77 protein-coding genes are annotated in these 88929 nt (G+C 52.5%); 27 read left to right on the forward strand and 50 right to left on the reverse strand.

Translation table 11 applies throughout. The annotated features are described in order from the left end of the window. Nucleotides 1–732: 732 nt before the first annotated feature. The gene (locus Q3A88_RS09860; RefSeq protein WP_039526430.1) at nt 733–1752 is read left to right on the forward strand and encodes an NAD(P)-dependent alcohol dehydrogenase; all 1020 of its coding nucleotides are present in this window, start codon (nt 733–735) and stop codon (nt 1750–1752) included. 143 nt (nt 1753–1895) lie between these two features. Further along, nucleotides 1896–2819 (forward strand): GGDEF domain-containing protein, encoded by a 924-nt coding sequence (locus Q3A88_RS09865; protein ID WP_110162097.1) that lies wholly within the window; start codon nt 1896–1898, stop codon nt 2817–2819. Nucleotides 2820–3002: 183 nt separating this feature from the next. Here Q3A88_RS09865 and Q3A88_RS09870 read toward each other — a convergent pair whose 3' ends face one another. The 3 genes from Q3A88_RS09870 to Q3A88_RS09880 form a co-directional block, all read right to left on the reverse strand. After that, entirely contained in the window at nt 3003–3821 is an 819-nt protein-coding gene (locus tag Q3A88_RS09870) for a hypothetical protein (RefSeq protein WP_317177826.1), read from the reverse strand. A 213-nt stretch (nt 3822–4034) separates the two neighbouring features. Beyond that, nucleotides 4035–4802: a sulfite exporter TauE/SafE family protein gene (locus Q3A88_RS09875; protein WP_233990285.1), complete on the reverse strand. Its 768-nt coding sequence runs from the start codon at nt 4800–4802 to the stop codon at nt 4035–4037. Nucleotides 4803–4874: 72 nt separating this feature from the next. Continuing rightward, on the reverse strand, nt 4875–5261 hold the full coding sequence (locus Q3A88_RS09880) for a VOC family protein (RefSeq protein WP_039274325.1): 387 nt from the start codon (nt 5259–5261) through the stop codon (nt 4875–4877). A gap of 211 nt (nt 5262–5472) precedes the next feature. On the opposite strand from Q3A88_RS09880, the gene Q3A88_RS09885 reads away from it, so the two are divergent. Then, nucleotides 5473–6375, forward strand: coding sequence for a LysR family transcriptional regulator (locus tag Q3A88_RS09885; RefSeq protein ID WP_317177827.1), 903 nt, complete (start codon nt 5473–5475; stop codon nt 6373–6375). A 16-nt stretch (nt 6376–6391) separates the two neighbouring features. Here Q3A88_RS09885 and Q3A88_RS09890 read toward each other — a convergent pair whose 3' ends face one another. Next, nucleotides 6392–7165, reverse strand: a complete 774-nt coding sequence (locus Q3A88_RS09890; protein ID WP_039515516.1) for a DUF3750 domain-containing protein — start codon at nt 7163–7165, stop codon at nt 6392–6394. 519 nt (nt 7166–7684) lie between these two features. On the opposite strand from Q3A88_RS09890, the gene Q3A88_RS09895 reads away from it, so the two are divergent. Beyond that, entirely contained in the window at nt 7685–8815 is a 1131-nt protein-coding gene (locus Q3A88_RS09895; RefSeq protein ID WP_317177828.1) for a linear amide C-N hydrolase, read from the forward strand. Between the two features lie 109 nt (nt 8816–8924). Here the strand turns inward: Q3A88_RS09895 and Q3A88_RS09900 are convergent, their stop codons facing one another. Genes Q3A88_RS09900 through Q3A88_RS09910 form a run of 3 tightly spaced genes read right to left on the reverse strand, consistent with a single transcriptional unit; the run spans nt 8925 to nt 10701 of the window. Continuing rightward, nucleotides 8925–9233: a YciI family protein gene (locus Q3A88_RS09900; protein ID WP_110162092.1), complete on the reverse strand. Its 309-nt coding sequence runs from the start codon at nt 9231–9233 to the stop codon at nt 8925–8927. Between the two features lie 39 nt (nt 9234–9272). Beyond that, complete coding sequence (locus Q3A88_RS09905) at nt 9273–9893, reverse strand: FMN-dependent NADH-azoreductase (protein WP_110162091.1); 621 nt, start codon at nt 9891–9893, stop codon at nt 9273–9275. 34 nt (nt 9894–9927) lie between these two features. After that, nucleotides 9928–10701, reverse strand: coding sequence for an alpha/beta hydrolase (locus tag Q3A88_RS09910; RefSeq protein WP_110162090.1), 774 nt, complete (start codon nt 10699–10701; stop codon nt 9928–9930). A gap of 165 nt (nt 10702–10866) precedes the next feature. Between Q3A88_RS09910 and Q3A88_RS09915 the strand changes: the two genes are divergently transcribed. The 5 genes from Q3A88_RS09915 (at nt 10867) to Q3A88_RS09935 (ending at nt 15059) form a co-directional block, all read left to right on the forward strand. After that, entirely contained in the window at nt 10867–11895 is a 1029-nt protein-coding gene (locus tag Q3A88_RS09915; RefSeq protein WP_110162089.1) for a GlxA family transcriptional regulator, read from the forward strand. Between the two features lie 105 nt (nt 11896–12000). Further along, nucleotides 12001–13458, forward strand: coding sequence for a tetratricopeptide repeat protein (locus tag Q3A88_RS09920; protein WP_317177829.1), 1458 nt, complete (start codon nt 12001–12003; stop codon nt 13456–13458). 190 nt (nt 13459–13648) lie between these two features. Further along, nucleotides 13649–14212 carry a YcxB family protein gene (locus Q3A88_RS09925; protein WP_317177830.1) on the forward strand — a complete coding sequence of 188 codons (564 nt, stop codon included), beginning with the start codon at nt 13649–13651 and terminating at the stop codon, nt 14210–14212. 183 nt (nt 14213–14395) lie between these two features. Continuing rightward, complete coding sequence (locus tag Q3A88_RS09930) at nt 14396–14740, forward strand: type II toxin-antitoxin system RelE/ParE family toxin (protein ID WP_010279985.1); 345 nt, start codon at nt 14396–14398, stop codon at nt 14738–14740. A 1-nt stretch (nt 14741) separates the two neighbouring features. After that, nucleotides 14742–15059, forward strand: a complete 318-nt coding sequence (locus tag Q3A88_RS09935) for a helix-turn-helix domain-containing protein (protein WP_014916192.1) — start codon at nt 14742–14744, stop codon at nt 15057–15059. A gap of 86 nt (nt 15060–15145) precedes the next feature. Here Q3A88_RS09935 and Q3A88_RS09940 read toward each other — a convergent pair whose 3' ends face one another. Beyond that, complete coding sequence (locus Q3A88_RS09940; RefSeq protein WP_317177831.1) at nt 15146–15361, reverse strand: helix-turn-helix transcriptional regulator; 216 nt, start codon at nt 15359–15361, stop codon at nt 15146–15148. Nucleotides 15362–15544: 183 nt separating this feature from the next. After that, nucleotides 15545–16438 (reverse strand): NAD(P)/FAD-dependent oxidoreductase, encoded by an 894-nt coding sequence (locus tag Q3A88_RS09945; protein ID WP_317177832.1) that lies wholly within the window; start codon nt 16436–16438, stop codon nt 15545–15547. A 253-nt stretch (nt 16439–16691) separates the two neighbouring features. On the opposite strand from Q3A88_RS09945, the gene Q3A88_RS09950 reads away from it, so the two are divergent. Further along, a complete protein-coding gene (locus Q3A88_RS09950) occupies nt 16692–17339 on the forward strand; it encodes a TetR/AcrR family transcriptional regulator (protein WP_317177833.1) in 648 nt (215 codons plus the stop codon). A gap of 661 nt (nt 17340–18000) precedes the next feature. On the opposite strand, the gene guaA is transcribed toward Q3A88_RS09950, so the two are convergent. Then, nucleotides 18001–19578: a glutamine-hydrolyzing GMP synthase gene (gene guaA / locus Q3A88_RS09955; protein WP_110162085.1), complete on the reverse strand. Its 1578-nt coding sequence runs from the start codon at nt 19576–19578 to the stop codon at nt 18001–18003. 118 nt (nt 19579–19696) lie between these two features. After that, entirely contained in the window at nt 19697–21163 is a 1467-nt protein-coding gene (gene guaB / locus Q3A88_RS09960) for an IMP dehydrogenase (protein ID WP_146207442.1), read from the reverse strand. A 171-nt stretch (nt 21164–21334) separates the two neighbouring features. Between guaB and xseA the strand changes: the two genes are divergently transcribed. The 3 genes from xseA to Q3A88_RS09975 all read left to right on the forward strand — a co-directional run bounded on the left by xseA (nt 21335) and on the right by Q3A88_RS09975 (nt 24344). After that, entirely contained in the window at nt 21335–22729 is a 1395-nt protein-coding gene (xseA, locus tag Q3A88_RS09965; RefSeq protein WP_110162083.1) for an exodeoxyribonuclease VII large subunit, read from the forward strand. A 230-nt stretch (nt 22730–22959) separates the two neighbouring features. Next, nucleotides 22960–24003, forward strand: a complete 1044-nt coding sequence (locus Q3A88_RS09970) for a M4 family metallopeptidase (protein WP_039520563.1) — start codon at nt 22960–22962, stop codon at nt 24001–24003. Further along, nucleotides 24000–24344 carry a protealysin inhibitor emfourin gene (locus tag Q3A88_RS09975; RefSeq protein ID WP_317177834.1) on the forward strand — a complete coding sequence of 115 codons (345 nt, stop codon included), beginning with the start codon at nt 24000–24002 and terminating at the stop codon, nt 24342–24344. Before Q3A88_RS09970 ends, Q3A88_RS09975 begins: the two co-directional genes overlap by 4 nt. A gap of 23 nt (nt 24345–24367) precedes the next feature. Here Q3A88_RS09975 and Q3A88_RS09980 read toward each other — a convergent pair whose 3' ends face one another. From Q3A88_RS09980 to ndk, 12 genes are all read right to left on the reverse strand, one after another. After that, nucleotides 24368–24592 (reverse strand): zinc ribbon domain-containing protein, encoded by a 225-nt coding sequence (locus Q3A88_RS09980; RefSeq protein WP_233990158.1) that lies wholly within the window; start codon nt 24590–24592, stop codon nt 24368–24370. Nucleotides 24593–24594: 2 nt separating this feature from the next. Beyond that, a complete protein-coding gene (locus Q3A88_RS09985) occupies nt 24595–25038 on the reverse strand; it encodes a cupin domain-containing protein (RefSeq protein ID WP_014916202.1) in 444 nt (147 codons plus the stop codon). A gap of 214 nt (nt 25039–25252) precedes the next feature. Continuing rightward, nucleotides 25253–26212 carry an AEC family transporter gene (locus tag Q3A88_RS09990; protein WP_039557748.1) on the reverse strand — a complete coding sequence of 320 codons (960 nt, stop codon included), beginning with the start codon at nt 26210–26212 and terminating at the stop codon, nt 25253–25255. Between the two features lie 128 nt (nt 26213–26340). After that, nucleotides 26341–27828: a ribosome biogenesis GTPase Der gene (gene der / locus Q3A88_RS09995; RefSeq protein ID WP_014916204.1), complete on the reverse strand. Its 1488-nt coding sequence runs from the start codon at nt 27826–27828 to the stop codon at nt 26341–26343. Nucleotides 27829–27970: 142 nt separating this feature from the next. Next, complete coding sequence (bamB, locus tag Q3A88_RS10000; RefSeq protein ID WP_010280044.1) at nt 27971–29152, reverse strand: outer membrane protein assembly factor BamB; 1182 nt, start codon at nt 29150–29152, stop codon at nt 27971–27973. Between the two features lie 10 nt (nt 29153–29162). Beyond that, a complete protein-coding gene (locus Q3A88_RS10005; RefSeq protein ID WP_014916205.1) occupies nt 29163–29783 on the reverse strand; it encodes a YfgM family protein in 621 nt (206 codons plus the stop codon). Between the two features lie 13 nt (nt 29784–29796). Next, complete coding sequence (gene hisS / locus Q3A88_RS10010) at nt 29797–31071, reverse strand: histidine--tRNA ligase (RefSeq protein ID WP_039551390.1); 1275 nt, start codon at nt 31069–31071, stop codon at nt 29797–29799. 137 nt (nt 31072–31208) lie between these two features. Then, nucleotides 31209–32330, reverse strand: a complete 1122-nt coding sequence (gene ispG, locus Q3A88_RS10015; protein WP_039274788.1) for a flavodoxin-dependent (E)-4-hydroxy-3-methylbut-2-enyl-diphosphate synthase — start codon at nt 32328–32330, stop codon at nt 31209–31211. Between the two features lie 40 nt (nt 32331–32370). Then, a complete protein-coding gene (gene rodZ, locus Q3A88_RS10020) occupies nt 32371–33381 on the reverse strand; it encodes a cytoskeleton protein RodZ (RefSeq protein ID WP_110162078.1) in 1011 nt (336 codons plus the stop codon). Next, the gene (pilW, locus tag Q3A88_RS10025; protein WP_110162077.1) at nt 33371–34126 is read right to left on the reverse strand and encodes a type IV pilus biogenesis/stability protein PilW; all 756 of its coding nucleotides are present in this window, start codon (nt 34124–34126) and stop codon (nt 33371–33373) included. The genes rodZ and pilW overlap by 11 nt, the downstream gene beginning before the upstream one ends. A gap of 230 nt (nt 34127–34356) precedes the next feature. After that, entirely contained in the window at nt 34357–35613 is a 1257-nt protein-coding gene (locus Q3A88_RS10030; RefSeq protein WP_014916209.1) for a bifunctional tRNA (adenosine(37)-C2)-methyltransferase TrmG/ribosomal RNA large subunit methyltransferase RlmN, read from the reverse strand. A 241-nt stretch (nt 35614–35854) separates the two neighbouring features. Further along, a complete protein-coding gene (gene ndk, locus Q3A88_RS10035; protein WP_010280064.1) occupies nt 35855–36283 on the reverse strand; it encodes a nucleoside-diphosphate kinase in 429 nt (142 codons plus the stop codon). Between the two features lie 358 nt (nt 36284–36641). On the opposite strand from ndk, the gene Q3A88_RS10040 reads away from it, so the two are divergent. From Q3A88_RS10040 to Q3A88_RS10055, 4 genes are all read left to right on the forward strand, one after another. Beyond that, entirely contained in the window at nt 36642–38222 is a 1581-nt protein-coding gene (locus Q3A88_RS10040; protein WP_205567119.1) for a PTS transporter subunit EIIC, read from the forward strand. A 13-nt stretch (nt 38223–38235) separates the two neighbouring features. After that, nucleotides 38236–39597 (forward strand): 6-phospho-alpha-glucosidase, encoded by a 1362-nt coding sequence (locus tag Q3A88_RS10045; protein WP_119873480.1) that lies wholly within the window; start codon nt 38236–38238, stop codon nt 39595–39597. A 103-nt stretch (nt 39598–39700) separates the two neighbouring features. After that, nucleotides 39701–40570 (forward strand): 3-mercaptopyruvate sulfurtransferase, encoded by an 870-nt coding sequence (gene sseA / locus Q3A88_RS10050; RefSeq protein WP_119873479.1) that lies wholly within the window; start codon nt 39701–39703, stop codon nt 40568–40570. 40 nt (nt 40571–40610) lie between these two features. Continuing rightward, the gene (locus Q3A88_RS10055; protein ID WP_119873478.1) at nt 40611–41399 is read left to right on the forward strand and encodes a MurR/RpiR family transcriptional regulator; all 789 of its coding nucleotides are present in this window, start codon (nt 40611–40613) and stop codon (nt 41397–41399) included. 147 nt (nt 41400–41546) lie between these two features. On the opposite strand, the gene sseB is transcribed toward Q3A88_RS10055, so the two are convergent. The 11 genes from sseB to trmJ form a co-directional block, all read right to left on the reverse strand. Then, nucleotides 41547–42341, reverse strand: a complete 795-nt coding sequence (gene sseB / locus Q3A88_RS10060) for an enhanced serine sensitivity protein SseB (protein WP_039274767.1) — start codon at nt 42339–42341, stop codon at nt 41547–41549. Nucleotides 42342–42393: 52 nt separating this feature from the next. Next, nucleotides 42394–43701: an aminopeptidase PepB gene (gene pepB / locus Q3A88_RS10065; RefSeq protein ID WP_039515548.1), complete on the reverse strand. Its 1308-nt coding sequence runs from the start codon at nt 43699–43701 to the stop codon at nt 42394–42396. A 214-nt stretch (nt 43702–43915) separates the two neighbouring features. Next, nucleotides 43916–44116 (reverse strand): Fe-S cluster assembly protein IscX, encoded by a 201-nt coding sequence (gene iscX / locus Q3A88_RS10070; RefSeq protein WP_010280073.1) that lies wholly within the window; start codon nt 44114–44116, stop codon nt 43916–43918. 21 nt (nt 44117–44137) lie between these two features. Then, complete coding sequence (gene fdx / locus Q3A88_RS10075; protein ID WP_005970171.1) at nt 44138–44473, reverse strand: ISC system 2Fe-2S type ferredoxin; 336 nt, start codon at nt 44471–44473, stop codon at nt 44138–44140. A gap of 1 nt (nt 44474) precedes the next feature. Next, nucleotides 44475–46325 (reverse strand): Fe-S protein assembly chaperone HscA, encoded by a 1851-nt coding sequence (hscA, locus tag Q3A88_RS10080; RefSeq protein ID WP_233990148.1) that lies wholly within the window; start codon nt 46323–46325, stop codon nt 44475–44477. A gap of 75 nt (nt 46326–46400) precedes the next feature. Continuing rightward, nucleotides 46401–46919, reverse strand: a complete 519-nt coding sequence (hscB, locus tag Q3A88_RS10085; protein ID WP_317177835.1) for a co-chaperone HscB — start codon at nt 46917–46919, stop codon at nt 46401–46403. A gap of 71 nt (nt 46920–46990) precedes the next feature. Further along, the gene (gene iscA, locus Q3A88_RS10090; RefSeq protein WP_014916217.1) at nt 46991–47314 is read right to left on the reverse strand and encodes an iron-sulfur cluster assembly protein IscA; all 324 of its coding nucleotides are present in this window, start codon (nt 47312–47314) and stop codon (nt 46991–46993) included. 80 nt (nt 47315–47394) lie between these two features. Beyond that, nucleotides 47395–47781, reverse strand: a complete 387-nt coding sequence (gene iscU, locus Q3A88_RS10095) for a Fe-S cluster assembly scaffold IscU (protein WP_005970177.1) — start codon at nt 47779–47781, stop codon at nt 47395–47397. 23 nt (nt 47782–47804) lie between these two features. Beyond that, nucleotides 47805–49019 (reverse strand): IscS subfamily cysteine desulfurase, encoded by a 1215-nt coding sequence (locus Q3A88_RS10100; RefSeq protein WP_040034742.1) that lies wholly within the window; start codon nt 49017–49019, stop codon nt 47805–47807. Between the two features lie 267 nt (nt 49020–49286). Then, on the reverse strand, nt 49287–49781 hold the full coding sequence (gene iscR, locus Q3A88_RS10105) for a Fe-S cluster assembly transcriptional regulator IscR (protein WP_010280087.1): 495 nt from the start codon (nt 49779–49781) through the stop codon (nt 49287–49289). A gap of 119 nt (nt 49782–49900) precedes the next feature. Continuing rightward, nucleotides 49901–50626 carry a tRNA (cytosine(32)/uridine(32)-2'-O)-methyltransferase TrmJ gene (gene trmJ / locus Q3A88_RS10110; RefSeq protein WP_010280090.1) on the reverse strand — a complete coding sequence of 242 codons (726 nt, stop codon included), beginning with the start codon at nt 50624–50626 and terminating at the stop codon, nt 49901–49903. A gap of 142 nt (nt 50627–50768) precedes the next feature. On the opposite strand from trmJ, the gene suhB reads away from it, so the two are divergent. The 4 genes from suhB to Q3A88_RS10130 all read left to right on the forward strand — a co-directional run bounded on the left by suhB (nt 50769) and on the right by Q3A88_RS10130 (nt 54749). Continuing rightward, the gene (gene suhB, locus Q3A88_RS10115; RefSeq protein ID WP_014916219.1) at nt 50769–51572 is read left to right on the forward strand and encodes an inositol-1-monophosphatase; all 804 of its coding nucleotides are present in this window, start codon (nt 50769–50771) and stop codon (nt 51570–51572) included. A 172-nt stretch (nt 51573–51744) separates the two neighbouring features. After that, nucleotides 51745–52863 (forward strand): ABC transporter substrate-binding protein, encoded by a 1119-nt coding sequence (locus tag Q3A88_RS10120; protein WP_317177836.1) that lies wholly within the window; start codon nt 51745–51747, stop codon nt 52861–52863. 6 nt (nt 52864–52869) lie between these two features. Then, on the forward strand, nt 52870–53952 hold the full coding sequence (locus Q3A88_RS10125; RefSeq protein ID WP_014916221.1) for a FecCD family ABC transporter permease: 1083 nt from the start codon (nt 52870–52872) through the stop codon (nt 53950–53952). Beyond that, nucleotides 53949–54749 (forward strand): ABC transporter ATP-binding protein, encoded by an 801-nt coding sequence (locus Q3A88_RS10130; RefSeq protein WP_039503221.1) that lies wholly within the window; start codon nt 53949–53951, stop codon nt 54747–54749. The genes Q3A88_RS10125 and Q3A88_RS10130 overlap by 4 nt, the downstream gene beginning before the upstream one ends. 129 nt (nt 54750–54878) lie before the next feature. On the opposite strand, the gene Q3A88_RS10135 is transcribed toward Q3A88_RS10130, so the two are convergent. The 6 genes from Q3A88_RS10135 to glyA form a co-directional block, all read right to left on the reverse strand. Continuing rightward, nucleotides 54879–56540, reverse strand: a complete 1662-nt coding sequence (locus Q3A88_RS10135; protein WP_317177837.1) for a methyl-accepting chemotaxis protein — start codon at nt 56538–56540, stop codon at nt 54879–54881. Between the two features lie 430 nt (nt 56541–56970). Next, entirely contained in the window at nt 56971–58098 is a 1128-nt protein-coding gene (locus Q3A88_RS10140; protein ID WP_110162070.1) for an ABC transporter substrate-binding protein, read from the reverse strand. 118 nt (nt 58099–58216) lie between these two features. Continuing rightward, nucleotides 58217–59305, reverse strand: coding sequence for a nickel/cobalt transporter (locus Q3A88_RS10145; RefSeq protein WP_317177838.1), 1089 nt, complete (start codon nt 59303–59305; stop codon nt 58217–58219). Then, nucleotides 59296–59955 (reverse strand): DUF1007 family protein, encoded by a 660-nt coding sequence (locus Q3A88_RS10150; RefSeq protein ID WP_317177839.1) that lies wholly within the window; start codon nt 59953–59955, stop codon nt 59296–59298. The genes Q3A88_RS10145 and Q3A88_RS10150 overlap by 10 nt, the downstream gene beginning before the upstream one ends. A 43-nt stretch (nt 59956–59998) precedes the next feature. Next, nucleotides 59999–61159 carry a 3-phenylpropionate MFS transporter gene (locus Q3A88_RS10155; protein ID WP_317177840.1) on the reverse strand — a complete coding sequence of 387 codons (1161 nt, stop codon included), beginning with the start codon at nt 61157–61159 and terminating at the stop codon, nt 59999–60001. Between the two features lie 264 nt (nt 61160–61423). Beyond that, a complete protein-coding gene (glyA, locus tag Q3A88_RS10160) occupies nt 61424–62677 on the reverse strand; it encodes a serine hydroxymethyltransferase (protein WP_014916229.1) in 1254 nt (417 codons plus the stop codon). 358 nt (nt 62678–63035) lie between these two features. Here glyA and hmpA point away from each other — a divergent pair, with 358 nt between their 5' ends. The 3 genes from hmpA (at nt 63036) to pemA (ending at nt 67572) form a co-directional block, all read left to right on the forward strand. Beyond that, the gene (gene hmpA, locus Q3A88_RS10165) at nt 63036–64226 is read left to right on the forward strand and encodes an NO-inducible flavohemoprotein (protein ID WP_317177841.1); all 1191 of its coding nucleotides are present in this window, start codon (nt 63036–63038) and stop codon (nt 64224–64226) included. Between the two features lie 493 nt (nt 64227–64719). Further along, a complete protein-coding gene (gene paeY, locus Q3A88_RS10170) occupies nt 64720–66378 on the forward strand; it encodes a pectin acetylesterase PaeY (RefSeq protein ID WP_317177842.1) in 1659 nt (552 codons plus the stop codon). Between the two features lie 87 nt (nt 66379–66465). Further along, entirely contained in the window at nt 66466–67572 is a 1107-nt protein-coding gene (pemA, locus tag Q3A88_RS10175) for a pectinesterase PemA (protein ID WP_317177843.1), read from the forward strand. Nucleotides 67573–67634: 62 nt separating this feature from the next. On the opposite strand, the gene glnB is transcribed toward pemA, so the two are convergent. The 5 genes from glnB to purL all read right to left on the reverse strand — a co-directional run bounded on the left by glnB (nt 67635) and on the right by purL (nt 76314). Then, nucleotides 67635–67973 (reverse strand): nitrogen regulatory protein P-II, encoded by a 339-nt coding sequence (glnB, locus tag Q3A88_RS10180; RefSeq protein WP_005970202.1) that lies wholly within the window; start codon nt 67971–67973, stop codon nt 67635–67637. A gap of 107 nt (nt 67974–68080) precedes the next feature. After that, the gene (gene glrR / locus Q3A88_RS10185; RefSeq protein ID WP_010280116.1) at nt 68081–69418 is read right to left on the reverse strand and encodes a two-component system response regulator GlrR; all 1338 of its coding nucleotides are present in this window, start codon (nt 69416–69418) and stop codon (nt 68081–68083) included. Then, on the reverse strand, nt 69415–70266 hold the full coding sequence (gene qseG, locus Q3A88_RS10190; protein ID WP_110162064.1) for a two-component system QseEF-associated lipoprotein QseG: 852 nt from the start codon (nt 70264–70266) through the stop codon (nt 69415–69417). The genes glrR and qseG overlap by 4 nt, the downstream gene beginning before the upstream one ends. 18 nt (nt 70267–70284) lie before the next feature. Next, nucleotides 70285–71721, reverse strand: coding sequence for a sensor histidine kinase (locus Q3A88_RS10195; protein WP_039463803.1), 1437 nt, complete (start codon nt 71719–71721; stop codon nt 70285–70287). A gap of 705 nt (nt 71722–72426) precedes the next feature. Beyond that, on the reverse strand, nt 72427–76314 hold the full coding sequence (gene purL / locus Q3A88_RS10200; protein ID WP_317177844.1) for a phosphoribosylformylglycinamidine synthase: 3888 nt from the start codon (nt 76312–76314) through the stop codon (nt 72427–72429). A 216-nt stretch (nt 76315–76530) separates the two neighbouring features. On the opposite strand from purL, the gene mltF reads away from it, so the two are divergent. Beyond that, complete coding sequence (gene mltF / locus Q3A88_RS10205; RefSeq protein WP_014916235.1) at nt 76531–78039, forward strand: membrane-bound lytic murein transglycosylase MltF; 1509 nt, start codon at nt 76531–76533, stop codon at nt 78037–78039. 153 nt (nt 78040–78192) lie between these two features. Here the strand turns inward: mltF and tadA are convergent, their stop codons facing one another. The 3 genes from tadA to murQ all read right to left on the reverse strand — a co-directional run bounded on the left by tadA (nt 78193) and on the right by murQ (nt 80377). Next, entirely contained in the window at nt 78193–78699 is a 507-nt protein-coding gene (gene tadA / locus Q3A88_RS10210; protein WP_072038354.1) for a tRNA adenosine(34) deaminase TadA, read from the reverse strand. 81 nt (nt 78700–78780) lie between these two features. Beyond that, complete coding sequence (gene yfhb, locus Q3A88_RS10215; RefSeq protein ID WP_010280128.1) at nt 78781–79419, reverse strand: phosphatidylglycerophosphatase C; 639 nt, start codon at nt 79417–79419, stop codon at nt 78781–78783. 31 nt (nt 79420–79450) lie between these two features. Further along, complete coding sequence (gene murQ, locus Q3A88_RS10220) at nt 79451–80377, reverse strand: N-acetylmuramic acid 6-phosphate etherase (RefSeq protein ID WP_317177845.1); 927 nt, start codon at nt 80375–80377, stop codon at nt 79451–79453. 276 nt (nt 80378–80653) lie between these two features. Between murQ and lapG the strand changes: the two genes are divergently transcribed. Both lapG and lapD read left to right on the forward strand, forming a co-directional pair. Then, entirely contained in the window at nt 80654–81343 is a 690-nt protein-coding gene (lapG, locus tag Q3A88_RS10225; RefSeq protein WP_317177846.1) for a cysteine protease LapG, read from the forward strand. A gap of 9 nt (nt 81344–81352) precedes the next feature. Next, a complete protein-coding gene (lapD, locus tag Q3A88_RS10230; protein WP_317177847.1) occupies nt 81353–83305 on the forward strand; it encodes a cyclic di-GMP receptor LapD in 1953 nt (650 codons plus the stop codon). A gap of 182 nt (nt 83306–83487) precedes the next feature. Here the strand turns inward: lapD and Q3A88_RS10235 are convergent, their stop codons facing one another. Together Q3A88_RS10235 and Q3A88_RS10240 are read right to left on the reverse strand one after the other, a co-directional pair. Beyond that, a complete protein-coding gene (locus Q3A88_RS10235; RefSeq protein WP_014916239.1) occupies nt 83488–83832 on the reverse strand; it encodes a hypothetical protein in 345 nt (114 codons plus the stop codon). Nucleotides 83833–83891: 59 nt separating this feature from the next. Further along, nucleotides 83892–88929: Ig-like domain-containing protein (locus Q3A88_RS10240; RefSeq protein WP_317177848.1), on the reverse strand; the 5038-nt coding region annotated here is incomplete at its 5' end.

The following is an 88929-nucleotide window of genomic DNA, read 5'->3' on the forward strand; positions in this document are numbered from 1 at the left end:
GGAGCATGCCGATCCAGAACTGGCGGCTGGCGATGAGCCGTTTTATTATCGAGTTCGGCGACCGCATTGAAGGTCACCTTTAATTAATAGGGGTGGCAGTTACACAGAATGATTTACAGGGTCGCCATTTTATCTCCTTGATAAACATCACATTAACATTACTTATTCCAATATGACGATGAGATGCCGTCAAAGTAACCTTGAGCATAGGCAGCATGTAGGTTCTTGTATCTTGCATTTCCTGCTTGGCTTTCTGAAATCTATGTGAAGTGTTTTATCCATTCCAGCCCCAACCAGATATTCTCTTTCATAAACACAACCAAAGCATTTATGTTTCCCCCTAACCATCCGAGAATTGTTCAAGAAAAACCCAGTAACGACGTTGATCTATATTATTAATCATGGTTTTTTCTTATCCATTTTAAAGTTGACTATTCATTACATGGATACTTCTCCATTAGTTTTCAAGAAAAACCCTACAGATTTTATGATTAAATTCACACTTTTGATTCAAAATGATTCGGCTCGTAAAACCGACACAAACCGCCGATTACGTAACAGATCAAGGATAAAGGAAACATATATAAATAACGCCTAATAATCCCTGCCAACCGTCAGGCTGCTTGAACGCCCACCTGACACAAAATGAAAAACCACAGGCACGTTGTGACATAGAGAAAAACGCCATAACCCTTTAGACTGGTTAATCAAACCCATACTGAGGAGATTGTGATGACGATGATAAAGAGTTATGCCGCACCGGAAGCAGGCGCAGCGCTGGAGTTGTATGAGTTTGATGCGGGTGAACTGCAAGCGGAAGACGTAGAAGTCACGGTTGATTACTGTGGCGTATGCCACTCCGATCTCTCGATGATCGATAACGAATGGGGCATGTCGAGCTATCCGCTGGTTGCCGGGCATGAAGTGATTGGCCGAGTACACGCACTGGGTGACGCGGCAAAAAGCAAAGGATTGAAGGTTGGTCAGCGCGTCGGTATTGGCTGGACGGCACGCAGCTGTGGGCACTGCGATGCCTGTATCAGCGGTAGCCAAACCAACTGCCAGCAAGGCAGCGTACCGACAATTCTGAATAAAGGCGGTTTTGCCAATAAGATTCGCGCGAACTGGCAGTGGGCGATTCCGCTTCCTGATTCCATTGATATCGAATCTGCGGGTCCGTTGCTGTGCGGCGGCATCACCGTGTTCAAACCGCTGTTAATGCACCATATCACTGCGACCAGCCGCGTCGGCGTGATCGGTATCGGCGGCCTGGGACACATCGCGATTAAACTTCTGCACGCGATGGGCTGTGAAGTCACAGCGTTCAGCTCTAACCCAGCCAAAGAGCAAGAAGTGCGGGCGATGGGTGCCGATAAAGTCGTCAACAGCCGCGATCCGCAGGCGCTGACCGCACTGGCAGGCCAGTTCGATCTCATCATCAACACCGTGAGCGTCGATCTGGAATGGCAGCCCTACTTCAACGCGCTCGCCTATAACGGGAAATTCCATACCGTCGGCGCGGTAATGAAGCCGTTCAGCGTTCCAGCCTTCACGCTTATTGCGGGTGACCGCAGCGTTTCCGGCTCTTCTACCGGTTCACCGCATGAGCTGCGTTCTCTGATGAAGCTCGCCGCACGCGCCAACGTGAAGCCACAGACGGAGCTGTTCCCGATGTCGAAAATCAACGATGCTATCCAGCACGTACGTGACGGCAAAGCTCGCTACCGTGTTGTACTGAAAGCTGATTTTTAATCGGTAAAGACGCCTGAGCGATCGGGCGTCTGCTTTTTGCACATCACGTCATTCTATGAGTTATACCGCTCGATACCACGATGCTGAATGTATTAAATGAGTTTCATGGTAGGATTGAAAGGTGATGCAAGAGGAGATCCGCAATGCCTTTTAAAGAGTATGACCACGACTTTATTGATAAAAATAAAAAAGCCTCCTCGTCTGTCAGGCTCGCCCTGTTGTTGTCTACGTTGGTCATTATATTCAACCTCGTATTCTTCAAACACCGCGACTTTCAGGAGCAACTGCATAATAATCCGGGTTCTTATACCGACTCGGTTGCGCTGGTTTTTCTTCTTTTTATCTTGTCCTGCACCAGTAAAATCTCACTTAACCATACCTCAGCCTTATCCATTCGCCTCGGGCTACATGTCTGGATATGTTCAGCCACGTTTGACCTTATGGATGAGTTTATTTATCAGCCCAAGCTGGTTGGATATTATGTTGAGGATCTGCTGAGAATTATTGGTATGTTTGGCGTCGGGTTTGGTGTCTACAATCTGATATATAAAATCAACGATAAGTACGTCGAAGCCAAAATACAGTCATTCAGCGATGAACTAACACAACTCCCTAATCGCCGATTCTTTATTAATGAATTAAAAAAACTCGAAGCGAAATCACCCTATTTATTTATTATCGACATCGATAATTTTAAAGTCATCAACGATAAATATGGACACATAAAAGGCGACGAAGTATTAAGTAAATTCGGCCATATCCTTTCCCGCTTCGATAACAGTGAGGTGGTGGCAACCCGAATCGGAGGCGAAGAGTTCGCGATTATTCTGTATGCCGGAACACAGGATCGGGCAGAGAAACTGGCAAGAGAAGTACTAAAAAATGCGAACAAAATCATTATCAAGAATATGCACCACCTTTCTGTCAGCATTGGAGCCGGAAAAAAACAGCCGCAGGAACCCACCGAACACTTTATGAAACGCGTAGACATCGCGCTTTACCAGGCTAAAAATACCGGTAAAGGTAAAGTGGAATGGGCTCTGGATCCGAAGGAAAAAACGTCGTAGATCGCCTCCCGCCATACCTATCAACACGGCCGCACGGACGCGCCGTCCGCTAAAAAACATCAACGCCATTTTCACTGAAATAAAAAACGAAAACATAACAGGCCGTATGGTAATTGTTCTGTCGCTGTAAGCTATGCTTTGTATATAAACGGGATAACGTTATCCCGTTTATTTCTTTATAGCTTAGCTAAGCGCCTGGGTATTACCGGGGCACACGAGTTGTTTACTTTTAATATGGTAAACTTCGACGTCAGGACGGGTGAAGAAGGCAATTTCCCACGGGTTTTTAGTGACGAATTCATGACGCACTTTTTCATACAGCGGATTATCACGCGCGATAATAAACGCTTCCCCTTCAATAATGGTGTAGTTCCATTCAATCGCCCGCTCGAAGGTATAATGGCTGCGCTCATCCATCGCAAAAAAGCAGTGCGGATTACGTTTGAGCAACTGAGATTTAAAGGTCTCAGGGAACGTAATCAGGAAGATATCGTTATCCACGGACGACAGAAACGCCAGCACCGTAGTATGCGGCTGTTCGGCGGCCATGGTAATGAGTACGCCGACCTTATTGGAGAAATCCTGCTTTTCCGTCAGTGGGAAATCGACCATCGGCGTCAAAGGCACCGGTTTTGACGGACGGTTGTCTTGTGGAAACTGATAGCCCGGTTCACGGATGTCCAACACAGGCGTGAAGCCGTGCAGAAGCTGGCTCTCTCGCGGTTCCAGCACGACCCAATCGCCTTCGCTTGCTATCACACGACCTTTGTAAGAGGTACGATAGACCTGAATATTGGCATCAAATTCATCAACCCCGGAGCGGTTATCAAGGTGAATCGTTGCCAGATCGCCAACGGTAAACTCATGACCGTGTGGGAAAAAAACGCGCAGACTGTTATCCGCATTAGGATAGACGCCGCAAATATGGATGACCACGCCATCCTGCTTATAACCCGCCAGTACACCGAGAGTTTGCTTTCCTAGATAGCTCACGAGACTCATACATCACGCCTTATTCAGATTGGGCTTCAGAGAGGATGCCGACCCTGATTCATTCGGGCCGTTCCAACTGCGGTCAGGACGCTGAGAAATCATTCACGCTAACCGCATCACTTCCTACTTATCAACGGAGAAAGCGCTGAAAACTTTAAGCTGAATACCTGTCTATTTAAAGAAATAAGTATGTGTTAACAGTGAACCAGCGTGTTCACCGCGTTATTTCAGCACCAGCATAGTCACTCCCACGCCGATCAGCATCAGGCAAAACGCGGCTCGCAGGTAGGCAACCGGTAATTTATGGGCAACCGCAACCCCCCAGGACACGCTGACAATTCCTCCCAACGCCAGTGGTAAACCGATACTCCAGTCAACGTTACCCGCTTGCGAATAAGATAACAGCGCCGCCAAAGCACCCGGCACCACGAGTATCAGCGCCATGCCCTGCGCCTGCGTTTGCGCAAAGGCGAAAAACGTAACCAGAACGGGCACGACGACTAGCCCGCCACCGACGGTAAAAATGCCCGACATAAACCCACTCGCCACGCCGAGCAGCGGTAGGTATTTAGTCGACAGTATAATCTCCGACGTTTGACTGCGTTTTTTGTTATACCACTGCCACATGTAGTACGCCGCCAGCACCAGCAGGAAAGTGGCAAAGGCACGCTGAAGGTTGTGAACATCAATCGATGAAGCGATGTGAGCGGCAAGGTAGGCAGACCCCGTAGCAAACGCACACATGGTCAACGCCACCCGCGTATCGATGCGGTTGCGCTGGCGATAGCGTAGAAAACCAATCAGTACGTTAGGTGTAATCATCACCAGCGCGGTTCCCTGCGCCATATGCTGATCCATCCCGAAGAGCACGCCCAGAATCGGAATCGCGATAAGCCCACCACCAATCCCTAGCATTCCTCCGCAAAACCCCAGTCCGACGCCCAAAAGCAAACACAACAAAATATCGCTGAACATCATTAAGCTAAACATAAAAGTACATGACCTATAAATAACAAGACAATCGGGAGAACCGCGTTTCAGGCTGGTAGACAGACGATGGCTTTAGGATAAAAATTCTGCGATTTCAATGAGATTAAGATCGGGATCGCGCAGATAAATAGAACGAATTTGCTGCGTGGCACCGGTACGCCTCACCGGCCCTTCGGTAATTGGCCAGCGGCAATGTGCCAGATGCGCGATAACCTGCTCCAGCGGCACCGACGCAATAAAGCACAGATCGAGCGCCCCCGGTACAGGCAGATGCGCCTTTGGTTCATGCTCGGCGCCACGTAGATGCACATTGATTTTCTGCTGGCCAAAATGAAAAGCGACGCGCCCGTTTGCAAATGTTTCCTCCCGCATTTGCAACACCTCCACATAGAAATGCCGGGTCGCAGCCAGGTCAACGCAGGTTAATACAAGGTGATCGACATGATCGATAAGTGGCATTTATAAGCCCTATCCTGAATGATATTTCTCACATCCTAGGAGCAACGCGGCCTTTTGATAATCCCTGAATACTCAATGACCCTTTCCTGATAGGAAAACCGCCTGCTGTGATAGAGTAAGCGTGCCATAAGAAAAGTGACAACACGCTGCTCTGCATCAACACACTGGTCACTGACGTGTTTTTCAGACCACCGAGGAAGCTCGATAAACCATGATTAACCCGACGCACTTTGACCTACAATCGCTCCGCATCTTTTTACAGGTTGCCCAAACCGGCAGCCTGACCAAGGCCGCAGAAAAGTTCCACATCACGCTTTCTGCCCTGAGCAAACGTATCGCCGAACTGGAGCGTACCGTGGACTGCGCGTTATTTATCCGAATGCCGCGCGGCCTGACGCTAACCCCGGCAGGCAAGGAATTGGTGAATCACGCGCGCAATGTGTTAAGCAACGTGGAGCGCATGGCGAGTGAAATGAACGACTACGCCGTTGGCGTGCGCGGCCACGTACACATGTGGGCAAATACCTCGGCGATTATTCAGTTTCTTCCACAGGATTTGGCGTCATTCCTTCTGGCCCGACCGCTCATTCGTATTAACCTGGAGGAAAAGCTCAGTAAGACCGTAGTAACGGCGCTGGCGATGGGAGAAGCCGATATCGGCATCTTCGCTGACAATGTCGGCTCACAGGGAGTAGAGAAGATTCCTTATCGTCAGGACAAGCTTGTCGTACTCGTTCCACCCCAGCACCCGCTTTCCGCGCAGCCAGACGTCAGCTTTAACGAGACACTGGGTTACGACTATGTCGGCCTTAATAACGGCAGTTCGTTGCTGAAACAGCTGAAAGACGCTTCGGATGAACTGGGGAGAGTGCTGCGCCTGCGGGTACAGGTCAGTAGCTTTGACGGCATTTGTCGCATGATCGAAGCGGGGCTGGGGATCAGCGTCTTACCAGAGGGCGCGATTCGCCCAGGCGTGCTCGGCACCGGATTACGCGCCATCAATCTCACCGACGAATGGGCTTCACGCCAGCTCTGGCTGGGCGTGAAATCCGGCGCGACATTGCAACCCGAAGTCGCCAATCTGCTGACACACCTGCGACAGTGCGGTGCGTAAAAGTAAAGCGCTACCCTCATCCTTCTTCACTGCCCGTTTTTTCATAGCCGAGGCGGCCAACAAAGGGTAAGCGCAGCGCGGGCGGGTTCATATCCACGCCCATGTTCAGCCCCAGAATGTTGGCCTCGATCCCCTCTTCAAGACCCATCGTGATACCCAACACGCCTAGCAGCGAAATCTGCACACCGCTTCCCGATGGCGACAATCCAACCGGTCGCGTGATCGGACGGTAATCTTTACCAATGGCATTAGCGGGCATATCCAGCTTGAGCGCGGGCACTTCGCGGCCAATGTGCGCCAGAAACGTATTGCTGTTCGGCCCCGGCCAGGCGTGGTAGGTATTCGGCCACGGATAGCTTTTTATCGCAGCCTCAATCTGTGGGATCATGGCTTCCGCCTTGTCACCACGGTGCTCCACCAGCAGCTTCGGTTTCGCGCCATACCAATACGCATCCGCCACCGAACGGTTAAGACGGACGACGTTATCGCTCCCCCAGCTCACGACCTCATAGCGGCGATATTGAGTTTCCCCTGCTTTCTTAAAAATGATCCACGGATGTACCGCCACCAGCCCGCGCCAGCCATAAGTCGGCGCAGCATAAACCTGCACGATGGCAGTCTGGCGAAATTGCACAGGGTTCGGCGCTAAGCCGGAAGAATCGCGTTTAGCAGACCACCAGCTTTGCCCATTAAACGTTTCGCCATTACGCGTCGACTGCGCCCAGCTTTGCCAAAAAGACAACAACAGCACACAAATAAACCCAATCCCCAAGAATTTGAGGTACGTCATAGGCCAGGTAGCTCACTGAAAAAGGTGGAACAGAATCGATACGCCTGCGGGCGAGCCCCACAGTGAAAATCGTTTACCAGTTTACTGCCAGTTGGCGGTAAGGTTAAAGCACTGGGTGAAATGTTGACCTATTTTTACGTTGTGTGGGTACGACGACAACCGCCTCAAGGCGTTTTCACTCAACGTTCGTTACAGTACGGGCTTGATTGAAAATCAACATAAAATAAACGAACCATCAAAAAATACATTCATATTGAATAATAATAAATAAACTAATCAGCATGCATCGTTATAGTTATTTTTAGATCTACCACCTCCCATAAATAAATCACTGACTATACTCGTCATACTTCAAGCTGCTTGTGCGTTGGCTGTCCTTATTCACCCTAGTCACTTACCTGAGTAAGCTCCTGGAGATTCATGCGGTTGCCGCCTTCACGCAACTCGAATTATTTAGAGTAAATAATCAGCGGTAATATTAGTGAACTACCCCTCTGAGAATAAATGTGGAGAAATTAAATGATAAGAAATAATAAGAACCTTAAGTCTACGGTATGCGCACTGTCATTAGCAGCATTAACGCTAGGCTCAGCGGTTTCACTCGCCTGTACGCGATTCGTTTATAAGGACGTACAGAACCCTGATTACCCTATTACGGCCCGTTCAATGGACTGGGCCGAGGATACCGAGACCAACCTCTGGATTTTCCCACGAGAATTAAAGCGTTCTGGTGCCGCAGGCCCGCATTCTCTGGAGTGGACATCAAAATACGGCAGTGTCATTGCCTCTGCTTTCGACAGTAACCCAAATATGGCCTCCACAACCGATGGCGTGAATGAAAAAGGGCTGGCGGCCAACGTACTCTGGCTGGCGGAATCTAAATATCCTAAAACCGCACCGACGGCGCAAAAACCGGGCTTGAGCGTCGCTGCATGGGCACAATATGTACTGGACAATTTTGCTACCGTCGATGAAGCGGTGAAGGCGCTGCAAGAGGAAAAATTTACACTGGTCACAAAAGACTTACCGCATCAGGATAGAAAGGCAACGCTTCACCTCTCCTTATCCGATTCATCAGGTGACAGTGCAATTATTGAATATATCGATGGTAAGCAGGTCATTCACCATAATAAGGACTATCAGGTGATGACCAATTCTCCGACTTTCGATCAGCAGTTGACGCTGAATGCCTATTGGGATCAGATAGGTGGCAATGTGATGCTGCCGGGAACCAACCGCGCGGCAGACCGCTTTGTTCGCGCCTCATTCTATGTGAATAATGTTGCCCCCAATAAACTCATTCCAGGGGTAGCGGAAAAAAGTAAAATAGAAAAAGATAAAGCGGACTTAGCCGCCGCATTCAGTATTATACGTAATGCATCTGTTCCCTATGGCTATTCCTTGCCAGATATGCCGAATATAGCCTCAACGCGCTGGCGCACCGTTGTCGACCATAAATCGCTACAATACTTTTTTGAATCTGCCGTATCGCCTAATATCTTTTGGGTTGATTTAAAAAAAATCGACTTTTCGCCGCGTGGAAATAACGCCAGCAAGTTAGATTTAGGGCCAAACCAAAGCACCATTTATTCTGGTCAGGCTTCCGGGCACTTTAAACCTGCTACGCCGTTTAAATTTGCAGGCCTGTAAATCGGGAAGTTATTTTTCGATACGCGGTTTATTGCACGATAATGTAAAAGCGCCATGTTCGTATGGCGCTTTTACACAGGAATAATAAACAAAGACATCGATAGGCTATTTACAACACCTTCGCATTCCCAGCCCATTCGCTATAGAAATGGCTTGAACAGATTCCTGGTTCGATTGCCTTTATCTCTGTTTTGACTAATCCCAGATTAACAAACGGATCGTCGGCCAGAATATCTTCCATATCCGAAAGCTCTAACCCGTAGGCTAAAATAAACCCACCCGCTCCATTTTCCAGCGGACCCGCAAAAATAACATTTCCCTTTTTAATATTATCAGCCAGCCATTTTTTGTGTGCATCAATACTCTTTTCAAGTTCATCTTTCGGGCTGGTGTAATACAACGTAATGGCATAGAGCATGATTGCTACCTCAATGATTATCGATCGGCTATATATCTTTTAAGCTATGGATGTAATCACAGAATGGATAGAGGACTTCGCATTTTGGATTTCACGATTCTTGATTTCATCCCCTTTTGAAGCCCCTTCCGCGCGGACGAAATAAATATCGGTAATACCAAGAAACCGGAAAAAGCCCTGAAGATAGCGTTCCTGAAAATCCATATCTAAAAAAGGCGGTGTGGTATAGAAACCACCACGGGAAGAAACCACAATAACCGTTCTTCCCCCAGATAAACCTACCGGGCCTTTTTCCGTATATTTAAAGGTCTTGCCGGCTTGCGCAAGGCGATCCAGCCACGACTTCAGCTGGCTCGAGACGGAAAAATTATACATCGGCGCGCCGATGACAATCACATCATTCTCCAGAAATTCCGCGACCAACGCTTCAGACAAGTGGTGTTCACGTAGCGTGGCGTCATCTGCCGAAGAGGATGCGATTTGGCGAAACCCTGCGGCAATCTGCCCGGTTAGGTGGCGAATTTCATCTTTCACGACATCTCGGTAAGAGACAACGGCATCAGGATGTTGTTTGACTAACTCATTCACCACGTCAGCAGAAATCTGTCGGGAAACGGAACCGTTCTCAAGAATACTGGAGTCTATATGTAAAATGTTCACAATAACTTCTCCTACATTGAGTTTTAAAGCTCACTCATTTAACTGCTTTAGCCGCGCTATCAATAAAATCCGCGACAGCTTCCGGGTGTGACACCAGAGACATATGGCTGGAGGCAATAGAGCGTGTCTTTGCGCCGATATGGCTCGCGATGTCTTTCTGAATAGATGGATTTAATGCCTTGTCATTCTCCGTCAGCAAATACCAGGTCGGTTTAGCTTTCCACGCCGCTTTCTGAACGCGATCGCCAAACGCTTTTGCCGCAATCGGCTGCTGCGCCGCAGCCAACTCCTGCGCTTTCTCCAGCGGCACATCGCCCGCCATAACCTCATGATATTGCTCAGGGTTATCTAGCCAAATCAGGCCATTAGCATCCGGAGCCATGCCTTCCATCGGCGCTTTCAGGCGTTGCAATAAATCAGAGACGGATTCCCCGCTGTCTGGCACCAGGGCAGATAAGTAGACGATGCCGCGAACCTTAGGATCATTACCAGCCTGCGTTACAACGGCCCCGCCCCATGAGTGCCCGACCAGCAACACATCGCCCTGCTGCCTTTGCAGCACGTGTTCCGTTGCTTCAACATCATCTGCTAAAGAAGTCAGCGGGTTTTGCACCGCAGTCACGTGGTATCCCAGCGCTTGCAGACGAGACGTAACGGCGGACCAGCTCGAACCGTCGGCAAAGGCACCGTGGACTAAAACGATATTGTTAATTTTTGCTGCCTCCGCAACGTTGTGAACGCTGGCAGACAGCACCAGACCTAACGCGATAGCCAGATGGCCAAGCCATTTAATACGGTAATGCGTCATACGCTTTCCTCTGAAAGAGTGATTCGGCTGCCTGTTTCCCCAATGCGTTTCATCAGGGGTAGCGAATGGTTGAATTTTAATCGTGGTTGATGCTTGCGGTAAGATGGCAAACTTGACATAGTTCATGCAAAATTCGCCAAATACTGTCTGGCAGGAAAAATCACTATGCACATCTCCATTCTGGCGCTGCCGGGCAGTATGCAGTCGGCCATCTCCGGGCTTTCCGATATATTCTGGATGGTCAATCAGACGCTCATTACACGGCCTGACAGCGCTTCTTCCGCAGCTTCACCGCTGTCTTTTGAAACGTCGATTGTCAGTGCGGACGGCAAACCCGTGCACGATGCTCAGGGCAGGCTGATTCACGTAGATAGCTCATTTGACGCGGTGGGCAAATCGGATGTCGTGCTGGCAACCGGAATGATGCTCGGGCCCGATAAATTACCACTGTCGATGCCATCCGTTAATGAATCCGCGCTGTGGCTCAGGGAGCAATATCAGCAGGGCTCGCTGATAGGCGGTGCCTGTGCGGGGGGCTTTATTCTGGCCGAGGCGGGGCTGCTGGATGGCCGGTTCTGCACCACGACCTGGTGGCTCTACCATACCTTTAAGCAGAAATACCCGAAGGCAAAACCAGTGTGGGGCAAAGCGCTGGAGGAGCAAGATGGCATCATTACCACCGGCGGGCCGCTGTCCTGGGTCGAGCTTGCCCTGCATATTATCCGCCGCAGCGGCGGACCTAAGATCGCAAAATTGGCGGCAGATATCGCCGTGGCGGATAGCCAGCCTCTTTCTCAACGTATTTATGCGCCACAAGGGTTCATTAATACCGTACACCCCTTGCTGCTGCGTGCTGAACAACTCATCCGCTATGAGAACCCGTCAATCACCGCAGAAGAATTAGCCAGCGCCCTGAATTTCAGCGACCGAACGCTGCACCGCAAACTCAAAGAACTCACGGCGGAAAGCCCGAAAAACTTTATTACCCGCGTCAGGATCGAAATGGCCTGCCTGCTGCTTGAAAACCCGGTGACCAATATCAAGCAAGTCGCCGCCGAATGCGGTTACAGTGAAGACACCGCGTTCAGACGCGCCTTTTCCCAGCAGATGGAGATGACACCGACCCAGTTCAGAAAATGGGCGCTGTTGAGGAATAATAAACCGAGTGCGTTGGATAATGAGGAGGGTGATTAAGGTGATGGCTATGAAAAACACGACTTACGGTAAATCCCCGCCTTGATCGACATCTTTGCTACACATTGCTATTCACTCAGGGAATGCATTAAGGACATAAAATTGATGATAAGGAAAACCGTTATTGCCACGCTGATCGGCCTGTCAGCGGCATCCATCAGTCAGGCAAATGACAACGTAGATATGCTCTACGAACGCCTCACGCAGCAGGATGCTGATGCATTAACCGCGTTGACGACATTAGCGCAGGACAACGACCCGCAGGCATTGAGTACTCTAGGATTCATCTATGAATACGGCATCACCGTCCCACAAAACACTACGCAAGCGCTCCAGTATTATCAGCAGGCCTGTGAAATAGGTGGCAATTTTGGCTGCTACAACGTCTGGTATTTTTATCAATACGGCAAAGGTGTGGCGCAGGATAAAGCACGCGCCAAACAGTTTGCAGACAAAATGAATCAAACCGATCTCAAAACGCCCTCTGATGTAATAGAGATAATCATCGATTATCTCTATAGCGCAAAAGCCAATGCCGATAGCGATATATCACAGCGTTCCAGATTAATTTATGCCGCCAAAAGATACCTCACCAGCGGCGATGAAGAGACACAACGTTTCTTTACCCGTATCGGATTTAGCAAACGAGATGTGCTACGGCTGGCAACATTCTGGGCAAAGGATGGCGATCCAGAAATAAATTTCTTGGTTGGTTATTTCTATAATTTTGGCTATGCCGGTATCAAAAATGAGAATATTGAAGCCCTGAAATGGTTCCGTATTGCTGCCGAAGGTGGTCACCCAGAAGCACAAAATATTCTTGGGTCGGTATACGAAAAAGGGCGCTGGGGTATTTATGCGGACGGAGCAGAAGCTGAGAAATGGTATGAACGGGCAGCAAAGCAAAGTAATGACAACGCACTGATGAATCTGGGGAAAATGTATTACGACGGCGTACTTATCAAGGGCGACTACCGTAAGGCCTATGTATTATTTGAACAGGCCTATAAAAATGACGTGACCAGTGCCAGCAGATATTTGTCCCAAATGTATTACAGCGGACAGTACGTTGATGTGGATTGTCATCAAGCAAAAAAATATGAAGAAAGTACAGATAGCCATTATTTTCGCCAATGTGAAAAAGATCAGCGCGAGAGAAAAGCAACGCGCGACGTCTTACCACTCTTAACGTTAAAACATGAGTCGAGCCCATTCGGTGGAGATAATAATCCCTATAAATGCGAGCTTAATTTCTCTATCAATACGAATAAATTAGGCGAAGTCGCCAATTTTCGCGCCACGCTGCAACTCAAAAACAGTGACGGCGCGTCAGCCGAACAGACGCTCGCTTTCCCACCTTTTGGGTTAAATAGCCTTAATGCCGGAATGATTGGAGAAAAATTTATTTTTTCCCAGAAATCGGCTCTGCTCCCACAGTACAAACCCGATTTTTGCCAGTTCAGCGATCTGGAATTTCAGGTCATCTCCGCGACCGCCACGATTAACGGCGAGGAGGTGGATGTGCTTAAAGCAGGAATATTGAAGCAACAGGAAAAGCGTTAACACTCAGGATGACTGCTTGATTCTCCATACTGATAGCCCAGAGATCTGGGCTATTTAGCCTTTCAGCGCATTCGCCAACGTGGTTACTGTTAGCTCTAACGTACAGAGAACCAATTAGACGAAAAAATCCTCTGCATATCATCCACGATGTGAATATAATATTCTATGGATAACAGAGATCGTAAAGAAAATGGAAACAAACAATAAAGAATTTATTATTCATCAGACGTTAACACAAAGCGACTATGAAAGAGGTATTAAGTCGATATCCAGCTGGAATGAAAAGAGACAGAGTTATAAGCACAGAATAATTAATTCTTTGTTAATGCTTTCATTTGTTTTATTAGTTTTGTCGTTCTTTATATTACTGGCGATCATTTTCTTATCCAGCGAACGTGAAGCCCATCCGATTATAAAATTATTCTCTTACCTTACAGCCTCACTAGCCGTACTTTCCATTTTACTTTCATTACTCACCAGAAAAATAAAAAGCTATCCGTCAGGGGTATTCCCAGCAGGGGTAAAAATAACAATAAACAATGACGGCATCTACGGAGAAACGGAAAGCTCACACAGCAGCTATAAATGGCATGCGATTTCTCACCTCAACAAAATCGATAATCATTTATTTTTAATCGTTGATAATATGATTGCTATCCCTATTTCGCTTCGTAATTTTTCTGATAAACAAGAAGCTGATTCACTTATTCTTTTTATTGAAGAAAGGATGGGTAGCCTAAAAGCGACGCCATAGCGGTGGTCTCTGCATGACTCTGTCATGTGGCTGAGTCATGTAAACAAAGCGCCAGTAAACTATGGCGTTTTCTTGTTTATGTCCCCTATTCCCTGCCCTCACATCAATCCAACCTCAGCTAGTTATCGTTCATTTTTCATGCTAAATTATACCCATATAGATATAAACGCATGGATCGCGCTAATGAAATCACTCTACTGGGTTGGCAGTAGCAAAAAGGATCTCCAGTCGCTACCTGCTGATGTGCAGGATGTGTTCGGCTACGCACTTCATGTGGCTCAGACTGGTGGTAAGCACACTCAAGCCAAGCCGCTTAAAGGTTTTGGTGGTGCAGGCGTATTAGAAGTCGTTGAGGATTATATCGGCGATACTTATCGCGCAGTCTACACCGTCAAATTTGGAGAGGCAGTATACGTTCTACATGCTTTTCAGAAAAAATCGTCATCTGGAATTGCAACACCAAAACCCGATATGAACACCATTCGTGAACGACTTAAAACCGCAGAGAACCATGCAAAAGGAGCATAACATGAGCCAGGATATTGAAGTCAGCAGCGGTAATGTGTACGCCGACCTTGGCAACGTGCATGCTGAAGATATGTTGGTCAAAGCGCAGCTTGCCACCCTGATTAGCTCAATCATCAAAAGCCGCCGTCTCACACAGGCAGAAGCAGCGAAGCTATTAGGCATGCCCCAACCCAAACTATCCAACTTATTACGTGGTCAGTTCAGGGGAATCAGCGAAACCAAAATGCTGGAATGCCTTACGAAGCTGGGACGCGATATACAGATCGTGGTAGGGAAGCCGCGCCGCACGCCGGGTAGCGTTAAAGTCGTGTTTGCGTAACGTCATCGCACAATAGGTTTGCTGCTCACATGAAAAGCGCCATCGATGAATGGCGCTTTCTCGTTAATTTCCCCTGCTCCCTACCCTCACTTCACGCCTGAATAACGCGACGGCCAAATCTCTTCCGGCCTTTTCCCCATCGCTTCGGCAATCAGCCGTTCACCTTTCGGCCAGTGTCTGGTGAGCGCATTCGCCAGCGTGGATGATGCCAGCCCCGCCGCTCTGGAAACCGCCGCCAGCGTCGTCCCTTTCTTCGGTAATCCCGCGATGATATCCGCCGGGTGCCAGTCAGTGTGATTCATTCCATTTCCCTCCACCTATCAAAAACCATTTTGATTTCCGTGTGGATAGGATCGCGTTTTGTGATGAGTAAGACCACGGACGATGAGTCACATATTTAAGGCGTTAAACGAGCATTATGATGCCTGACCGGCAACACGGTTACTCAATCGCCGCTGCGCCTTGACCACTCGCTTTTAGTACTCTCAAACCAGCATCGACTGCTGGGCGGAGATGCCCGCTATGGTGCCTTGCCATGCTGCCGTGGTGACCGAATGCATGGAAGGGTTGGCGAGGTCTCCGGCAGCGTAGATACCGGGCATGCTGGTTTCGTGACGTTCATCGACCTTGAGGGCAATGCCCAGAGGCGTATCGACCGTGGCGAGGCCCAGCGATTCATGCAGGCGTGCGGACGGCTTATTACGCGGATGTGAGAACAGGATGTCGACCGCAACAGGGGGGACAGCATCGAGCCTGACGGTGGCATTATGACTCGCGTCATGGTCAATTTCGACGATCCGGCCATCGACAACGGGAATGCCGCGGTGCGCCAGATCCGCTCGGATATCGGCTGGAATGTCATGTCCATTGGCGAAGACCGTCAAGGTGTCGGTCCAGTCGTGGTACAGCTTGGCATAGTTGTGCGACTGTGGGCCGGACCAGACAAGCCCCCAATGCCGGCCAGCGACTTCAAAGCCGTCGCAATAGGGACAGGGCACGATGCTTGAACCCCAGCCTTCGGCAAAGCCAGGAACAGTGGGAATCTGGTCGGCGACGCCATAGCTCAGTATCAGGCGGCGTGCCCTGAGGTTTTCGCCATCGCCGGTGAGGACAGAGAAATCGTCGATGACACCGGAGACGCTCTCGGCCCGGGCACTCACCAGCTTGAGCGTAGGATAGCGCGCCAGTTGCTGCCGTGCCTCGGTCAGGATATCCACCGGAGGCTTGTGATCGTGGCCGAGCACACCATGCGAGTGGTCGGCAAAGCGATTGCGCGGCAGGCCAGTATCGAGAACAGTGACCTTGCGGCGAGCACGGCCGAGCTGCAGGGCGGCAGCGAGGCCGGCAAAGCTGCCGCCGATGATGATAACGTCATTCATGGTAATGGACTCCGTGTTGTTGATGGAAAGTGCTGGGCTTGGTGGTGGAGTGGACGTGGGCGGAAGCGGTGGTGGAAAGCCCGGCCAACGTCAATAGGGAACGTCGTTTCATGGAAGTCTCCTGGTTTCGTAGGCCGGCGCGTGGAAACGTGTTTGAAGAACATGTTGAAACCTGCTCATTGGCTTGCGAATTTAAGATACTACGGGGTATCATAATTAGTAAATTAAGATACTTTCAAGTACTGGAATTAGTATGACCGAAAAAAAGCAGGGGCGGCGCGGTCGGCCCGCCAACGAGACGCTTAGCCAAACGATAGTCGACGCCGCAAGCGAACTCTTTGTGGAACTGGGTTTTCAAGCAACGACAATGGACAAGGTCGCCCAGCAGGCGAAGATATCCAAGCTAAGCATCTATCGACACTTCGATAACAAAGAGGCGCTGTTCAGCGCGGCCATCGCGTCTCACTGCCATCAATTTGCACCACAGGCGCTTATTGAAGGCGTCGGCGGTTCGGCCGAAGATCAGCTCATCGCGGTGGGATCATCCCTGCTTCGTACACTGTTGAGCCCTGACGTCCGCAGTGTCGAAGCCATGATCATGGCCGACAAGACGAATCAAAAGTCGTTAAGCAAGCTTCATTATGAAGCCGGCCCCGCTTATGTCATCGCCCAGATCGAGGCCCTGCTGCGCCAGTTGCACGCGAAGGCGGCTCTAAATGTGCCTGATCCTCTCCGGTCCGCCCGCTTGTTTGCCGCGCTTATCAAAGGCTCCGACCTTCTGACAATTGCTCGCTTCGATAAGGCGAGAGCAGAGGATGACAACGAAATCGAATCCTACTGTCGGTCGGCCGTCGCCATGTTCATCGCCGCGCACAGTAGCAACGATCACACGGGCGGATAGGCAGTTGATTGATCTGCGCAGCTTGGCCTAGGCCGTCGTCCAGGTGTTTCGTCATATTGAGCCAGCGCGCACGGCGAGCTGGCACAGATCGCTGCACCTCATCTTTCTTCCAACGATAAGAAGACACTCGCATCTATTCCATGAAAAGCACGGGCTTCAAGCGTAAGGATAATCTGGACATGTGAAAACTCGGTCCCATTGCTGAGTCCACGGCGTATGACGGGGTGCCGATAATAAGGCCAGTCCGGGGAATTATGGATATGAAGAATATGGTGCTGTGGACGCACAATCAGTTGTTAGGCCCTGAGCCTTCTGCGAGTTGGGAGTTATACCCTTGCTCAACCTACGCCAATAGACTTTACGCAATGGTACAAAAAGGGGGAGCCCAATCGGCGTCGAAAACGCCATGCGTGCTTACGGGTAACAGTGTGGGGTCGATGGTGATGAATTCCACACACCAACACCATATTGGAGACGTGCAAACCGTTGACTGCTGAGCAGTCTCGATACCATGCCGGCATTCCTTATCCAAGACATGGTATCGATGCAGCTTTTTCAGATACGTATGATGTGCACCATTAAAAACGCCATTGATGGCATAGCACACATCACTATCTGTTATTTTTTACAAAAAAAAAATCAAATGGTTGAGAGTAAAATCCTATTCCCACTCAATCGTCGCCGGTGGCTTACCCGATACGTCATAAACGACGCGGGAGATGCCGTCGACTTCGTTGATGATGCGGTTGGAGACGCGGCCCAAGAAATCGTATGGCAGGTGTGCCCAGTGCGCGGTCATAAAGTCGATGGTTTCTACCGCGCGCAGCGCGACAACCCAATCGTATTTACGGCCATCGCCCATCACGCCCACGGAGCGAACCGGCAGGAAGACGGTGAAGGCCTGACTGACTTTGTTGTACAAGTCGGCTTTGTGCAATTCTTCGATGAAGATCGCATCCGCACGACGCAGCAGGTCACAGTACTCTTTCTTCACTTCACCCAGTACGCGCACGCCCAGACCCGGGCCCGGGAACGGATGGCGGTACAGCATGTTGTACGGCAGACCCAGTTCCAGACCGATCTTACGCACTTCGTCTTTGAACAGCTCTTTCAGCGGCTCAACCAGACCCAGCTTCATCTCTTTCGGCAGGCCACCCACGTTGTGGTGTGACTTGATCACGTGCGCTTTGCCCGTCGCAGAAGCCGCAGATTCGATGACGTCTGGGTAGATGGTGCCTTGCGCCAGCCATTTCACGTCAGTTTGCTTGCTGGCTTCTTCATCGAACACTTCAACGAACACGCGACCAATGATTTTGCGCTTGGCTTCCGGCTCATCTTCACCCGCCAGCTCGCTCAGGAAGCGATTTTCCGCTGCTACGTGAACAATGTTCAGACCGAAATGATCGCCGAACATTTCCAGCACCTGATCGGCTTCGTTCAGGCGCAGCAGGCCGTTATCGACAAACACGCAGGTCAGACGATCGCCAATCGCACGGTGCAACAGCATCGCGGTAACGGAAGAATCCACGCCGCCAGACAGACCCAGAATCACGTGATCGTTGCCTACCTGCTCACGAATACGGTTCACCGCATCGTCGATGATCTTGGCTGGCGTCCACAGTGCTTCACACTGGCAGATATCAAGAACAAAACGCTCCAGCATGCGCTGACCCTGGCGGGTGTGCGTCACTTCCGGGTGGAACTGCACGCCGTAAAAACGCTTCTCTTCGTTCGCCATGATGGCAAACGGACAGGTATCGGTGCTGGCAACGGTCTCAAACCCTTCTGGGATGGCCGTCACTTTGTCGCCGTGGCTCATCCAGACATCCAGCAGCGGTGCGCCTGAGGCGCTCAACGCATCCTGAATATCACGCACCAGCGCGCTATCCGTTTTCACTTCTACCTGCGCATAACCAAACTCACGCTCGTTGGAACCTTCAACGTGGCCACCCAGTTGCATCGCCATCGTCTGCATGCCATAGCACACGCCCAGTACCGGTACGCCAGCATTGAAAACGTATTCTGGCGCACGCGGGCTGCCAAACTCGGTGGTGCTTTCCGGGCCGCCTGACAGGATGATCCCGTTCGGATTAAACCCGCGAATCTGTGCTTCCGTGACATCCCATGCCCACAGTTCACAGTAAACGCCCAGTTCACGCACGCGACGAGCAACCAGCTGCGTGTACTGCGAGCCGAAATCCAGAATAAGAATGCGGTGTTGATGAATGTTTTGAGTCATGAGGAGCATGTTCCAAAAAGCAAAAGACAAAAGCGAAAAGTAAACCCAGCTAACCGCTCCGCCTTATGTAAAGGCAGAGCGGCGCGAAATAGTACAGGGTTTATTGCGTTAAATCACCTTATGAACCCATACGGTAGTTCGGTGACTCTTTAGTAATGGTAACGTCGTGAACGTGGCTTTCCTGAATGCCCGCGCCGCTGATGCGTACAAACTCAGCCTGCGTGCGCAGTGCATCGATAGTCGCGCAACCGGTCAGACCCATGCAAGAGCGCAAGCCGCCCATCTGCTGGTGAACGATCTCTTTCAGGCGGCCTTTATAGGCTACGCGGCCTTCGATACCTTCCGGCACCAGTTTGTCGGCGGCGTTATCGGTCTGGAAATAACGGTCTGATGAACCTTTGGACATTGCGCCCAGTGAACCCATGCCGCGATAAGATTTGAATGAACGCCCCTGATACAGTTCGATTTCACCTGGGGATTCTTCCGTACCCGCCAGCATGGAACCGACCATGACACACGCCGCGCCAGCTGCGATGGCTTTAGCGATGTCGCCTGAGAAGCGGATACCGCCATCGGCGATGACCGGAATGCCCGTGCCTTCCAGCGCTTCAACCGCATCAGAGATAGCCGTAATCTGCGGTACGCCCACGCCAGTCACGATACGGGTCGTACAGATAGAGCCAGGGCCGATACCCACTTTCACTGCACTAACGCCCGCTTCAACCAGCGCTTTTGCACCTGCGCCCGTTGCCACGTTGCCGCCGATGATTTCGAGGTTCGGGTATTTCGCACGTGTTTCACGAATGCGCTGCAATACGCCTTCGGAATGGCCGTGTGAGGAGTCGATCAGCAGGACGTCAACGCCTGCGGCAACCAGCGCATCAACACGCTCTTCGTTACCCGCACCTGCGCCAACCGCCGCGCCTACGCGCAGGCGACCGTGTTCGTCTTTACACGCGTTCGGTTTACGTTCTGCTTTCTGGAAGTCTTTTACCGTGATCATGCCGATCAGGTGGAATTGGTCGTCGATCACCAGCGCTTTTTCGACGCGTTTTTCGTGCATTTTTTGCAGCACGACATCACGCGCTTCGCCTTCTTTGACGGTGACCAGACGCTCTTTTGGCGTCATGAATGCGCTAACTGGTTTTTCCAAATCGGTAACAAAACGCACGTCACGACCGGTGATGATACCAACCAGCTCGTTGTCTTTTGCCACAACTGGGTAGCCAGCGAAGCCGTTGCGCTCGGTCAGCTCTTTCATTTCACGCAGCGTCGTTTCTGGCGTCACGGTTTGTGGATCAACCACAACGCCACTTTCGTGTTTTTTCACGCGGCTAACTTCTTCAGCCTGACGCTCAATGGACATATTTTTGTGAATAAAGCCCAGACCGCCTTCCTGCGCCAGCGCAATGGCCAGACCGGATTCGGTAACGGTATCCATCGCTGCGGACAGCATAGGGATATTCAGGCGAATGTTTTTCGTCAACTGCGTGGACAGATCGGCAGTGTTAGGCAGAACAGTAGAATGAGCGGGAATCAGGAGGACGTCGTCAAACGTCAGTGCTTCTTTAGCGATACGTAGCATGGGCAATATCTCACCAAGGTGGATGTAAGAATAGATAAAATATTGCCGTGGCATTATACAGAGCGTAATCGGTTGCCTCCAGCATTATTTTACTAAAATGCTTGATTACCTTTTTCAGGTAGGTAGTATCGATCAATTAAGTGACTGTTTTAAAATTTGATCTGGCTCACAATGTCTCAATTTCCCTCCTCTGCAATTTTTACCGTTAGCCGCCTGAATCAGACGGTTAGACAACTGTTGGAAATGGAAATGGGCCAGATTTGGCTCTCCGGCGAAATCTCCAACCTATCTCAGCCCTCATCCGGCCATTGGTATTTCACGCTGAAAGACGAACGTGCGCAGGTGCGCTGTGCGATGTTCCGCACCAGCAACCGCAGAGTGACGTTCCGCCCGCAAAACGGTCAGCAAGTGCTGATTCGGGCGAGCATCACGCTATATGAACCTCGCGGCGACTATCAGCTACTAGCGGAAAGCATGCAGCCCGCTGGCGATGGCCTGCTACAGCAGCAGTTTGAACAGCTCAAGCAGCGCCTCGCTGCCGAAGGGCTGTTCGACCAGCAGTTTAAGCAGGTTCTGCCCTCTCCCGCCAAACAGGTCGGCGTGATTACGTCAGCCAGCGGTGCCGCCCTGCACGATATTTTGCAGGTGTTGCAGCGCCGCGATCCGTCGCTGCCGGTGATCGTGTATCCCACGTCGGTGCAAGGCGCGGAAGCGCCGCTACAGATTGTTCGCGCTATTGAGCTGGCTAACCAGCGGGATGAGTGTGACGTATTAATCGTCGGGCGCGGCGGCGGTTCGCTGGAAGATCTGTGGAGCTTTAATGACGAACGGGTCGCCCGCGCCATCTTCGCCAGCTGCATTCCTATCGTCAGTGCCGTCGGCCATGAGACCGATGTCACCATCGCCGATTTCGTCGGTGACCTGCGCGCACCCACGCCGTCGGCCGCTGCCGAGTTAGTGAGTCGTAACCAACTGGAGCTCTTGCGTCAGATACAGTCCCAGCGCCAGCGTCTGGAAATGGCGATGGACTATTACCTTGCCCAACGCAATCGGGAATTTACCCGTCTGCACCACCGTTTACAGCAGCAGCATCCGCAGCTGCGACTGGCGCGTCAGCAGGCACAGCTGGTTAAACTGCGTCAGCGGTTGGATGACGCCATGCAGCAGCAGCTTCGGCAGACCTCACGCCGAAGTGAACGCTTACAACAGCGCCTGATGCAACAGCAGCCGCAAACCCGCATTCATCGTGCGCAGCAGCGTTTACAGCAGTTGAGCTATCAGATGCAAAGCGCAGTAGAACGTCAGTTGAATCAGAACAAGCAAAAGCTAGGCATCGCCTGTTCGCGACTGGAAGGCGTTAGCCCACTGGCGACGCTGGCGCGTGGCTATAACGTCACCACCGCCCCAGATGGTAAAGTGCTGAAAAACGTCGCGCAAATTTCCCCTGGCGAAACGCTGAAAACCCGTTTGCAGGACGGCTGGGTAGAAAGCCAGGTCACGACACTGGCTCCGAATCAAAATTCCGCGAAAAAGCGGCGAAAATCCTCATCCCCGACGCAAAAATAACGCGATCGGCATAAAATGCGCGAATGGGGATTTGTCCGAAAACAACGGCGATCCCCCATTCTTACCCCCGGCATCTGAACTATACTCATTCCCTGCTCACTAATTTATATTCACCGTTTTCACCGCACGGGTTATCAGCCTCTGCGCGGTGACGCGGATGGGATAAAAAGGCAGTGAGCTTTGTTGATCGTCTGTGTTACCCCTGATGAGCGTTTTCAAGGAGATGAGGTATGAAGTCCAGACCGATTTGTAGCGTGATCCCCCCTTACATTTTGCATCGCATTATTGCAAACGGCACAGACGAGCAGCGCCACTGCGCGCAACAAACGCTGATGCACGTTCAGTCATTAATGGTCAGCCATAATCCACGCCCGGAACCCCATGAGAAATTAGCCGCGGGGCAGGCAAATCGCAACATTCACGATGCTGAACAGCAACAGCTGCTGCCCGGCAAGCTGGTGCGCGCTGAAGGCCAACCCAGCAACGGTGATATCGCCGTCGATGAGGCCTATAACTATCTGGGCGTCACTTACGATTTCTTCTGGAAAATTTTCCAACGTAACTCGCTGGATGCCGAGGGACTGCCGCTGGCTGGCACCGTACATTACGGTCAGGATTACCAGAATGCTTTCTGGAACGGGCAGCAGATGGTGTTTGGAGATGGCGACGGCAAAATCTTTAATCGCTTCACGATTGCGCTTGATGTGGTCGCGCACGAACTCACGCACGGCATCACCGAAAACGAAGCGGGGCTGATCTATTTCCGCCAGTCCGGTGCGCTAAATGAATCGCTGTCCGATGTCTTTGGTTCCATGGTCAAGCAGTATCATTTGGGGCAAACCGCCGAGCAGGCCGATTGGCTTATCGGTGACAAGCTTCTGGCCGATGGTATTCACGGCATGGGGCTGCGATCGATGTCTCATCCGGGTACCGCGTATGACGATGAGCTACTCGGTATCGACCCCCAGCCCTCTCACATGAGTGAGTATGTGAACACGCGTGAAGACAACGGCGGTGTGCACCTGAATTCAGGCATTCCCAACCGGGCATTCTATCTAACAGCCATTGCACTGGGCGGCCATTCCTGGGAAAAAGCGGGTCGCATCTGGTACGACACGCTGTGTGATAAAGCACTGCCGCAAAATGCGGATTTCGAAATTTTCGCGCGCCACACCATTCAACATGCCGCTCAACGTTTTAACCACACCGTTGCAGATATCGTCATGCAGTCGTGGGAAACGGTAGGTGTGGAGGTACGGCAGGAGTTCTTATGAAAACGCTGCCAGAGCTCAACAACGATGCCATCATTGAGCTAGCGCGTGAAGGGGGATTCGCTTTTATCCCCAAGCTGGCGGGGCCGCGACGCTTCGCGCTCGCCAGCGTACCGCCATCCGAACGGGAGCGGATTTGTAACGCGATCCGTAATGCCGCTCCTCAGGCTCGCGAACCCGGCGAACCCGATGGCTCAGGGCGCGGCGACCAGTTTTATTACCGCATCCACATCAGCTACTGCCAACCGCAGCAGAACCAACACACCGATGTCATTCTGCTGATCCCCGAAGACCGCGCGCCACCGGAGCTGGCCGAGCTGTGGCGCAACGGCGTACAGGAGTAACTATTGATTAAGTAATAATGGATTTAATCGGCAAGCGCGTAGCTGAACACGACTTGCCGTTTGGAAATCATCCCGTGCTGCTGGCAGAAGTAATCCACCGCACCGCAGGCTTTCAGTTCCTGAAGCGAGTGCTTACATTCAGGGCACGCAGCCTCACGCAGATAATCCTGCAGGCAGGTAGTACACTGAAACCGCGTACCGCTTTTCCAGGCCAGAGGATGGCCACAGCTCGGACAATTTGCTTCCATGTTTATCCTCTCGTTTCACCACGTTCAGGCAGCACATTTCTGTCCAATTCCGGCAGCATAACCACGCTCTCCTGATCGTTGGCATCAGTACGGGAAATCACCAACACGGCGACATCGTCACTGGGATTATAGGGCAAATGCGGGACATTCTCAGGAATATAGAGGAAATTGCCTTCGGGCAATTCAATCCAGTTTTCAAGCTGTTCCCCGTAATACATGCAGGAAATGCCGCTCAGCGCGTAAATTGCCGTTTCGTGGTGCTCGTGCTTATGCGCTTTTCCCTGCGAACGCGGTGGAATCCACGCTAACTGCATATGAAGATGTTGAGCCCCCACCGTCTCGCGTGAAATCCCAACCGAATAAACCAAGCCTTGTTTGCCCTGATACTGGGCCTGCGGGGCAATCCGCTGGCAATATACGTCCCGCTCAGAATGCTTTGTTTTCATCACTGCGCCTCAGGAAGAAGACTGTCCAAGAGTACGCTATCAAATTCCTGTTCTGTCAGCCAAAAGACAAGACGTAAGACTCTGTCACTTACTGCAACAGGAGCCACCAGCGCTGAAACACATCAGGAAACATGATGAAACTCGCTGACTTTGGCTTGATTATAAAAGATCGTCACCATGAATACTCTCGAACAAAGCGCTCTCCACGCCCGCGCTAAATCACGCCCAGTGAACGTAAAAAGTAGAGCCCCAGCGCAATCATAAAGAAGGCCCCTACCGTGGTCAGCCCAATGATATTAGCCGCAAGCGTCGCGTTTCCACCCATCGCCCGCGTCATCGCATAGCTACCTGCTGCAGTTGGCGTTGAAGAAAACAGAAAAATGATTCCCAGCTCAACACCGCGGAAGCCAACAAGCCATCCGCCCAACGTGAGTAACCCAGGCACAACGAATACCTTCGCCACAGAAGAAAGCACGGCAACATTGGACGAACGAAACATACTACGCCACTCCAGACTGGCACCCGCACAGAGTAACGCCAGCGGCAGCGCCATGGAGGAAATAAAACCGCCCGTTTGTTTAATCACGCCCGGCATCGGTAGTTGGCTTTGCCCATAGGCAGCCCCCAGAAGTAGGCCAATAATCAGCGGGTTGGTCACAATACCCCGCAGCAGTTGGCTTACCGGAATCTTCTGTTCGGGCGATTGCCGCTGCAAGCTGCGCGTCAGCGTAATGACAGACAGCGCGTTAAACATAATGACCGTCACCATCAAATACAACGAGCCGATAGCAATGCCTTCATCGCCATAGGCACTCATGGCAAAAGCCAGACCCATTACGCCAGTATTCGACCGGAACCCGCCTTGTACAAAGATTCCACGTTCTTTCGGATCCTTAACTAGCCTCGTCGCCGCAAGTTCCAGAAGCAGAAATGTTGCCAATGTTCCGACTGTGCCATACACCACCAGCGGCCACTGGCTCACAAAAGACTGTTGATTACTGGCAACACTAAAAAACAGTAGACAGGGAAGAGAAACGTTGAACACCACCCGCATTGCCGTATCACAAAACGCATCATTTAGCAGATTGAGTTTGCGTAACGCGATCCCCATAAACAACATCAATAAATTGGGCATCGTGACGTTAAACGCAAAACTCCAGGTTTCCCAGGACATGACTTTCCTTGATGAGTATTTGTTTTGTTAAAATGGTCGTTTTATTAAAAATGGTTCGTTTTGTTAACGACAGCTCGTTTCGTCTCTAACAAAACGGGGCGAATATCGCTATTCGCCCCGTAAATAAATCACTTACTTTTTTTAAGATGCGACATCAAACGCTTACGCTTGCGTAGCTGGTTTGGTGTCAGCGTGTTGCGCTTGTCCGCAAAGGGGTTTTCCCCTTCTTTAAATTGAATACGAATCGGCGTACCCATCACTTCCAGCGAACGGCGATAGTAGTTCATCAGGTAGCGCTTGTAGGAATCCGGCAGGTCTTTCACCTGATTCCCGTGGATCACCACGATCGGCGGGTTATAACCACCGGCGTGCGCATATTTCAGTTTCACGCGGCGACCGCGCACCAGCGGCGGCTGGTGATCGTCTGATGCCATTTGCATGATACGGGTCAACATGGCCGTACTGACGCGACGAGTGGCGCAAGAATAGGCTTCGGTTACCGACTCAAACAGGTTGCCCACGCCGCTACCGTGTAGCGCAGAAATAAAGTGAATACGGGCGAAATCGATAAAGCCGAGACGCAGATCCAGCGTCTCCTTCACCTGTTCACGCACTTCCTGCGACAGGCCATCCCACTTGTTCACCACGATCACCAGTGAGCGCCCACTATTGAGGATAAAGCCCAACAGCGAGAGATCCTGATCGGAAATGCCTTCGCGCGCATCAATAACCAGCAGGACTACGTTGGCATCTTCAATCGCCTGCAATGTCTTGATGACAGAGAATTTTTCTACCGTTTCCGTCACTTTTCCGCGCTTACGCACCCCGGCGGTATCAATCAGAACGTATTCACGTTCGTCGCGCACCATAGGGATGTAGATACTGTCACGCGTCGTGCCGGGCATGTCGAACACCACCACACGCTCTTCACCCAGAATACGGTTCGTCAGCGTGGATTTACCTACGTTCGGACGCCCGACAATCGCCAGTTTGATCGGCAAATCTTCAGGATTGAAATCGTCTTCTGCTTCTTCTTCGCTGGCCTGCTCTTCTGCTTCTAACGCTGCCCAATAAGCCGCGTTCTCTTCTTCTTCGGTTAGCTCGACCGGCTCTTCTATTTCATCCTGTACAAACGGCAGCAGAACCGTTTCCAGCAGCGACGTTACGCCACGGCCGTGAGACGCCGCGATCGCGTACACTTCGCCCATTCCGAGCGAGTAGAAATCCGCCGTGACCATATCCGGGTCAAGGCCATCGGTTTTGTTAGCGACCAGCACGGTTGTCTTTTCACGGCTGCGCAGATGCTTAGCAATGCCTTCATCCGCAGGCATCAACCCTGCGCGTGCATCCACCATGAACAGCACGATATCCGCTTCTTCAATCGCGACCAGCGATTGACCCGCCATGCGCGTTTCCACGCCGTCTTCGGTGCCATCGATACCACCGGTATCGACGATAATAAATTCATGCCCTTCCACTTCAGCACGACCATACTTGCGGTCACGAGTCAGCCCAGGGAAATCCGCCACTAATGCATCACGAGTGCGCGTTAAGCGGTTAAATAGCGTGGATTTCCCCACATTCGGGCGCCCGACCAGCGCGACGACAGGTATCATTGTTACAACCTCATTACTTATATTTCAATACGTTACAGCGAAATACTCGCTGACGATAAAAAGACGAAACGGCCCCTGATAATGTCAGGAGCCGTTATACGAGCACACCCAAAACGCTGTGCTCCAAATTGATACGGGTTACTTAGCGAGTGAACGCGTAGACATCACCGTTTTTCGCCTGAATCAGCAGCTTGTCGCTGGCAACCACAGGCTTGCTCAGGAAGCCGGAGCTATCCACTTTTTGCTGCGCCACGAAGCGGCCATCTGCCGTATTCAGCCAGTGCAGATACCCTTCGGTATCGCCGACAACCAGATAACCATTATACAGCGCCGGAGCCGTTAAGTTACGGTGCAGCAGATCGCTTTGACGCCACAGGCTCACACCGCCGTTGGTATTCAATGCAACAACGCGATCGTCCTGATCGACCAGATAGATGCGGTCACCGTCAATAATGAAATCATGCACTGAACCCAGTTCACGCTTCCACAGAACCTGACCAGAACGCAGATCCAGCGCGGTCATGTTGCCATTGTAACCCAGCGCATAAACCACTTCGCCCGCGACCACTGGCGTGGTGTCGACGTCGTTCAGACGATCGATTTCAGTTGCACCACTCGGCTGTGAAATACGCTGTTGCCAAATGAGCTGGCCCTGATTGATCATCACGGCGTTCACACGACCGTTATCACCACCCACAATCGCCGCACCAAATGCGGTTGTCGGGGCAGATTCACCGCGCAGAGACAGCGTCGGCATATCCAGATTGACGCTCCACTTAATTGCGCCATCGGCTTCATTCAATGCCTGCAGCATACCGTTGCTGGTGTGAATCAGCACCACGCCGTCGCTGACGACAGGGCGAGACAGCGCTTCGCCAGCCACTTTGGTCTGCCATACTGGCGTACCATCTTCCGCATTCAGCGCATAGACCTGCGCCCTTTCGCTGCCGACATAGACATGGTTACCAGAAACCGTTACACCGCCGGACAGCAGCGCCGGGTTATTGCGGGAGAAGAAATTGGTCTTCTCTGACAGATCCGCGCGCCAAATCTCTTTGCCGTCACTCAGATCCATCGCTTTCACAGTGCCACGACGATCGGCCGCAAAAACGCGATTATCCTGCCATGCGGGGTGAAGATTGGAATAAAACTCACCAATCCCGCTCCCAACCGAGCTGTTCCACACCTTGGTTGGCGTGAACTGGTTTTCCACCTGCGGCAGTGGAGACATAGTGACAACATCTTCTTCGCTGTTAAACAGCGAGCATCCGCTCAGCAGGGCAACAGAAACCAGTCCTACCAAAAGTGTTTTACGCAATTGCATGGAATTCCTCTTAGCTGGACAGGTTATTCAGTTTCATACGCAGTAACGCTTGCTGTGCCTGCGATGGATTGGAAGACAACCCTTTGTTGTAGGCATCACGCGCAGCCTGATTATCCCCTTTGCTCACCAGAATATCACCACGCACTTCCGCAGCCTGTGATGCCCAGCCTTCCAGCTTGATGGCATCCAACGTTTTCAGCGCGTCATCCGCTTTATTTTCCTGTAGCTGAACCCGCGCCAGACGCAGATTCACCACGGCCAGCAGGTCGGCATCTTTAGTCTGCGATTGCGCCTGTACCAGCTGCTGCGCTGCTTTAGCAAAATCTTTCTGATCAACGTAATGACGAGCAAGTTCCAGAGAAGCCAGCGCGCCATAGGTATTCTTATTCTCAGCCGTAAATTTCTCGGTTGCCGCAATCGCGTCGGCTTTGCCTTCGGCCAATTGCTCCGTCACCTGCTGATAAGATGAAGATGCCGCCATTACGCTGTCATTTTGGTGGCTTTGCCAGAAACGCCAGCCAACCAGTGCACCGACGCCTAGCACAACACCGACAACTAACGCCTTTCCGTTCTCCGCGAGGAAACGACGTAGTGCATCAACCTGTTCATTCTCTGTGGTATAGACTTCCACGGTGTCTCTCTCCTCAATCCAGTAACGTTGCCAGCCGCGATGCGACGTCGGCCTGTGCCAATGTATCCTGCTCGCCATTGCTCAGGTTTTTAACCACAACCTGACCGGCCGCCACTTCATTTTCGCCTAATACCAATGCGACGCGTGCGCCCCATTTATCAGCACGAGCGAATTGCTTCTTAAAGTTGCCACCACCGTAGTTGGTCATCAGTTTCAACTGCGGCAGCGCGTCACGTAATTTCTCCGCCAGCTGCATTGCCGCAACCTGCGTTCCCGCACCGGAAGAAATCAGATAAACATCCACGCTCGGCTGTGCTTTGAAATCCGGGTTCACAGACTGCACCAGCAGCACCAGACGCTCCAGACCCATTGCAAAACCAACCGCCGGCGTCGCGTGCCCGCCCAGCTGTTCCACCATACCATCATAACGCCCACCGGCACAGACCGTGCCCTGCGCGCCCAGACTGGTGGTCACCCACTCAAATACGGTGCGGTTATAGTAATCCAAACCACGAACCAGACGCGGATTAACGGTATATGGGATGCCGGACTGCGTTAAAAGTTCACCCAGTGCCTCAAAGTGTGCACGTGATTCATCATCCAGGTAGTCCGTCAGCACTGGCGCGTCGTTCAGCAACACTTGAATCTGCGGATTTTTCGTATCCAGAACGCGCAGCGGGTTGGTATACATCCGGCGCAGGCAGTCTTCATCCAGCTGATCTTTATGCTGTTCGAGGAACGCCACCAGCGCTTCGCGATAGCGGGCGCGCGCGTCTAACGAACCAATCGAGTTCAGTTCCAGCTTCACATGATCGGCGATGCCCAACACACGCCACCAGCGGGCTGTCATCAGGATCAGTTCGGCATCAATATCCGGCCCTTGCAGACCAAACACTTCACAGCCCAACTGATGGAACTGGCGATAGCGCCCTTTCTGCGGACGCTCGTAGCGGAACATCGGGCCGACATACCACAGTCGCTGTTCCTGATTATAGAGAATACCGTGCTCAATACCGGCGCGGACGCAGCCAGCCGTCCCTTCCGGGCGCAGAGTCAGGCTATCGCCATTGCGATCGTCAAAGGTATACATCTCTTTTTCGACGACATCGGTCACTTCACCGATAGCGCGCTTAAACAGCGGCGTTTGCTCAACAATCGGCAAACGAATTTCATTATAGCCGTAGCCGCTGAGCACCTGTTTCAGGCTGTTTTCAATACGCTGCCACAATGCCGTTTCGGCTGGCAGGTAATCGTTCATGCCACGGATGGCTTGAATATTTTTTGCCACGTCAGTTCTCTATGCGTTTTTCAAAAAATAAACCCGATTATAGAGGGATTGTCGTCGCATCTTCAATGCGGGGCATCCCCATCGGGTTCAGGAATCGTGAATTAGGCGGGTGACGGCAGGCCGTCACGCCGTCAGAGTTACTTATCTACCAGATTGACGGTAATGCGCTGATTTTCGTCCATCATGGAGGCTTTCGCGCGGATCTTGGCTTCTAACTGATCGATCATCTGTTCGTTATCGAAGCGCTCTCTCTGCCGCACGCCGTCTTCATAGAAGCCGCTCTTGTTGTGTCCACCCGTAACACCAATGGTGGACACCAGTGCTTCACCCGGACCATTCACCACGCAACCGATAATCGAGACATCCATCGGCGTGATGAGATCTTCCAGTCGTTGTTCCAGCGCGTTCACCGTACCGATCACGTCAAATTCCTGACGGGAGCAGGTCGGGCAAGCAATAAAGTTGATTCCGCGCGCACGAATGCGCAGTGATTTCAGGATATCGAAGCCAACTTTCACTTCTTCAACCGGATCGGCCGCCAGCGAGATACGCAATGTGTCGCCAATACCTTCAGACAATAACAATCCGAGGCCAATAGCCGATTTCACCGCGCCGCTACGTGCGCCACCCGCTTCGGTGATACCAAGGTGCAGCGGCTGATCGATACGCGCTGCCAGCAGACGATAGGATTGCACGGCCAGGAAGACATCCGAGGCTTTAACGCTGACTTTAAACTGATCGAAGTTCAAGCGGTCGAGAATATCGACATGGCGCATCGCTGATTCCAGCAGCGCTTCCGGCGTTGGCTCACCGTATTTTTCCTGCAAATCTTTTTCCAGCGAACCGCCGTTAACGCCAATGCGGATCGGGATATTGTTGTAACGCGCGCAGTCGACAACCGAGCGAATACGCTCTTCGTTGCCAATATTGCCGGGATTGATACGCAGACAGTCGACGCCGTACTCCGCAACTTTCAGCGCGATACGGTAGTCAAAGTGGATGTCGGCGACGAGCGGGACATTCACCTGCTGTTTGATAAGCTTAAAAGCTTCCGCCGCGTCCATGGTTGGTACGGAAACGCGGACGATATCGACGCCAACGCGTTCCAGCGCTCTGATTTGGTTGACGGTTGCTTCAACGTCGGTGGTTCGGGTGTTGGTCATGGATTGCACCGCAATCGGCGCACCATCACCAACAGGCACCTTGCCGACGTAAATTCGTGTTGATTTTCGACGGGTTATGGGTGCAGCGTTATGCATTACTTCATCTCCAACATTGCAGTCTTACCTGAACAACACGTTATTCTGCGGTCAGCGTCAGGCGTGCAACCTGATTGCTGCGCACAAAGCGGCTTAAATCAACCGGCTTGCCTTGAAATTGAATCTGTACCGCAGCAGGTGCACCGATTTTCAGTTTATAGGGTGACTGACCATCCAGATTCAGTGTGCCACCATTGCGCTGCATGCCGCTGAACAGTTTTTTACCGCTGGCGTCCGTGACTTCCAGCCAGCAATCGGCCGTGAACGTCATCACTAATGCATGAGCAGCAGGGGCTGGATTGGTTTCCGCTAACGTACCCGCAGCGGGAGCTACAGCTCCGGCACCTAACAGAACATCGCCCGCGGGCTGCGCATTACCCGCAGGCTGTGCAGCGTTCGCGTGTGAAGGTGATTGGCTGGAAGGTGCAGCAGACGGTGTAGAGGCAGAAGAAGGCGTTGACGGTGTCTCCGATCCAGTGGCAGAAAGGTCGACTGGCGTAGAAACCGGTGCCGTAGCAGAATTCTGTGTCGCCGTTTCCTGCGGTGCGCTGTTGTCCATTAGCGGAACGGACTGCCCTTCCGTTTGTGCCTGCATCGAACTGGCGTGATCGACCATGCTGTTGATTTCCGCCTGCTGAGCCTGATGGTTTTGCCACCACCATGCGCCCGTTAGCCCCAGAACAACCAGCACGACCAGCCAGGTGATTGTCATCAACCAGCCATCACGCTTTTTACGGCTTTTTTTCAGCGAAAAACTCTGCATCGGCGAAACAGAGATCGTTTTAGGTATGGCCTGTTTATTCACAGAGGGAAGCAGTTCATCTTCGGGTAAATGAACCAGCTTGGCATAAGAACGGATATAGCCGCGCAGAAAAGTCGGCGCTAAATCGGCAGGCGTCGTACCGTCTTCAATATCGCGAACGGTGGTGATTTTAAGGCACAAACGCTCAGCAATAGTTTGCTGAGTTAGCCCAAGGCGTTCACGCGCCTCACGCAGACGTTCGCCGGGTAGTTTTGCTTCTGTTGTATCTTGGGTGGCTTCAGTATTCATTAGCTAAGAAATGCTGGTACTGTTTAGATTGTGGAAAACTTCGCGCCAGCACGTTGCCATAACGTTCTTTATCGCCATCATGGCCCGCTAACGCGGCGAAACGAATCTGTAACCATAAGCTTTCGGCACTGGCCGGAAGACTATGCTGATAAACATCAAGCAGCAGCCGCGCTTGCTCATTTTTCCCGGCAGCAAACTGTTTGTTTGCTGCCGCCAGCAAGGCACTGCCTTTCGTCGGGTCATACTTCAGCGCCCGACTTAATAAATTGCGCGCATCCTCAGCCTGTCCGGCATTGAAAAAGCAGTATCCCGCATTTTCCAACGCATCAGCAACCTGACTGTAATCAGGAAGTTGTGCAGCCGCACTAAACTGTCGCTGAGCCGCTACATACTGCCCTAAACTACACAGAAACGCACCGTAATTATTCATGACGCTGCCATTTTCCGGCGCCATGTTTAACACATGTTGATAACGCTGTTCAGCCAGACGATTTTCACCTATCCGCTGCTCGTAAAGCGCCATCCCCAATTGTGTTCGATAATCCTGCGGAGCAATCGCAACCGCTTTCTCAAGATTCTGCCGAGCCGCATCCAGATTATTGTGCGCCAGGTAGGTCAACCCTAACTGCAAGCGGGTTTGGGCAACCGCTGGATTGGTCGTCTCCTGAGGCGATTTCACACACCCCACCAGCAACAGCACCGCGAACAGGCCACTCAGCCAATACGTTCCCTGTGATAAAGACATTCTCTGCCATAAAGAAAGTCTCTGTGATAGTGGCTTTGCCATCCCTGCTCCCTCGCCTTGTCGTCTTTGCCAGACATCCTGACCAGCGAGGTTACCTGAATATGAACAGCGTGGCAGTCGGACCTGATAACAACGCGGCGCGCCTCGCAATTTGCTCACTTTTGCCCTGCAAATTACCTCAGCGGACGACGTCGGGTTAGCGCTTCACGTTAACCCGCGCCCATTTGTTATCAGACCGCTTTCACCGCGATAGGTTCACCGGCCATTTTCTTCTTCAGCGTACGTTTGGTTCTGTCTACGACTTCACCCGCCAGCTGGCCGCAGGCGGCATCAATATCATCCCCACGGGTTTTACGTACGATCGTCGTGAAGCCATACTCCATCAGTACCTTGGAGAAACGGTCAACGCGGCTGTTCGAGCTGCGGCCATACGGCGCGCCCGGGAACGGGTTCCACGGAATCAGGTTGATCTTGCACGGCGTATCTTTTAGACATTCAGCCAGTTGATGCGCGTGCTCGGTGCCGTCATTGATATGATCCAGCATCACATACTCAACGGTAACACGTCCCTGATTCGCATTGGATTTCTCCAGATAGCGGCGCACCGCGCTCAGGAACGTCTCGATATTGTACTTTTTGTTGATCGGCATGATTTCGTTGCGGATGTCGTCGGTCGGCGCATGCAGAGAAATCGCCAGCGCAACATCGATCATATCGCCCAGTTTATCCAACGCAGGCACCACGCCTGACGTGGACAGCGTCACACGGCGCTTGGACAAACCAAAGCCGAAGTCATCCAGCATGATTTCCATCGCTGGCACGACGTTAGTCAGGTTCAGCAACGGTTCGCCCATGCCCATCATCACGACGTTGGTGATGGGGCGCTGGCCGGTAACTTTAAACGCACCGATAATCTTCGCCGCACGCCACACCTGACCGATAATTTCCGATACGCGCAGGTTACGGTTAAAACCCTGCTGCGCCGTTGAACAGAATTTGCATTCCAGTGCACAGCCTACCTGAGACGACACACACAGCGTGGCGCGATCTTCTTCTGGAATATAAACCGTTTCAACCCGTTGACCGCCCACCAGAATCGCCCACTTGATAGTGCCATCGGAAGAGCGCTGTTCGTCCACCACTTCAGGGGCGCGAATTTCAGCGATCTCCTGCAATTTGCTGCGGAAGACTTTGTTAATATCCGTCATCTGGTTGAAGTCATCACAGCAGTAGTGATAAATCCACTTCATGACCTGATCGGCGCGGAACGGTTTCTCTCCCATCGACATGAAGAGGTCACGCATTTGCTGGCGGTTAAGATCCAACAGGTTAATTTTTTCCGCACTGGCTTTGACGGATTGAGAGGCATCAGCAGACGCCGGAGAGAATTCGGACACGGTTTGCTCGGATACGGTAGTGTTAGATGCGGTGGTGTTAGATGCCGTCGTTTCAGACACGACAGTTTCAGACGCGATTTGCTTAGACATTGTCAATCCTGGCCTCGTTATTACACGTTATGGCGCTAAAAAGAAGGTTGAATTCGATGGTGATGACCAAAGAAACGCCCCGGATAAGTGCAGGCTCATCCGGGGCGCAGCATTGTACAAAGTTTAAAACAGGTAAGCTACCATCACCGCTTTTTTTCTGTGTCATTGCTTCGACACGGCGCACTAACGCAACGAAAAAGAAGCAACATCACACGCGCTAACCTGTTTATCACGCGCAAGATTACGCGCGCGCGCAGATTTCGTCATCGCTGAAGAAATAAGCGATTTCACGCTGAGCGGATTCGATAGAATCAGAACCGTGTACCGCGTTCGCCGTGAAGCTGTCCGCGTAATCAGCACGCAGCGTTCCCGCCAGTGCGTTTGCTGGGTTAGTGGCACCCATGATGTCACGGTTACGTTGGACAGCGTTTTCACTTTCCAGCACCTGCACCATGATCGGGCCAGACATCATGAATTCGACCAGGCCATCAAAGAACGGCTTGCCTTTATGCTCAGCGTAGAAACCTTCCGCTTGCTCACGGCTCAGACGCAGCATTTTAGCCGCAACAATGGTAAAACCTGCGCTTTCAAAGCGTGCGTAAATCGCACCGATGGCATTTTTAGCAACCGCGTTAGGTTTTACGATGGAGAAGGTACGTTCTATCGTCATATTGACCTCATTAACTAAACTGTCAGATTACAGCCGGATTATAAGAATTGTATACCCAGCCAGTGAAAGTGGCGCAAATTATAGGGGTAGCGGCCTTTGTTGCCTACCAAGTAAATAACATTTTATTAAAAAAATATTACCTCTCGTTTTCCCTTCATTAACGATTACGCATCGTACGTTTTCGTTTCCTACCGCACCCGTACTGAATGTAACAAATCATCGGCGATCACAGTTCTGAAGGTTACTTGTAACGTTATAGGTTATTTGTTTTTAAAACAATAAGATAACTGGAATTTCTTTGTCATTCACTGCTAGCCTGCTGCTGTACCCACCATAATGGCCAGTAAGAGGGCTGATAATGAAAAGAGCGGTCAATGCATTGCAAAATTTCGGCAAGTCCCTATATGGGCCGGTGCTGATACTCCCGATTGTCGGGTTATTCATCGCATTTGGGAATGTGTTCGGTAACGGCAACCTAGCGGGCTATGTCCCTTTACTTAACCATCCTTTGATTCAGGATTTTGGTCAACTGGTTTCCAAATCTGCCGTAGCGATTCTGGCTAATTTGGCGCTGGTGTTCGCCGTCGGGATCCCCATCGGACTGGCGAAACGTGATAAGGGCTACGCTGCGCTGATTGGTCTGGTGATGTTTATCATCTTCATTAATGCCATGAACATCACGCTGCAATTACAGGGCAAACTCGTACCAGCCGCAGAAATGCGCGCCGCTGGGCAAGGCATGGTGCTGGGCGTTCAGGTGCTGGAAATGGGTGTTTTCGCCGGTATCCTGATCGGCGGATTCGCAGGCTATCTGTATAACCGCTATTCCAGTAAACAATTTAACGGCGTGATGGCGATCTATTCCGGCCACTGCTTCGTCGCCATTCTGGTTATTCCGCTGGCGATAGCGCTGGGCTTTGCGATGAGCGCTCTGTGGCCGTTTGCCCAACACGGCATTACCTGGCTCGCCTTCGCTATCAAAGGTGCGGGCCCTGTTGGCATCGCAATTTATGGCTTTCTGGAACGCGTGCTGATTCCCACCGGGCTACATCATCTGGTCTATACCCCGTTCCTGTACACCGAACTGGGCGGTACCGCAGAAGTGTGCGGCAAGCTGTATCAGGGCGCACGTAACATCTATTTTGCTGAAATGGCCTGTCAGGACGTCAAACAGCTGAGTTCCACCGTGGTCTGGGATGCACGCGGTATCAGTAAAATGTTTGGTCTGACGGCCGCAGCTCTGGCGATGTACGTGACAGCGAAGCCAGAAAAACGGCTGGCCGCCAAAGCCATTCTGATTCCGGCCGCGTTTACTTCTTTCTTACTGGGCGTTACCGAGCCGCTGGAGTTCTCGTTCCTGTTCGTCGCCCCGATGCTGTTTGCCGTCCACGCCGTACTGACCGGCATAGGGATGATGCTGTTCTCCATCATGGGTGTGCATGCGATTGGTGCCAACGGCGTCATCGACTTCCTGCTTTATAACCTGCCGCTGGGCATCGAGAAATCCAACTGGCCGATGTACATCGCGGTCGGGCTGACGATGTCGGTGATTTACTTCTTCGTCTTCCGCTTCCTGATTCTGTATTTCGACATGCCAACCCCCGGGCGTGAAACCGATGAGGAAGAGACGCGGCTGTATTCCAAAACCGAATATCAGGCCAAGGCCGAGAATCCGGCAAAAACGCAGGACGCGGTGAAAGGCGATGCCCAACTTGTGGGTGCCACCATCATCGCCGGACTGGGTGGCAAACCCAATATCGAGGTGGTGGACAACTGCTACACCCGCCTGCGGGTCACGCTCATCGACCCGGCTTTAGTAGACGAACAACAGCTTAAGAACACCGGTGCGAAAGCCGTTATCCGACAGGGTAACAACGTACAGGTGGTTTACGGACTTCACGTCAAAACGATACGCGAAGCAGTTGAAAACGCGCTTTAACAGGAGACTGACCATGACGAAACCCCCATTCATTCTGACGATTGCCGGCGGCGGCAGCACCTATACCCCAGGCATCGTAAAGAGTCTGATGGTACGTCTCGCGGATTTCCCGCTGGCGGAGATTCGTTTGTATGACATCGACGGCCCGCGGCAGGACATCATTGCACCGGTGGTGGAAAAAGTGATTCGCGACCACAGTGACAGCATCGTCTTTACCGTCACAACCGACGCGGAAACCGCGTTTAGCGGCGCCCACTTTATCTTTGCCCAGATGCGCGTCGGCCAGTACAAGATGCGCGAACAGGACGAGAAAATCCCACTACGTCACGGCGTCGTCGGGCAGGAAACCTGTGGTCCCGGCGGACTGGCCTACGGCCTGCGCACCATTCTGCCGATGGCTGAGCTAATCGATTTGGTTGAACGCTACGCGCATAAAGAAGCATGGATCGTCAATTACTCCAACCCGGCCGCTATTGTTGCCGAAGGCGTGCGCCGCCTGCGTCCTAACGCCCGCGTGCTGAATATCTGCGACATGCCGGTTGCCGCGATGCGTAACATCGCTGCCGTGCTGGGCGTCGATCGTCACGACATCACGGTAGACTATTTTGGGCTGAATCACTTTGGCTGGTTTACCCGCGTGCTGGTCGACGGCGTCGATCGTATGCCAGAACTGCGCGAGCACATCGCCCGCTACGGCCTGTTAACTGCCGATGCCGCCGATACCGATCCGCAGCACGCCGATCCGTCATGGGTGAAAACCTGGCGCAACATCAAACCCGTCATGGATCATTTCCCAGAGTTCGTGCCGAATCCGTATTTGCAGTACTACCTGATGCCGAATCAGATCGTGGAGCATCAGGATCCTGACTATACGCGCGCCAATGAAGTGATGGACGGGCGTGAGAAGAAGCTGTTTGCGGCCGCCGCCAGCTACAAGGAAACGGGGATTCTGTCGGACGCGTTCCACGTTGGCGTGCACGGCTCCTTCATCGTTGATGTCGCCTGTTCACTGGCGTTCGATCTGCGCCAGCGCCATCTGGTGATCGTCGAGAATAAAGGTGCCATCGCCAATCTGCCTTACGACGCGATGGTGGAAGTGCCTGCTTATATCACCGCGCAAGGTCCAGAACCGGTGCGGATGGGGAATGTCCCGCAGTTCCATCGTGCCTTGCTGGAACAGCAGTTGGCGTCTGAACAGCTGCTGGTGGAAGCCACGCTGGAAGGCAGCTACGAGAAGGCCTTGCAGGCATTTACTCTGAACCGGACCGTGCCGACAATGCAGCACGCCAAAGCCATTCTGGACGAGATGATTGAAGCCAATCAGGATTACTGGCCGCAATTAAAACAGGCATATAGAGACGGTATCGCCCAATAATCTGCGACTTGTCGGATGAGGGAAAATCGCTGACAATGAATCTATCATTGCACATCAATGATAGATTCGGGGTCGAATTCGTCGGCCCCAACGTGGAGGATCTATGTCAGCATCGTCTTCTGATTTGCCCGTTTCTCATGAGCGGTTTGTCTCCGCAGACTGGCTTGCCAGCCACCTGAATGACAGCAGCATCACGCTCATCGACGCCCGGATGCTACCGCCGGGCAACAGCACCCGTGATATTCATGCAGAATACCGCGCCGGTCATCTGCCTGGTGCGGTTTTTTTTGATATTGAAACGCTGTCCGATCACAGCACTGACCTGCCACATATGATGCCGACTCGCGAAGACTTCGCACGCGCGATGGGCGAGTTGGGGATCGATAACCAGCAGCATCTGGTGATTTACGATGAAGGCAATCTCTTCTCCGCACCACGTGCGTGGTGGATGCTGCACACCTTCGGTGCGACATCACTTTCGATCCTGAGCGGCGGTCTGGCGGGCTGGACAGCGCAGAACCTTCCGCTGGAACAGGGCGATGTGACGCCGAAGCCAACCACATTTCACGCCACGCTGGATGGAAATGCCATTCGCTCACGCGATGACGTGCTTTCCATCAGCCGGGATAAATCAGAACAGATTGTCGATGCCCGCCCCGCACCCCGTTTTAACGCCGAAGTGGATGAACCGCGTCCCGACCTGCATCGCGGCCGCATTCCCGGTAGCCTGAACGTGCCGTGGACTGATTTGGTAAGTAACGGTGCGCTGAAGCCTAATGCCGAACTGGCGACCATTCTGCATAAACACGGGGTCGATTTTACTCGTCCCATCGTCGCCAGCTGCGGCTCCGGCGTAACGGCCTCTGTCGTCGTGCTGGCGCTGACGCAGTTAAATGTCCCGAATGTGACGCTGTACGACGGATCGTGGAGCGATTGGGGGAGCCGCGATGATGTCCCAATTGAGCGTGATTAGTTCCGTTCGGTGTTTTATTGCCGTCAATCAGGGGTAGCAGGTGGATAATCGGCTGGCGTCTTTAATGCAGCACGGTCAGGTGCTGACGCGCGCGGAATACCGCGTGCTGGCTTTTATCGCCGACCATTCATCGCTGATAGGCAAAATCACGGTGCGGGAGCTGGCACAGAAGACCTATGTTTCCACGGCGACTATCATGCGGCTGTGCCAAAAAATCGGCTTTAGCGGCTACAGTGAATTCATTTATCACTGCAAAACGCTGCTCACGGAGCATCCGCGTCTGGCTCCCTCGCCTGTCGTTACGTCCAATGACGCTTCGCTTCCCGATGCTTTCCAGCATTTTGTCGACAATTATCAGCGCACGTTTGCCTACATTAGCCATCAGGATAGAGCCGCTTTCAGCGCTATCCTGCGACAGGAAAGCCATTTTTTCCTGTACGGCGCGGGGTTTTCCCATCTGTTTGCTGAATATTTGGCGAAGAAACTACAGGTGCTGGGGAAAGATGCCTTCTCTTCCGGATTAGGAGACAGCCGAGGCATTTTTCTCAATAATGCGCCGAAGTATCAGGTGTTTATCGCCATCTCCCGCAGCGGGGAAACCGAGCAGGTGTTGGATAAGGCGCGTATCGCCAAAAACATTGGCATGAAGGTGATCGCGTTTACCCGTGCGTCGTTGAATTCATTAGGCGAGTTAGCCGATTTGCACTTCCGGCTCTACGATGATGCGGTTCACTATGCAGCGGAAGCCGGTGAGATTAGCTCATTTGAATCGAATCTGGTGATGCTGATCGATTTACTGCTATTGCAGGCAACAGCGGAAAAATCGTAATCCGCCGTTGCCTTCACCAAAATTATACCCTAAATAATTCAAGTTGCGTGAAGGCGGCAACCGCATGAATCCCAGGAGCTTACTCAGGTAAGTGACTGGGGTGAGTAAGGGCGGCCAACGCACAAGCAGCTTGAAGTATGACGGGTATCAGGCGTTGCCGCTTCCCTTAAACTCCCTCAGGAAACTCCCCCACTTACGCTCGTAGAACGGCGTGGTGTGCTTAATCATATAATGACTGATACCCGATTCGCCTTCCTTCACCAGACACAGGTCGACAGGACGCTCGTCCGGTAAAGTGTCGCTGGCGACGCTGCCCGCTTCACGGATGATGACTTCCTCGTCCTGATCGGCATCAATCCCAATCAGCAGATGCGGCTGCTCTTCGCCCGGTTCTTGAATCTGCGCCAAAAACGCCCGTTTTACATGACGATGTTTGGTAAACAGCTGCGTCAGGGAGTCAATCATCTGTGCTGGCATCTCGGCTGGCTGGCTCAGTATGACCTGCATCTCTTCTTCAACAACACGTTGCTGAACAAAGCCGTTACCTTCACCAGACAGAATATGTTCAATTTCCTGCGGTAAAAACTCTTTGCCATACGGCAGCTTAGGGTTGAGGAACAGCGTGACGCCCTGCGTCATTTCAAACAGCGAACGCGTCGGCAGGGCCAGAAAAGCGGCTTCTTCCTCAATCACGCTCTGCAATGCTTCCAGAGAAGAGAAGAAAGGAATGGCGGATGAACCATCGTCTTTTTCCCAGTGCTGAATGTTCACATTACTGCCCGCATGCAATACCACCTCACCGGATTCATCCCCGTCATCGGTACTGCCCAGCACAAACACCGTGGCTTCCATCAGTTCACTGAAAAATTCAGGACGATGCGCTGGCTCTGTTGCAGCCAGAATCAGCACTTCTTCCAGTTTATTACGTGGCGAAAACTCCATACTTTCCTCAACATGATTACGTTAAAAACCGACGCTTTAAGACCTGAACCGATTACTTGGCGTTGCTCAGCAGGAGATTCGCCAGCGTGCGTACGCCGAGTCCCGTTGCGCCCGTCGCCCACTGATCTACCGCGCCTTTACGGTACGTCGCGGAACAGTCAATGTGCAGCCAGCCTTGCTGGTAATTTTTCACAAAGTGCGACAGGAAAGCCGCTGCTGTGCTGGCACCGGCGGTATGTGCACCACTGGCAATGTTGTTCAGATCCGCAAAACTGGACGGCAGATGGCTGCGGTGGAATTCTTCCAGCGGCAAACGCCAGAATGGCTCGTTTTCTTCTGTCGCGCTTTCTTGTAATGCCGCCACCAGCTCATCATCGAAGCTGAACAACGCGTGATAGTCATTGCCCAGCGCCATTTTTGCCGCACCCGTCAGCGTTGCGCAGTCGATAATCCACTGTGGATTCTGCTCGGAGGCATCGATCAGGCCATCCGCCAGCACCAGACGCCCTTCCGCATCCGTGTTCATGACCTCAACCGTTTTACCGTTGCGGTAGCGAATGATGTCACCCAGCCGGAATGCATTGCCGCTCACCATGTTGTCTGCACAGCACAGGTACAGTTTCACGCGCTGTTGCAAACCGCGAGCCGCTGCCAGCGCGAGCGCGCCCGTCAGCGTGGCAGCACCGCCCATGTCTGATTTCATGGAGTCCATAGAGCCGCTAGGCTTCAGGCTGTAGCCGCCGGTATCAAACGTAATCCCTTTACCTACCAGACAGGCGAATACGGGCGCATCCGCGTTACCCGTCGGGTTATAGTCCAACGCCAGCAGCACCGGTTGACGCTCAGAACCGCGCCCCACCGTATGCAGGCCAGCATAATTCTGCTCACGCAGATCTTCACCTTTGGTGATGCGGTAGCTGACAGCATCACAGGCAACGTCACACAGCAGGTCGACTGCGCGGGTCGCCAGTTGCTCTGGCCCCAGATCTTCAGCAGGCAGGTTGATGGTGTCACGCACCCAGTCCACAATCTTCAGGCGATCGTTCAGCTCTTTCTTGTCAGCGTCGTTCAGTTCCGCCCATTCAACCGTTCTTTGCCCTTTCGGCCCGCGATACCCCTGCCAGAATGCCCAGCTGTTTGCCAGATCCCAGCCTTCACCGGCTAACTGAACGTGTTTAATTCCCTGCCCATCAATTTTGCGGGCAGCACGTTGGATCACCGCCTGTGCAGCTTTGCCATTCAGGGACGCCCCTACATGAATGGTAAAACCCTGCTCATTCACACTCAGCGTCGCTTTTTCTCCCCAGCGCGCGTCAGCAGGTTGAGTGGAGAGTGAAATCAGCATGGTATTGTTCGTCATAGTGCTTCTCCGATAATAGGTATTCCTGCCACGTTTCATGTTTGCAGGTGATGTTCATATTTACAGACGTTCTGCTTCTCAATACGTGTTTATAAACGCTCTCGCTTATAAATACTCGGTTTGCAGATAAATAAACGGTGCATCATGACATGCAAATGTTACGAATTTTGGCACGAGAATAAAACGGGCCACCCAAGGCAGCCCCGTCATTGTGCTATTCAGCTTCATCTAACCAGACCAGCAGGATCGCTTCCAGAATTTTTTCATTGGAAGCATCCGGCCGATCGTCAAACTCATCCAGCTCGCAGATCCACTGGTGCATATCCGTGAAACGGACGGTTTTCGGATCGAGATCGGGAAACTGGTCGTAAAGCGCTTCGCCGATAGCCCGGCTGTCTGTCCATTTTAATCCCATAACGGTTGCTCCCTATGCAGATTAATGCTCGCGTGCGTGGTTGATCGTATAGCGCGGGATCTCGACGACCAGATCGTCCCCGGCGATACGCGCCTGACAGCCCAGACGACTTTCCGGCTCCAGCCCCCAGGCCTTATCCAGCATGTCGTCTTCTTCTTCTGTACTTTCTGCCAGCGAGTCGAAGCCTTCGCGCACGATGCAGTGGCAGGTGGTGCAGGCACAGGATTTTTCGCAGGCGTGCTCAACGTCAATACCGTTACGCAGGGCGACTTCCAAAATGCTTTCACCGCGTTCCGCTTCCAAAACCGCCCCTTCAGGACACAGATCCTGATGCGGTAAAAAGACTATCTTAGGCATGTTACACCTCATCCACAGAATGGCCTGCCAGCGCGCGACGGATAGAGGCATCCATGCGACGGGCGGCGAATTCCTGGGTTTGTTGATCGACTGTTTTAATCGCGGCTTCAATCGCCACGGGATCGCTTCCCTGCATCATCGTATGCAGATGTTCGGATGCCGCGACAATGATGCCTTTTTCGTCATTGCTCAATAACTCGGCGTCAGCCACCAGCGCGCTTTGTAAGCTTTCCAGCACGCGTGCCGCTTCCACTTTTTGCTCTGCCAGACGACGCGCCCCGACATCTTCCTTCGCATTCAGCATCGAATCGGTGATCATCGTGGCGATTTCCGTATCGCTCAAACCGTATGACGGTTTCACCTGAATAGATGCCTCGACGCCCGTCGATTTCTCCATCGCCGTGACGCTCAGCAGGCCATCCGCATCAACCTGAAAGGTCACGCGAATGTGTGCCCCACCGGCAGGCAGCGGCGGCAAGCCGCGCAGTGAGAAGCGCGCAAGCGAGCGGCAATCCGCCACCATTTCGCGCTCACCCTGCAAGACGTGGATCATCATGCCGCTCTGGCCGTCTTTGAAGGTGGTGAACTCCTGTGCGCGGGCAACTGGGATCGTGGTATTGCGCGGAATGATTTTTTCCACCAGCCCGCCCATCGTCTCCAGCCCCAGCGACAGGGGGATCACATCCAGCAGTAACATTTCACTGTCTGGCTTATTGCCCACCAGAATATCCGCCTGAATCGCCGCGCCGATAGCGACGACTTTGTCTGGATCGATCGACGTCAGCGGTGTACGACCAAAAAACGTTCCGACCTGTTCGCGCAACAGTGGAACGCGCGTCGATCCACCCACCATCACCACTTCCAGCACGTCTTCTGGCGTCAGTCCCGCGTCTTTCAGCGTGCGACGGCACGACAGCAGCGTACGTTTCACCAGCGCAGCAATCAGCGAATCAAACTGCTCGCGGGTGATCTCACCCTGCCAACCAGCAACATCCACACGCACCGACTCGGCGCTGCTGAGTGCAACTTTAGCTTTCACCGCTGCGTGGCGAAAAGCATGATCTAACTGACGATCGTCACGATCGTGAATGCCCGCCTGCTCGCGCAGCCATTCCGCCAGCAGATGATCGAAATCATCACCGCCCAGCGCAGAATCACCGCCCGTTGCCAGCACCTCAAAGACGCCGCGGCTCAGGCGCAGAATGGAAATATCAAAGGTGCCACCGCCCAGATCGTAAATGGCGATCACGCCCTCTTTACCGGAATCCAGCCCGTAGGCAATCGCGGCCGCTGTCGGTTCATTGAGCAAGCGCAAGACGTGCAGCCCGGCAAGGCGCGCCGCGTCTTTGGTGCCCTGACGCTGTGCGTCATCGAAGTACGCAGGAACGGTAATCACCACGCCATCCGGCACGCCGCCTAACGCCGCTTCCGCACGCGCAGCCAGCGCGGACAAAATATCCGCCGAGACCTGTACAGGATTGAGATTGCCAGCCGAGGTCTGAATCAGCGGCAGGCCGTTATCGCTGGCATGAAAGCGATACGGTAAATGCGGATAGCGCTGCTGAATATCGCCCAGAGAACGCCCCATCAGGCGTTTGACTGAGCTGACGGTATTTTCCAGATCGTGGGCAGCATTGTCGCGTGCATCCCAGCCGACGCTGTGACCATCGTGACGATAGTGAACAACCGAGGGCAGCAGGTCGCGCCCATCGCTATCCGCTAGCGTCTGAGCTTCACCGCTGCGTACGGTGGCAACAAGAGAATGGGTGGTGCCTAAATCAATACCGACAGCCAGACGACGCTGGTGCGGTGCGGCGCTAAGGCCAGGCTCACTAATTTGTAATAAGGCCATATTGAGCTTCCATCAATTGGCTGGCGAAAAAAACCGTATGGCAATCACCATCGGGTTACCCGCCGGATTAACCAGTTATCTGTCCAGCAATTGTTCTTCGAGTTCTTCAACCTGTTGCTGGAGCTTGTCTAGAAAGCGTAGCTTGCGCACGGTATCTGCGGCGTCTGTCCACGTCTCATTATCGAGTTCATCACGCATATGCGAACGGCGCTTAACGATCGTTGCCTGCAATCGCGCGGCGAAGACCGTCAGCGCCTCGTCGGCATCCGATCGCTGCGAGATCGCGTCCAGCTCTTCGCGCAGTTCCAGCTGTTCCATCAGGAATGCGGTGTCCTTCATCGTGTGCTGTTCGTTGTTCACATCAAAACCGTGCAGCGACAACATATACTCCGCGCGCCTTAGCGGATGCTTGAGCGCCTGATAGGCGTTATTGATCGTCGCCGCCTGCTGCACCGCCAGCATGCGCTCACGCTCTGGGCTGGCAGCATAACGGTCAGGATGGAACTGCCGTTGCAAATCCTGAAAACGGGATGCAAGCAGGCCGCCATCCACATCATAGCGAATCGGCAGCCCGAATAACGTAAAGTAATCCATAGTGGTACTCAGGGAGTTCTGGGTAGCAACGCATGCCATTAACCGATTGCACGCTCACTACCCAAGAGAGGTCAGACGTTGAAACTTTCGCCGCAACCACATTCGCCGGAAATGTTCGGATTATTGAACTTAAAGCCTTCGTTCAGCCCTTCTTTGACGAAATCCAACTCGGTTCCGTCAAGATAGACCAGACTTTTACCGTCCACGATGACCTTTACGCCTTTGTCTTCAAAGACCGTGTCACCGTCGTTCAAATCATCAACAAACTCCAGCACATACGCCATACCGGAACAGCCGGATGTTCGTACGCCAAGACGCAGTCCAAGGCCTTTACCCCGGTTTGCGATGAAAGCGTTCACGCGTTGTGCCGCACTTTCGCTCAGAGAAATCGACATACTGTTACCTCGATCGTTCGCCACCTCGACGAGAACAGGCACCGCAAGAAACGGTGCCCCGCCGAGTTCAGCCGCAGAGATTACTGCGCGTCGCGTTTACTTTTGTAATCCGCAATCGCTGCCTTGATAGCGTCTTCCGCCAGAATGGAGCAGTGAATCTTCACTGGCGGTAGCTCAAGCTCTTCGGCAATCTGCGTGTTCTTAATCGCTTCAGCTTCATTCAGCGATTTGCCTTTTACCCACTCTGTAACCAGCGAGCTGGAGGCAATGGCAGAACCACAACCGTACGTCTTGAAGCGGGCATCTTCGATGATACCCTCATTGTTGACTTTTATCTGCAACTTCATCACATCGCCGCACGCTGGCGCGCCGACCATGCCGCTGCCGATAGAAGGATCGGCGTTATCAAATGAACCCACGTTGCGTGGATTTTCATAGTGATCAATTACTTTTTCGCTGTAAGCCATGATAGTCGTCCCGAACTGGTGAATTAATGATGCGCCCACTCGATGCTGCTGATATCCACGCCCTGTTTGAACATTTCCCACAGCGGAGAAAGATCGCGCAGACGACCGATGGATTTACGTACCAGCTCGATGGTGTAGTCGATCTCTTCTTCGGTGGTAAAACGCCCCAGCGAGAAACGGATCGAGCTATGTGCCAGCTCATCATTCATGCCCAACGCACGTAACACGTAGGAGGGCTCCAGACTGGCCGACGTACAGGCAGAACCGGACGATACCGCCAGATCCTTGAGCGCCATAATCAGCGATTCACCTTCAACATAGTTGAAGCTGACGTTCAGGATCGTGGACACGCCCTGCTCGATATCACCATTCAGGTAGACTTCTTCAATATCATTAATACCGTTCCACAGACGATCGCGCAGCGCACGCAGGCGATCCATTTCTGCAGTCATCTCTTCTTTCGCGATGCGGTAGGCTTCACCCATGCCGACAATCTGGTGCACAGGCAAGGTGCCAGAACGCATGCCGCGCTCATGCCCGCCGCCGTGCATCTGCGCTTCGAGACGAATACGGGGTTTACGACGAACATACAGTGCTCCGATCCCTTTCGGCCCATAGATTTTATGGCCGGAGAAAGACATCAGATCCACTTTTAACTGGTTCAGATCGATAGGCAGTTTGCCTACGCTCTGTGTGGCATCAACATGGAACACAATACCGCGGCTACGGCACATGTCACCGATAGCGGCAATATCCTGCACAACGCCGATTTCATTATTGACGTGCATGATGGAAACCAGAATGGTGTCCTCACGCATTGCGGCTTCGAGTTCAGCCAGATCGATAATGCCGTTACGCTGCGGGGCCAGATAAGTCACCTCGAAGCCTTCGCGTTCAAGCTGACGACAGGTATCCAGCACGGCTTTGTGCTCGGTCTTGCTGGTGATGATGTGCTTACCCTTCTTCTGATAGAAGTTGGCAACACCTTTAATCGCGAGGTTATCGGCTTCGGTCGCGCCTGACGTGAAGACGATCTCACGTGGGTCGGCACCGACCAGTTCAGCAATTTGGTTACGGGCGATATCAACCGCCTCTTCCGCTTGCCAGCCAAAACGGTGGGAACGGGAAGCCGGGTTACCGAACGTACCGTCCAACGTCAAACACTGCATCATTTTCTCAGCGACGCGCGGGTCAACCGGCGTGGTGGCTGAGTAGTCGAGATAGATAGGTAACTTCATTGCTCATAAACTCCGTACATCACTTCAAAACGTACAATGCGTTTTGTTTTATTGACAGGCTGTTTATACCCGCAACCTCTCGGGCCAATGCAAAAAATCTGGCGATGTTATCGTGGAACAATTTGTCGTCAGAACACATTATCGTCAGAACACGCCGTGACAGTCGGACTAACGCCAACACCACATTGAGTAATGTGGTCAGGATTATTCGGCTATCAGAAAGGCAAAACGTGACGAGTAAAGGTTACTCGTCACGTTGAAGATATATCAGGCGCGCAGGTTAACGTTGATCGTTTCCTGGATACGTCCGTTGGCAGTGCGGCGCGTGTCAGCATCCTGACGATCCGCCACATCCAGCACTTCCTTATTATTCACCAGCTCATCCAGCGTGATGTTATTCAGGAAGTCGGTAATACGGTCGCTCAGATCGCGCCACAGCGTGTGCGTCAGGCAGCGATCGCCACCCTGGCAGCCTTCGCGGCCTTGGCAACGCGTTGCATCAACAGATTCATCGACGGCCGAAATGACCATACCCACAGCGATTTCATTCGCGTTTTTACCCAGCAGGTAACCGCCGCCCGGGCCACGAACGCTGGCAACCAGTCCGTTCTTACGCAGACGCGAAAACAGCTGCTCCAGGTAAGACAGTGAAATACCCTGGCGTTCAGAAATATCCGCCAATGGAACGGGTCCTTCCTGGGAGTGCAGAGCCACATCGAGCATGGCGGTAACGGCGTAACGGCCTTTGGATGTCAGTCTCATGATAGTGGTACCTGTAGATAAAACATGTATTATGAAAACATGTATTGGCAGAACATACCGCGAGTCTGACATTCCTGAGTGTTTTAGTCAACTATTTAACCAAGTAAAACACTCAAGTATTATTCGTCGTGTGTTTTCTGTACCGAACTCAGTATTCCACGCAGGATGTTAAGCTCCTGACTTTCAGGCCTGGCGCGGGTAAACAGGCGGCGCAGCTTGTTCATCACCTGCCCTTGATGTGCCGGCCGGATAAATCCGGTTTGCAGTAATGTCTGTTCAAGATGCTGATAAAACCGCTCCAGATCGTCGACCAGCGGGTACGGCGATTCTTCATGTTGCGGCTGTCCGGCCTGTAAGCGATCCAAATGCGCGATGCGCACTTCATAAGCGATGATCTGCACCGCCATCGCCAGATTGAGTGAGCTGTATTCTGGGTTCGCGGGAATCGCTACGTGATAATGGCATTTCTGAAGCTCTTCATTCGTCAGCCCCACACGCTCACGCCCAAACACCAGCGCCACCGGCGCGTGCTCTGCTTCCTGCGCGCTGCGAACACCGCACTCGCGTGGTTCCAACATCGGCCAAGGCAAGGTTCGGGAACGTGCGCTGGTGCCAACGACCAAACCACAGCCTTCGAGCGCCTGATCGAACGAGTCCACAATAGTGGCATTGCCGATAACATCACTGGCGCCTGCCGCCAACGCAATGGCCTGCGAATCGGGCTTCACCAATGGGTTGACCAAATACAGTTTGCTTAACCCCATGGTTTTCATCGCCCTGGCCACTGATCCCATATTGCCAGTGTGCGACGTTTCAACCAGAACAATGCGAATATTGTCTAACATATGAACTCTGTTATGCGATAGATAGAAGGAAGTCGTGCGAAAAGGAAATCGGCATACCTTAACACAAACTTAGCTATTTTACTTTTCTACTGCTATACTCTGCGCCGCTTTCCGTTCTTTAACATTCCAGTGGACCGATACCATGCATCCGATGCTCAACATCGCTATACGCGCTGCGCGTAAAGCCGGTAATTTAATTGCCAAGAACTATGAAACGCCAGACGCCGTCGAAGCTAGCCAGAAAGGCAGCAACGATTTTGTGACCAACGTCGATCGGGATGCAGAACGTCTGATCGTTGAAGTCATCCGTAAGTCTTACCCACAGCACACCATTATTGGTGAAGAGTGTGGCGAGCTGGTTGGCGAAGATCCGGCAGTACAATGGGTTATCGATCCTCTGGATGGCACCACCAACTTCATCAAACGTTTACCTCACTTCGCTGTTTCTATCGCGGTCCGCATTAAAGGCCGTACCGAAGTTGCCGTTGTTTACGACCCTATGCGTAATGAACTGTTTACCGCGACCCGCGGTCAAGGTGCACAGCTGAACGGTTACCGCCTGCGCAGCAGCACTGCCCGCGATCTGGAAGGTACCGTACTGGCAACAGGCTTCCCCTTCAAATTAAAACAACACAGCAAAAGCTACATCAATGCCATCGGCGCACTGTTCACCCACTGTGCGGATTTCCGCCGTACGGGTTCTGCTGCACTGGATCTGGCCTATGTGGCCGCGGGTCGCGTCGACGGTTTCTTTGAAATCGGCCTGAAGCCATGGGATTTTGCCGGTGGCGAGCTGCTGGTACGTGAAGCGGGCGGGATCGTGACCGATTTCGTTGGCGGCCATAACTATCTGGCATCCGGCAATCTGGTTGCAGGTAACCCGCGTGTGGTGAAATCCATTCTGGGCACCATCCGTGAAGAACTGAGCGACGCGCTGAAACGCTAATTCCGACCCACTCCGGCTCACCTCCATAAAAAAGAAATTGGGCCGGAGTTGTTATTTTTCTTTACATATGAATCCTGTATACGCATTGTTTATCATTATACGATAATAATTATCAAACTCATTACACTGATAACTTCATCACATTGATAAATTGTGAATTAGGATCGCCACCATGTTAAGAAAATCAGTAAGATCACTCTTTCTGACCGCACTCCTCACCACCCCACTTTTCAGCTACGCCACCCAATACCCTCTTACCGTCACCGATTTCGACGGAAGAAGTGTCACCATTAAACAAGAGCCACAGCGCATCATTCTGCAAGATGGGCGCGATATTATGACGATGGCATTGCTTGACCGCGATAATCCCTTTCAGCGTCTGGTCGCCTGGAACAATCTGGCGAAAAAACAGGACACCGCAACCTGGGATATGCTGAAAGGGAAATGGCCTCAGTCCGTTGGCATTCTGGATATGGGCTTCAGTGACAAAGGTAACGTCGATCTGGAAAGCGTGCTGTCAAAACAGCCGGATTTGATGATTGCCCAGCTGCGTGCCAAGGCAGCGCTGAAAGAAAGCGGTGTGATCGACAAGCTCAGCGCGCTGAATATTCCGGTACTGTTCGTCGATTATGAAGTGAATCCGGCTAAAGATACCGCCCCCAGCATCGACCTGTTGGGTAAAGTGCTGAACCGAGAAGCCAATGCCAAAGCGTATACCGATTTCTATCGTCAACACTTCGATGCTATTCAGCAGAAAACCGCTGCAATCATCCCGAAACCTAGCGTCTTTGTTGAACCGATTGCCGGTAACTCGGACTCCTGCTGCTTCACACACAGCAATAGCGGTTGGGGCGGATTGGTCGAAGCGGTCGGCGCGAAAAATATAGGGTCGGATTTGCTGCCGGGTGCATCAGGCTTCGTCTCGCTGGAAAAAATTATCAGCATGAAGCCCGATGCCTACATCATGACGGGCTCTAAGCGTGGCAACAGTCAGGTCCTGCCGTTAGGCTATGGCGCCAGCGTAGAAGACGTTCGCAATCAGGCCGCTACGCTGCTAAATCGCACGGGTATCAGTCAGATTCCAGCGGTTCAGGCGAAACAGGTTTACGGTGTTTACCACCATTTCTACAACCATCCCTACAACATTGTCGGTATGGAATATCTGGCCAAGGATATTTATCCTCAGGCCTTTACCAGCCTGAATCCTGACGATACGTATCGTTATATCATTCAGAATTTTACCTCGCTGCCTGACAGTGACTTTATCTTTGCCTGGAAACAAGGTGAGTAATTTTTAATGAGTACAACCACTGAACCGGGTATCCGCAATACTGCCGCGGATGCCAACACCATTATGGACAACTATCGCGGCATCATTCGACGCCGTGTGGGTGTGATGGCGATACTGCTGTTGATCATCATCGGCTCGTTGTTGCTGGATTTCACGATGGGGCCTTCAGGGCTGACGCTTGATGTACTTTGGCAAACGCTGACCGATCCGGCAAGCGCCGATGCGGGTACACGCGTGATCGTCTGGGATATTCGTCTGCCTTACGCGCTGATGGCCATTATCGTCGGGCTGGCGCTCGGTCTGGCCGGTGCAGAAATGCAAACGATCCTGAACAACCCATTGGCCAGCCCGTTTACGCTCGGCGTTTCTTCCGCCGCTGCGTTCGGTGCTGCGCTGGCTATCGTCCTCGGTATCGGTATCCCCGGTATTCCGGCTCAGTGGTTTATCTCTGCAAACGCCTTTATCTTTGCGCTGCTGGCAGCGTTGCTGCTTGATGGCATTACGCGCTGGACGCAGGTCGCCACCTCCGGCGTCGTGCTGTTCGGTATCGCGCTGGTGTTCACCTTCAACGCGCTGGTTTCCATGCTCCAGTTCATCGCCAACGAAGACACGCTGCAAGGCCTGGTGTTCTGGACGATGGGCAGTCTGGCCCGCGCCTCGTGGGAAAAACTGGGAATTCTGCTGCTGGTGCTCGTTATCGTGATGCCAATTTCACTGATGAGCTCATGGAAACTGACCGCGCTACGGTTGGGTGAAGATCGCGCCGTGAGTTTTGGCATTAACGTCCGCCGCCTGCGTTTGGCGACGCTGCTACGCATCAGTATTTTATCCGCCATTTCCGTCGCATTCGTTGGCCCCATCGGCTTTATCGGTCTGGTTGCTCCGCATATCGCACGCATGATTTTCGGTGAAGATCATCGCTTCTATCTGCCTGCCAGTGCGTTAACTGGCGCGCTGGTGCTGTCGATGGCGTCCGTTGCCTCGAAAAACCTCATCCCCGGCGTCATTATCCCGGTCGGGATCGTCACCTCACTGGTTGGCGTTCCCTTCTTCCTGAGTATTATCCTGCGCCACAGAGGAAACGTATGAACCAGCAAACCACTTCTGGATTACGCCTTTCCCACTTTCGCGCGGGTTACCCCAAGCGTCAGGTGATTCGCGATCTGTCCGTACCACAGCTGCCGCGCGGAAAAATTACCGTGCTGCTCGGCCCTAACGGCAGCGGTAAATCAACGCTGTTGCGTGCAATGGCCGGCCTGAACGCGTCCGAAGGCGAACTGTGGTTGGATGACACCAACCTGATGACGTTGCCATTCGCTCAGCGGGCGGAAAAAGTCGTTTATCTGCCGCAGTCCCTGCCCGCAGGCGTTCACCTGCACGTGCTGGAATCGATTATCGTCGCACAGCGTGCGTCCGGCGGCATGCACAATGCCGAAAAACAGGATGAAGTGATGAGCCTGCTGCGTCAGTTGGGCATTGAACATCTGGCGTTGAGCTATCTCGATCAGCTCTCCGGCGGACAGAAACAGCTGGTGGGGTTAGCGCAATCGCTGATCCGTCAACCCTCGCTGCTCCTGCTGGACGAACCGCTCAGCGCGCTGGATCTGAACTATCAGTTCCATGTGATGGATTTGGTACGCAAGGAAACGCGTAAGCGCAACATCATCACTGTCGTGGTAGTGCATGACATCAATATCGCGTTACGCCACGGCGACCACGTACTGATGCTGCAAAACGGTAATTTGATTGCCAATGGCGCACCAGCCGAGGTGATTAGCCCGGAAAGCCTGTCAGCGGTCTATGGCGTACGCGGACGCATCGAGCGCTGTTCGCAGGGCGTGCCGCAGGTGATTATCGACGGGCTGGTCAGCGAACCGACCATCTAAGCTTTTCTCTGCACGAATAGACGGTGAGTTCCCTCACCGTCTTCCTTATTCTCATCTTATTTATAAGATGGTTTTCTCATCACGCCAAAACGCCGTACTTATCATTTATACTGCACGCAGTGTGCGGGGTTAAAAACTCTGCCAATCCGTCTCATTCTGGGCTACTTTTTTCTTTGCGGGAGAAAGGCGTGGTGCAGAGAGCTGAGAGGGGGCGGATACAGGCACAGAAGCCAGTGCCTGAGTGGCCGCCTGCACTACAATAAACTGCCCCACCAGTTGGCTCAGTGTACTTGCCTGTTCCTGCAACGACTGCGACGCCGCAGACGCTTCTTCCACCAGTGAGGCATTTTGCTGAGTCACATCATCCATCTGGTTAACGGCCTGATGTACTAGGTTAATCCCCTTACTTTGCTCCTCCGTTGCCGCCGCAATTTCATTCACCAAGTCAGTCACCTGCTGGATGGCGTCTTTCATCGCCGACATATTTTTTCCTACATCGCTCGCTTGATCCACCCCCTCCGATACCAGCGAATTTGAGGCATCAATTAAATCCTTGATTTCACGCGCCGCCGTGGACGATCGTTGTGCCAGCGTGCGCACTTCTCCCGCGACCACCGCAAAACCGCGCCCTTGCTCACCAGCACGCGCGGCTTCTACCGCCGCATTCAGGGCGAGGATATTGGTCTGAAACGCGATGCCTTCGATGAGCGCAATAATGTCGGTGATCTTGCCCGAACTAGTACGAATATGTTCCATCGTATTCAGCATGGTGCTGACGGAATCCGCGCTATTGTTCGAAATCCGGCTAGCATTCCCCGCCAGCAAACTCGCCTGTTGCGTGTTCTCCGCATTCTGACGCACCGTTTCCGCAAGTTCCGTCATACTGGCGGCGGTTTGCTCCAGCGAAGCAGCCTGTTCTTCAGTTCGGGATGACAAATCTTCATTACCTGCCGCAATCTGCGTCGCCGCACTGCTTACCGACTGCGATGACGCACTCACTGATGCCAACGCCGAAGATACCCGCTGTATAAGGCTATTAAAGGCACGGGCGGTATTTCCTATTTCATCTTTGCGTCGATCGTCAGCCTGAACCGTCAGGTTAAGACTATTGCTAACGTTTTCCATCGTTTGGCTTATATCATTCAAGCTTTTTCTAATGCCCAGAATAGTTCTTACCGCGAAAAAGCCGATCAATAACACAATCAATAACGAACTCGATAATAGACCGAACCATGACTTCTCGTAAGCTGCCACATTCTGCTTACGCAACTCATCCCCGATTCGGACATTAAGGTTAAACTGTTCGCGATAAGTTGCGATTAAATTGCGAACCGCTTCTCCCGGCCCCCCAACTCCCTGCAAAAGCTTAAGAGAGTCTTCTTTTTGGTTTAAGCGCGATGCAGCAAAAAAAGCAGGAAGTGAAGACTGCAGTTTTCCAATTATATCCGCAGCCTGATTTGACACCTGAGTATCTTCTTCATTCGATGAAAGATTTTTCAGGTAATAATCATTAAGAGCTTTTACTTCTTCAGTAGTTTTCGTTATATCCTGCTCAATTGAATTGAGTTTGTCATTTTCAGAGACGGTTTGGTGACGATACAAAAAAAGCACCAATGAGTTACTTTTTTCGACTAGTTGGCTTATGTATTTGAAACTCGGGATCGTATTTTCCTGTACATATTCAGCGCGAGATTGAAAGCCTGATAATAATGACAATGTAACGATGACCAACGAGATCAGCGCTAAGGACATTAATGAGAATATCAGTAGCAAGCGTTGTGTGATATTCATAGCCACTCCTTTTTTAAATTTTATACCGCGTATTTTTTCTGATTCAAATATGCGTAAAAAACGGAATGTTTATTCCTACACGCCATATCGGACCAGAGTCTGAGATATCGTCACCACATCCATTATCGCCAGAGAAGCAAGCAGCTTTATAGTATTGGTCGCAAATGCTATTTAATAAACCTGCATTAATAATTATTAGCTATTAAAAATAAATATTAATAGCTAATAAATCTAAAAAAATCATCATCCGATAAATAGAAGGGGAAACGTGTTTGCTTTGAATGCGAAAAAATCAAGCTCACGATGAGTGGAGAGTGGTTTAATCCTCTAAATAACACAACCAATGTACAGGCTACTTGTAGGACGATGAAAATAAGTACAAAAAAGCACTGAACAATGAGATTCAGTGCTTTTTTATTATCTGACAACGTTATTTCTTCGCTGGCAGCGTGACCCAGTAACCTGGCTGATACGGCAGCGGCAGGAACTTCTCATGGAAGGTACGGAACGTTGCATCAGGATCGATGTCCTTAAACAGTTCCGGGTGCATCCATTTTGCTAATACCTGAATCGCCACAAACTGATACGGGCTATCATAGAACTGATGCCAGATCGCATGGGCGTTGCCATCGGTTGCTACTGGCAGCGTTTTGAATGCTGAGCGTTCCATCAGTTTTTGCAAACGTTGTAGCGCTTCTTTCTGATCGGCTCCTGGTCCAACGCCAACCCAGCCATTTGCCGTGTTGTAGTTTTTCCAGTTAGCGCCGGTCACCACCACCACATCCGGGCGAGAGCTGATAATCTGCTCTGGGTTCAGCGAACCAAACGTGCCAGGGATAATGTTCTTGGCAATGTTGTCACCGCCAGCGGCTTCAACCATACGGCCAAAGTTCTCATCACCGAACGACATGCAGCACTCTTCATCATAGCCGCCCGCACGGTCGATCATCACTTTAGGACGTGGGCCCTGATAGTTCTTTAACCGATCGGTGACGAGCTCAATTTGCTCACGACGGAACTTAATAATCTCTTCCGCACGCTGTGGTTTACCAACCAACTGACCCATGATGTGAATGCTTTTCTCAGCGTTCTCAAACGGCTTCTCACGGAAATCGATAAACACCACTGGAATCCCCAACGAATTGAGTTTCTCGATCAATTTGCCTTCATCCGTCGCCGCTTTTGATTCCAGATTCATCAGCACCAAATCCGGTTTCAGCGTCAATGCCTGCTCAACGTTGAAGGTACCGTCTTTCGCTCCGCCAAAGGTCGGCAGCTTTTTGATTTCCGGGTATTGCTTTTCATAAGCCATATAGCCGTCGTAATCCGCTTTTGGCAGATCGTCACGCCAGCCAACCACGCGCTGGAACGGTGCCTCGGTATCAAACGCAGCCAGCAGATAAATCTGTCGGCCTTCCCCGAGGATAATCCGCTTCACTTCGGATTTGATTTCTACTTTCCTGCCACTAACGTCTTCAATGACAATCGGGTTAGCGCTGGCGACAATGCTCGCACTCAACCCCAACAGCACAACGACTGAGAACAGCCATTTCTTCATTATTATTCCCTTCTGAGATTATGGTTATAAATGATAATAGTTATCATTATTGAAATGATATCCTGCCGTGATTATCGGAAGCAATGGGTTTTTAGCGCGGCGTTAATAAAAGGTAAAATTAGCCGGAGAATGGCCGAATACCGCCCATCATTGCGGGCTGTGCACTGAGGTAAAGCAGGACGCCGGAGCCAACCAAAATCAGCCCGCCAGCAAACGCCAGAAGAGAAAAGGTCGCACGCTGCCACACGGGCGAGGCACGGTTTGCACCTAAGCGCTCAACCACGCGACGACAGTAAAAAACCAACACGGCCAGCGCCGAGATCGTGATCGCCGTTCCGGCAGCCATTACCAGCGCAGAGGCAACGCCCCACCAATACACGCCGATCACTTTAGAGAAAAGCAGCACCAGAATAGCACCTGAACACGGGCGCATGCCCATCGCCAGCACAATCATCAAATGTGTGCGCCAACTGCTATCGCGCTCAAGTTCCTCATTGCTGGGGAGATGGCGGTGTCCGCAGCCGCAATCGGCATCGTGCTGATGAGAAGAAGAGGAAAGCGCAGGCGTCGGGCGAAGCGCCATACGTCTATAGGTTGGTACGTTAAGCGGGGTTAAATGAGAAGGCGTTACACGCAAAATCATCGCCGGTTTAGGCTGCCGCACGACGGCGATATACAGCTGTTTCAACGCACGGAAACAGAGCAGCAGTCCCAGCCCCGCCACCAGCACGAAGCTCCCCTTTTCCATCCAGAAACTGCTGTTATGCAACGTTCGACTAGACAGCTGCAAGATCCCTAATACCACGGTCACCAGTGCCACCGCCATCAGCCCCTGAACCAGCGAGGCGGCAAGCGTCAACTTCAGGCTGCTTTTCAGCTTCGACGGGTGTGTCGCCAGGTAGGTCATGATGACGACTTTACCGTGCCCCGGCCCGACGGCATGAAGTACGCCATAGACCAGACTGAACATCATCAGACTCAGCCCCGCCTGATGCGGCTGCTGTTCCACCATCTGCAATAGGTGCGACATCTGCTGATGCAGCGATTTCTGCCAGATCGCGCTTTGCAGCACGATTTGCGGCCAGTATCCCACGATATAATGCAGCGCCGAGGCCAGCAGCGCCAAGAACAGCCACAGCGGCCACAGATCGCGCAGTCGGCTCAACAACGAGCGCTGACGCGACAGCGAGCCGAGGTTCACTGACATTGCAACGTCACCCGCTGTGCAAACTGTTTCCCCAGCTCCATGTCTTCATCCGGCGCATCGTTCTTATCCAGCGACAGTGCATAGGATTGCAGTTCAGCGTTGGGTTCCGGCGTGACGAGCGAGGTTTTACAACGTAAAGCCAGCGCAGGCGCGAGCGTAACGGCCTTATCGTTCTGGTAGGACATATCGACAAAGTAGGTAGGATCGTAAGTAGAAATCAGAAAAGGCTTGCCAGCCAGCGGCTGTGGATGCGCCAGCGGCAGCACAAACTCCAGCACTGCCTGATTGCCTTTGCGAGAAAGGTGATATTCGGTTGGCATCGGTGCATATTTCACGGGCTGACCATCACGATAAATATCGGTGAAATAATGCTGTCCTAACACATTCGCCATGACTTCCGCCGCCAGCTTTTTCCAGACTTCAGAGTCTTTCTTCGCCTTCCCGGCGTCATACAACAGGTCGGCAGACGTGATGGGATCCATCGTCCACAGCATACGTAAACCGGTGATGTTGTCGTTCTGGCTCTCAACTGTCGTCTGCATATCAATAAAACTGTGTGGGTGAGCGAAAACGGGCTGGCCGAACGCCAGACCTGTCATCAGCAACGTTATCTGTCCGCACCACCGTTTCAAAGCGTTATAATGTAACATTATTTTTACCACACTACGTTATCTTGACAATACGCGCCATGACTTAAGCCTTTTCGACCACCGTATGGTGACGGACAGAAGGCCGAATAAACAGGGCCGGAACCGCCAACAGCGCCATCACCCAGAACGTGCCGCCCTGCAGGTGTTCAAACAGGAAACCGGACACCATCGTCATCACCGCGATACTTCCGCCCATCGCCAGCGCAGAATACACCGCCTGTAACCGCAGGATGTCACCACCGGTACGTGCCGCGATAAAGCGCATGGCGGCCAGATGGCAGACGGTGAAGGTTCCACAGTGCAATATCTGTATCACAATCAGCCACGGCAGAGCCACCGTCGCGCCCATCAAGCCCCAGCGCACCACGCCGCATACGGCAGAGAGCAGCAAGAGCTGTCTGGCACTCCAGCGTCGAAACAGGCGTTGGCTGAAGGTAAAGATGACAATCTCCGCAACCACGCCTAACGACCAGAGATAGCCAATAATCGAGGCGGAATAACCCGAATCCTGCCAATAAATGACGCTGAAACCATAGTAAGCCGCGTGTGCACCTTGCAGCAGCGACACGCAAAGCAGGAAACGCCATACCGCAGGTTCGGTCAGCAATCGTTTCCACGGCGTGACGCTAACCGACTGCGCTGTCGACGTTGCAGCTTGCGGCATCACGCTAGGGCGAAGCAGCATACCTAACAGCATGACGGCCAGCCCTGCGCTGAGAATGGCCAGAATCGCGGGGTGTCCCCAGATTGCGACCAGTTCACCCGTAGCCGCAGAGGCGATAACGAACGCGATCGAGCCCCAAACGCGCACCTTGCCGTAATCCATCACGACCTGCCGCTGCCACGTCGCAGCTAATGCATCCGTCAGTGGTACCAGCGGCGCAAAAAACAGGTTAAACCCGATCATCACGATCATCAGCCATAGCCAGGCACTTCCCAGCCAGAAACCAACAGCCAGCGCCAGTGATAGCAACGCCAGCCCACGTAACACCGTAATCAATTTGGACGGTTCTTTCACGCTGGGCGTGATGACCAGACTGCCGACGAAGCGCGCCACCAGCCCCGCGCCCAGCAGCATGCCGATCGACTCAGCGGACAGCCCCTCGCCTTTCAGCCATCCGCCCCAAAACGGCAGGAAAACGCCATAGCAAAAAAAGTAGGTGAAATAGCTCAGCGCCAACCAGCGCGTCGATTGCAAAACCATGATTCCTCCCTTTCGATGACGAACTCCCCTAGCTTCGGCACTTTTTTGCCGGTTACTGTGTCAGAGTGCACACGGCGGCGCAACGCGTTATTCACCATTAAACGTGAACGGAGATAGTGCCCTGATCGACAGGCATAAAAAATTTCCGAGAGAAATTTTTAACGTTGCGTCAGTGGCGGCCAGGGATGGCCGCCATAAAAAACGCCAGCACTCAGGCTGGCGTTTAGGAAGTGTTCCGACAGTGATGTCAGAGAAAATGCCGAATTATGCGTAAACCGGGAAGCGAGCGCAGATCTCCAGAACTTTCTGTTTCACGCGTTCAATGGTCGCTTCATCGTTGATGTTGTCCAACACATCACAGATCCAGCCAGCCAGTTCACGCACTTCCGCTTCTTTAAAACCGCGACGGGTTGCTGCTGGGGTTCCGATACGGATACCAGAAGTCACAAACGGGCTCTTCGGATCGTTAGGCACGCTGTTTTTGTTCACAGTGATGTTGGCACGGCCCAGCGCAGCATCAGCTTCTTTACCGGTCAGGTTTTTGCTCACCAGGTCCAGCAGGAACAAGTGGTTGCTGGTTCCACCAGACACCACGTTGAAACCACGTGACAGGAAGACTTCAACCATTGCTTTAGCGTTTTTCGCGACTTGCTGCTGGTAAACCTTGAATTCAGGCTCCATCGCTTCTTTCAGCGCAACCGCTTTACCCGCGATAACGTGCATCAACGGACCGCCCTGACCACCAGGGAATACCGCAGAGTTCAGTTTTTTGTACAGCTCTTCGTCGCCGCCTTTCGCCAGAATCAGGCCACCGCGTGGGCCAGCCAGCGTTTTGTGCGTGGTGGTGGTCACGATATGGGCATGAGGAACCGGGTTAGGGTAAACATCCGCGGCAATCAGGCCAGCAACGTGCGCCATATCAACAAACAGGTAAGCACCGATGCTGTCAGCGATTTCGCGCATCTTCGCCCAGTCAACCACGCCAGAGTAAGCAGAGAAACCGCCGACGATCATTTTTGGCTTGTGCGTACGCGCCAGTTCAGCCATTTCGTCGTAGTCGATCTTGCCGCTTTCGTCGATGCCGTAAGGAATAACGTTATACAGTTTACCTGACAGGTTAACCGGAGAACCGTGCGTCAGGTGACCACCGTGCGCCAGGTTCATACCCAGAATGGTGTCGCCCGGCTGCAGCAGCGCGGTGTAAACGGCAAAGTTAGCCTGAGAGCCTGAGTGCGGCTGCACGTTGGCATAATCTGCACCGAACAGCGCTTTCGCACGATCGATGGCCAGTTGCTCAACGATGTCCACATACTCACAACCGCCGTAGTAACGCTTACCCGGATAACCTTCAGCATACTTGTTCGTCAGCTGAGACCCTTGAGCCTGCATAACGCGTGGGCTGGTGTAGTTTTCTGACGCAATCAGTTCAATGTGCTCTTCCTGACGCACCACTTCTTGCTCCATTGCTTGCCACAGGTCGGCATCATAATCGGCAATGTTCATTTCACGCTTTAACATCCGGATCTCCTGACTCAGCTAACATAAATATACTGGGAATTAATGGCCCATTTGGGAATTGGGCTACCCTTTTGGGGAATGGCGTATAGTGTAAACCGTTTTTCCCTAATGAAGATAGGTCTTGACAGAGGTTTTTACGCAAACGATTAGCTACAGGCAGCGCAAGGCTTCAGCAAATATCTGCTGCACGGTGGTAAACGGATTTTTCTTCATTCTCAACCTGCTATTTCTTCATGTTATTCCCTTTGGCTCTGCCTAAAAACCCCTACCACCAAAAAGGTAATTTACAGCGGCGGACAAACCCAATAAGATGCATATAAAATACAACTTATAAGTCATGCCAATAAAAGGAGTCACCATGCTGGATAACCAAACTATCGCCATCGTTAAATCAACCATTCCTCTGCTGGCGGAAACGGGCCCGAAACTGACCGCGCATTTTTACGATCGCATGTTTACGCATAACCCTGAGCTCAAAGATATTTTTAACATGAGCAACCAGCGCAATGGCGATCAGCGTGAAGCGTTGTTCAATGCCATCTGTGCTTATGCGACGAATATTGAAAACCTGGCCGCGCTGCTGCCCGCGGTTGAGCGTATCGCCCAGAAGCACGCCAGCTTTAACATTCAGGCCGATCAGTATCAGATCGTGGGTAATCACTTATTGGCAACGCTGGATGAACTGTTTAGCCCAGGGAAGGACGTGCTGGACGCCTGGGGCAAAGCCTATGGCGTGCTGGCGAATGTCTTCATTCAGCGCGAAGGCGATATCTACCGCAGTACCGAAGCGCAAAACGGCGGCTGGAGCGGCGTGCGGCCTTTCCGTATTGTGAACAAGCAGCCGCAAAGCTCGGTGATTACCAGTTTCACGTTGGAACCCACCGACGGCCAGCCTATTGCGGATTTTCAACCGGGCCAGTATCTGGCGGTTTACATCAAGCATGACAGTTTTGCCAACCAGGAGATTCGCCAATACTCTCTGACTCACGCGCCAAATGGAAAATCCTACCGGATTGCGGTGAAACGTGAAGCACAGGGCACTGTTTCCGGCTATCTGCATGATACCGCGCGCGAAGGCGATATCATTCATCTGGCGGCGCCGCACGGCGATTTCTTCCTTGATATCCCCGCTTCTACGCCGGTTGCCCTGATTTCTGGCGGCGTGGGGCAAACTCCGATGCTGGGCATGTTGCATACACTCAAGCAGCAGAGTCATCAGGCGAAGGTGCTATGGCTGCACGCAGCAGAAAATGGCACAGCGCATGCGTTTGCGGATGAAATCAAACAAACGGGACAGTCTCTGCCGCAGTTCCAGCATCACATCTGGTATCGGGAACCGCAGCAGGTCGATCGCCCGGGCGAAGATTATCATCATCGCGGGCTGATGCAGTTGGCCTCGTTAAAAGATGAATTAACCACACCAGATATGCACTATTACCTGTGCGGCCCTGTGGTTTTCATGCAGTTTATCGCACAGCAGTTGCTGGCTATGGGTATCCCCGCTGAGCAACTGCATTACGAATGTTTTGGTCCACATAAAGTCGTCTAACCCTCATTGGTGATGGATCAAAGCCAAAGGCCGCTTTTGCGGCCTTTTTTCATCGTTCAGAAAACCACCGTCTGTAAAACACCTTATTGATCACAAATCTATATGCCAATACGGCAGTGCTCCGCCAAAAAAGAGGTGGGTCACAAAAAATAAAGCCTTATTAAAATAATATTTCATTTTTAATGAATAGTTATTTCACCAAAGGAGCTGCGTTTATAACCTAAATAATTCGAGTTGCAAGAAGGCGGCAAGCGAGGGAGTCCCGATGAGCTTACTCGGGTAAGTGATTCGGGTGAGCGAACGCAGCTAACGCACATGCAACTTGAAGAATGACGGATATAGACATCGCCCTTGAATCGGCTTGGGTGCACAATAAAAGCCCGACGTTCTCGCTAAAGGCCGTGACAAGAGCGATAAAAAACAGCGACCTTCCTTTGATAACGCCTGGGTTCATTAACCGTTTTCGACTAACCAACAAGGGATATGTCTGACCATGGCAAAACGTTTTTCAGAAAGTGTAGCTTTAGCTCTGATACTTTCCGCCCCTTTCACACTGGTACACGCTAAAACGCCCGCCGCGGCACACCAGACCGCCGCACCGGACAGCGTTAACTTACTGTCGGGTTCAACGCTGGGTGAAAAAACCGGCTTATCCGGTAATGTTACCGTACGGGATATTCATCTGCCTGCCACCATCATTATCAGAGACCAGCAAGGTCAGAAGCGGCAGACACAGACCGATGAGCAAGGAAAATATCACCTCGATGTCTCTGGCCTCACACCACCATTACGCCTTTTAGCCATCGAATCCGGCGGCAATAACTGCCTGCTGAATAATATTTCCCGTGCAATTTGCCTGTCTGCTGTCGCCCCATCATTGCATGACGGTAAAGAGAATATTGCCAATATCAACCCGCTGACTGACCGCATTACCTCAGATATTGCGGTGGCAGCAGGCTACATTGGTCCACAGCAGCTAACGGACGACACGGCATCACCGAAACTGGACGCCGCAGCATGGAAAAAAGCCTACGCCGATTTTCATGCGGGCTTTAATGACGCGTTAAAACAGGTAGGCGTCAACGCGCCCAAGCGTTTCGATCCTCTGACTTACTCCGCTGCCCAGCAGGATGCGGTCACCAAAATCGTCAACGTCATTAACCATACCCGCAATTATCACAACGACACCGGCTATTCTGGCCATACGGTGCTGACCGACAGTGCGTTCCATCCCATCGTCGGCCTGAATAATAAAGGCGATTATGAACCGCTGGATTACCGTTCTGCCCGCCAGAGTCTGGACGCGATCCAGAAAGCACAAACCCGCATTTTCATCGTCGGCGACTCAACCGCGGCAACCTATGAAAAAATGCGCTTCCCGCGTATGGGATGGGGTCAGGTTTTTGAACAGCAGTTCAGTAAAAATAGCAGTGTGAAAGTCGTCAATGGCGCACGTGCAGGCCGTAGCTCACGCGACTATTTCTACGAAGGCTGGTTCCGCCAGATACAGCCGCTGATGAAAGAGGGTGATTTCCTGTTTATTCAAATGGGACACAACGATCAAAACTGCAACAGTGCAAAAGCGGTACGTGGCCCGGCGGATGTCGCTAACCTCTGTACTTATCCGAACGATGCGGCAGGGAAAAAGCAGGCCCCGCAGGGGAAAGCCGATATGTCATTCCAGACATCGCTGGAGCGCTACATCACTTTCGCCCGTCAGCACAAACTCACACCGGTTCTGTTGACCCCGACTACCCGAGTAAAAACGGCTGACGGGAAAAACGGCACGCCAGCGGTACACAGTCATTTCACCAAGCAAAACGCGGAAAATGGCTATGCTTTCGTCGGCGATTACAGCCAGACCATCAAGAATACGGCTGCGGATAACAAGGTCATTTTGCTGGACGTTGAGCCTGCCACTATTGCGTTGGCAAACCAGGGTAACAGCGACCATTGGAAACAATACTGGCTGGTGATCGATCCTAAGCAATATCCTTACTATCGCGATCAGGCGGGTAGCCTGAGCAAACCGGATACCACCCATTTTCAGAAAAAAGGCGCTATCGCCGTGGCAGGGATTGTCGCTGACGCCATTCGGCAAGAGCCCGCTCTGGCAGCATTAGCAGAGAAAACCATCAAACAACACCAGTAGTCATCCGTCAGGAAAATAATAAGACAGAGCCACACGCGGCGTAATAATACCGCCGCGTCGTATATAACTCATTAAAGGACTATGGATATGATAAACACTGCACATCTTCGCAAAACTCTGACCCTAGCCATGTTAATTTCCTCGCCCTGGTCGCTAGCGCAGGCTGCCGACTACAATGCGCTGGTTTCTGCCAATGCAACGGGTGCCAACGCCTACAAAACCATCGCTGAAGCCATCGCCAGCGCACCAGCAGACAGCTCGCCATTTGTTATCTATCTGAAAAATGGCGTGTATCACGAGCGCTTGGTCATTACGCGCCCTAACATTCACCTACAGGGTGAAAGCCGTGACGGCACCGTGATCACCGCGACCACCGCCGCTGGGATGCTCAAACCCGATGGCAGCAAATGGGGAACCTCCGGCAGTTATACCGTGAGAATCAATGCGCCGGATTTCAGCGCCCGCTCGCTGACCATCGGCAATGGTTTTGATTTCCCTGCCAATCAGGCCAAAGCCAATGACGATCCGACCAAAATCAAAGATACGCAGGCCGTTGCGTTACTGGTTGATGACAAAGGCGATCGTGTCTGGTTCCACGATGTTAGCCTGACGGGCTATCAGGACACGCTCTATGTCAAAGGGGGACGCAGTTACTTATCCAAATGCCGAATCAGCGGCACCGTTGATTTCATCTTTGGTAATGGTACCGCGCTGTTTGACAATTGCGACATTGTCGCGCGTAACCGTACCGACGTGAAAAATCAGCAACTGGGCTACCTCACCGCCCCCAGCACCAATATTAAACAAAAATATGGTTTGGTCATTATCAATAGCCGTGTGATTAAAGAGAAAGGCGTTCCCGCGAAAAGCTATGGTCTGGGCCGCCCTTGGCATCCAACGACCACGTTTGACGATGGCCGCTATGCCGATCCTAACGCCATCGGTCAGACGGTCTTCCTGAACACCAGTATGGACGACCACATCTATGGCTGGGACAAAATGTCCGGTAAAGATAAACAAGGTAATACCATCTGGTTCCATCCGCAGGACTCACGCTTTTTCGAGTATAAATCCAGCGGTAAAGGAGCAGAGAAAAACGCTCAGCGCCGTCAGTTAAGCGATGCGGAAGCAGCAGAATACACAGTAAACAAGGTGCTGGCAGGTTGGGTTCCTACCGCGCCTAAAGGGAAGTAAATGTGGAGAAGCCAGCCTGATAGGCTGGCTTCTCAGCGGTATTGTCGGGGGAAGCGAAACGATTAAATCGCTTCTTCGTCTTCTTCACCGGTACGGATACGGACAACGCGGGCCACGTCAAAGACGAAGATTTTACCGTCGCCAATTTTACCCGTTTGCGCGGTCTGCGTGATGGTTTCCACACAGGTATCGACGATGTCATCTGACACGACAATTTCGATTTTTACTTTTGGCAGAAAATCGACCATGTATTCTGCACCACGATACAGCTCGGTGTGGCCTTTCTGACGACCAAAGCCTTTAACTTCTGTTACCGTCATCCCTGTGATGCCCACTTCAGCTAACGCTTCACGCACATCGTCCAGTTTGAACGGCTTAATAATCGCATCAATTTTCTTCATGGAGGAACCTTTGTGTTATCTATGTTGCGGCCAAAGCCGAGCATCAGCAAGTGGACAGCATGTCAGAACTCAGGCGGACAATCTACACCCGCACGGCTCTCTCAGCGCTAGTCTTTAAAATCGTTGGCATCCAGCTCGTGGCGGCCCAACAGTTTATAAAATTCCGTTCGATTACGCCCGGCCATTCGCGCGGCCTGCGTCACGTTACCTTTTGCGATCTGTAATAGTTTTCGCAAATAGTTAAGCTCAAACTGATGACGCGCTTCAACAAACGTTGGCAGGGCGGTATTTTCACCTTCCAGCGCTTGTTCAACCAGCGCATCGCTGATCACTGGTGCGCTGGTCAGCGCGACACACTGTTCGATGACATTCACCAGTTGACGCACGTTACCCGGCCAGCTTGCCGTCATCAAGCGCTTCATCGCATCGGTTGAGAAGGTGCGCACAAAAGGCTTGTGGCGATTAGCAGATTCGCGCAGCAGATGGTTTGCCAGCATCGGGATATCTTCAGCACGCTCATGCAGCGCTGGCAGCTTCATATTCACCACGTTGAGCCGATAATAGAGATCCTCGCGAAATTCGTTCTTCTCCATCGCCTTCGGCAAATCACGGTGCGTGGCGGAAATAATCCGCACGTCAATGTCCAAATCGCGGTTGCTACCCAGCGGGCGGACTTTTCGCTCCTGCAGAACGCGCAGCAGCTTAACCTGTAAGGACAGCGGCATATCGCCGATTTCGTCTAAAAACAGCGTGCCGCCTTCCGCCGCCTGAAAAAGCCCTTCACGGCTGCTGACCGCGCCGGTAAAGGCCCCTTTCGCATGGCCGAATAGCTCCGATTCCAGCAATGGCTCCGGCAGCGCACCGCAGTTAATTGCAATGAAGGCTTTCTTTGCTCGCGGGCTCGCCGCATGAATCGCCTGAGCCAGCACCTCTTTCCCTGTGCCGCTCTGACCGTTAATCAGCACGCTGACGTCCGACTGCGCGACCATTCTGGCCTGCTCCAGCAGACGCAGCATAATCGGGCTACGCGTCACGATAGTTTCACGCCAGCTTTCATCACCCGCTGGGGCGGACAATGCCAATGCTTCGTCTATCGCTTTGTAGAGCGCATCACGGTCAACGGGCTTCGTCAGGAAGCTAAATACTCCCTGCTGGGTAGCCGCAACCGCATCGGGAATGGAACCGTGAGCGGTTAAAATGATCACCGGCATCCCCGGCTGATAGCGCTGAATTTCGGCAAACAGCGCCATACCATCCATTTCATCCATACGAAGATCGCTGATCACCAGATCGAACGTCTCGCGCGTTAACAGCCGCAGCGCCTCTTGGCCGCTCTCCGCCGTCATCACGCTAAATCCTTCGCTGGTCAACCGCATGCCCAACAGTTTCAGCAGGCTGGGGTCATCATCCACGAGCAACAAACTCGCCGTTTTTCGGGCTGTCATTGTCTTGTTGACTCCTTCGTCGTCGTCGCGCTGTCCGTATGTGATTCCATTGGCGGCGTATAGGTGTCATCCGCATCAACTGGCTCATTTCTGGATTTCGTTGCCGAATTGCGCGAAGCGTCTTTATTTGTACTACCGCTATTCGCACTGGAACTACCACGACGATCGCCGTCGTTATCTGGCATTTCCCCCGACAGCTGTTTACGAGACGACAGTTGACGCTCAATATCCGTCAGATTTTCCAGTTTCTGCGTGGTGGTTTCTAACTGATATTGCAGGTGACTTTGCTGTACACGCAGAGCGTCTAGCTGCTTGTCGCTGGATTCCTGCAAGCGCTTATAGCGCAGACGCTCATCCGATAGCGCCAAGAACAATGTTTGCCTGTCACGCCAGGTTTGCATCAGCGGGCGCAGCGCCGCCGGGAAAGCCAGACGATATAAATTGATCTGTTCCAGCACCTGACGGCGTTCAGCCTGAGTAATACCGGCATTATCCAGCAGGATGCCCTGCTTAAACACGCTATCCCAGCTATCACCCGCAACTTGCCCGGCTTCCTCACGGGCCTGGAAGTGTGTTAAACGCCCGGCACAGTCCATCGCCCGCAACCAGTAAAGCGCGTTGTTCATGGATTCACGATCGTCGATCTGCCACAGATGCTCGCATTGCGCGATACGGAAATCGGCAACCTGCTCTTTCGGCGGTGTAGCTTCGGTCTCCAGCAGTGCAATGCCATTGTGCACGTTACTGTTACACGCAGCTAAAATGAGTGGCGATGACATAAGCGTCGCCTTCAACAGACGGGAAAATCTTCTACTCGCCAGCCATCCCTTCATAAATCCTACATTCATTCTCTATTCATTCTCGGATTATTCGTTATCAGACAATAAGGGCAGCTCGATGCGGAAACATACATCAGCATAGTCCACGGTAATCAGGCTAAGCTCACCACGCATACGACGAATGCAATCACGCGCGATGCTCAACCCCAGCCCGCTTCCTTTTACTGCACCACGGCGCTGATGGCTGCCCTGATAAAAGGGCTCAAAAATCATGCTCCGTTCTGCATCGGGAATAGGCGTACCATTGTTGGCGACATCAATCTGAACGCGATTGCCAATCTGACGGCTATGAATCCAAATGTTACCGGATTCCTTACCGTAGTGCACCGCATTGGAATAGAGATTATCGATCACTCGCATCAATAGCGTCGTCTCCGCCCAACAGTGATCAACGGCCAGCGTCACATCGGTATGAATCATTTTGGCGCGGGCAGGCAAGCTATGAGAGGCCACGACAATATCGACGATTTCTTCGATTTCCACCCGCTCCAGCTCGGTCGGCGTATCCGCCAGCTTGCGATTGTAGTCCAGCAGTTGATCGATCAGCTGTAGCAGGTGGCGACTGCTGCTATCAAGAATAGCAACCACCTCTTTCTGATCGGCAGTCAGCGGACCAACCACTTCATCGGCCAGCAATTCAGTGCCTTCCCGCAGGCTAGCCAGCGGTGTTTTCAGTTCGTGGGAGATATGGCGTAAAAACTCATGTCGCTGTGATTCGAGCCAGGACAGACGCTCGCTCAACCAGATAATGCGCTGCGCCAGCGTCCGAATTTCACGCGGCCCTTTAAAGGTACTGGTGTTGCCCAGCGAGCGCCCTTCCCCAAGGCGGTTAATCATTCGCTCGACGCCATTAACTGGGCCGATAATCATCCGAGTAAAGAGAACCACCAGCAGCACACTGACCAGAAACAAGAGCAGCGCCTGCCAGCCAAAGAACTGACCACGTTCGGAAATAGCCTGCTGAAGCTGCTGCCCACGGGAAAAAACGACGTCACGCGTCACCTGCACCATCTGTCCGTTCGCCCGGGAGAACCCTTCCAGCAGGCTGGATGCCGTTTGCTCCGGGCCGCTGTTATGGCAGCGTATTTCGCCGAGCTGAGTCAGGAGTTGACGTAGCGTCTGGTAATAGCGGGGATCGGGCAGGACCTGCGCGTGAGAATCCAGCATTTGCAAATACTGTTTACGCTGGTTCTGATAGAGCGTCGCCAGCGTCTGATCGTCCAATACGCAGTATTGCCGGTAGCTACGCTCCATCGCCAGCGCGACGCTGGTCATTGCTTCACTGCGTCGAGCATCCGTCAGCGTTGTCCGGTTAATATCCGCAGCCTGTTCGCTCAGCATGTTCAGGCTTTGATAAGCCTGATAGGCCAGCACCAACAGCGGCAACAAAACCAGCAAGAACGCCATAATTACTAATTGCCGCAGGGAACGCGGGAATAAACGCCATCGTTTCAAAGAAATCATCTCGTTACCTATCGAATCCGCTCTGATGCTAACTGAGTCTTATAAAAGTTCAACGTTTTCCCTTACGACATGCGCAACGCTTCGCAATGTGGCATGAATACCACGGTAAGGACGTCAAAAGTAACGCCGTAAAAACAATCAGGGGGATTCTCTGGGGAGAGGTGGCGGGGTTAAAACGTCACGCGGCCAGAAGAATCACTCCCTCTGGCCGCGTAACTGAATAGGCGGTGCCTCACTCAACGTGTCGCCCGATGCTTGATAACGTTCGTTTTCACGCCCGATTATCGGTCTGGTGGACGATAGGCACCCTTTCTTTTGGCATCATTCCAGGTGTTATGAGCGAAAATGTTTGCCAGTTAGCAACGCAATCATAACCAGTTGAATGAGCAACTCTACTTAAAATGCACTTAGCATGCCAAGTTTAAATAGATAAAATTAAGACACTGATTATTAATCAATTTAATTTAAAACATCGTCGAGAAATACATAACCTGGAATACAAATAACGAAAATACGCGCAAAAGAGACGATTTATGTCGCTAAAAACAGACAGCTTTATGATGCCATCACACCGCTCATATAAATCAAACAGTTAAATGTCACCAATTAGAGACAGTAAAAAGCCTGTCCGTCGCAAAAAAACGACAAGCTGAGAAAACAGACGTAAAAAAGGGGCCGAAGCCCCTTTCTCTGACTGATCTACACTTAGCCCAGCTGTCTACGCGCATTACGGAACATACGCATCCACGGGCCATCCTCGCCCCACTCTTCCGGGTGCCAGGAATTACTGACGGTACGGAACACGCGCTCAGGGTGCGGCATCATGACCGTTGCCCGACCGCTGGTGCTGGTGACTGCCGTAATACCGTTTGGCGAGCCATTCGGGTTAGCCGGATAGTTCTCAGTGACCTGACCGTAGTGGTTGATATAACGCAGCGCTACCAGACCGTGTTCTTCAATCGCCGCCAGATGGGCATCGTCACGAACTTCAACCTGACCTTCTCCGTGTGAAACGGCAATCGGCATGCGCGATCCGGCCATATCATTCATGAACAGCGACGGGCTTTTCTCCACTTCGACCAGGCTGAAGCGCGCTTCAAAGCGATCGGATTTATTGCGGACAAAACGCGGCCAGAGATCGGCGCCCGGAATCAGCTCGCGCAGGTTGGACATCATCTGGCAACCGTTACATACGCCTAGCGCCAGCGTATGTGGACGCAGGAAGAATTCAGCGAATTCATCGCGTACGCGAGAGTTGAACAGAATGGATTTAGCCCAGCCTTCACCCGCGCCCAGCACGTCACCATAAGAGAAGCCGCCACACGCAACCAGCGCCTGGAAATCCTGCAAGTTACGGCGATTCGCCAGCAGGTCACTCATATGGATGTCGATGGCATCAAAGCCCGCACGGTGGAACGCCGCCGCCATTTCTACGTGAGAGTTCACACCCTGCTCACGCAGGACAGCCACTTTAGGGCGGACATTCTTAGCGATATAAGGTGCAGCAATATCTTGCTGCGGATCGAAGGTCAGCGACACGTTCAGGCCGGGATCGTTATCATCCTGTCTGGCGATGTGTTCCTGATCGGCACACTGCGGGTTATCACGCAGGCGCTGCATCTGCCAGCTGGTTTCAGCCCACCAGCGACGCAGCGTTGAACGGCTTTCCTGATAGATCGCTTCTGCACCCTGATTGATGGTGAAACGCGTGCCTTCTTCAGCATGACCGAGATAATGTACACAATCTGCCAGACCATGCAGTGCCAGAACCGCTTCCACTTCCGCACGACGTGCCGCCGGGATCTGGATTACTGCGCCAAGCTCTTCGTTAAACAGCGTCGCCAGCGTATCCTCACCCTGAGACGCGATATCGACAGTCACGCCGCAATGGCCAGCAAACGCCATCTCCGCCAGCGTAACCAGCAGGCCGCCGTCTGAACGGTCGTGATAGGCCAGAAGCGCTTTATCCGCGACCAGTTGCTGCATGGCATTAAAGAAGCCAGCCAGCTGCTCAGGGCTATGCACATCTGCCGTCTTACGACCCAACTGGCGATAAACCTGTGCCAGCGCCGTCGCACCCAGCGCTTTATTGCCTGCACCCAAATCGATGAGCAGCAGCGCATTATCCTGTCCAATACGCAGCTGTGGCGTTACCGTGTTACGTACGTCTTCCACGCGGGCAAACGCAGAGATCACCAGCGACATCGGCGAGGTGACCGCACGATCTTCGCCCTCTTCCTGCCAGCGGGTTTTCATCGACATGGAGTCTTTACCCACCGGAATCGTCAGACCCAGCGCTGGGCAAAGCTCCTCACCCACGGCTTTCACAGCATCGTACAGTCCGGCATCTTCGCCCGGATGCCCTGCGGCTGCCATCCAGTTCGCAGACAGCTTCACGCGAGTCAGCGGGCCGATATGCGTGGCCGCAATGTTCGTCAGCGCCTCACCGACCGCCAAACGCGCGGAGGCCGCGAAGTTACGCAACGCGACTGGCGCACGTTCACCGATAGACATGGCCTCGCCGTAATAGCTATCAAGGCTGGCGGTGGTCACCGCACAGTCAGCCACCGGCACCTGCCACGGACCGACCATCTGATCGCGGGCTACCATACCGGTAACAGAGCGGTCACCGATGGTGATCAGGAAGGTTTTTTCGGCGACAACAGGTAAGTGCAGCACGCGCTCGACCGCTTCTGCCAGATAGATTTCATCACGCTGTAGCGGCGTGCCTTCTACCTGCTTACGCTCAACATCACGCAGCATCTTCGGCGTTTTGCCCAGCAGCACATCCAGCGGTAGATCGATCGGCTGGTTGTTGAAGTGACGATCGTTCATCGTCAGATGCAATTCTTCCGTTGCCTCACCAATCACCGCATAAGGCGCACGTTCACGACGACAAATTTCATCAAACTGTGCCAGCTGTTCTGGCGCAACGGCCAGAACGTAGCGCTCCTGCGATTCGTTACACCAGACTTCCAGCGGGCTCATGCCCGGCTCGTCGTTCAGAATATCGCGCAGTTCAAAGCGACCACCGCGACCACCGTCGCTCACCAGTTCCGGCATCGCGTTAGACAGACCGCCCGCGCCGACATCGTGGATGAACAGGATCGGGTTGGCTTCACCCAATTGCCAGCAGCGGTCGATCACTTCCTGACAGCGGCGCTCCATTTCTGGGTTATCGCGCTGTACAGAAGCAAAATCCAGATCCGCATCAGACTGACCCGATGCCATAGAGGAGGCTGCACCGCCGCCCAGACCGATATTCATGGACGGTCCGCCCAGTACAATCAGTTTGGCACCGATGCTAATTTCGCCTTTTTTGACGTGATCGGCACGGATGTTACCAATGCCGCCCGCCAGCATGATCGGTTTATGGTAGCCGCGCAGCTCTGTGCCATTGTGGCTATCAACACGCTCTTCATACGTACGGAAATAGCCCGTCAGTGCAGGACGACCGAATTCGTTATTGAATGCCGCACCGCCCAATGGGCCTTCGGTCATGATATCCAGCGCGCTGACAATACGCTCTGGCTTGCCGAACTCTTCTTCTTCCCACGGCTGGACAAAGCCAGGAATGCGCAGGTTCGATACAGAGAAGCCCACCAGACCGGCTTTCGGCTTGGAGCCACGGCCTGTCGCGCCTTCGTCACGGATTTCACCACCGGATCCCGTTGCTGCGCCCGGCCACGGTGAAATGGCGGTTGGGTGGTTATGCGTTTCAACTTTCATCAGGATATGGGCGTCTTCCTGATGGTAAGTATATTGCCCGTTAGGATCGGTGTAGAAACGGCCGACGGCGGAACCTTCCATGACGGCGGCGTTGTCTTTATAGGCAGAGAGAACGTGATCGGGAGTGTGTTCAAAGGTGTTTTTGATCATTTTGAACAGTGACTTCGGCTGAGTAACGCCGTCGATCACCCAATCAGCGTTGAAAATCTTGTGGCGACAGTGCTCAGAGTTCGCCTGGGCGAACATATACAGTTCGATGTCGTTAGGATTGCGGCCCAGTTTGGTGAAGGCTTCCAGCAGATAGTCAATTTCATCTTCTGCCAATGCCAGTCCCAGACGGACGTTCGCTTCTTCTAGCGCCTGACGTCCTTGCAGCAGAATTTCGATGCGTTTGAAAGGCGCAGGCTGGTGATGAGAGAACAGCGCTTCGGCCTGTTTCAGGTCGCTAAATACGCTTTCCATCATTCGGTCATGCAGCAGTGCCCCCAGTTGCTGCCACTGTTCATCGCTCAGCATAGGCGCATGAATATAGAAAGCCAGACCACGCTCCAGACGCAGTACTTTGCTTAACCCACAGTTATGGGCGATATCCGTTGCTTTGGAAGACCACGGCGAAATGGTGCCGGGACGCGGCGTGACCAGTAACAGATGGCCTTGCGGCTCGTGCTCCGCGAGAGAAGGACCATACTTCAGCAAACGTGTCAGTTTGGCCTGTTCATCGTTGTTCAACGGGGCGCTGACATCGGCGAAATGTACGTATTCAGCATAGATATCACTGACCGGCAAAACGTGCTCTTTGCAGCGGACCAGCAATTTATTAATACGAAAAGCCGATAAAGCAGGTGAACCACGCAGTATTTCCATAATCTAAAGTTCTCTCGTCTTCGATGCACTGGCTGCGATACAGCCATGGGGCACAACAGGGGGGAAACGCGCATATTATAGAGAATCCTTCCCTCGGACGAAACCGTTTGCGTGGCGATAATTTCACTTCGCGTCCGACGAATGATTAATCGGTGACCAAATCAATAAAAGTTGCACACTGGCGGTTTGTTAAGCAAAATGCCCCCACTCTGGGAAATGACGTATAAAAAAACTGCCGTTACAGACAGCCTGGCCACACGGCCGCCGAGAGATAACTATTTGAAGCCTTTAAAATTAAATTATTTTTTCATCGGGATTATCACGTTACTGCTGGCGTTAGCGCTATGGCCTAGTATTCCCTGGCGCAGTAGTCAGGATGTACAGCTCAGGCAGATCCTCTCACGCGGTGAGTTGCGTATCAGCACGGTCAACTCACCGCTGACCTATGCAATGAGCAACGGATCCCCGACAGGTCTGGACTATGAACTGGCAAAACGGTTCGCCGATTACCTCGGCGTCAAGCTGGTGGTCTCGTCACGCAAGAATCTTGACGAGCTGTTTGACGATTTGGACGGTGACGATGCCGATCTGCTGGCTGCCGGGCTGATCTACAACCATGAGCGTCTGGAACGCTTCCGCGCCGGCCCAACCTACTATTCCATTTCACAACAGATGGTGTACCGCCTCGGTTCACCCCGTCCAAAAACGCTGGATAAACTGCAAGGCCGCCTCGTCGTCACATCCGGTTCCGCGCACGCCGCTACCCTGCGCGATCTAAAAGCGGAGAAATACCCGCAGCTAAGCTGGGAATCGGCCTCCGATCAGAGCACGCAGGAATTATTGAAGCAGGTTGCCGACGGCAAACTGGACTATACGCTGGGTGATTCGGTCACCATCGGCCTGATGCAGCGAATTCATCCGCAGCTCGCCGTCGCCTTCGATCTCAGCGACGAAGAGCCAGTTACCTGGTATATGCGCCGTTCACACGATGACAGCCTGTCCGCTGCGCTGCTGGATTTCTTCAGCCAGATTGTCGAAGACGGTACGCTTGCGCGTCTGGAGGAGAAGTATCTCGGTCACGTTGGCGAATTTGACTATGTCGATACCACCACGTTCCTGAGCGCGATTGATGAAACGCTGCCGGATCTGCGACCGCTGTTTGAAAAATACGCCACCGATATCGACTGGAAGCTGCTGGCCGCCATCTCTTATCAGGAGTCACACTGGAACCCGCTGGCAACCTCACCTACCGGCGTGCGCGGGCTGATGATGCTCACGCGCAACACGGCAGAAAGCCTGAACGTCACCGATCGAGTCGACCCTGAGCAAAGTATTCGCGGCGGTGCGCAATATATGTCGCACATGATGCAGAAAATGCCGGACACCATCCCGGAAGATGAAAAAATCTGGTTTGCGCTGGCGTCTTACAACATGGGATACGCTCATCTGCTTGATGCGCGTAAATTGACCGAAAAACAGAAGGGTAACCCCGACAGTTGGGTCGATGTAAAAATGCGTCTGCCGATGCTGAGCCAGAAGCGCTATTACACGCAAACTACCTACGGCTACGCGCGCGGACACGAAGCCTATAACTACGTGGAAAACATTCGGCGTTATATGGTGAGTCTGGAAGGTTACCTGATCGAGAAAGAAGCTAAAGCGCAACAGCAAACCCAGATCGCGCAAGGCTATCCGGCCGTGCCTGTCAGCAAGGTGCCGGAATAAGACTACATAGAGAAAGAAAAAAACGCTGCACTCCTGCACTCGGGCTGGTCACGTCAGCCTCATTTTAGGAGAAACACGGGGATGAGGTTCCCGCAGGGACACCTCGCCCCGTGGTAGCTCCGTGTATCTCGATTCTAAAAGATCGGCGTTACGCTATTCCTGCGCAGCGTTTTTTTCGGCTGCACGACGGGCTTTGTGCTGTTCACGACGCAGGCGAAAGAACGTGCTGAGCGTTGCGGAACATTCATCAGCCAGAATGCCGGATTCAATCACGATCTGATGATTCATACCGGGATGGCGCAGAATATCCACCAGCGACCCCGCCGCTCCCGTTTTCTCATCTGACGCGCCATAAACCAGACGGCCAATACGGCTGTGTATCATCGCGCCCGCACACATAATGCACGGCTCCAACGTGACGTACAGCGTCGTTTCCAGCAGGCGGTAGTTCTGCAACACCTGCCCTCCCTGCCGCAACGCCATAATCTCAGCGTGCGCGGTAGGATCGTGATGCCCAATCGGCCGGTTCCACCCTTCGCCGATGGCCTCGTTATCCAGCACCAGCACCGCACCAACCGGCACTTCGCCTTCATCCTGAGCGCGCTGAGCCAGCATTAATGCATGGCGCATCCAGTATTCATCGTTACGCAGGTTGCCCACGTTTCCTCACAGTCATTCATATTTTGGCGGCGCATTATACCTATATGAAGAGATGAAAAATCAGATGAAAGGATGAAAAAATCATTCCAGCTGTTGCAGGCTACCTTCGGGAGTGACTCGCCAGCGGTGTTCGCAAAAATAGAGCAGCGGGTTGTCCTGTTTGCTATCGCTGTAACCGCTGTAGAGCTTGAGCGGCGCGCCGAGACGCTGCTCCATCTGTGCCACTTTTTCATGTCCGAGGCAGCGCAGCGTTAATACCCAGCCGCCGTAGCGGCGCGTAATCTGGCTTCCCATCAGCCGAACGCCGGGCAGAAAAGGCGAATCATGATAGACCTGTTCCACCAGCCGCTGCGGCGATCCCGTCACCAGCCAGACCTGTGCGTCACTGTCTTCAAGATAGGTTTTCAGCCGCTGCTGAACCTGCGGAAATGGAATGACATCATGACGAAACGCGCCGACAAACTGCTTTTCCAGTTGAACCAGCTCGTCTTCATCACGCCCAAACGTAATCGCCCACAGCAGCCAGCTCATCGGCCACCGGGCCGCGCGACCGCGAATCAGTAGCCCCAGCCCGATAAGAGGTAATAGCGGGATAACCAGAACGAGATTTAACGGCAGCCGGCGAAGTAAAAAACGCAAAAAGCTGCCAAACATGTCCTGCTGATGCAACGTGCCATCCAGATCAAAAAAAACAATGCGTTGCTCTCGCTTATCACTCAAAACATTTCTCCCGACTTACACCAAGATAATTTTATCCGCCAATCAGCGCCTCACGCAGATAACCGTTGTGTTGTTTCAGGCGCTCACGCGCCGCTGCCACGTCAATATTAGCCAGAAGCATCAGAATTGCAGGTTTAACCTCATTATCCGCCTGCACCAGCGCCTGCCGCGCCTTGTCCCGCTCGGCACCCGTTGCTTCAACCACAATGCGGCAAGCCCGATCCAACAGCTTCACGTTGGTTGCCTTCACATCCACCATCAAATTCTGGTACACCTTTCCCAGCTTAACCATTGCGCCGGTAGAAATCATATTCAGGACGAGTTTTTGCGCCGTTCCCGACTTCAAGCGCGTCGACCCCGTTAACGCTTCCGGGCCAACCACCGGAGAAATCGCCACCTGCGCTTCCTGTGCGATGGGTGAATGCGGATTACAGGAGATCGCCGCCGTCCGACAGCCAACGTCACGCGCATAGCGCAATGCGCCAATCACATACGGCGTCCGGCCTGATGCCGCAAGGCCGACAACCATATCCGCCGCGGTGACATCCAGCGCTTTTAAATCCGCCTCACCGAGTGCAGGGTCGTCTTCCGCACCTTCAACCGCTTTAAGCAACGCGCCCGGCCCACCGGCAATCAGGCCGATAACCAGCCCGTGCGGCACGCCAAACGTCGGCGGACACTCTGAGGCATCCAGTACGCCCAAACGGCCGCTGGTCCCCGCGCCCAGATAGATCAGCCGCCCGCCCTCCTGTAACGAGGCCGTCGCCAGATCGACAGCCTCGGCAATCGCGGGTAAAACCTGCGCAATAGCTTCAGGCACTTTCCGATCTTCCTGATTAAACGCGCGCATCATCTCCAGCGTAGAGAACTGATCCAGCGCCATCGTCGCCGGATTCCGAGTTTCGGAAACCAGCGTCCCTAGATTAAGGTTCTCTCCATCCATCACATCTGAACGCATTCTGCTACCTCATGCTTTATGCCAGCGTTTTACACGCTTATGACAAACAATCATTTTCACCACTATACCCGTCATACTTCAAGTTGCATGTGCGTTGGCTGCATTCAGTCACCCGAATCACTTACCTCAGTAAGCTCATCGGGATTCCTTCTCTTGCCGCCTTCCTGAAACTCGAATTATTTGGGGTATATATGCTTTTGAGAGCTGTGAAAGTACGCTATTCTGCATCGAATTAACCCTCCACATTCATCTCGCAAGGTAAACAGAGAAACCTCAGTGCGATTCTCCGGGTTCAGACTCTCCAGTTACACGTTTTTCTTTATTAGCTGTCTGCTGTTTCTGCTGGCGGGTTCCCTACGTGCGGACTGGGATTTTATTACCATTAATCAGCGAACCGAGCAGCTTTATGGCCCGGCAACGCCCGATGCTCGCCGCCGAATAGATGAATGGCAGACGCTCTTGGCCAATTCCCTCAACAAAGAGGAAAAGGTTCTACTCAGTAGCGTGAACCAATTTTTCAATGACCGTATGCTGTTTCGCGATGATATTGTCGTCTGGAATCAGGAAGATTACTGGGCTACGCCGATTGAAGCGCTGCGTAAAGGTGCCGGAGACTGCGAAGACTATGCGCTCGCCAAGTATTTTACGCTGCGTCATTTAGGCGTTCCGGCGGACAAATTACGTATTACCTATGTTAAAGCCCTGCGTCTGAATAAAGCGCATATGGTGGTTACCTATTATCCCATGCCAACCTCGATTCCGCTGGTGCTGGATAATCTGACCGACAAGATCCAACCCGCGACAGAGCGCACTGATTTAGTTCCGGTGTATGCCTTTAATGGCGGAGGCCTCTGGCTGCCCGGAGCCAGAGGCAGCAATAAACGCGTAGGTGACAGTAAACGACTTTCACGCTGGCAGGATGTATTAACCAAAATGCGTGCCGAAGGGTTTTCAATTGAGGAGTAAAGGTAGGCTATGTCTCTATACAAACAATTACTGATAGCCATCTGCCTGTTTGTGCTAATTATTTTCAGCGGGAGCTTTTTCGTCAGCCTGGAAAATTCGCGTGAACAGTACAACAACCAGCTTCACTCTCACGCGCAGGATGCCGCCACCGCACTTGGGCTTTCCCTGACGCCGAATATCGATGACGCGGCAATGGTAGAGCTGATGGTCAGCTCGATTTTCGACAGCGGCTACTTTTCCAGTATCCGCGTGCGGGATTTAAAAACCAGCAACGTTACGCTGGAACGCACTGCCTCGCCGGATATCCCTGACGTCCCGCGCTGGTTTGTTCAGTTAGTGAACCTGCAACCCGGTGCGGGCGAAGCCATCGTGATGCGCGGCTGGGAACAGGCGGCAAAAGTCGAAGTCGTCAGCCATCCGATGTTCGCAGTCACCCGTTTGTGGCGCAGCAGCACGGCCACCTTCCTGTGGCTGCTTGGCTGCGGCACGCTAGGCGTACTCCTCGGCGCGCTGTTCCTGCGCCGCCAACTGCGTCCGCTGGATTATATTGTCGATCAGTCGCTGGCCATTACCCGTCGTGAATTCCTTAGCCAGCCGGATTTGCCCAATACGCCCGAGTTTCGCCGTGTTGCACAAGCGATGAACCTGATGGTCAGCAAGCTCAAAACGCTGTTTGAAGAGGAAGCGGAACGGAGCGAGCGCTTACGTCAGGAAGCCTATCAGGATCCTCAAACCGGATTGAATAACCGTCGCGCGTTTGACATGCAGTTCAACGACAAACTGGCCGACGAAGAAACCGCCCCCGGCTTCCTTATTATGATTCGCGTTCAGGATCTGGCAGGGATGAATCAGCGGCTGGGCGGCCAGCGCACCGATACGCTATTAGCCTCCGTCGGGCATATTCTGCGTAACACGCAAAAGCAGCATACCCATGCGGAAAGTCTTCTAGCACGTATCCGCGGCGGGGAATTTGCGCTGTTCTGCCCAGGATTGGTCGATAAAGAAGCCTATGCGCTGATTGGCGAACTGACGCGCAACATCGAAACGTTGCATCTGACAGGCGAAACCGACGTCTCCCCTGTCGCCCAATTCGGTATGGTGCCTTTCCGCCCCGGCGACACCGCGCAATCCCTGTTTATTCAGGGCGATCAGGCGCTCACGCGAGCCGAAAGCAATACCGATAGCACCGCGCCTCACGACATACCGTCCGTCAGTGCCGAACAGGTCGAAACCGATCGCCATAGATGGTTTAACCTGCTCGATCCCATTTTGGAACAGGAACGCTTGCAGCTTTTCCTGCAACCCGTCGTCGCCTGTGACGATCCCCGCCAAATGCTGCATCATAAGGTACTGGCGCGCATTCAGGATGAGCAAGGAAACAGTGTCGCCGCAGGCCGTTTCCTGCCGTGGATCCAACGCTTTGGCTGGGATACCCGTCTGGATCAGACTATGCTTCGCGAAGTGCTGGACTATCTTCGTCAGCACGACGGCAATCTGGCACTGAGCCTGTCAGGCACCACGGTTCTGAATCTTCATCTGCTCGCCGATCTGCTTGCCCCGTTGAAGCATCAGCCTGACGTCGCCAGACGACTGATTCTGGAGCTGGATGAGAACCAATTGCCAGACAGCGCCCAGTTGGAAGCCTTAATCAAGCTGCTGAATGAACATGGCTGTGCGCTGGGGCTACAGCATTTTGGCGGGCGCTTTAATATGATCGGCAACCTGTCGCAATGGGGTCTGGCTTACCTGAAAGTCGATGGCAGCTACATCCGCAACATCGATCAGGAGGACGATAAACAAATGTTTATCGAAGCGCTGTATCGCGCCACCAACAGTATCGCCCTGCCGCTTATCGCCGAACGTGTTGAAACCGCAGGTGAGCTGAAAGTGCTTCAGGAGATGGGATTACAGGGCGCGATGGGACGGCTGCTGGGTGAACCGGTACCAGCGGTCAGAATCTGATACCACATTATTTTGGCTAACGGCGTTTAACGACTCAGGCTTCTCACTACGATAGTGAGAAGCCTGAAACGGCTGAACGGGATGTTAAGGGATGATTTCTTCTTCAAAGCATTATGTTTTTAAAGCGTTATGTTTTTAAAACAGTAAGCCTTTAAAACACAAGTCTTTAAAACAGTACGTTTTTAAAACATCGTCTCTTCATCGTCGCCAATCAACTTGTTTAACCCGCCATTCAGGGCTTCACGCGCCTGCGCACGGTTAATCAACTTCAGCTGTGCCGCCTGAGGGAAATCGGTAATGCTGACCACCCCTTTCTGAATCAAAACCTGAATTAAATCCTCCAGCACGCGCACCATTTCCAGATCGCTTTGCCGCAGTTGCTGGAGGCTGGACATCGCAGCCTGATGACTGCGGAACCAGGCCTGCGCCTCACGCGAATCATCGGACAGTTCACCGTTCATTTCAGGAAAAGGACTCTTTTCTACCTTCATCAGGTGGCCATCACTGTCGCGCTGGATATAAAACATTTTCGGAGACCTTTTAAGTTTTTGATAAAGAAAGGAGCCGGGCAGGCTCCCCCTTTTCGTCAGCTAGACGGTTCTGGCTTGCTGACCAGACTTTCAAGCGACGGCAATGCACCGTTATAGTGTTCCAACGTAATCGACACTGCAACCGTTCCGCCTTTATCCGCCGTAAAGTTCCCCGCGGTGCTCACTTCAATCGTCGGTGAACCATGATTATCGGTGATGCGAATATAGCGGCTGATATCGGTGCCTTCCTCCAGTTCGCCAACCAGATCGCTTAAATCAATCCGGTCACCTTCTTTGGCATTGAAGTCTTTGATCACATCGTTGCCGATATCGCCAGCCTGCCACTTAAAGGTATCCGCCCCCGCCCCGCCGATGAGCGTATCGCCCCCCGCGCCGCCAATCAGGATGTCGTCTCCGCTGCCGCCGTAAAGCAGGTCATTCCCCGCCCCACCATAGAGGGTGTCATTTCCCCCCTGGCCGAAGAGAATATCATCTCCGTCGCCGCCATTGAGTATGTCATTGCCATCTTTCGCCGATGACAAATCAAACTCCGCGCTGTGCGTGGCAATATAACCATGCATCTCTTTCGCAGTGGGTACGCCTGTTTGCATACCTAACTGCTTGCCGATGTAGTTCTGTAAAGCCGCAATGCCGTTACCGTCGATATTAGGGAACGACACGACATCGCCAAACAGCACATCATCATTATATGTGCCGGATATCGTATCGTTACCTGCCGCACCGACACTCAATCCATATTGCTCAGCGCCTTCCGCCGAATAACCCGTTGCCGTATCGTGGTTGCCCATTTCTGTCGATGTCGCCTGTGCAACAACATTCAATTTACCGGCATCGCCTGGCACCTCAAGCGTAATCTTCCCAGCCAGCGTTTGGGCATTGTGCGCATTTTGAATCAGGTAGGTACCATCAGCACCCACGGTATACTTCACGTTATTAATCTGGTCAGTCAGCACCGTGCCCGTTGGAATCCCTGTCAACCGAATCCCTGACAACGTTTCACTACCGTCACGATCGGTCAATGCTGCCGAAACATCGAGAACATAGGTTTGTTTTCCCACCTGACCAGGTACTTTGTCCACCGTCGCACTATTTCCGGCGGTATACGTCGAACCATCGCTGTAGATCACCCCTTCAAGCTGGTTACTGACCTGCTTGATTAAAGACCCTGAATGCCCCTTTCCATCAGAATAAGTAACTTTCACACCATCCATTGTGTTGAAGTTATTATTTCTATTATTCGTTGAGTTTTCAGCCTTATAGGTAAAGCCTTCTTCTTTTTGGACAAAGATATAATCTTTACCTGGGTTACTCGACTGTGACTGACTATTCCCGTGGACAGAATCAAGCTGGTTATACTGTTTTTGTGCTTCACTCCAGTCAGCCTGCCTATAAAACCATCCACTTTTTGAATGAACTACGAAAATGTCAGCATAGCTTGTCGATCCCCCAGGATTACCATTGTTGTTATCTTTGCCGTAATACTTAACTTGTTCCGAAGGGTTAGCAGCAGTAGGCGCAGTGTCACCCTCAGTCAACCAAACGCGCACGCCACTGCCGATCTTAACAATTTTCCCATCTTGCACATCAAACCCACCGGACTTCCCACTTCCTCCATTCACCTTGATGATTTCCGAAGAAGTCGGCGTTGTGGTACCAGCGGTGGTGTTCAGGCTCACGACTGGCGCATCGGCTACCGGTGTTATGCCAATATGCAGCACAGCTTTATCGCCGGTGTTACCCGCGACATCAACAGGCCGATAACCAATATCACCCAGCGACGCACCAGAGACATTACCCACTGGCGTAAAGCGCAGATCGGTGTTGCCAGCGGTAAAGGTTTGCCCAACCGTGACCGCTTTCCAACTCCCGTTATCATTAAAATAGAGCGTGCCAGCGGCAGCAGGCGGCAGAGACGAAATCACGATGCTTGTGGTATCGCTCGATACGCCTAGATCGCTCCAGCCAATGTGCAGCGGCGTGTCTTCCGTACCAGACACCGTGTTGTTGTGTGCGGCTGGCGGCGTAATATCCATGATAGCCTGACTGTTATCATGCGCCTGATTACCTGCCGCATCGGTTGCCGTCGCTCCTGCGGTAATCTTGCCTTCCGCTAACGTACTCAGATCGACATTCGTCTGCCATTTTCCGTTCGTCACGGGCACATCATGCAGCGTAACCGACTTACCATTCACGTCGGTAAAGACCAGATCGACCTTCTTCTCGTTGCTCGTGCCGCTGACCAGAGTGTTTTTCGACTCACTTTGGCTAACGTAGCCATCGTTACCCGCGAAATTCGTAATATCAATTTCTGGTGCGGTCGTATCCACGCTGTATGCATGATGAGTATTCGCCGTAGTGGCATTCCCCGATGCATCACGCGTGGTCACGCTGGCGCTAATGTCACTGTTAGCCGCCAGTACCGACCCGGGAACATTGACGCTCCAGGTTTTGCCATCAGTATTCACCGTCGTCTGGTAGGTTTCGGTGCCGACTTTAACCGTAACGCTATCGCCCGCCCTAACCTCATTGCCGACTTTTCCGGTAACAGGGATCGTTTGTCTGGATTCATTAGCGTTAATCACGTTATCGGACGTAACGTTATCGATAGAAATTGAAGCGACTGGTGTAACGGTGTCCACGCCGTAAGTGTGGCTGGTGTTCGCGATCGTGACATTGCCTGCCGTATCACGGGTAGTCACGGTGGCGGAGATATCGCCATTCGCTGCCAGCACCGATCCCAGAACATTGACGCTCCAGGTCTTGCCGTCAGCATTGACGGTCGTTTGGTACGTTTCGGTACCGACTTTTACGATAACGGCGTCGCCCGCTTTGACTTCATTGCCAACCTGACCGGTCACCGCAATCGTCTGGCCCGATTCGGCAGAGTTAATCACGTTATCGGACGTAACGTTATCGATAGAAATAGACGCTACTGGTGCTACCGTATCCACACCATAAGTGTGATTCGTGTTCGCTGTCGTGACATTGCCTGCGGTATCGCGTGTGGTGACCGACGCTGAGATATCACCGTTAGCAGCAAGTACAGAACCTGGAACGTTCACGTTCCAGGTTTTACCATCGGTATTCACCATCGTCTGGTAGGTCTCGGTGCCGACTTTAACCGTAACCGCATCGCCCGCTTTGACTTCGTTACCGACCTGACCGGTGACGGCAATGGTTTGGCCGGATTCACTGGCATTAATCACGTTATCGGCAGTGACGTTATCGATGGTAATCGATGCGGTTGGTGCCACCGTATCCACACCGTAAGCATGACTGGTATTAGCAGTGGTGGCGTTACCTGCCGTATCACGGGTGGTGACCGACGCAGAGATATCGCTGTTTACAGCAAGAACAGCTCCCGGAACGTTCACGCTCCAGGTTTTACCGTCCGCATTGACGTTCGTCTGGTAGGTCTCGGTGCCGACTTTGACGGTAACCGCGTCGCCCGCTTTCACTTCATTGCCCACCTGGCCGGTCACCGCAATCGTCTGGCCGGACTCGGCCGCATTAATCACGTTATCGGACGTGACATTATCAATAGAGATCGATGCGGTTGGCGCAACCGTATCGACACCGTAAGCATGACTGGTGTTAGCTGTGGTAGCGTTGCCCGCGGTATCGCGGGTGGTGACGGTCGCACTCACATCACCGTTCGCTGCCAGCACCGATCCCAGAACATTGACGCTCCAGGTCTTGCCGTCAGCATTGACGGTCGTTTGGTACGTTTCGGTACCGACTTTTACGATAACGGCGTCGCCCGCTTTGACTTCATTGCCAACCTGACCGGTCACCGCAATCGTCTGGCCCGATTCGGCAGAGTTAATCACGTTATCGGACGTAACGTTATCGATAGAAATAGACGCTACTGGTGCTACCGTATCCACACCATAAGTGTGATTCGTGTTCGCTGTCGTGACATTGCCTGCGGTATCGCGTGTGGTGACCGACGCTGAGATATCACCGTTAGCAGCAAGTACAGAACCTGGAACGTTCACGTTCCAGGTTTTACCATCCGCATTGACGGTGGTCTGATAGGTCTCGGTGCCGACTTTAACCGTAACCGCATCGCCCGCTTTTACATCGTTATCGACTTTACCCGTCACCGCAATCGTCTGACCGGATTCGCTGGCGTTAATCACGTTATCGGACGTGACGTTATCGATAGAAATAGACGCGACTGGTGCAACGGTGTCCACGCCGTAAGTGTGGCTGGTATTGGCGGTGGTGACATTGCCGGCGGTATCGCGTGTGGTGACCGAAGCAGAGACATCACCGTTAGCGGCCAGCACGGATCCCGGGACATTCACGCTCCAGGTCTTACCATCAGCATTGACGGTCGTCTGGTAGGTCTCGGTGCCGACTTTAACAGTAACCGCATCACCCGCTTTGACTTCATTGCCGACCTGACCGGTGACCGCAATCGTCTGACCCGATTCGCTGGCGTTAATCACATTATCGGACGTGACATTATCAATAGAAATTGAAGCCACCGGCGCGACGGTATCGACACCATATGTGTGACTGGTATTCGCGGTGGTGACGTTGCCTGCGGGATCGCGCGTGGTCACGCTAGCGGAGATATCGCCATTGGCTGCCAGTACCGCTCCCGGAACATTCACGCTCCAGGTCTTGCCATCGGTATTGACCGTCGTCTGGTAGGTTTCGGTACCGACTTTAACCGTAACTGCATCACCGGCTTTCACTTCATTACCGACTTTACCCGTCACCGCAATCGTCTGACCGGACTCGGTCGCGTTAATCACGTTATCGGACGTGACGTTATCAATAGAGATCGACGCCACTGGCGCAACGGTATCGACGCCGTAAGTGTGACTGGTATTAGCAGTCGTGACATTGCCTGCGGTATCGCGGGTGGTGACGGTCGCACTCACATCACCGTTCGCAGCCAGCACGGATCCCGGAACATTGACGCTCCAGGTCTTGCCATCGGTATTGACCGTGGTCTGGTAGGTTTCGGGACCGACTTTAACGGTAACCACATCACCCGCTTTGACGTCGTTATCAACTTTACCCGTCACCGCAATGGTCTGGCCGGACTCGGAAGCATTG

Source organism: Pectobacterium sp. HCp5_1 (assembly GCF_032905925.1).
Classification (GTDB): Bacteria; Pseudomonadota; Gammaproteobacteria; order Enterobacterales; family Enterobacteriaceae; genus Pectobacterium; species Pectobacterium brasiliense_A.

What these genes read in the sequence shown, in the direction of transcription:
- Q3A88_RS09940 (WP_317177831.1), bottom strand. Translation starts at nt 15,361, where the DNA reads ATGAATCACACTGACTGGCACCCGGCGGATATCATCGCGGGATTACCG.
- trmJ (WP_010280090.1), bottom strand. Translation starts at nt 50,626, where the DNA reads ATGTTAGACAATATTCGCATTGTTCTGGTTGAAACGTCGCACACTGGC.
- Q3A88_RS10145 (WP_317177838.1), bottom strand. Translation starts at nt 59,305, where the DNA reads ATGTCAGTGAACCTCGGCTCGCTGTCGCGTCAGCGCTCGTTGTTGAGC.
- iscA (WP_014916217.1), bottom strand. Translation starts at nt 47,314, where the DNA reads ATGTCGATTTCTCTGAGCGAAAGTGCGGCACAACGCGTGAACGCTTTC.
- glnB (WP_005970202.1), bottom strand. Translation starts at nt 67,973, where the DNA reads ATGAAGAAAATTGATGCGATTATTAAGCCGTTCAAACTGGACGATGTG.
- Q3A88_RS10150 (WP_317177839.1), bottom strand. Translation starts at nt 59,955, where the DNA reads ATGTTACATTATAACGCTTTGAAACGGTGGTGCGGACAGATAACGTTG.
- pemA (WP_317177843.1), top strand. Translation starts at nt 66,466, where the DNA reads ATGATAAACACTGCACATCTTCGCAAAACTCTGACCCTAGCCATGTTA.
- Q3A88_RS10235 (WP_014916239.1), bottom strand. Translation starts at nt 83,832, where the DNA reads ATGTTTTATATCCAGCGCGACAGTGATGGCCACCTGATGAAGGTAGAA.
- rodZ (WP_110162078.1), bottom strand. Translation starts at nt 33,381, where the DNA reads ATGAATACTGAAGCCACCCAAGATACAACAGAAGCAAAACTACCCGGC.
- glyA (WP_014916229.1), bottom strand. Translation starts at nt 62,677, where the DNA reads ATGTTAAAGCGTGAAATGAACATTGCCGATTATGATGCCGACCTGTGG.
- Q3A88_RS10155 (WP_317177840.1), bottom strand. Translation starts at nt 61,159, where the DNA reads ATGGTTTTGCAATCGACGCGCTGGTTGGCGCTGAGCTATTTCACCTAC.
- paeY (WP_317177842.1), top strand. Translation starts at nt 64,720, where the DNA reads ATGGCAAAACGTTTTTCAGAAAGTGTAGCTTTAGCTCTGATACTTTCC.
- Q3A88_RS10125 (WP_014916221.1), top strand. Translation starts at nt 52,870, where the DNA reads ATGAGTACAACCACTGAACCGGGTATCCGCAATACTGCCGCGGATGCC.
- Q3A88_RS09980 (WP_233990158.1), bottom strand. Translation starts at nt 24,592, where the DNA reads ATGGAAGCAAATTGTCCGAGCTGTGGCCATCCTCTGGCCTGGAAAAGC.
- Q3A88_RS09880 (WP_039274325.1), bottom strand. Translation starts at nt 5,261, where the DNA reads ATGCCACTTATCGATCATGTCGATCACCTTGTATTAACCTGCGTTGAC.
- Q3A88_RS09875 (WP_233990285.1), bottom strand. Translation starts at nt 4,802, where the DNA reads ATGTTTAGCTTAATGATGTTCAGCGATATTTTGTTGTGTTTGCTTTTG.
- Q3A88_RS10135 (WP_317177837.1), bottom strand. Translation starts at nt 56,540, where the DNA reads ATGAATATCACACAACGCTTGCTACTGATATTCTCATTAATGTCCTTA.
- Q3A88_RS09885 (WP_317177827.1), top strand. Translation starts at nt 5,473, where the DNA reads ATGATTAACCCGACGCACTTTGACCTACAATCGCTCCGCATCTTTTTA.
- fdx (WP_005970171.1), bottom strand. Translation starts at nt 44,473, where the DNA reads ATGCCTAAGATAGTCTTTTTACCGCATCAGGATCTGTGTCCTGAAGGG.
- sseA (WP_119873479.1), top strand. Translation starts at nt 39,701, where the DNA reads ATGTCAGCATCGTCTTCTGATTTGCCCGTTTCTCATGAGCGGTTTGTC.
- Q3A88_RS09930 (WP_010279985.1), top strand. Translation starts at nt 14,396, where the DNA reads ATGAAATCACTCTACTGGGTTGGCAGTAGCAAAAAGGATCTCCAGTCG.
- iscX (WP_010280073.1), bottom strand. Translation starts at nt 44,116, where the DNA reads ATGGGATTAAAATGGACAGACAGCCGGGCTATCGGCGAAGCGCTTTAC.
- glrR (WP_010280116.1), bottom strand. Translation starts at nt 69,418, where the DNA reads ATGACAGCCCGAAAAACGGCGAGTTTGTTGCTCGTGGATGATGACCCC.
- bamB (WP_010280044.1), bottom strand. Translation starts at nt 29,152, where the DNA reads ATGCAATTGCGTAAAACACTTTTGGTAGGACTGGTTTCTGTTGCCCTG.
- Q3A88_RS09920 (WP_317177829.1), top strand. Translation starts at nt 12,001, where the DNA reads ATGATAAGGAAAACCGTTATTGCCACGCTGATCGGCCTGTCAGCGGCA.
- guaA (WP_110162085.1), bottom strand. Translation starts at nt 19,578, where the DNA reads ATGACTCAAAACATTCATCAACACCGCATTCTTATTCTGGATTTCGGC.
- Q3A88_RS10100 (WP_040034742.1), bottom strand. Translation starts at nt 49,019, where the DNA reads ATGAAGTTACCTATCTATCTCGACTACTCAGCCACCACGCCGGTTGAC.
- Q3A88_RS09925 (WP_317177830.1), top strand. Translation starts at nt 13,649, where the DNA reads ATGGAAACAAACAATAAAGAATTTATTATTCATCAGACGTTAACACAA.
- Q3A88_RS10045 (WP_119873480.1), top strand. Translation starts at nt 38,236, where the DNA reads ATGACGAAACCCCCATTCATTCTGACGATTGCCGGCGGCGGCAGCACC.
- Q3A88_RS09870 (WP_317177826.1), bottom strand. Translation starts at nt 3,821, where the DNA reads ATGAGTCTCGTGAGCTATCTAGGAAAGCAAACTCTCGGTGTACTGGCG.
- murQ (WP_317177845.1), bottom strand. Translation starts at nt 80,377, where the DNA reads ATGCGTTCAGATGTGATGGATGGAGAGAACCTTAATCTAGGGACGCTG.
- iscR (WP_010280087.1), bottom strand. Translation starts at nt 49,781, where the DNA reads ATGAGACTGACATCCAAAGGCCGTTACGCCGTTACCGCCATGCTCGAT.
- Q3A88_RS10120 (WP_317177836.1), top strand. Translation starts at nt 51,745, where the DNA reads ATGTTAAGAAAATCAGTAAGATCACTCTTTCTGACCGCACTCCTCACC.
- pilW (WP_110162077.1), bottom strand. Translation starts at nt 34,126, where the DNA reads ATGTCTTTATCACAGGGAACGTATTGGCTGAGTGGCCTGTTCGCGGTG.
- Q3A88_RS10195 (WP_039463803.1), bottom strand. Translation starts at nt 71,721, where the DNA reads ATGATTTCTTTGAAACGATGGCGTTTATTCCCGCGTTCCCTGCGGCAA.
- Q3A88_RS09985 (WP_014916202.1), bottom strand. Translation starts at nt 25,038, where the DNA reads ATGAAAACAAAGCATTCTGAGCGGGACGTATATTGCCAGCGGATTGCC.
- Q3A88_RS09935 (WP_014916192.1), top strand. Translation starts at nt 14,742, where the DNA reads ATGAGCCAGGATATTGAAGTCAGCAGCGGTAATGTGTACGCCGACCTT.
- purL (WP_317177844.1), bottom strand. Translation starts at nt 76,314, where the DNA reads ATGGAAATACTGCGTGGTTCACCTGCTTTATCGGCTTTTCGTATTAAT.
- Q3A88_RS10130 (WP_039503221.1), top strand. Translation starts at nt 53,949, where the DNA reads ATGAACCAGCAAACCACTTCTGGATTACGCCTTTCCCACTTTCGCGCG.
- ispG (WP_039274788.1), bottom strand. Translation starts at nt 32,330, where the DNA reads ATGCATAACGCTGCACCCATAACCCGTCGAAAATCAACACGAATTTAC.
- Q3A88_RS09895 (WP_317177828.1), top strand. Translation starts at nt 7,685, where the DNA reads ATGATAAGAAATAATAAGAACCTTAAGTCTACGGTATGCGCACTGTCA.
- hscB (WP_317177835.1), bottom strand. Translation starts at nt 46,919, where the DNA reads ATGGATTACTTTACGTTATTCGGGCTGCCGATTCGCTATGATGTGGAT.
- Q3A88_RS09945 (WP_317177832.1), bottom strand. Translation starts at nt 16,438, where the DNA reads ATGAATGACGTTATCATCATCGGCGGCAGCTTTGCCGGCCTCGCTGCC.
- Q3A88_RS09990 (WP_039557748.1), bottom strand. Translation starts at nt 26,212, where the DNA reads ATGTCCTGGGAAACCTGGAGTTTTGCGTTTAACGTCACGATGCCCAAT.
- Q3A88_RS09950 (WP_317177833.1), top strand. Translation starts at nt 16,692, where the DNA reads ATGACCGAAAAAAAGCAGGGGCGGCGCGGTCGGCCCGCCAACGAGACG.
- suhB (WP_014916219.1), top strand. Translation starts at nt 50,769, where the DNA reads ATGCATCCGATGCTCAACATCGCTATACGCGCTGCGCGTAAAGCCGGT.
- Q3A88_RS10140 (WP_110162070.1), bottom strand. Translation starts at nt 58,098, where the DNA reads ATGAAGAAATGGCTGTTCTCAGTCGTTGTGCTGTTGGGGTTGAGTGCG.
- hscA (WP_233990148.1), bottom strand. Translation starts at nt 46,325, where the DNA reads ATGGCCTTATTACAAATTAGTGAGCCTGGCCTTAGCGCCGCACCGCAC.
- lapD (WP_317177847.1), top strand. Translation starts at nt 81,353, where the DNA reads ATGTCTCTATACAAACAATTACTGATAGCCATCTGCCTGTTTGTGCTA.
- Q3A88_RS10030 (WP_014916209.1), bottom strand. Translation starts at nt 35,613, where the DNA reads ATGTCTAAGCAAATCGCGTCTGAAACTGTCGTGTCTGAAACGACGGCA.
- Q3A88_RS09975 (WP_317177834.1), top strand. Translation starts at nt 24,000, where the DNA reads ATGAAAACGCTGCCAGAGCTCAACAACGATGCCATCATTGAGCTAGCG.
- Q3A88_RS09915 (WP_110162089.1), top strand. Translation starts at nt 10,867, where the DNA reads ATGCACATCTCCATTCTGGCGCTGCCGGGCAGTATGCAGTCGGCCATC.
- guaB (WP_146207442.1), bottom strand. Translation starts at nt 21,163, where the DNA reads ATGCTACGTATCGCTAAAGAAGCACTGACGTTTGACGACGTCCTCCTG.
- Q3A88_RS09865 (WP_110162097.1), top strand. Translation starts at nt 1,896, where the DNA reads ATGCCTTTTAAAGAGTATGACCACGACTTTATTGATAAAAATAAAAAA.
- qseG (WP_110162064.1), bottom strand. Translation starts at nt 70,266, where the DNA reads ATGAATGTAGGATTTATGAAGGGATGGCTGGCGAGTAGAAGATTTTCC.
- mltF (WP_014916235.1), top strand. Translation starts at nt 76,531, where the DNA reads ATGACGTATAAAAAAACTGCCGTTACAGACAGCCTGGCCACACGGCCG.
- der (WP_014916204.1), bottom strand. Translation starts at nt 27,828, where the DNA reads ATGATACCTGTCGTCGCGCTGGTCGGGCGCCCGAATGTGGGGAAATCC.
- iscU (WP_005970177.1), bottom strand. Translation starts at nt 47,781, where the DNA reads ATGGCTTACAGCGAAAAAGTAATTGATCACTATGAAAATCCACGCAAC.
- Q3A88_RS09910 (WP_110162090.1), bottom strand. Translation starts at nt 10,701, where the DNA reads ATGACGCATTACCGTATTAAATGGCTTGGCCATCTGGCTATCGCGTTA.
- xseA (WP_110162083.1), top strand. Translation starts at nt 21,335, where the DNA reads ATGTCTCAATTTCCCTCCTCTGCAATTTTTACCGTTAGCCGCCTGAAT.
- Q3A88_RS09970 (WP_039520563.1), top strand. Translation starts at nt 22,960, where the DNA reads ATGAAGTCCAGACCGATTTGTAGCGTGATCCCCCCTTACATTTTGCAT.
- Q3A88_RS09900 (WP_110162092.1), bottom strand. Translation starts at nt 9,233, where the DNA reads ATGCTCTATGCCATTACGTTGTATTACACCAGCCCGAAAGATGAACTT.
- Q3A88_RS10040 (WP_205567119.1), top strand. Translation starts at nt 36,642, where the DNA reads ATGAAAAGAGCGGTCAATGCATTGCAAAATTTCGGCAAGTCCCTATAT.
- Q3A88_RS09890 (WP_039515516.1), bottom strand. Translation starts at nt 7,165, where the DNA reads ATGACGTACCTCAAATTCTTGGGGATTGGGTTTATTTGTGTGCTGTTG.
- hmpA (WP_317177841.1), top strand. Translation starts at nt 63,036, where the DNA reads ATGCTGGATAACCAAACTATCGCCATCGTTAAATCAACCATTCCTCTG.
- pepB (WP_039515548.1), bottom strand. Translation starts at nt 43,701, where the DNA reads ATGACGAACAATACCATGCTGATTTCACTCTCCACTCAACCTGCTGAC.
- Q3A88_RS09860 (WP_039526430.1), top strand. Translation starts at nt 733, where the DNA reads ATGACGATGATAAAGAGTTATGCCGCACCGGAAGCAGGCGCAGCGCTG.
- ndk (WP_010280064.1), bottom strand. Translation starts at nt 36,283, where the DNA reads ATGACGATAGAACGTACCTTCTCCATCGTAAAACCTAACGCGGTTGCT.
- sseB (WP_039274767.1), bottom strand. Translation starts at nt 42,341, where the DNA reads ATGGAGTTTTCGCCACGTAATAAACTGGAAGAAGTGCTGATTCTGGCT.